The sequence below is a fragment of the Rhodoferax sp. genome (genome assembly GCF_023700745.1).
Lineage (GTDB): Bacteria > Pseudomonadota > Gammaproteobacteria > Burkholderiales > Burkholderiaceae_C > Rhodoferax.
Genome location: NZ_JAMPYG010000012.1, coordinates 1 through 98,938 on the forward strand (window position 1 = coordinate 1; position 98,938 = coordinate 98,938).

A 98,938-nucleotide genomic window follows, 5' to 3' on the forward strand; every position below is an offset into this window, starting at 1 on the left:
CCGTAAAGCTTGGTTCGGATTACGTCCTTTTCAGGAGTCGTGTTTTGAAAGTCTTGAAGCTGTCAGCCCAGGGGTTGCCCCAATCCTGGATTTCGCTCGAACAGGCGGTGATTCATTACGCCGCTGAAGAGGTGCGCTGGGAAATGGGCGGCCAGGTGGCGGTGTTTCACGGCGGCCACAATGCACTCACCGGCCAGCAGTCCATCATCACAGTGTCGAGCATCATCGGCACCAAAGGCGTCCCCGGCATCAACCCGTTTGAACTCAAACCCGGCCTGACCAACAGCAAACTGTTTGCTCGCGACCGCAACCTGTGCGCCTACTGCGGCGACCATTTTGACGAGCATGATTTAACGCGTGAGCACATCATTCCGTTTGCGCAAAAAGGCATCGACAGCTGGATGAACGTGGTCACGGCCTGCCGCCCTTGCAACCACCGCAAAAGCCATCGCACACCCGAGCAGGCGCACATGCCGCTGCTCTATACGCCCTATGTTCCCAGCCTGTGGGAAGACTTCATTTTGCGCAACCGCCGTATCCTGGCGGATCAAATGGAATTCTTGATGGCGCACGTGCCCAAGTCGTCACGTTTGGTGGCCTGATCAGTTTTTTCGGTGAGCTTCGGTGTGTGGTAGGTCAGGCTTCAGTCTGACAAGCCCGGCAAACGTCGGGTAAAGGGAGTAAAACAATGAAAAGCGTGAAATTTTGCTGGCGCATGACGCCTGTGTGTGTGCTGCTGGGCAGCGTGTCTGCCACCAGCGCCTGGGCGGCCACGGTGGCCCAGCCGGTAGCGCTGGAGGCCAACGCATCCGCGCAGCCCGCGCTCATGCATGCGAAGCACTGGGCATCTGGCCTGGACCCCAATCCCTATCTGGTGAGCGAAAAACTCGATGGCGTGCGTGCCTTCTGGGACGGCCAGAGCCTGCGTTTTCGCAGTGGCCTGCCCATTGCGGCGCCGGACTGGTTCATCGCTGGCCTGCCCAAGACGCCGCTGGACGGCGAGTTGTGGCTGGGCCGCGGCCGCTTTGACGAACTTTCCGGCACGGTACGGAAAAAGCTGCCGTTGGAGGCCGAATGGCGCCAGCTGCGCTACATGATTTTTGACCTGCCTGGCGCCACCGGCTCGTTTGCAGAACGCACCCAGCGCATCAACGCGCTGCTGGCAGAGGTGCGCCAGCCCTGGCTGCAGGCCGTGGCCCAAAGCCAGATTCCAAATGCCATCAGCTTGCAGGCCTTGCTGAAACAAACCGTGAAAGCGGGCGGCGAAGGCCTGGTGCTGCACCGCGCCAACGCCCTGTGGTCGCCCGGGCGCAGTGATGCGCTGTTCAAACTCAAACCCATGCCCGATGACGAGGCGCGCGTGCTGGCACATTTGCCGGGCAAGGGGCGCCACGCCGGGCGTATGGGGGCCTTGCTGCTGGCCTTGCCCGATGGCCAGCAGTTTGCCTTGGGCACGGGCTTCAGTGACGCCCAACGTGCGGATCCGCCCCCGGTGGGGGCCATCGTCACCTACCGTTACCGTGACCGCACGCCCAGGGGCTTGCCCCGGTTTGCTTCGTTTGTACGGGTGCAGCCACAATAAGCGGCATGAGCAAAGCGTTTACCAAAGAAACAGACAACGATGACGAAGACGACGAAATTCGTCTTCCGCCCTTGCCTGCAGGTGGCAAAAACTACATCACACCCCAAGGTTTTGCCGTTCTGCGCCACGAGCTCAAAGAACTGATTGAGGTCGAACGCCCCAAGATGGTGGAGGTGGTGCACTGGGCCGCCAGCAACGGCGACCGGTCGGAAAACGGCGACTACCACTATGGCAAGAAGCGTTTGCGTGAAATTGACCGGCGTATCCGCTTTTTGATCAAGCGCCTTGAAATTGCCGAGGTCACCGACCCGTCGCTGCACTTTGGCAACACCCAGGTGTTTTTTGGTGCCACCGTCACCTATGCGGATGCCCAGGGCGAACTGCGCACGGTGAGGATCATGGGCATCGACGAAGCCAACAGCGCCCAGGGCGAGGTCAGCTGGGTCTCGCCCATCGCCCGCACGCTGCTCAAGGCCGAGCAGGGCGATGTGCTCAAGCTGGTCATGCCGGACCGGGTGGACGAGATTGAGGTCATCAAGGTGAGTTACCCAAGTCCCGATGGAGGGTAGGGTGCAGCCGACCACCCGTGAGCGTCGCCGGGTCTGATGGCACAAGCGCCATGAGAATTCTCAGTACGACGCCCGTGCTTCGCGGTATGCTGTGCATGTCGTGCTCTCCTTCGGGCGGGCGGACTATCGCACATCCACTTCTACAGGAGATAAAACATGATCATGCGAATCACTCTTGCCGCCATGGTTTCTGCCGTGGCGTTGCTCACCGTGTCGGGTTGTGCCGTTACCCGGGACCAGCAGACCGTCGGTGCCTACATTGACGACACCACCATCACTACCCAGATCAAGAGCCGCTTCTTCGAAAACAAGGGTGTGGCGGGTACCAGCATCAGCGTTGAAACACTCAACGGCATCGTGTTGCTGTCCGGTTTTGCCAAGAGCACCACCGAAAAGCTAACCGCGGAAAGCATTGCGCGCAAGGTCAACGGCGTGAAATCAGTCAGAAACGAGATCGTCGTCCAGCCTTGAGGGTCTCAGATCCGTTATCAATTGCCGATCTGCCTTCCTCAATGACAGAGCCGTCTGGATTGGGTCATGTGCTGCGGTCAAGGGCCAGCACCTGCTACCGCAGCATATGATGCTGGCTGGCGAACTGAATCTCGTTTCACCAGAACCCCAATCCATCACCATGAAAACACCTGTCAACACCTTCAAAAAAGCATTGCAGAACCAGCAGGTCCAGATTGGCCTGTGGGTGGACCTGGCCGACGGCCTGTGCACCGAACTCGTGGCCGGCATCGGCTATGACTGGCTGCTGCTCGATGGTGAGCACGGCCCCAGCGACCTGCGCACCATGCTGGCGCAATTGCAGGGCGTCTCCAGCGCCATCGGCTCCATCCCCGGCTTGGTCACGCACCCGGTCGCCCGTGTGCCGGTGGGGGAGACCACCATCATCAAGCAGTATCTCGAGCTCGGCGTGCAGACTCTGCTCGTACCCATGGTGGACACGGCCGCGCAGGCCGCGCACATGGTCCGTGCCATGCGTTACCCACCCGATGGCATCCGCGGCATGGGCAGCCCCGTGGCCCGTTCTTCGCGTTGGCAGAGTTACCCCGACTACATCCAGGAAGCCAATGAACAAGTCTGTCTGCTGGTGCAGGTGGAAACAGTCGAAGCGCTGGGGAACCTTGACGCCATCGCCGCCACACCGGGCGTGGACGGCGTGTTCATCGGTCCGGCCGACCTGTCGGCCTCGATGGGCTTTCCCGGCAACCCCGGTCACCCCGAGGTGCAGGCCGCCATCGCGGCTGGCATGGCACGCATTCTCAAAGCCGGCAAGGCTCCCGGCATCATCGCCACCACGGAGGATCAGGCGCGCAAATGGCTGGCTGCCGGCGCCTTGTTTGTGGCCGTCGGCGTGGACACCATGCTGTTGTCCGATGCCGCGCGCAGCTTGCTCGCCAGGTTCAAGTCATCCGTTCCCCAGTCGTTGGCTGGCGGTTACTGAACGCTCCGTCCGATATGTTCAGTAAATAAAGATTTTTTAAACACGGCGTTTAACTACAAACACCGCATTCGCCCAAGCTGGCTGCAGGTTGGAACTTTTTTTGTATTCAGCCCCAGTCACTGGGACCGACCATGAAACAATCGCCCAATGAGATTTTTCAATTCAATCATGGTCGTCATCGGCTGGGCCTTCGTCATATTCGCAGTATTAAGCGTCCTTGGACTGGGCTCAATGCACATGCACTTTGGTCCGCTGGACTTCAAGCTCCCCTTTCGCTTTCGCTGAAAGAGCTTAAACTGAAAAAGCCCGCTACCATTTTGATAGTGGGCTTTTCTTGTGCATTTTGGTGGGAACTGAGAGATTCGAACTCTCGACCTACGGATTAAGAGTCCGCTGCTCTACCAACTGAGCTAAGTTCCCGTCTTCACGTATCGTCGCTCGCCGTGAAGAGGCTAAATTCTAGCAGCACTTGCTGGCGTTCTCGGAAGGTGGCAGGCCTTGGTGGCGCTGGCGTTTGGCGTGTCAGTGGTTCGGCATTGGGGTTGGGCAGGGCGGGGTGGCGGCATCGGTCAGGACGATGAATCAATAGTCCGCGGGTGGCATTTGCACCGCCAATGTCTACTTTGGAGGTCTTGCGCCTCTTAGATTGACAATCTGCTGCTTGAGTTGCCGTGCAGCCATAGCGTAGCCGCCATTGCTCCCGTCCACAAAATGCATGTGATTCCCTGTGTAGGAGTGGACAAGGCAAGTCACCAAGGCTTCACCAGATTGGTGCATTCCGTAGGCGAGTTGCTTTTCGCGAAACATTCTTTCCAGATATGACTGCAGTTCCATAAACTGCTGGTCATTTCCATCAATGACCATGCGCAACATCCCATCGAATTTCCTGAAATCTGTGTTTTCGACCAATTCATCTCGGTAACGACTCCAGCGGACAGCCTTGGTATCCAGATTGCCCCGCAAGAGGTAGATACCTGCAAGATTCTTCAGCATCATCATCAGGAAATAACGAGTCTTTTCCCAGGCATTGCGGCTGTAGGACCGCACACGCAATTCATGGTTCAGAGAATCTGGATTCATCGTCAGCTGCATCTTGCTAGCACGAAGCGGATGGTGGCGTTGAACATCACCATAAATCGAATAGACCTTTTTCAGTACGTCCTGGTATGTCTGCAAATTCCTGTCAGCTTCGCCGGACATTGCCGTTACCAGAAGCGATAACTTGTGGCCATTGAAATTTTCCACACTGTGCCAGCGACACTCAAACCCTTCAAAATTGGCTTGCGCCGAGGCGCTGACAGATTCCGACAGCCAGACACAACCCGTCGATCCTGGGGTCTTCGTGCGTCGCTCCGCCTCATCCCACCCTCTACCCGAAAGACAAGTCTGGGTGACATGTTTTGACAGTGCAACCTTGGCCAGATTCACCCGAAATCCACTTGAAACCAGATCGAAAACACGGACCAGGCCTATCCGCAAATCAAGCCCAAAATCTTCTTTGGAAAGCCTTTGGGCGCCGCGTAGGGCACTGTGGGCTTGTTCAATGATGGCTCCCGGAATGGCCATTGTTGCCCCATCACCGCCGAAGACGTATGGGATCTGAATGCTGCGGTCAATATTCACCACGGCAGCGATACATGCCACACCAACTGTATTGACCTTCTTGTAATCCCCGCGCTCGATCGCAAGAGTAGACCCTGCGATGTCGGCAACGACAACCCACCAATCTAGCGGAAGCGATGAGTGCAGTTGAGTCTGAATTGCCTCTTGAAACGATTCGAGGGCCGTCAGCTCCCGGTAAAAGTGGCAACTGTCGTTCATTGTGCTGTCAGTCAATTCAGGGGCGGAAAATGGGCAACGGGCCAATTATCGTGGCGAGCCGGCCCTGATCAATGGCAAACAGGTCATGGGTGTTGGATGCCGGTTGCGTCAACTCGACCAAATGCTTCGCGCCAACGGTCTGATGACTGAACCCAAGGTGGTGGACGACATCAAGCCGTTTGAGGAAATCCGGGCTGATCTGAAGAGCGCCCTCGAAGGTGCCACGGGGTAGGGCTTACTTAGAAGATCAGCAAATTGTGTCTGGAACGGCAAGCTCGCAACGGAAAGTGTCGTCAAGGAAAGTGATTCGCGTTTACCATCCGCAGGTCAAATACGCCTATTCTGTGTAACTTCAGGAGAATTGACCATGCCGACAGGAACAGTCCGTCTTCATCGCGTACTCCGCGCCAAACCGGAGAAGATTTATCGGGCCTTCTTAAACGCAGAGGCCATGTCGAAATGGATTGCGCCTTATGGGTTTACCTGCAAGGTTCACCACATGGATGCCCGCGTTGGCGGCACTTTCAGGATGTCGTTTGAAAATTTTTCCACCGGCAATGAACACGCTTTCGGTGGCGAGTATCTTGAACTGGTGCCGGGCGAACGCCTTCGGTACACAGACAAGTTTGACGATCCCAATCTGCCCGGCGAGATGCGGGTCACGGTGTCAATCAAACCGGTCTCGTGTGGTTCAGAGCTGGCGATCGTGCAAGAGGGCATACCAGAGGTCATTCCGCTGGAAATGTGTTATCTGGGCTGGCAGGAGTCGCTCGCGCAACTGGCAAATCTTGTTGAGCCGGAGATTCCGGGGTAAGGGAGTGATACCCGCCGTCGAAGTGTCAGCTGTCGGGAGAAGCGAATAACAGTCCACAATGACGCTTCAAATGGCGCACCGCAAAAGCTTACGCGAGCGCGAAGATAGTGTGATTTAACAATGAGATGCGTAGCGATGAAACACCCTCTGCTTGAAGGCCTCGGAGACGACTATCCGGTCTACCTTGAACAGCACCATGACCACGTACTCAGAAGGATCGATGAAATATGGGATACGCCAGAAATCGATGACTACCTGAGAGATCTTTTGATCGACAAACGAGGGGGGCGCAAGGGGTTTTCCCCTGAGGCGACAAAAGAAATTGATGCCTTGCGCGACTTCAGAATGCTGGAGACGTTCCTGGCGGCAGAGAGGAAAGAAACCGCTATCCTTGAATTGGATAAACGTGGTATTTTTCGCAATAGAGATAATTTTTTGAGGGCACTCGAAAGCGGAGATATCGAACTCATTGATTTGTTTGTCCGAGCCAACTTCAATATCCACCTGACCGATGACAACGGCACACCGCCGCTGCTTCTGGCGTTGAAGAAGGGCTACACCATCATTGCGCGGATTCTTCTGATTGCGGGCGCAGACGTCAACGAAAAGGACAAGCTGGGCCTCACGCCGCTGATGCTGGCGTGCGGCAAGCCGACCTTTGGGTACCGGGACATTGCCGAAACGCTGATCAAAAAAGGGGCGCACATCAATGTGCGTGATGCCTTGGGCTACACACCGCTGTTGCTCGCGCTTTCGGGCGGCACCATCGACATTGCCGAACTGCTCATCAACAAAGGTGCCGATGTGTCCGCGCGCACCAGGAAAGGCGCCACGCCCTTGTCGCTGGCGCAACAGGCGCAATGCACTGAAATTGTTGACCTGTTGCTTAGCAAGGATGCAAAAAGCTGAAAAGACACTGAAGCCTTGCTTCAGTGCATGGCCTACATCAGCAGATGCTCGCCCGCGTTGTCGCCGCCCAGGGTGACGTAATTGACCTTGCGGATGTCCATCAGTTTTTTGCCGCCTGAGTAGCTAATGGAGCTTTGCACGTCCTGCTCCATCTCGATCAGCGTGTCGGCCAGCTTGCCCTTGATGGGCTCCAGGATGCGCTTGCCTTCCACGTGTTTGTATTCGCCCTTGTTGAAGTCGCTGGCCGAGCCGTAGTATTCCTTGTACAGCTTGCCGTCCACCTCTACCGTCTGGCCGGGGCTTTCCTCGTGGCCGGCAAACAGCGAGCCGATCATGACCATGGTGGCACCAAAGCGGATGCTCTTGGCAATGTCGCCATGGTCGCGGATGCCGCCATCGGCAATGATGGGTTTGGTGGCCACGCGGGCACACCATTTGACCGCGCTCAGTTGCCAGCCGCCGGTGCCAAAACCGGTCTTGAGTTTGGTGATGCAGACCTTGCCCGGGCCGATGCCGACCTTGGTGGCGTCGGCGCCCCAGTTTTCCAGGTCGATCACCGCCTCGGGCGTGGCCACATTGCCGGCAATGATAAAAGTGCCCGGAATTTTTTCGCGCAGGTAGCCGATCATGTTTTTCACGCTGTCGGCATGGCCATGGGCGATGTCAATCGTGATGTACTCCGGCGTCAGGCCGAGCGCCACGAGTTGGTCAACGGTGTCATAGTCAGGCTGCTTGACCCCCAGTGAGATGGATGCGTACAGGCCGCGTGCCTTCATGGCCTTGACAAACTGCACGTTGTCCAGGTCGAAGCGGTGCATCACGTAAAAGTAGTTGTTTTGCGCCAGCCAGATGCAGATGGACTCATCCACCACCGTCTTCATGTTGGCAGGCACCACCGGGACGCGAAAGCGGCGCGGCCCCAGTTCCACGCTGGCATCGCACTCCGAGCGGCTCTCCACCCGGCATTTGCGGGGCAGCAGCAAGATGTTGTCGTAGTCAAAAATTTCCATGGTTCCAAGCTCCAAAAGTTCAATTTCAAGAAAATCAATTCAAAAACACAGAGCGCTTGGATTGGACCCGGCCATAAAAAAACCGGGTGCCAATTGCTTGGGCCCGGTGCTTGATTCTATCGAAGTCGGGCGGCTTTCTACAATGCCCTTATGTTTTCAACCCCGACCCTTCCCAGCGCGCCAGATGCGGGCCTGCTGAACAACCTGAACCCCGAGCAGCTGGCGGCTGTCACGCTGCCGGCCGAGCATGCCCTTATTCTGGCCGGGGCGGGCTCCGGCAAAACCCGCGTGCTCACCACCCGCATTGCCTGGCTGCTGCAAACCGGCCAGGTGTCGCCCGGCGGCATCCTGGCGGTCACCTTCACCAACAAGGCGGCCAAGGAGATGATGACGCGCCTTTCCAGCATGTTGCCGCTGAACGTGCGCGGCATGTGGATTGGCACTTTTCACGGCCTGTGCAACCGGTTTTTGCGCGCCCACTACAAACTGGCCAACCTGCCGCAGAGCTTTCAGATCCTGGACACGCAAGACCAGTTGTCCTCCATCAAACGCCTGTACAAGCAGTTTGGCCTGGACGACGAGCGTTTTCCGCCTAAGCAGATGCAGTGGTTCATTGGTGGCTGCAAGGAAGACGGCCTGCGCCCCAACATGGTCGAGGCGCGGGACGACGAAACGCGCAAAAAGATCGAGATTTACCAGCTCTACGAGGACCAGTGCCAGCGCGAAGGTGTGGTCGATTTTGGCGAGCTGATGCTGCGCAGTTACGAACTGCTGCGCGACAACGACCCCATTCGCGAGCATTACCAGCGCCGCTTCAGGCACATCCTGATCGACGAGTTTCAGGACACCAACAAGCTGCAATACGCCTGGATCAAGATGCTGGCCGGTACCGGTGCCCACAGCACGGTCGAAGGCGCTTTTCAGCCCACGGGTTGTGTCCTGGCCGTGGGTGACGACGACCAGAGCATTTACGCCTTTCGCGGGGCACGCGTGGGCAACATGGCCGACTTCGTGCGTGAGTTTGGCGTGCGGCACCAGATCAAGCTCGAAGAAAACTACCGTAGTGGCAGCAACATTCTGGACGCTGCCAATGCGCTGATCAGCCACAACAGCAAGCGCCTGGGAAAAAACCTGCGTACGGCGCAAGGCCCGGGTGAGCCCGTGCGGGTGTTCGAGGCCCCCAGCGACTTTGCCGAGGCCAGGTGGATGGTCGATGAGATGAAGCAGTTGGTGCGTGAGGGCCACGAGCGCAAGGAAATTGCCGTGCTGTACCGCAGCAACGCGCAAAGCCGGGTCATCGAGACCGCGCTGTTCAATGCCGGCATGCCGTACAAGGTCTATGGCGGCTTGCGCTTTTTTGAGCGCGCCGAGATCAAGAACGCGCTGGCCTACCTGCGCCTGCTGGAGAACCCGCGCGACGACACCAGTTTTCTGCGTGCCGTCAACTTTCCGCCGCGCGGCATCGGCATGCGCAGCTTGGAGCAGTTGCAGGATGTGGCACGTGCCAGCGGTTGCTCGCTCAGCGACGCGGTCAGCGGCCTGAGCGGCAAGGCGGGCACCAACATTGGCGCCTTTCTTGCGGGCATTGACGTGCTGCGCGAGCAGACCCAGGGCCTGAGCCTGCGCGAAACCATCGAGCTCACGCTTGACCACAGCGGCCTGATTGACCACTACAAGGCTGACCGCGAGGGCGCCGACCGGGTGGAGAATCTGGAAGAGCTGGTGAACGCCGCCGAGAGCTTTGTCTCGATCGAGGGTTTTGGCCGCGACGCCGTGGCGCTGCCGGTGGATGAACTGGGCCAGCCGCTGACCCAGTCACCCGCGTCCCAGGGTTTGGACTTGAACCAGCCGCTGCTGGACATCCCCGCGCCCGACGCAGAAACCGGCGAAACCCTGTCGCCGCTGGCGGCCTTTTTGACGCACGCCGCGCTGGAAGCCGGTGACAACCAGGCACAGGCCGGCCAGGATGCCATCCAGCTCATGACGGTGCACGCCAGCAAGGGCCTGGAGTTTGATTGCGTGTTCATTACCGGCATCGAAGAAGGCCTGTTTCCGCACGAAAACGCCATGAACGACCGCGATGGTCTGGAGGAAGAGCGCCGCCTGATGTACGTGGCCATCACCCGTGCCCGCAAGCGCCTGGTCCTGAGCCATTCGCAGACCCGCATGCTGCACGGTCAGACACGCTACAACCTGCGCAGCCGCTTTTTTGAAGAGTTGCCCGAAGAAGCGCTGAAATGGATCACGCCCAAGCACCCCGGTTTTGGCAATTCCGAGAGTTTTTCCGAGGCCCTGTATTCAGGCCATGCCAACGCCTACGGCAAGCGTCCGGCAGGGCAGTTTGGCACCGATTACGCGCGCTTTGCAGCGCCCGCGCCCGTGGCGCAGCCCAAGGTCGAGGCCCAGAACAGCTTGCGCACCGGGCAAAAGGTGTTTCACGCCAAGTTTGGCGAAGGCACGGTCTTGTTGCTGGAAGGCAAGGGCGACGATGCGCGCGCGCAAATCAATTTTCCGCGCCATGGCGTCAAGTGGCTGGCGCTGTCGGTGGCCAAGCTCACGCCCGTGCCCTGAGCTTGGCCGGGTGTCACCGGATTGACATCAATTTGCCATGAAGGTGTCATCCTGCCTTGCCATCATCATGTTGTTCAACAAAGGAGTACAACATGAGAGATCTCCCCACCCCAACGTTTGCCTTGTCTCCGGTCTCGATGCCCAGGGGGTCACTTCATCGATCTGATGCAGGCGAACTGGCTGCGTCGCTTGCGGCTCCCAAAGCCGAGCGCGCTCCCTTGCAAGTGTCCTGGGCCCGCCATGCTGACGAAGTCCGTCAGGCCCAACGCCTGAGGTACCAGGTTTTTGCCGACGAGATGGGCGCCCGCCTGAACACGCCGGTGCCGGGGCACGACATTGACCTGTTTGACAATTATTGCGAGCACCTGTTGGTGCGCGACGCCGCCAGCCAGGACGTGGTGGGTACCTACCGTGTGCTGACCCCCGCCCAAGCTAGGCGCGTCGGCAGCACCTACAGCGACACCGAATTTGATCTGGTGCGACTGCGCGGTTTGCGCGAGCGCATGGTGGAATTGGGTCGAAGTTGTGTCCACCCGGAGCATCGCCATGGCGGTGTCATCATGGCGCTGTGGGGCGCTCTGGCGGAATTCATGGTGCGCAACCAGCTTGACACCATGATTGGCTGTGCCAGCATTCCCATGTTGCACAACGGCATGGTCAGTGGCGACGTGGCTGCCAGCATCTGGCAGCAACTCAAAAGCACCCATCTGGCGCCGATCGAACTCCATGTGCGGCCACGCCTGCCGCTGCCCGTAGAACAGCTGGACAGCAGTCTGGCGGTTGAGCCACCGGCACTGATCAAGGGCTATTTGCGCCTGGGCGCCAAAGTACTGGGTGCGCCCGCTTGGGACCCGGACTTCAATACGGCAGATCTGCCCATGTTGATGCGCATCGGCGACCTGCCGGCACGTTACCGCAAACACTTCCTGGGCGCTTGATCTTCAGCTGGGTCAGGCCTTCAACATGCCTGCAACTTCGGCGTGTGCATCGGCTGCCCAGTCCTGCCGGTTGCGACCACCGGCGTGTTGCGCTGATCCGAAACTCAACACCACGCGTTGCTGTGGTGCCGTGAGTGTGCGCCACAGTGAGCCCAAAAAAGTGTCATCGTCAATGTAGCAGGCTGCCTGGCTGTGCCGGCCGCTGGCTGTTTCCTCGAACCGCACTGCCACGGTCTGCACCGGGGCGTTGGCCGAGATCGCGGCCTGAAACAGATTGGCATGAAACGGCAACACCTGCAGGCCGTTGCTGGTGGTGCCCTCGGGAAAGATGGCCAGAACCATGCCGCTGTCAGCGTGCAGCTTTTCGGCCATCTGATGCACCACGCGCAGGGCATCTCGCCTGGAACTCCGGGTGATGAACAGGGTGCCTGCCGCCCGGGTGAGGGTGCCCACCACGGGCCACTGGCCAATCTCTGACTTGGACACAAAGCGACACGGGCATGAAGCCAGCAACACCACAATGTCCAGCCAGGACACGTGGTTGGCGACCAGCAGCAGTGGGCCATTGCCGGGCGGATTGCCATTCACTTTCAAGTCGATGCCGAGCAACGCCAGCGAAGACCGGGCCCAAGCCTGGATGCGTTTTGCTTTTTGATGGTCCTGCCATCTGGGGAAATGGCGGTTGACGACCCAGAGTCCGTGGATCAGATGCAGCCCTACGCGCGCCAGCTTGAAAAAAGCAGAGAAATGTCTCGTCATAAAAAATCATGCCCGCTTGCGCCTGGCATAACATCAGTATCCAGTCATGTGGCTGCTTGTTCCTGACCGGGTGGCTCCAGCTCGAAACTGTCCCGGTAGGTAAAGTAAAGCGAGGTGAAAAACATCGCCGCCAGCAGCATCAGTGCAGGAAACAGGATCATGCTGGACAGGCCAGGGTTGTCCAAGACGTTGCCCAGGGTGCCGATGGCCAGCACGGCGACCAGGATGGTTCCCATCCAGGACAGGCCAAACACCGTAAAGGCCCAGAAGTTGCGAAAACATGCCACGATACTGAAAAACATGCTTTTCAGCGGTGGCAAGTCATGCCAGAACACCAGCGCCGGGGCATGCCAGAACATCAGGGACAGCGGCAAGTGCAGGCCAATAAAAACCCACATGGCCGTTTGAAAATCGGGTGACTGCAGCAGTTCGGTGGTCGGTGCGCTGCCGCCCAGGTACAGCCGGGCAAAACCGCCTCCGTCCACCAGGTACGAGACGCCCATGGCCAGCATGAAACCCGCGGCGTACAGGCCTCCCAGCGTCAGCATGGCGCGCACTTTGGCGGGCCCGGCGCGCAAAGCGGTGAACAAAATGAGCGGCATCGGAAATTTGCCTTGGGTTGCTTCTTGCGTGGCTGCCATCAGGCCGAGCGTGGCAGCAGGAAGCAGCGTCATGGCCAGTGGCAAACCCACGATCGGCAACATGGTGGCCACCGACATGACCGCCATGAAGATGAAGAACAGCCCGGCCAGTGCCAACGGTTGTTTGAAGAAAGTTTGCATGCCCTGCTTGACCCAGTAGGCGCCGGTGCGGGCAGGAACGAGTTTGAGTTTCATGCGAACGCCTCAAGGCTTGGGTAGTCCCGCACTTGGCGGGCACGGTGCCGCAGGATACGTTCAAAATGGCTGGGGTCGTGGGCTTGCAGCATGCTGGCTTGGCGCGGCTGATAAAAATCCCACAGGCGCGACAGCCAGAAGCGCAAGGCGCCGGCGCGCAGCAGCGCAGGCAGCAGCTCTTTTTCTGCCGCTTGCAAGGGCCGCACGGCGTTGTAAGCGGCCAAAAAATGGTGGGCGTTGGCTGCGTGGTGCGTGCCGCTTTCCTGGTGAATGCACCAGTCATTCATGCACACGGCCAGGTCAAACAACCAGGCGTCAACGCCGGCAAAATAAAAATCAAACACGCCGCTGAGCACGGGTTGACCGGCCACTTGGTCAAACATGGCGTTGTTGCAGAATAGGTCGGCGTGGATCGGGCCGCGTGGCAGGGCCGTGTAGTCTGGCAGGGTGGCGAGCTGGTTTTGGTAAGCCAGCTCCTGGGTGATCAGGGCGGTCTGGCTGTCGTTCAGGTAGGGCAACACCTCGGGCACGGTGGTGTTCCACCAGCTCAGGCCGCGCAGGTTGGGCTGGCTCAGTGCAAAGTCGCGTCCAGCCAGGTGCATGTTGGCCAGCATGGCACCTATCTGGGTGCAGTGCACCGGGCCGGGGTTGAGCTCGCTGGCGCCATGCAGTTTATCGACCACGGCAGCGGGTTTGCCTTTGACATTCAGGACCAGTTCGCCTTGGACGTTGGCATGTGGTTCAGGCACCACGATGCCACGCTGTGCCAGGTGCTTCATCAACTGCAAATAGAACGGCAATTGTTCAAACGACAGGCGTTCGAACAGGGTCAGCACGTAGTCATGGTGCTCGCCGTCTTTTTGTGTGCTGACGAAATAATTGGTGTTTTCAATGCCGCCAGCGGCGCCTTGCATGCTGGTGAGTTCACCCAGGCCAAGTTGTTGCAATAGTGCACTGGCCTCTGAAAAAGAGACTTCTGTATAGACCGCCATGGCTCAGAAGTCCAGGACTTTCCAGGTGCGCTCGCCCGTTTTGGGGGCAACCTGGTAGGCTGGCATGCCGCCTTTGGGCTGCACCGTGATGCTTTGAGCAGTGCCGCCGACGCGGATCTCGTCAATGCTTGCACCGGCATCCTCGACATGGAGGTGCTCAACGCGGGCTTGTACTTTGCCAGAGGCATCACGCTGCACCGTGGCACTGGCGGCAGCGGCTGGGGGAGGGGTGGTTTGGCTCCATGCCAGGCCAGAGGCCAGCAGGAGGGAAAGAACGGTGTAGGTAAGGCGCATGTTTTGATTGTAGATAAAGCTGCCGTGGCGTCTGGTACAGGCAAAATGCCGGCATGAACAATGCCCCACCCAAAACCCTGCTGCTGGTCGATGGTTCCAGTTACCTGTACCGTGCTTTCCACGCCATGCCCGACCTGCGTGCCGTACCGGGCGACCCCGCAAGCAGCCCTACCGGGGCCATTCGCGGCATGATCAACATGCTGCAAAGCCTGCGCAAGGACGTGCCTGCCGAATACGCCGCCTGTGTTTTTGACGCCAAAGGCCCCACTTTCCGTGATGATTTGTACCCGCAGTACAAGGCCCACCGTTCGCCCATGCCCGACGACCTGCGGGCCCAGATCGAGCCGATCCACGAGGTGGTGCGGCTGATGGGCTGGAAGGTGCTGGACGTGCCCGGTGTCGAGGCCGACGACGTGATTGGCACCCTGGCTGCCACCGCGGCGGCGCAGGGCATGCAGGTGATTGTGAGCAGCGGCGACAAGGACCTGGCCCAGTTGGTCAACGAACGCATCACCATCATCGACACCATGAACGGCCGCGTGCGTGACGTGGCCGGGGTCACCACCGAGTTTGGTGTGCCGCCCAGCCTGATGGTGGACTACCAGACCCTGGTGGGTGACGCCATCGACAACGTGCCTGGCGTGCCCAAGGTGGGCCCCAAAACGGCCGCCAAGTGGCTGCAGGAATACGGTTCGCTCGATGCCATCGTGGCCCAGGCCGATGCCATTAAGGGTGCGGTGGGAGACAACCTGCGCAAGACGCTCGACTGGTTGCCCACCGGCCGCAAGCTGCTGACCATCAAGACCGACTGCGACCTGAAAGACTGGTTGCCTGATTTGCCCGACATGGACGACATTGCCGTGGGCAGCATGAACACCCCGGCGCTGGCCGGGTTCTATGAAAAATACGGTTTCAAGGGCCTGGCGCGTGCGCTGGGTGCAGGAAATGGGGAGAACGGAAATGGGGTCAGAGCCAGCTCCGCTTCGCTGCGTGGATCCGACCCCATTTCCGTAGTTAACAACCGTGAACCCGGTCTTTTCGACGAACTGGACGCCGCCCCAGCCCCTGCCCGCGTGAGCGAACTGCGCTACGACACCCTCCTCACCTGGGACGCTTTTGACCGCTGGCTGGCCAAAGTGTTGGCTGCCGAACTGGTGGCGGTGGACACCGAAACCACCTCGCTCGACGAGATGCGCGCCAGCATTGTGGGCATCAGTTTCAGCGTGACACCGGGCGAGGCCGCCTACATTCCACTGGCCCACAGTTACCCCGATGCACCCGCCCAGCTGCCACGGGATGAAGTGCTGGCCCGGCTCAAGCCCTGGCTGGAGGACGGTAGTCACAAAAAACTCGGCCAGCACGTCAAGTACGACCGCCATGTGTTTGCCAACCATGGTATCGAGGTGCAAGGCTATGCGCACGACACCATGCTGCAAAGCTACGTGCTCGAAGTCACCAAACCGCATGGCCTGGCCAGCCTGGCCGAGCGTCATCTGGGGCGCAGCGGCATCAGTTTTGAAGACCTGTGTGGCAAGGGCGCCAACCAGATCTGTTTTGACCAGGTCGATGTGGCCAAAGCCGCCGAGTATTCGTGTGAAGACTCTGACATGACGCTCGATGTGCACCGGGTGTTGTGGCCGCTGCTTGAGGCCAACGACAAATTGCGTTTCATTTACGAGCTGGAGATCGCCAGCAGCGAGGCCTTGTATCGCATCGAGCGCAACGGCGTGCTGATCGACGCGCCCACGCTGAGCAGCCAAAGCCACGAACTCGGCAAACGCATCTTGCAGCTGGAGGCTGAGGCGCACGAGCTCGCCGGCCAGCCTTTCAATTTGGGCAGCCCGAAGCAGATTGGCGAGATTTTTTTCACCAAGCTCGGCCTGCCGGTGGTCAAAAAAACCCCGACGGGTTCACCCAGCACCGACGACGAGGTGCTGCAAAAGCTGGCCGAAGATTACCCCCTGCCCGCCAAGATTCTGGAACACCGCAGCCTGTCCAAGCTCAAGGGCACCTACACCGACAAGCTGGCACAACTCGCACTCCCGCGCACCGGGCGTGTTCACACCCATTACGCGCAGGCGGTGGCGGTGACCGGGCGCCTCAGCAGCAACGACCCCAACCTGCAGAACATCCCGGTGCGCACCCCAGAGGGCCGGCGCGTGCGCGAAGCCTTCGTGGCGCCGCCCGGCTGCGTCATTGCCAGCGCTGACTACAGCCAGATCGAGTTGCGCATCATGGCCCACATCAGCGGTGATGCCGCCCTGCTGCTGGCTTTCCACGACGGCATGGACGTGCACCGCGCCACGGCCGCCGAGATATTTGCCGTGAACACCGCAGAAGTCAGCAGCGAGCAGCGTCGCTACGCCAAAGTCATCAACTTCGGCCTGATCTACGGCATGAGCGCTTACGGCCTGGCCAAGGCGCTGGGTATCGACAACACAGCCGCCAAAAACTACATCGAACGCTACTTTGACCGCTACCCTGGCGTCAAACATTACATGGACCAGACCCGGGCGCTGGCCAAAGCGCAGGGCTATGTTGAGACCGTGTTTGGTCGGCGCCTGTACCTGCCCGAGATCAACTCGCCCAACGGCCCGCGGCGCAGCGGGGCCGAGCGCGCCGCCATCAACGCGCCCATGCAGGGCACGGCGGCCGACCTGATCAAGCTGGCCATGGTCAAGGTGCAGCAGGTGATTGACACCGAGCAGCGCGCCACCAAAATGATCATGCAGGTGCACGACGAACTGGTGTTCGAGGTGCCCGAGTCAGAAGTGGACTGGGTGCGCCACGAGGTGCCCAAACTCATGGCCGGTGTCGCGCACCTCAAAGTGCCGCTGCTGGCCGAAGTGGGCGTGGGGCTGAATTGGGACAAGGCGCATTGAGGGTCTGTGCGTTACAGCACAAAGGTGGGGGAGCCGGCGTGTTTTAATAAAAGGCGTGTTGCGCGCTGGGATGCCGTCGGTGTCACAGCTGGTGTGAAACCTTACAAAGGTGTTGTCATGAACTCAATCAAACTCGTCGGTGTGCTGCTCATCGTTTTGGGCGCCTTGGGGCTCGCGTATGGCGGCTTCAGCTACACCAAAGACACCACGGCCCTCAAAGTTGGGCCGCTGGAGATGACGGTGCAGGAAAAGAAAACCGTCAACGTGCCCATCTGGGCTGGCATTGGTGCCATCGTGGTGGGTGGTGTCTTGTTGGTGATGGGCGGCAAAAAAGGCTAAAGCTTTGCCCTCGGCAGGGTCGCCACAAAAGCCATCACCACCGGCTCGGCCGCCGTGCTCTGGCAGGCTTGTTGCCATTGTTGGGCCGCCTGCCGTAGCTGGCGTTCCTTGACGTGGCCGAAACCGCGTACTTCGGCCGCAATGCCCGCCAGTTTCACGGCTGTGGCGTGCTTGTCCGCCGTCAAGCTGGGCAGCAAGGCCTCGATCATGGCCGGGTACACCTTGGCCAACTGGCGCTCCAGGCGCCGCTCGGTGCTTTTGCCAAAGGGGTCGAACCAGCCGCCACGCAGGCCTTTCAGGCGCGCCAGCAAGCGCATGGCCGACAGCACCCAGGGGCCATAGGCCTGTTTTTGGAGGTGTCCGGTCACGGGGTCGCGCTTGGCCAACAAGGGCGGCGCCAGGTGAAAGCGCAGCCGGGTGTCGCCTTCGAACTGCTCGCGCAATTTTTTTTCAAAACGACCATCGGTGTACAGCCGCGCCACCTCGTACTCGTCCTTGTAGGCCATCAGCCGGTAGGCCTGGGTGAGCACGGTGCGGGTGAGTGTGTCGGTGCCCGGCATGGCCTGTTGCTCGGCTTGCTGCACCTGGCGCACCAGGGCCTCAAAGCGCGCTGCGTAAGCCTGGTTTTGGTAGGCGGCGAGGTCATTGCTGCGACGTGCGATGAGGGTCTGCAAGGCTTCGTTGTCGCGCTTGACAAAGTGCACCGCCTGCGCCGGGCTGCTGTTGCGCAGCACCGCATTCAGATCTAGCGCGGCACGACGGCCCCAGTCCAGCGCAGCCAGGTTGGACGCCACGGCAACCCCATTGATCTCGATGGCGCGCTGGATGGCCTGCAGCGACACCGGTAGCCAGCCCTGCTGCAGGGCATACCCCAGCATCAGCATGTTGGCCGCTATGGCATCGCCAAAGAGCTGGGTCGCCAGGCGGGTGGCCGGAAAAGCGTGTACGCGCTCAGCGCTGGCGGCGCTGTCGATGGCGCCGCGCAAGTTGTCTTCACCAAACTCGGTGTCCACCGGGTTCAGCACAAAGGCGGCATGGGGCGCCAGATGGGTATTGAGGGCCACCTGGGTGCGCCGTAGTGTCATGGTGGCCAGGGCGGCCGGGCTGGCCGCCACCATCATGTCGCAACCCAGCACCAGGTCGGCATGGGCCGTGGCCACACGGGGTGTGTGCAGGCTGGAGGCATCGCGCGCGATGCGCACATGCGACAGCACGGCACCGTTCTTCTGGGCAATGCCGGTCTGGTCCAGGCAGGTGGCGCTCAGGTTTTCCAGGCGCGCCGCCATGGCCAGAATGGCACCAATGGTGATGACGCCGGTACCGCCAATGCCGGTGATCACCGTCTCATGCACGGGTGACAGCGCAGCGCTTTGTGGCGCGGGCATGGGCGGTGTCGCGCTGTGCGCCTGTTGCTGCGAGTGCGCGCTTTTGCGCGGTGTGGCCCCGGTCAGGGTGACAAAGCTGGGGCAAAAGCCGTCAACACATTTGGTGTCCTTGTTGCAGCTCGACTGGTTGATCTGGCGCTTGCGGCCGAGCTCGGTCTCCAGCGGTTCGACCGAAATGCAGTTGGACTGCACCGAGCAGTCGCCGCAGCCCTCACACACTGCCTCGTTGATGAAGGCGCGCACGTCGGGGTCGGCCAGCGTGCCGCGTTTGCGTCGGCGTCGTTTCTCGGCCGCACAGGTCTGGTCGTACAGCAGCACGGTAACCCCTGCCGTCTCACGCAGTTGGCGCTGTAAGGCGTCGAGCTCGTCGCGGCCGTGCAGCGTGACGCCCTTGGGAAAATCACCGTTGGGCGCCGCCATTTGCCGGTATTTTTCCGGGTGATCCGACACCACGACCAGGCGCCCGACACCCTCAGCCAGCAACTGCTGCACGATCTGCTGCGGCGTGAAAGTGTCCGAGATCGCCTGGCCCCCGGTCATGGCGACGGCGTCGTTGTAGAGCAGCTTGTAGGTGATGTTGGCATGGGCATACACCGCCGCCCGCACGGCCAGGATGCCCGAGTGGTGGTAGGTGCCGTCGCCCAGGTTGGTAAAGACATGCTGGCGGCTGGAAAAGCCCATGGCGCCAAGCCAGCTGGCGCCTTCGCCGCCCATCTGGCTGAAGGTCTCGGTGTGCCGGTCCATGAACAGCGCCAGCCAGTGGCAACCGATGCCAGCCAGGGCGATGCTGCCTTCGGGCAACCGGGTCGAACTGTTGTGCGGGCAGCCCGAGCAAAAGTAGGGCGTGCGTGCCGCCAGCGCTGGGGCGTTGTGCCGTGCCTGTTCTTTGGCTTGCAGCAGCGCAAGTCGGCCTTGCGCTATCGGGCTGCCGACCAGTTCCGGGAAGCTGCGGGCCAGAACCTGCGCCAGCAGCGCCGGACTGGTTTCGCCGTGCTGAGGGATCAGCGTGTGGCCTTCGCGTCCGCGTTTGCCCAGCACAGCCGGGCAGGGGGCGCTGCCAAAAAGAATGCTTTTGAGCTGGTCTTCGATCAGGCCACGTTTTTCTTCCACCACCAGCACCGTGTCAATGCCTTGGGTAAATTGCTGAATCTGTTGCTCGTCCAGCGGGTAAATCATGCCCAGCTTGAGCAGGCGCACGCCGAGCCGGGTCAGCTCATCCTCGCCAAGTCCCAGGTCATGCAGCGCCTGCATCAGGTCGGCCCAGGGTTTGCCAGCGGCAATGATGCCGATGCGCGCCCCGGTGCCCGCGCCACTGCCCCGGTTGATGCCGGAAAAGCGCGCAAAAGCTTTGGCGCGCGCCAGCTTGACTTCATACAGGCGGCGTTCCTGTTCGACCCGGTTGTCGGGCCAGCGGATGTGCACGTCGGCGTGCTGCTGCAGCTCGGGCCAGTTGGCGCGCACCCGGTCGATATCCAGGTCCACGATGGCCGAACTTTCGGCAATGTCGGTCACGGCCTTGTAGCCCACCCAGCAGCCGCTGTACCGGGACAGCTCCACGCCCATGACGCCAAAATCGAGCATGTCCTGCACGCTGGCGGGGTAAAGCACCGGCATGCCGACCGAAACAAAGTCGTAGTCGGAGCAACCCGTCACCGTGCTCGACACCGCATTCGGGTCATCACCGGCAATGGCCAGCACGCCACCCTGGGGTGAACTGCCGGCCTGATTGGCATGGCGCAATACGTCGATGCTGCGGTCAACCCCGGGCGCCTTGCCGTACCAGATCCCAAAAACACCATCAAAGGCGCTGTCGCCCAGCAAATGCACCTGTTGGCTGCCCCAGACGGCGGTGGCCGCCAGCTCTTCGTTGACACCAGCCTGGAACTTGATGTCGCGTGGCGCCAGGTGCGTTTGGGCCGCCCACAGCGCCATGTCATAGGTGCCGACCGGCGAGCCTCGGTAGCCCGAAATGTAGCCCCCCAGCTTTTTACCCGCGCGCAAGCCGCGTTCGTGCAGGGTCAGGGGCAGCCGCACCAGCGCCTGCATGCCGCTCATGAAGGCCTGGCCCTGGGTGTTGACGTACTTGTCGTCCAGGGTGACGTCGGCAAGGGTATGGGGTGGCGTCTGTTGGCTCATGGGCAGCGTTCGGAATTCGTGGTGAAAGAATAAGGCTATGGTGCCACATTCTGGTGTGAACCCAGGTAGCCGTGTGCGAATCAATCAGCCGGGCGATGCGCTTTGCTGCGTGTCACCCGCCCGCTGTGCGGGCTCCTTCTTTACCTTCGCAAAACGCATCACCCGACTGATTGCATGCGCTTGTGGGTCGACCTGTTGCGCCAACTCAAGCGACCAATAGCGTCCCCGGGCATTCCAGATAGCCGCGCACTTGCTGGATGAATTCGGCTGCATTCATGCCATCGACCACCCGGTGGTCAAACGAGCTGGACAGGTTCATCATCTTGCGTGCCACCACCAGGCCGCCCCTGATCATGGGCCGCTCGACGATGCGGTTGGGGCCGATGATGGCAACCTCGGGGTGGTTGATGACGGGGGTATGGGCAATGCCAGCCAGCGGCCCCAGGCTGGTCACGGTGATGGTCGAGCCGCTCAGTTCCTCGCGCGCTGCCTTGCCGTTGCGGGCGGCCTCGGCCAGCCGCAGGATTTCGGCGGCGCAGGCCCACACATCGAGCGTCTCGGCGTGCCGGATCACGGGCACCATCAGGCCACCCGGCGTTTGCGTGGCCAGCCCCAGATGCACCGCGGCAAAGCGCGTCACCACAGCGGTGTCGTCGTCATAACGCGCGTTGACCTCAGGGTGTTCACGCACTGCCAGCACGATGGCACGGATCAAAAACGGCAGCAGCGTGAGGCGACCGCGCGCGGCGCCGTAACGGGCGTTCAGGCGTGCACGCAGGTCTTCAAGCTCGGTCACGTCGATTTCTTCGACATAGGTGAAATGCGGAATGCGGCGCTTGGCCTCCTGCATTTTTTGCGCAATCTTGCGACGCAGGCCGATCACGGGAATCGCTTCCTCGGCGGTCCCTGGCGCGTAGCGCGGGTCGCTGGCGGCCTGGTTCGGTCTGGTACCGCTTTGCCGGGTGTGCGCGTCCAGGTCGGCCTGCGTGATGCGCCCGGCCGGGCCGGTTCCCTTGACGCGGCCCAGGTCAATGCCCAATTCCCAGGCGCGGCGGCGCACGGCCGGGGCGGCGATGGGTTTGTTGCCAGCCGTTGGTGGGGCAGCGTGTGCATCCTGCAGAACACCGTCATTGCGAGGAACTGCAGGCGACGCGGCAAGCCATGACTTTCGGACTTCACTGGATTGCGCCACCGCGTTCGCACTGGCGGGGCTCTTCGTGGGCTGGTCGGCTGGCTGTGGCAAGGCCGTGCTGGCACTACCTGCCACCTCGATGTGAATGATTGCAGTGCCCACCGCCACCACCTGGCCTACAGCGGCGTCGATTGACAGCACCTTGCCTGCCACATGCGACGGAATCTCGACCGTGGCCTTGTCGGTCATGACGTCGGCCAAAATCTGGTCTTCGGCCACGCTGTCACCCACCTGCACATGCCAGGCCACCAGTTCGACCTCGGCAATGCCCTCGCCAATATCGGGCATCTTGATACTTTGTACGGTCATGTCAGGCCTCCAGCACGCGTTGCAGGGCCGCGCCCACGCGCGCCGGTCCCGGAAAATACGACCATTCCTGGGCGTGCGGGTAAGGCGTGTCCCAGCCGGTCACGCGCTCGATGGGGGCTTCGAGTTGGTAGAAGCAATGCTCCTGAATCAAGGCGCTAAGCTCGGCGCCCAGGCCGTTGGTGCGCGTGGCCTCGTGCACGATGACACAGCGGCCGGTTTTCTTGACTGATGCCACCAGGGTGTCGAGGTCCAGCGGCCACAGGCTGCGCAGGTCGATCACTTCGGCATCAATGCCTGACTCGGCGGCGGCAGCTTCGGCCACGTGCACCATGGTGCCGTAGGCGATCACGGTCACGGCCTGGCCGGGCCGGGTGACGCGGGCGCTGTCGAGCGGCACGGTGTAATAGCCCTCCGGCACCTCGCCCAGCGGGTGTTTGCTCCAAGGCACCACCGGACGCTCGTGGTGGCCGTCAAACGGGCCGTTGTAGAGCCGCTTGGGTTCCAGAAAAATCACTGGGTCGTTGTTCTCGATCGATGCAATCAGCAGGCCCTTGGCGTCGTAGGGGTTGGACGGCATCACGGTGCGCAGGCCGCAGACCTGGGTGAACATGGCCTCGGGGCTCTGGCTGTGGGTCTGGCCGCCGTAAATGCCGCCGCCACAGGGCATGCGGATGGTGATGGGGCAGGTGAAGTCGCCCGCCGAGCGGTAACGCAGCCGCGCCGCCTCCGAGACAATCTGGTCGGTGGCCGGGTAGACGTAGTCGGCAAACTGGATTTCAACGACCGGGCGCAGACCGTAGGCGCCCATGCCCACCGCCGTGCCGACAATGCCGCCCTCGGAGATGGGGGCGTCAAACACGCGCTGCTTGCCGTGCTTTTGCTGCAGACCCTCGGTGCAACGAAAGACGCCACCAAAATAGCCCACGTCCTGGCCGTAGACGACCACATTGGGGTCGCGCGTCAGCATCACGTCCATGGCCGAGCGCAGCGCCTGGATCATCGTCATCGGGCTGGTGTTCTGAGTCTGGTTGCTCATGATCAGGCTCCGATCTCTTGACGTTGACGCCGCAGGTGCGCCGGCATGTGTTCGTACACGTCCTCGAACATGGTGGCCACGCCCTGGTCGTGGCTGTCGGCCAGGGTGCCGTATTGCTCAGCTTCCTTTTGCGCCGCCGACACCTCGGCCTCAAGTGCTTTTTTGGTGGCCTCGTGTTCAGCGTCCGACCAGGCCCCGAGGCAAATCAAATGTTTTTTCAGGCGTTCGATCGGGTCGCCCAGCGGAAAGCGCGCCGGGTCGTTGGCCGGGCGGTATTTGCTGGGGTCGTCCGAGGTGGAATGGGGTCCGGCGCGGTAGGTGACCCACTCGATCAGGGTCGGGCCAAAGCTGGAGCGGGCGCGCTCCAGGGCCCATTTGGAGGCGGCATAGACCGCCAGAAAATCGTTGCCATCGACGCGCAGGGAGGCAATGCCGCAGCCGGCACCGCGCGCCGCAAAGGTGGTGCCTTCACCGCCGGCAATGGCCTGGAAGGTGGAAATGGCCCACTGGTTGTTGACCACGTTGATGATGACCGGTGCCCGGTAAACATGGGCAAAGGTGAGCGCGGTGTGAAAGTCGGCCTCGGCGGTGGCGCCGTCGCCAATCCAGGCGCTGGCCACCTTGTCGTCGCCCTTGATGGCGCTGGCCATGGCCCAACCCACGCCCTGGATGACCTGGGTGGCGAGGTTACCCGAGATCGAGAAAAAGCCCTGCTTTTTGCTGGAGTACATCACCGGCAGTTGCCGCCCCTTCATGGGGTCGCGCGCGTTGCTGTAAAGCTGGCAGATCATGTCGACCATGTTGTTGTCTTCGCGCGCCAGTAGCAGGCCCTGCTGGCGGTAGGTGGGAAAACACATGTCGCCGTCACCAATGGCCAGGGCGTGGGCGCAGGCAATTGCTTCTTCGCCCAGGCACTGCATGTAGAACGACATTTTTTTCTGCCGCTGGGCGATCAGCATGCGGGCATCGAAAGCGCGTGTCAGCAGCATAGCGCGCAGGCCGCGCTGAAGCAGCGCCACGTCCATTTGCGGCGCCCAGGGGCCCACCGCCTTGCCGTCGTCATCGAGCACGCGGATAAGCGCAAAGGCCAGGTCGTTGGTCTGGGCCGCCGCCACATCGACCGGCGGGCGGCGTTTGGCACCGGCAGCGGACAGCGGGAGGTAAGAAAAGTCGGTGTCGTGGCCGGGACGCCCGGTGGGCTCGGGCACGTGCAGGTGCAAAGGCTTGCGCTGTGGCATGGGAAACATCTCCTGGCGGACTTGTGATCCATCAAAGAATACGTGGAAAGCGGTCTGGCGTGCATTGGGTAAAGCACCTAGACCACAAGGTGCTGCAAAAGTCACGGGATCGCCGTGCACTTTGGCATTGAGACAAATCATAGCGCAATGGCATCGCCTAAGACCGGTGCGCTTTGTGAGGATTTGCGCATGCAGATCGACCCGGCATGAATTTCATACTTATGCTCGCAGCTTTTCAATCCACGGAGACTGCACATGCTGAATCAGGATCAGACCCAAGACTTTGACGCTTTAATGCCGGGCCGATCAACTCTTGACGGTGCCAGCCGTCGTACCGCTCTGAAAGTTGCCCTGGGCGTGGGCTACGCCGCCACGGCCATGCCGATCATGGCGCAAACCGCGATCAAAACACCCAGTGACGGCCTGAGCTCCGGCGAGTCGAGTTTCACCGTCGATGGCTTTTCGGTGCCCTTTTTCTTTGCTGCTCCTGAAGGCAAAAAGAACCTGCCCGTGGTGCTGGTGATTCAGGAAATTTTTGGTGTGCATGAGTACATTGCCGACACCTGTCGCCGTTTTGCCAAGGCAGGTTACCTGGCGATTGCGCCTGAGTTGTACGCGCGCCAGGGTGATCCGGCCCAATACAAGGAGGTGGCCAAACTGATGGCCGAGGTGGTGTCCAAGGTGCCCGATGCGCAGGTCATGAAAGACCTGGATGGTGCTGTGGCCTGGGCCGGTGCCAACGGCGGCAACTTGAAAAAAGTCGGCATCACCGGTTTTTGCTGGGGTGGCCGCATTACCTGGCTGTATGCCCAGCACAGCAAAAATGTCCAGGCCGGCGTGGCCTGGTATGGCCGCCTGGTGGGCACCTCCACGGCGCTCACGCCCACGCACCCGCTGGACCAGGCGGCCAATCTGAAAGCCCCGGTGCTGGGCCTGTACGGTGGCCAGGACGGCGGCATTCCGCTGACCACCGTGAATCAGATGAAAGACGCACTGGCCGAGGCCGGAGCCAAGGGCAACGCCGCCGCCAAAGCGTCAGAGTTTGTGGTTTACAAGGAGGCGCCGCACGCCTTCCATGCCGACTACCGGCCGAGTTATCGCAAAGAAGCCGCCGAAGATGGGTTCAAGCGTGCGCTGGCCTGGTTCAAGGCCAATGGCGTAGCCTGAAACATTGCGGGTCAGACCACTCGCATAGCGATGTGCTCTGACCCCAACTGATTAAGATTCTTGTTGGAAGTCTGCCTTTGTGGGAGGCCCGCCCTCGGGCCGAAGGCTGTTGGGGGCATTCGCGGCGAGGGCGCCGCTCCTACAAAGAGGTCAACCCTGCGCGACCGGGCGACCGGTGTCACTGCACCATTCGCTCCAGCTGCCGGCATACAGCGCCGCCCGGCCCAGGCCGGCCACTTCCATGGCAATCAGGTTGGGTAGCGCGCTGACGCCGCTGCCGCAGTGGTGCACCACGCTGGCCGGGTCTTTGCCCGCCAGCAACGTGTCAAATTCTGCCCTGAGCTGGGCGGCAGGTTTAAAGCAGCCGTCCGGACCGAGGTTGTCGGTGAACGGGCGGTTCAGCGCGCCTGGAATATGGCCGGCGACAGGGTCCAGCGGTTCCACTTCTCCCCTGAAACGGGGGGCACCGCGGGCATCGACCAGGGTTTGGTTGGGGCGCGCCAATTGATTTAGAACGGTTTCGGTCGTTGCCAGTACGGCCCTTGGCGTGGCCAATGGGTACGTGCCGGGTTGAAGTGCGGAGCCTGTACCCGATGCCACTGCGCCCCCGGCCGCAATCCAGGCTTGCAGGCCGCCGTTGAGAACCGCCGACGCTTCATGCCCGGCCCATTTCAGCATCCACCACAGGCGGCCACAGTAGTTCGTGCCCTGGCGGTCATAGACCACCGCCTGCATGTCCGGACTGAATCCGATGCTGCCCAGCCAGGCAGCCAAAGCAGCAAGTGATGGCAACGGGTGGCGGCCACCGCTGGCAGCATCGGCTGCGCCTTTGGCGCTCAGATGGCGGTCCAGGTCGGCGCGCACGGCACCGGCAATGTGGTTTTCCTGGTATTGCGCATCGCCGGCTGCAGGCTGCATCAGCTCGAAACTGCAGTCAAACACCATCAGCGGCTGTTGGCTGGACATCAGCGCCTGCAGTTGGGTAACAGAAATCAAGGTGCTGTACATGTGGGCTCCTGGCAGGGTTTAATGTTCTTCAGCGGGTGTATCGGGCAGGGCGCGGGTGCGCAATACGGTGGCTGCAATGCCGCTGGCCACAATCAGCGCCATGCCCGCCCAGCCCAGCAGGGGAATCTGGTCACCGAATAGGACCAGGCTGTAAAAAGCGGCAAACACAATGCCGGCGTATTGCAAATTGGCCACCAGCAGTGTGGCACCTCGGCTGTAAGCCCGCGTCATGGCCCATTGGCCCAGCGAGGCCAGGACGCCGATCGGAATGAGCCAGGCGGCCGCCTGCCAGGTCACCTTGTCCCACGGTGTGAATCCGTCCCAGAGCACACCCGCCAGCCCGGCCACAGCGGTGCTGAGCGAAAAATAAAACACGGTGCGGCCCTCGGGCTCGCCCATTTTGCCCAACGCCGTCACTTGCATATACGCCATGGCCGCGCCCATGCCAGAGAGCAGCCCGACCAGGCCGGCAAACAACTGGTTCTGGTCCAGCGTCGGGCGCAGCATCATCACGACGCCGGCAAAACTGATCAGCACGGTGGCCATCAGCGGTCCCTGGCGGCTGCTCTTGCCGTACAGCAGGGCACCGCCCACCACAAAAGCCGCCACCCAGACGCCGCTCATGTAGTTGAGGGTCATGGCGGTGGCCAGTGGCAAATGGGCAATGGCATAAAACCAGGAGGCCAGCGAAAACACGCCAATCACGGAACGCCAGGCGTGCATCATGGGCACCGGTGTGGCCAGCCGGGTACCTCGTGCGCGCAAGACAAGCGCCATGAAGACCACGCTGACCAGGCCCCGGTAAAACACCAGTTCGGCCAGGCTGAAGCTGGTTGCCGCGATCTTGATGCCGACCGCCATGGTGGCAAAAAAGAAGGAAGCCCACACCATCCAGAGTGCTTGCATGACTTGACCTTTAAGGTGCGCCAGGGTTACAGACCTTGGGGGCCCATTTGACGGCGGTACCAGGCGTGAAAATGCTGCATGCCGTCTTCCATCGGGCTTTGGTAGGGACCGACTTCGTTGTCGCCGCGCGTGAACAAGGCTTTGCGTCCGGCGTCCATGCGTTCGCCAATTTCGTCGTCCTCGATGCAGGTTTCCATGTAGGCGGCTTGCTGGGCCTCGACAAATTCGCGCTCGAACGCGGCAATTTCCTCGGGGTAGAAAAATTCCACCTGGTTCAGTGTCTTGTCGGGACCCATCGGGTGCAGGGTGGACACTGTGAGCACATGCGGGTACCACTCGACCATGATGTGCGGGTAGTAGGTGAGCCAGATCGCGCCGCGTTCAGGCAGCGCGCCGTTGCGGTAGCTCAGCAGGGCATCGTGCCAGCGCCGGTACACCGGTGATCCCGGTTTGCCAAAGGCCTTGGAAACACCTACGGTTTGCACCGAGAACTGTTCGCCAAATTGCCAGTGCAGGTCGTCACAGGTGACAAAGTGGCCAAGGCCCGGGTGGAATGGACCCACGTGGTAGTCCTCCAGATAGACCTCGATGAAGGTTTTCCAGTTGTAGTTGCACTCGTGCAACTCGACCTTGTCAAGCACATAGCCGGAAAAATCAAGATCCGTGCGATTGCTCATGCCCGCAAGCTCAGCGACAACATCGCGTCCGTTGTCTTCGAAAAGCAGGCCATTCCATTGGCGCAGCGGGTAGTTGCCCAGGTTCAGACAGGGATCGGTGGGAAAGTGGGGCGCGCCCATGAGCTTGCCCGCAGGTAGCCGGCCCGTGCTGTCGCCGGCGCTGTAAGTCCAGCGGTGAATCGGGCAGACGATGTTGCCTGCCGCCGTGTTTTGCAGCGAGCCGCGCCCCTTGAGCATGAGGGCCTGGCGGTGCCGGCAGACGTTGGAGATCAGCTCGATGCCGCTGGGCGTGCGCACCAGCGCGCGGCCCTCACCCTCGTGCGCCAGTGTGGCGTAGTCGCCGACGTTGGGCACACTGGCGGCGTGCCCCACATAACGTGGTCCCCGCTGAAACAGGGTTTGCAATTCACGCTGGTAGAGCGCGGGATCAAAATAAGAACTAACTGGTAGTTGGCCGGTGGCCTGCTGCAGTTGAAGACTTAAATCAGACATGGGTGACCTGACCTAAAGACTCCCCACAGGGAGATGCGCGGGTGACATGCGTCATGCGCGAGACAAAAAATCCAGCCGGGGCTGGCGCAATCAGCGCGAATTGTACCTTTGTGGCCGGGGTCGGTCAGTGGCTGGCAACAAAGCCTAAAATTACCCTCTTTTGCTTCCGGGAGAGTTGCGTTTTATGGTTACTGCCGCCAAACACGGAGCCACCGCGCCCGCGCATTACGAAGCCGCGTTGCAGGAGCTTGAGCAACTGGTGGCCAGACTGGAGTCTGGCGACATGCCCCTGGAGCAGCTTCTCACGCAATACCAGCGGGGTGCAGAACTGTTGAAGTTCTGTCGGGATCGGCTGGCCGCCGTGGAAGACCAGATCAAGGTGCTGGACCAGGGCACGCTCAAGACATGGACCAGCGAAACAGCATGAGCGACCACTTTGATTTGAATCACTGGTGCAACCATTATCTGGCGCACGTGGAACAGGCGCTGGACAACTGGGTGAGTGTGGATGCCTCCGCTGATCTGGAGCATGCCGCGCCTGCTGAACTGATGGGGGCCATGCGTTATGCCGTGCTGGATGGCGGCAAACGCTTGCGTCCCCTGCTGGTGTTCGCTGCTTTTGAGGCTGTCAGCAGCGACTTAACCCTGGTCAGCGTTCCCGCTGCGGCGTGTGATGCTGAAGCGGCTTTGCGTGCCGCTTGCGCGGTCGAACTGATCCACGCCTATTCCCTGGTGCACGATGACATGCCGTGTATGGACAACGACGTGTTGCGCCGTGGCAAACCCACCGTCCACGTGGAATTCGGCGAGGCCAGCGCCTTGCTTGCGGGCGATGCGCTGCAGGCCCTGGCGTTTGAACTACTGACCCCCGATGCTGCTGTGGTGCCAGTCGGTCGACAGGCCCGCTTGTGCCGCTTGCTGGCGCGTGCAGCGGGTTGTGCCGGCATGGCCGGCGGCCAGGCCATCGACCTCGCCAGCGTCGGGCGGGCCCTGACCGAAGACCAGTTGCGGGAAATGCACCAGCTTAAAACCGGTGCCCTGCTGCAGGCCAGCGTCATGATGGGCGTGGCTTGCGGTGACGCCACTGCGAAGGCGCAGCAAGCCCTGCAGGCCTATGGTGCGGCCATGGGCCTGGCATTTCAGGTGGTCGACGACATTCTGGACGTCACCGCTGATTCAGCCACGTTGGGTAAAACGGCGGGCAAGGATCAGGCCCAGGACAAGCCTACTTATGTCTCACTGATGGGGCTGGAGCCCGCCCGTCTGTATGCACAGACCTTGTTTGATCAGGCCATGGCGGCGCTGGCGTCCAGTGGTTTGCCGGATACGCGTGCGCTGCAGGGGCTGGCAAGCCTGATCGTGCAGCGTTCCAGCTGATGCACTGCCCGCTGTCAAAATTAGAACCTATGTTGATGAATAACCCTTACCCCTTGTTGCAGACCATCCAGGCCCCGGCCGACCTGCGGCATTTGCAGCGTGAACAGCTTGACACCCTGGCCACCGAACTGCGCGCCTTTTTGCTGGAAAGCGTTGCCAAGACAGGGGGTCACTTGAGTTCGAACCTGGGCACGGTTGAACTCACGGTGGCCTTGCACTATGTTTTCAATACGCCGCATGACCGGGTGGTGTGGGACGTGGGACACCAGACCTACCCGCACAAAATCCTGACCGGGCGGCGTGAGCGCATGGCTACGCTGCGCCAGTTGGGCGGCTTGAGCGGGTTCCCGCAGCGTGCCGAGAGCGAATTTGATGCCTTTGGCACGGCGCACTCCAGCACCTCGATCTCGGCGGCCCTGGGTATGGCCATGGCATCGCGCCTCAAAGGCGAAGACCGGCACGCGATCGCCGTCATCGGCGACGGCGCCATGACCGCCGGCATGGCTTTTGAAGCCATGAACAATGCCGGTGTCTCGGATTGCAATCTGCTGGTGATCCTGAACGACAACGACATGTCGATCAGCCCGCCGGTGGGCGCGCTCAACCGTTACCTGGCCAAGCTGCTCAGTGGCCAGTTTTATGCCGCGGCCAAAAGTGCCAGCAAAAACGTGCTGCGTGGTGCGCCGCCGCTGCTGGAACTGGCACGCCGCATTGAAGAGTCGGCCAAAGGCATGGTGAGCCGGGTCACCTTGTTCGAGAAATTTGGTTTCAACTACGTGGGGCCGATTGACGGCCACGACGTGCAGACTCTGGTGTCGGTGCTGGAAAACATCAAGCAGCTCAAGGGGCCACAGTTTTTGCACGTGGTCACTAAAAAAGGCCAGGGCTACAAGCTGGCCGAGGCCGACCCGGTGGCTTACCACGGCCCAGGCAAGTTTGATCCGGCGGTGGGCCTGCAAACATCAGCTGGCGCCAGCAAAATTACCTTTACCCAGGTTTTTGGTGACTGGTTGTGCGACATGGCTGCCGCTGACGACCGGCTGGTGGGCATCACGCCGGCCATGCGCGAGGGTTCGGGCATGGTGGCTTTTGAGCAGCGTTTCCCGCACCGCTATTTTGATGTGGGCATTGCCGAGCAGCACGCCGTCACCTTTGCCGCCGGGCTGGCCTGTGAAGGCCTGAAGCCGGTGGTGGCGATTTATTCCACTTTTTTGCAGCGCGCCTATGACCAGCTGATCCACGACGTGGCCATCCAGAATTTGCCGGTGGTGTTTGCACTGGATCGTGCCGGGCTGGTGGGGGCCGATGGTGCCACCCACGCCGGGGCCTATGACATTTCCTACTTGCGCTGCATCCCCAACATCAGCGTGGCTTGTCCGGCTGATGAAAACGAGTGCCGCCAGTTGCTCTGTACGGCATACGCCCAAAACGCGCCGGTCGCCGTGCGTTACCCGCGCGGCGCGGGTGCCGGTGTGGCGGTTAGCCGCACGCTTGACGCGCTGCCATTTGGCAAGGGTGAAATCCGCCGAAGCGGCCAGCGTGTGGCCATTCTGGCCTTTGGTACGCTGCTGTATCCGGCGCTCGACGCAGCGCAAGGCCTGGATGCCACCGTGGTGAACATGCGATGGGCCAAGCCGCTCGATGCGGACTTGCTGCTGCAAGTGGCGGCCAGCCACGAGACCCTGGTCACTTTGGAAGAGGGTGCCATCATGGGCGGAGCGGGCAGCGCGGTGCTGGAAGCACTGGCTGCTGCCGGTATCACCCGGCCGGTGCTGCAACTGGGTTTGCCAGATGTTTTCATTGAACACGGTGACCCCGCCAGATTGCTGGCGTTGCAGGGGTTGGATGGGCCTGGTATTGAGGCCGCTATTCGCAACCGCTTTGCGTTAACGCAAGGTTCTTGAAGGCGACAGCTATTTATGAGGGTAAACCCACAGGTTTGCCGGTGGTTCGCTTCTTAGAATATCAGGTGACTCTTATTCGCCATGTTCATGTTCATTCGCATGCAGGCTTTTTCAATCAACTACAGCAGGAGTAAATCAATGGATCGTCGTTCGCTCATTAAAAACGCAGGTATCGCGGGTGTTCTGGCCGCAGGCGCTGCACCGGCCGTGCATGCCCAGGGGGCCAATGTGCGCTGGCGCCTGGCTTCGAGCTTTCCCAAGTCATTGGCCACCATCTTTGGCAGCGCCGAGATGTTTGCCAAGACCATCAAGGCCCTGTCAGGCGGCAAGTTTGAAGTGTCGGTGCATGCCGCTGGCGAATTGATGCCTGCTTTTGGCGTGGTCGACGGTATCCAGAACGGCACGGTTGAGATGGCTCAGACAGCGTCCTACTATTTCACTGGCAAGGACCCCATTTTTGCCTTTGGCTGCGCCGTTCCCTTTGGCCTGACCGCGCGCCAGATGGACGCCTGGATGGAGCACGGTAATGGCCGCAAGCTGATGGATGATTTTTATGCCAAGTACAACATCAAGAGTCGCAGCGCGGGGAACACCGGCACGCAAATGGGTGGCTGGTACCGCAAGGAAATCAAGTCCGCCAAAGACCTCAAGGGTCTGAAAATGCGCATGGGCGGCGGCTTGTTTGGCGAGGCCATGCAAAAGCTTGGTGTGGTGTCGCAGAACATGCCGGCCGGTGAGGTCTATCAGGCGCTTGAAAAAGGCACGCTGGACGCCACCGAGTTCGTCGGTCCTTACGATGACCAGAAACTGGGCTTCAACAAGGTGGCCCCTTTCTATTACTACCCCGGCTGGTGGGAAGGTGGCGCAGAGCTTGAGTTTTTCATCAACACCAAGGCCTATGCGGCACTGTCGCCTGAATACCAGGCCATGGTGGACGTCGCCACTGCTGTGGCTGCCCGTGACATGACTGCCAAGTACGATGCGTTCAATCCGATTGCCCTGAAGAGTCTGGTCGCTGACAAAACTCAACTCAAGCCCTTTTCCAAGGACATCATGGATGCGGGCTTCAAGGCATCCATGGAAGTATTTGCCGAGCACGAAGCCAAGTCCCCCGAATTCAAGAAAATTCACCGGGACATGCGCGCCTTCCAGCGTGATCAGCTCCTGTGGCTGCGTTTTTCCGAATTGCGCTTCGACAACTACATGACGACAGCCAAGATTTAAACGGCTCATTCATAAGTTCTCATGTCACGCCCCCAAAAGCACACAAGGTGCTTTTGGGGGCGTTTTTGTTTGCAGTTTTTGTTTGCAGTTTGCAGCATGCGAATTTTTTGATTCAGGTTGAAAATTTATGTGCCACTGCATGAAGAAAATTTGAAACAGGGCTTTCATCCCGTTCCTAAAATGCGCTGTGATTCTTTGTAGTCATAACGCTCCTTCAGGGAGTGTGTATTTTTTAAATTAACAATTTCAGGAGAAAAGAGATGGATCGTCGTTCCCTTATCAAACACGCCGGTATGGCCGGTGTCCTGGCGGCTGGCGCCGCGCCTGCTGTCCATGCACAGGCGGCCCTGCGCTGGCGCCTGGCTTCGAGTTTTCCAAAATCACTCGATGTCCTGATTGGTGGAACCGAGCAATTTGCCAAGGAAGTCAGCGCCATGTCGGGTGGCAAGTTCACCATTTCCGTGCACACAGCCGGTGAATTGATGCCTGCCTTTGGCGTTGTCGACGGCGTGCAGAACGGCACGGTGGAGTGTGCCCATACCGCCCCCTACTATTTCTTTGGCAAGGATGAATCGTTTGCGCTGGACTGCTCGATTCCGTTCGGTCTCAATTCTCGCCAGTTGACCGCCTGGATGTTTGCCGGCAATGGCTTGAAGTTGATGCGCGAGTTCTACAGCAACTTCAATATTGTCAATTTCCCGATGGGCAATTCAGGTGCCCAGATGGGGGGCTGGTACCGCAAGGAAATCAAGACGCTGGCCGACATGAAGGGCATGAAAATGCGCATCGGCGGTTTTGGCGGCCGAATTCTTGAGCGTCTGGGCGGTGTGCCGCAAAATATTCCTGCCGGTGAAATCTACCAGGCACTGGAAAAAGGCACGGTTGACGCCGCTGAGTGGATCGGACCGCACGACGACCTGAAGCTGGGGCTGTACAAGGTAGCGCCTCATTACTACTATCCTGGCTGGTGGGAAGGCAGCACGCAATTCTCCCTGTATGTCAACCAGAAGGCTTATGACGGTTTGTCGCCTGAAAACAAGGTGATCATCCAGGCGGCTTCTTCGCGTGCCCATGTGTCGATCCAGGCCGACTACGACTATAAGAATCCGGGTGCTCTCAAGCAACTGGTGAGTCAAGGCGCCAAATTGCACCCGTTCTCCAATGACATCATGAAAGCAGCTTTCAAGGCGACCGAGGATGTCTACGCCGAGCTGAGTGCCAAGAACCCGAACTGGAAGAAGATTTATGGGGATATGAAGCCGTTCCGTGCAGACGCCAACCTTTGGGCCCGCTTTACCGAACAGCGTTTTGACAGCTTCATGCAGTCGCAAAAACTGTAAGCTGTCTCTGCTGAAAAAACCGCGCTGCTGCGCGGTTTTTTTTATCTGGATGAAGGCAAGAAAACGCCAGCGGTCTCGCGACGCCGGCCTTTCATTGCGTTCTCGGGTCAGCTCAGGGCTTGGCCTTCTTTGCGTCCTTGGCAATGGCCTCCTGCATGGCTTTCATGGGGTCGATTTCCTCTTCCAATGCGGGGGGTGCTTCCAAGGCGGCCGGGGCGTTGCTGTCATTGGCAGTTCCTGAATCCTCAGGAGGCTCGGTCTGTTCGGTCTCGGTCAGCGGTTCCACATCATGCATTTGCAGCTGCTCCATGACCGCGGCGTCGCTCAAACCCTTGTCTTTGGACATGTTGCCTACCACCAGTGACGGGAAAGTCATGATGGCTGCCACCATGATGAGCTGCAACACGATGAAGGCAATGGAACCCTTGTAGATCTCGTTGGTGCTCACGGCCTTGATGGTCTTGCTGGTCACGCGGTCTTTGTAGTCGAACTTGGCGGCCACGCTGCGCAGGTAAAACAGGGCAAAACCAAAGGGCGGTGTCAGGAACGAGGTTTGCAGGTTCATGGCAATGATCACGCCGAACCAGATCATCGCCATGTCGGGCGTCATGCCGGGCACCAGACCGGGCAGGATTTTTTCGGCCACCGGGGCCAGCAAAGGCAGCACGATAAAGGCAATCTCGAAGAAGTCGATGAACATGCCCAGCACGAAAACCAGCAGGTTGACCACAATCAAAAAGCCCCAGCCACCCCCTGGCATGTCGGTAAACAGATGCTCAACCCAGATGTGGCCATCGGCGGCGTTGAAAGTGAAACTGAAGACTGTGGAGCCAATCAGGATGAACAGCACGAACGTGGCCAGTTTGGCGGTGTTTTCCAGTGCCTGATTGAGCAGCGGCATGCTGAGGCGCTTCTTGCCGATGGCCAGGATCAGGGCACCGAGCGCGCCCATGGCGCCGCCCTCGGTAGGCGTAGCAACGCCCAGGAAAATCGTGCCCAGCACCAGGAAGATCAGGATCAGTGGCGGCATCAGCACAAACGTGACCTGCTCGGCCAGTCGTGACAGCAGGCCCATTTTGGTGATGCGGTTGAGCAGCGCCAGCACCAGGCCGGTGATGGAGGCCAGCGTCAGCGTCATGATGACGATTTCGTCACCAGCCGAAGGGATGCTGCGTTCCAGCCAGCGCGTCATCAGGGTGTCGTGCACCTGGGCCCAGCTCCAGCCGACGGCCGAACAAATGAGCACCAGCACCAGCAGCGACTTGTGGCCCGAGCTGCCATTGGCCTCGCGGTAGATACGGGCCTCTTGCGGCAGCGCAGGCACCCAGGCCGGTTTCACCAGCGCCACGATCACCACAAACACGATGTACAGGCCGACCAGCAGCAGACCGGGCAGCAGGGCACCAGCGTACATGTCGCCCACCGAGCGGCCCAATTGGTCGGCCAGCACAATCAGCACCAGCGACGGCGGTATGGCTTGCGCCAGCGTGCCCGAGGCCGTGATGGCCCCGGTGGCAATGACCCGGTTGTAACCGTAACGCAGCATGATGGGCAGAGAAATCAGACCCATGGAGATCACCGCAGCCGCCACCACGCCGGTGGTTGCGGCCAGCAGTGCGCCCACCAGGATCACCGCAATGGCGAGGCCACCGCGTAGCGGGCCAAAGACCTGGCCCACAGTCTCAAGCAAATCCTCGGCCATGCCCGAGCGTTCCAGAATAATCCCCATGAAGGTGAAAAATGGGATCGCCAACAGCGTGTCGTTTTGCATAATGCCGAAGATGCGCAGGGGCAGGGCCTGAAACAGTGACGGCGGAAAAATGCCGGCCTCCATGCCGATAAAGCCAAAACCCAGACCGGTAGCGGCCAGGGCGAAAGCAACGGGGAAACCAGTCAGCAAGAAGGCGAACAGGCCACAGAACATGAGCGGCACAAATTGCTGTGCCAAAAAGGTGGTTTGCATTTATTTGCCCTCTGCCAATTTGCGCGCGACGATCGCTTCGAGTTCTTCCATGTGTTTTTCTTCGTCGGATTTGCTGACTTCATGAGACAGCACATCAGGCCCTTCACCCCTTAAAAAAGCAATACGTTTGATCAGCTCGGACAGACCCTGTAAAGCCAGCAGCGAAAAACCCAGGGGAATCAAGCCGTAGGCGGGCCAGCGGATCAGGCCACCGGCGTTTTGTGACATTTCGCTGGTGGCCAAGGCGTTCGTGAATAGCGGCCAGCTCAGCACGATGGAAAGCATGCAGAACGGAAACAGCACGGCAATGATGCCGATCACGTCAATCCAGTTGCGCGTGCGCGCCGTCAGTTTGGTGGCGATAAAGTCAATGCGCACATGTGAATTTTTCAGGAAACCATAACCGGCACCCATCAGGAAAACAGCGGCAAACAGGTACCACTGGATTTCGAGCAGGCCATTGGAACTGACGTTGAATATTTTGCGCACAATGGCATTGCCTGCGCTGATCAGTGTGGTGGCGAGGATCAGCCACATGGTGACTTTGCCGATCCAGGTGGTGATCTTGTCGATCAGCCGGGACAGCGCGAGAAATGGGGTCATGGTGTCTCCATTATTTGAATGTTGCGCAGGTGAACCACGGTAATGGTTTCGTGCGGTCTGAAAGACGCTGGAGTTTAGCGTTTAAGGTTTGAAAGTTGGCATGATCAATTTTAGGTGTAGGCGTGAAATTTTTGTTGCCGCCCCAACCATGATGTCATGGTGAGCATCAACTTGATGCCGGTGTTTTGCTGTGCCGGTAATCCCACCAAGGTAGAACCTTGCGCATGGACCGTACCTGGCCACTGTACTGAGCCGAATATCCAGGTACTTTGGCGATCTGGCCGAGCCATTGGGGTGTTTGCAGCAGCTGGCGCAAGGCCCCAATGCCAGGCTGTGCCAGGGCCGATTTAAGGCAAACCAGGTGGTACTGCTCCTCGGCCAGCGGGACAAAGTCGAGTCCGGCTTGCTGCGCGGCGGCAGCGATGCCCATGCCCGCATCACATTGGCCCGCTGCCACCGCTTGCGCCACGGCAGCGTGCGACGGCTCGGTGTGGTCATAGCCATTCACCTCACTGGCCAGCAGATTGGCCTGCGCCAGCAGTTCATCGAGCACCACGCGTGTGCCACTGCCCAGCGTGCGGTTGGCAAAGCGGACCCGGCGCAATACCACGTCCTGCAAGCTGTGTACGTCCCGTGGGTTGCCGCGCGCCACCATTAAGCCCTGGGTACGCTGGGCAAAACCAATAATTTTGTGTTGACCGGGCTGTAACAGCGGTTTGTAGGTGCGCTCTGTCAGGGTTTTTTTACCGCTGCCGAGCAGGGTGTGAAAGCCAGCCATCACACAGCGGCCTTCGTTCAGCGCGCGGATGGCATCGACACTGCCTGTGAAGCGGATGTCCAGATGCAGCCTGCCGGGTCCGGAATCCAGCGCCAGGGTTTCCCTTTTCAGCGCATGCTCGCGCAAGCTTGAGAGCGCATCGTCATGGCTGGCGTAGAGTGTGACCACATGTACGCTGTCGTCAAAGGCCAGCGCGTAGCTGCGTTCCAGCTCGGCGCGCAAGGCCTCTATCTGGGGTGACAGACGGGCTTGGGCCTGGCGCTCAGCCCACATCAGTTTGTTGCCGAACGTTGTCAAACGGGCTGATTGACCTTTTTCCCAGACCACCAACTCGTTGCCCAGCTCGTTTTCCCAGCGTTTGAGTTCGCCCCAGACGTGGCGGTAGCTCAAGCCCAGCGCGCGTGCGCCTCCAGAAATGGAGCCCTGGCTGCTGACGGCCTGCAGCAAGTCGATCAGCGGATTGCGTACCTGCGCGGGGCTGCTGTCTTGGGAGAGGGTGTAGTGGAGTTGGAGCCTATGCACGATGGTTCATATCGCCAGGTTTTAGATCGGTGGCTACGATAGCTTAAACCATAAAGATCAGCGCCACGAGGGCGTCTGTCCCGGAATCATTTTTGCCATGACCACCTTTGTCGAAAGCGGTGCCACCGCGCTGCAACTCATCACCGCCATGGACACCGAATTGCTCACGATTGTGGGCCGCTCCCTGGCTGTGAGTGCCACCGCCTGCGCGCTGGCCTGCAGCCTGGGGCTGGTGTTGGGCGCCTGGCTGGGGGTGGCCCGCTTTGCCGGGCGTGGCGCCGTGCTGACGCTGCTCAATACATTTTTGGCCGTGCCCTCGGTGGTGGTCGGGCTGCTGATTTACCTGCTGCTGTCGCGTACCGGGCCGCTGGGATTTTTGGGCTGGTTGTTCAGCTTCAAGGCCATGGTGCTGGCGCAAGCAGTGCTGGTGCTGCCGGTGGTCACCGCCTTGACGCGGCAAGCGGTGGAAGATGCACAGGATGTGCATGGTGAGCAATTGCAGTCGCTCGGTGCCCAGCCGCTGATGCGCAGCCTGTTGCTGGCCTGGGACGAGCGCTACGCCTTGCTCACCGTGCTGATTGCATCTTTTGGCCGCGCCGTCTCGGAAGTGGGCGCGGTGATGATCGTGGGCGGCAACATCGACGGTTTTACCCGTGTCATGACCACGGCGATTGCGTTGGAGACCAGCAAGGGCGACTTGCCGCTGGCCCTGGGGCTGGGACTGATCTTGCTCGGCGTGGTGCTGTTGCTCAACATGCTGATCGCGTGGCTGCGGCGCTGGCGCGAAAAGCAGGAGGGCGGCACGGCCCCTGTGTCGGCGTTGGGAGTGCGCGCTTGAACAGGGTTTACACACTGACCGATGCGTGTGCCCATTTTGGTCCGCCGAACCGCGCAGTGCGCGCACTCTCCGATATCAGCTTGCAGATTCACGCGGGTGAGCGCGTGGCGCTGGTAGGGGCCAATGGCTGCGGCAAGAGCACACTGTTGCGTTTGTTGCACGGCCTGACGCCACCCACATCGGGGCAAGTCCGGAGTGAACCTGGCTTGCGTCAGGCCATGCTTTTTCAAAAACCTCACCTGATGCGTCTGTCGGTGCAGGCCAATATTGCGCTGGGCCTGTGGCTGCGTGGTACACCCTGGGTTCAGGCAAGGGTTCAGGCCTTGACGGCGCTGGACCGGGTGGGTTTGCTGGCGCTGGCCCGGCGCAACGCACGCCAGCTCTCCGGCGGTCAGCAGCAGCGGGTGGCCATGGCGCGCGCCTGGTCCTTGAAGCCACAAGTGCTGTTGCTCGATGAGCCGACCGCCAGCCTGGACCCCCACGCCAAGCGCGAGGTGGAGTCCCTGATTGAAGAGTTTGCCAGCGGTTCAGAGGCCATGACCCTTGTGTTTGCCAGCCATAACCTCGGTCAGGTCAAGCGCCTGGCGAGCCGTGTGATCTATCTGGAGCAGGGCCGGGTGCTGGCTGACTTGCCGGTGCAGGATTTTTTTGGCGGGCCCTTGCTGCAGCAACAGTACCCGGCGGCCCATTTGTTTGTCAAAGGAGAACTTGTATGAAAACCGTGAAATCTTTTCTCCTTTTTCAAGTGCGCGCAGACTTGACCTTGGCGCGGCTAACGGCTGTTGCGTTCGCCTGTCTGGGTGCTTCCCTGCCGGTGCAAGCGCAGTCGCCGTCGATTGTGGTGGCGTCAACCACGTCGACCGAACAATCGGGGTTATTTTCCGTGCTACTGCCCGAGTTCAAGAAAGCCAGTGGCATCGAGGTGAAGGTGGTCGCTTTGGGCACCGGCCAGGCCATCGACATGGGGCGCCGCGGCGATGCCGACGTGTTGTTTGTGCATGACAAGGTGGCCGAGGAAAAAGTAGTGGCAGAAGGCTTCGCTGTCAAGCGCCTTGAGGTGATGTACAACGACTTTGTATTGGTGGGTCCGGCGACTGACCCGCTCAAGGTCAAGGGCTCGGATGTGGTTGAAGCGCTTAAAAAAATCGCTGCAGCCAATGGTGCGTTCATCTCGCGTGGCGATAAAAGCGGCACCCATGCGGCTGAGCTGCGTTTCTGGAAAATAGCCGACCTGGCGGAAAAACAGGGCAACGGCTACAGATCCTGCGGCTGCGGCATGGGGCCGGCACTCAACATGGCGTCCAGCAGCAATGCCTACGCGTTGACCGACCGGGGCACCTGGCTCAACTTCAAAAACCGGGGCGAATTGAAAGTGCTGGTGGAAGGCGACCAACGCTTGTTCAACCAATACGGGGTGATGCTGGTCAATCCGGCCAAGCACCCGCATGTGAAAGCGACAGAGGGTCAGAAATTCGTCGACTGGGTGACATCAGCCGCCGGTCAGGGCGCGATTGTCAGCTACAAAATTGGCGGTGAACAATTGTTTTTTCCGAACGCGGTGAAGTGAATGCCGACTGGGGTTCTCACGGGCCTCAGTTGCGTAGTAGCACATACAACATCGTGCCCGTCAAAATACTCAGCAAGGGGTGTTTTTTCCACCATTGCAAGGCCACGACGGTGGCCGCCGCCGCCGCTTCTGCCCAAGGGCCGGACGGATTTTGGCGGGCACTGCCGACCAGCGTGTGCAACAGCAACAGCGCCATGATGGCCAGTGGCAAAAAGCGTCCCAGCTGTTGCACCAGCGGGTGACTTTGCAGCCAGCGCGCCGCCAGAAAGGGCAGGGCGCGCAGACCAAATGTGACCACGGCCATGGCTGCGATCGCACCAATGGCATACGTAATGTCGATCATGGTGTGACCTCGCTGGCAGCCGGCTTGCGCCAGAACAGTCCGGCCAGCACGCTCAGGCCAATGGCGCTCAACAGGGCGTGTTGCGGCAGCAGCGCCCAGGCGACCGCATAACTCACCACGGCCACCCACAGCGGTGCGGCTGAGTCAGCATGGCGCCACTGTTCCACCGCGAGCACGGCAAACAGGGCCGCCAGCGCAAAGTCCAGCCCCACCAGTGAAATTTGCGCCTGCGCCCCGATCACGGCGCCCAACAAAGTGCCCAACACCCACCAGCCCTGGTTGAGCAAGGCGACGGTGACCATCTGGCGCGTGCGGGTGCCCGGCGGCAGCGTGGTCAGCACCGAATAGGTCTCATCGGTCAGGGCAAACACCAGATACCAGCGTGCCCAGGGTTTCACAGGGAGCTTGTCCAGCAGAGACAAACCATAAAACACGTGACGTAAGTTCACCACCAGGGTGGCCAGGGCGATGGAGGCCACGGGCAGTCCCGCGGCCAGCATCGGCACCATCATGAACTGCGCTGCACCGGCAAACACAAAAACACTGGCCAGGAGCGCCAGCCACCACGGTGCGCCCGCCTGCACAAACAAAAAGCCGAACACCATGCCCAGCGGCACATAACCCATGGCCACCGGCACCGAGAGTGACAATACTGAAATGGGGCGGCTGGGCGGGCTGGGAGCGGGTGTGGCGGACATGATGCTTGGCGAGTCGGTGCGGTCAGAAGACCGGGATTGTGACAGCCTGTATTTTTGCCACCTCGCGTGCGAGGCGCCGTTGGCACTGACTTTTGGTGATAAATTTGGGTCATGATGATTATTCGCAGTACCCGCGTGGCATTTTTATGTGCCTCGCTGCTGTCGGTGGTGGCGCTTCTGACGGCACCAGTCCACGCCGCGGACGCCAAGCAGGCACCGCTTGTGGCTACCGGAACCCAATTCATTGAACGCGCGGCCACCGCAAAGACCCTGGCGCAGCTGCGTCAGGGCGGTTATGCCCTGTATCTGCGTCACGCCAGCACCGACAACAACCAGCCCGACCGCCTGCCGACGGTGGATCTGATGGATTGCAGCACCCAGCGACCGTTGACCGCTGAGGGACGCGCCCAGGCGGCCCACGTTGGGCGCGCCATCCGGGCGGCACGCATTCCCATCAAAAACATCCACATCAGCCCGCTGTGCCGCGTCAGGGACACGGCCAGAGCAGCGTTTCCTGGCCGCAAGGTCCTGGTGGACGGGCTGCTCATGTACACCGGCAACATGACCGAGGCCCAGAAGGCCCCCATTGTTGCCAACACCCGGCAGCTGCTGTCCAGGCCGGTGGCCTTGGGCAGCAACCGCCTGGTGATTGCCCACGCGCCCAATTTGATGGACTTGATGGGCTACTTTCCCAAAGAGGCCACGCTGGTGGTGTTTCGCCCCCGGGGCGAAGCCGGGTTTGATTATGTGGCGAGCATCCCGCTCGATTTGTGGGCAGAGCTGTTACCCCCAGGGGCTATCAAATGACAAACCATGCAAGGGGTGATCCGCATCGCAGCGGGCAACCCACTGTGACCAGCAAAGGCCGGGTCTCGCCGATATTTTTGGTGTTTGTCCTGCCCGTGCTGCTGGTCATGCTGGTTGCGGGGGCTATTGTTTTTTCTTCGGTCAACAGCATCCAGAGCGAATACCGCCTGATTGCGGCAGCGCAGGCAGCAGACACGGAAAGGCTGGCCGCTGCCACCCGCTTTAATCAGGATCTGGCGGCGATTCAGAAGTTGGTGACCACGACTCTGGAGCAGGCCGCCAGCGGGGGCATCGACCAGGGCCAGGTCTATCGTGTTCACTCGGCGGTCGTTAACTTGCTGGCCGGTCTGGAGTCCCGTCTGCTTGATCTGGAGAGCCTGCAAGAGCTTAATGAAGCGGTCGTGGAAGCGCGCCGGGACTTTCTGGTGTACCGCGACCTGATTGTCACGGCCACCGATCTGGCAGCCATTGACCCGATGAGTGCCATGCGGCAGGCTTTCCAGGCCGGGCAGAGTTATGTGGCCTTCAGCGAGCATACGCACAGCATTGCCACCCGCGCAACCGAGGGCATGGCCCGGCGCGCTGACGCGCAGGCGCAGTCGTTTGAAAAATATGTCACTGAGATGCTGCTCACTGCCGCGCTGTTGCTGGTGGCCTTGCTGCTGTTGTGGTTCTTCATTGCGCGCCAGATGCTGCAGCGGGTGTCGGTGTTGTCGAAGGCCATGCAGGAGATGACTCGCCGAGAGTTGTCGGCCGGTGCCAGCGCTGAAATCGAGCGTATCAGCCAGGACAAGCGCAGTGTGCTGCGCGACATGGCCAGCGCGGTGCTGGCGTTTCGCGATGCGGTCAAGGACCGCGCGCACGCGCAGGCCGACCTGGGCGAACGCATCAAGGAGTTGTCATGCCTGTATGACGTCTCTGGATTGATGGAGCGTGATGATCTGACTGAACCGGACCTGCTGATGGCCTTGGTCGGGCGCTTGCCGGCGGCCATGCGTTATCCCGATCTGGCCGCCGCGTGCATTGGGTCAACGACTGGTTTGATCGGTGATACGGCTGTCATGGAGCAGACGCAATTTTTGTCAGTGTCGTTTGGTGGCGCCGATGGTGTGGCACTGCATGAATTGCGGGTGGCTTACCTGGGAGCTTTGCCTACAGATGCGGGGGCGCCTTTTCTGGCCGAAGAGCAGACGTTGCTGGATGCCATTCGCGTGCGCTTGAACAAGACGCTCGGGCTGCGCCGCGCGCGTGCCAGTGAAGCGGAGACGCAGGCCTTGATGAACGCCATCTTCGCGCAGGCCGCCAACGCCATCAACCTGATCGAGGTGCAGACCCTGCGCATCGTCCAGGTCAATGCGGCCAGCTCGCGCATTTTGGGCTACAGCCGCGACGAGTTGCTGCAGATGACACTGCACGACTACCAGTCTGCGGACGATGACGAAGGCTTGCAGGAACGGGTCAACAAGGCGGTGGCGGCAGGCGGCGCCAGTTTTGACAATGTCTACCGCTGTAAAGATGGCCGCCGGATTGATGTACATATCAAAGCCAGCCTGATTCGACAGCACGGGGTGGATTACATGGTGGTCTTGTGGGACGACATCACCGAGTCCAAAAAAGCCGAGCTGGCCCTGCGCAAGCTCAGCACAGCCGTGGAACAGAGCCCGCATGCGGTGGTGATTACCGACATCGATGCACGAATTGAATACGTCAACGATGCCTTTGTCAGGCTGACCGGTTTCAGTCGCGACCAGGTCATGGGTCAGAATCCGCGCCTGTTGAGCTCGGGCAAAACGCCACCGGAAGTCTATCTGGGTATGTGGCAGACGCTGACTGGCGGTCAGACCTGGAGTGGCAAGTTCATCAACCGCACCCGTGACGGGTACGAACGCACCGAGGCCGCCATCATCACGCCACTGCGCGATATCCATGGCCGCATCTGCAACTATGTGGCGGTCAAGGAGGACATCACCGAGCGCCAGCGCAGCGAGGACGAGCTGCGCAAGCTGTACCTGGCCGTGGAGCAAAGCCCGGAAAGCATCGTTATTACCAATACCTCGGCTGAAATCGAGTACGTCAACCAGGCATTTATTCACGCCACCGGCTACAGCCGTGAGGAAGCACTGGGGCTGAATCCGCGGGTGCTCAAGTCGGGCAAGACCCCGCCGGCGACCTACCAGGAGATGTGGGACGCACTGACCCGCGGTGACACCTGGAGCGGCATTTTGTTCAACCGTCGCAAGGACGGCAGCGAGTACGAGGAGCAGGCCACCATCACGCCGGTGCGCCAGGCCGACGGTCATGTCAGTCATTATCTGGCGATCAAGGAAAACGTGACCGAAAAGCGCCGTATGACCGATGAGCTGGCGCAATACCGTAGGAACCTGGAGCAACTCGTCGCTGTCCGCACGGCCGAGCTGACCGAGGTGTACGAGTCGCTGCGGGTAGCGGGCGAAGAGCAAATGGCGATTTTTGAAACCGCCACCTCGGGCATGGCCCTGATCAAGGACCGGATCTTTGTGCGCACCAACAAGCGCCTGTGTGAATTGTTCGGCTGGATGGAGGGGGCCATGGTCGGTCAGCCCACGGCCATCTGGTATCCCGATGCCGAAGCAGCACGGCAGGGTAGCGAGCCGGTGTATGAGCAAATCTGGAAAGGGAAGGCGCATCGCCGCGAGCAGCAGTTGATGCGCAGGGATGGCAGCCTGTTCTGGGCCCGCCTGACCGGCCGGGCGGTCGATGTGAATTTTCCAGACATGGGCACGGTGTGGGTGGTTGATGATATTTCAGACGAACGGTCGAGCGCCCAAGCCATGCGCCAAGCCAAGGAGCTGGCTGAAGACGCGGCTCGCACCAAGGCCAATTTCCTGGCCAACATGAGCCATGAAATCCGTACCCCCATGAATGCCGTGATTGGTATGACGCATTTGATGCTGAAGACCGAGCTGCTACCGCGCCAGCGTGACTACATGAAAAAGATCATGGACTCGGGCCAGCATTTGCTGGGCATCATCAATGACATTCTGGATGTGTCCAAGATTGAGGCCGGCAAGCTCGCCATTGAACACATTGATTTCGATCTGGAAAAATTGCTGGCCAATGTGAGCAACCTGATTTCTGAAAAAGTCGCGGCCAAGGGGCTGGAATTCATCATTGACGTTGACCGTAATGTGCCCAATAACCTGGTGGGTGACCCGCTGCGTTTGAGCCAGGTGCTCATCAACTATACCAACAACGCGGTGAAGTTCACTGCCAAGGGCGAGGTGGATGTGGTAGTGCGTGTGCGCAAGCAAACCGAGCAAGAGGTACTGTTGTATTTTGCGGTACGCGATACCGGCATCGGCTTGACGCCAGAACAATGCAGCAAGTTGTTCCAGTCCTTCCAGCAGGCCGACAGTTCCACCACGCGCGAGTTTGGTGGCACTGGTCTGGGCCTGGCGATCAGCAAAAAATTGGTTGACATGATGCAGGGCGAAGTGGGTGTGGAAAGCGTGTCCGGGCAGGGCAGTATTTTCTGGTTTACCGCACGCCTGGGCTTGGGCCTGGCCGCACCGCGCCAGCGCATTCTGAATGCCGATCTGCAAGGCCATCGGGCGCTGGTGGTGGACGACAACGAGAGTGCCAGGGTGGTGCTGTGTGACATGCTTGAGGGCATGGGTCTGGTGGTTGAAGAGTCCGAGAACGGCCCGGCGGCGATTCATGCGGTGGATCAGGCTGAACTGCGCAACCAGCCTTTTGACTTTGTTTTCCTGGACTGGCAAATGCCCGACATGAATGGCATCGAGGCGGCCCGGCGTTTGCGTGCGCGGCCGTTGAAGCGCGTCCCCAACATGGTGATGGTGACCGCTTTTGGCCGTGAAGAGGTGCTCAAGGAGGCGAGCGAAGCCGGGGTGCGGGATGTGTTGATCAAGCCGGTGAGTGCGTCCATGCTGTTCGATTGCGTCATGAGCATGCTCGGTCAGACCCCCGGGGGACGGCGCAGCAGCGCCGAAATCCCCAGCTTGAGTGCAGAAAACCTGGCCAGCATCAAGGGTGCGCGTATTTTGCTGGTGGAAGACAACGACCTGAACCAGGAGGTCGCGACCGAACTGTTACGCGATGCTGGCTTTATTGTGGATGTGGCCGACAACGGTGAAATTGCCCTGAAAAAAGTGCAGCAAGCCAGCTTTGACCTGGTGCTGATGGACATGCAAATGCCGGTGATGGACGGCCTGACGGCCACCCGTGAAATCCGCAAACTGCCCGACTTTGCTGCGCTGCCGATCGTTGCCATGACGGCCAATGTGCAGGCGAGTGACCGCCTGCGTTGTTCAGAGGCCGGCATGAACGACCATCTGGCCAAGCCCATTGACCCCGAGTTGTTGTGGCAATGCCTGTTGCGCTGGATCCCGCCGCGTGCCAGCCGGTCAACCGGGGCCGATCCTGCAGCGGCTGGCAGCACCGCGCCCCAGGACACCGACCAGACGATACCCGAGCACATTGCCGGGTTGGACACCCAGGCCGGACTGCGGCGGGTGCTGGGCAAAAAACCACTCTACCTGTCGATGCTGCGGCGCTTTGTGGCCGGTCAGAAAACCGTCGTGACCCAATTGCTGGCGGCCTTGGCGCAGGACGATCTGAAAACGACCGAGCGCCTGGCCCATACCACCAAGAGCACGGCGGGCAGCATTGGCGCGCTTGAGGTCCAGGCGCTTGCGGCCGAGGTTGAACATGGGCTGGCGCATGGTGCGGCCCGCCCGACGCTGTTGGCCCAGGTGCGGGCCCTGGAGCTGCCGCTGGCGGCCTTGATCAACGCACTGGAGCAGGCCTTGCCAGAGGAGGCGGTTCATGCCAAAGTGAGCGTGGATCCGGTCAAGCTCAAGGAGGTTTGCGACCGTTTGGCGTCCTTGCTTGCCTATGACGACGCGTCGGCGGTTGATGTTGTCGACGACCAAGCCGATTTGCTTAACATGGCCTTCCCAACACATTACCCCGCCTTGGAAAACGCGGTAAAAATGTTCGACTTTGAAGTGGCACTGCAGACGCTTAAAGACGCTCTTACCACGCTTCCCACTTAGCCATTCCCATGAATCCAATCGACTTCACTCAAAAACCCACCATCCTGGTGGTTGATGACACGCCCGACAACCTGTCCCTGGTCAGCAGCCTGCTGCGCGACGATTACATCGTGCGGGTGGCCAACAACGGCGAGAAGGCCTTGCGCATTGCCACGTCAGAGCAAGCCCCCGATCTGATCCTGCTGGACATCATGATGCCGGGCATGGATGGTTACGAGGTTTGCAAGCGTCTCAAGGATGACCCCAGGTCACGTGACATCCGGGTCATTTTCCTGACTGCCAAGTCCGAGGTGGAAGACGAGCGCAAGGGCTTCAAGCTGGGCGCAGTGGACTACATTACCAAGCCCATCAGTCCACCGATCTTGCAGGAGCGCATCAAGACCCATCTGTCGCTCAAAGCCGCAGCCGATTTTCTGCGCGATAAAAATATTTACCTCGAACAGGAGGTGGCGCGGCCCACCCAGGAGCTGACCACGATTCAGGAGGTGACCATTCTGGCAATGGCTTCGCTGGCGGAAACACGTGACAGCGATACCGGCAACCACATCCGACGCACCCAGTTTTATGTGAAGGCGCTGGCGAAGCAACTGCAAAACCACCCCCGGTTCAAGCATTACCTGACCGATGCCAACATTGCCATGCTGTTCAAGTCCGCGCCCCTGCACGACATTGGCAAGGTGGGGATTCCCGACCGCATTTTGCTCAAGCCCGGACGTTTTGAGCCGGAAGAGTTCGAGATCATGAAGCGTCACACTATCTTGGGGCGTGAAGCCATTGAACACGCCGAAAAATCGCTCGGCATTGAAGTCGATTTTCTGCGCACCGCCAAAGAAATTGCCATGTCGCACCAAGAGAAGTGGGATGGCAGTGGCTACCCCGAGGCGCTCAAGGGCGATGCCATTCCCATCAGCGCTCGCTTGATGGCGCTGGCCGATGTCTATGACGCACTGATCAGCCGCCGCGTGTACAAGGAGGGCATGCCGCACGCCAAGGCGGTGGCGATCATCGTTGAGTCCAGAGGCAGTCATCTCGACCCCGATCTCGTCGATGCTTTCCTGTCCATTCAGGACGAATTCCAGGCGATTGCTGCGCGTTTTGTTGACAGCGACCAGGATTTGCAACGTAAGGCGGCAAGCCTGGCCTTGATGCAAGCTGCCGATAATTCACCGGCCTGAGACATCAGCTGAATGGGTTGAAAACGGCACAGCAGTCCGACGCATTGGTACATGATGCTGATACTGGGCTTGTCCCATCGTTTGCCTATAGGGCATTTCAATCCATCAAGGCCACAGACTTGATCAAGGCAAAAGCCTGCATGCCACTGGTCAGTCCCAGCATATGACAGGAATAACGTGTGATCTCTGCCAGCAGCGCCTGACCATCGGCCAGCTGACACACCACCGTGGCGCGGCCCGTGGCGCCGGGGTGGATGGCTGCGATGGTAATGGGTAACTGATTCAGAATGCTCAGGCCTTGCGGCTGTACCGTGGCCAGGCTCACATCACGCGCCAGCACGCGCAGGCGCGAGGCCGAAGGCCTGGCACCGGGGGCCAAGCTCAGGCGCAAGCGCAAGGTGGTATTGCCAAAGGAAGCCAGGCCGTGTTCGTCGGTGCCCAGCAGGCTGCCCTGTAACACGCTGACTGGACCTTCTTCGTCAAACAAAGGTGAGTCGGGTCTGGCCAGGGCATCATGCAATGCCTCGATCCGTTCGATGCGGCCGTCCGCCATGAAGATCACCCGGCTGGCCAGGCGTTCCACTTCGAGCGGTGCATGGGTGATGTACAGCACCGGCAGCCCGGATTCCTGCGCCAGCGCGTCAATCAGCGCCAGCAACTCGGTCTTGGCACGCCAGTCGAGTGCCGACAGTGGCTCGTCCATGCACAGCAGGCGGGGTTGTGACAGCAGCGCGCGCGCGATGGCCACACGCTGGCGCTCACCGCCCGAGAGCGTGCTCACCGCCTGGTCAAGCAATGGACTGATCCCCACCCGCGCGGCAATTTTTGTCAGCGCGTCTGCCGGAGCTGCAGGGGCACGCTGGCAGGCGAAGTCCAGGTTGCCGCGCACATTCAGATGGGGAAAAAGTGCTGCTTCCTGAAAAACAAAGCCGATATGGCGCTGCGTGGCGGGCAGGCGCCAGGCCTGGTTTTGCCAGGTCTCGCCTTTGAAGCGCAGTGTTCCACGGGTGTCTGCGTCGAGTCCGGCCATCGCCCGCAGCAGGGTGCTTTTGCCCGAGCCGGAGCGCCCAAACAGCACGCTGACGCCTTGTGCCGGAAAGGAAAAAGCGCCGCTTTGCAGCTCAAAGTTGCCCTTCTTTAGGGTGAGGTTGCCTTCAATCATGGGGTGGCTCAGCGTGGCTTAGCGGGGTTTAAGCGGGCTCATCACGCGCTGGTTGATGGCGTAAAAAAGCAGCAGTGTCAGGAATGAAAAACCCAGCAAGACGGCCGAGAGCCGGTGTGCTGCAGCGTACTCAAGCGCTTGGGAGTGGTCGTAAATGGCCATCGACACCACCCGCGTCTCCCCCGCAATGCTGCCGCCCAGCATGGCAATCACGCCAAACTCACCCACGGTGTGGGCAAAGGTGATGACCACAGCGGTCAGGATGCCGCTGCGTGACAGTGGCAACACCACATGGAAGAAGCGGTCGAGCGCGTTGGCGCGCAGCGTGGCGGCGGCATCGAGCAGGCGACTGTCAATGGCCGCAAAGGCATCACGCAAGGGTTGTACCGCAAAGGGCAGCGAGTAAATCACCGAGCCCACCAGAATGCCCCAGAAGCTGAAGGCCAGGTGATGCAAGCCCAGTCGCTCCAGTGTGCCGCCCACCGCGCCTTGCGGTCCGAGCACGATCAGCAGATAAAAACCAATCACGGTGGGTGGTAACACCAGCGGCAGCGACACCAGCGCCGCCACGCTGTTGACCCAGCAACTGCGGCTGTGCGCCAGCCACCAGGCCAGCGGTGCCGAGAGCAGCAGCAGGATCAGCGTGGTCAAGCCCGCCAGCTTGGCGGTAAGCCAAATCGCTTGCCATTCACCCGGGGTCATGCCGGCGAGGTTCATGGCCTGGCCTCGTGGGGCAATGAAAAACCGTAGCGCGCCATGACTTGGCGCGCCTCGGGCGTCCGCATGAACTGGGCGAAAGCCCTGGCGGCGGTGTTGTTGCGGCCGTAATGTGTGATGGCATAGGCTTGCTCCAGCGCTTGGTGGGTATTGGCCGGGATCAGGTAATAGCCGCTTTTGGCTTTGAGCGTGTCGTTCATGGCCAGTGACAGGGCGATGATGCCGATCTCGGCGGCCTGGGTGTCAATGAGTTGTGCCGTGTGCGAAATGTTTTCACCAAACACCAGCTTGTTTTGTAACACGGTCCACAGTCCGGCGTGTTCCAGCGCCTCCCTGGCGCGCGCACCATAGGGGGCATGCGCCGGCGCGGCAATGGCAATCTTGCGGAATTCGGGTTGGGTCAGGCTCTGCAGGCTGAGTTTGCTGGCATCGACTTTGGCGCTCCAAAGTACGATTCGGCCGAAAGCGTAGGTGGTGACGGGGGCCAGCGCCTTGCCGCTGGCAACAAGTCTTTTCGGGTAATTCACATCGGCTGAGAAAAAAATGTCAAATGGCGCGCCGTTTTCAATTTGCTGCATGAACTTGCCCGAGGAGCCCATGACCAGCTCAAGCTGGTGTGTCGGGTTGTTTTTTTGAAAGAGGGGCAGAAGTTCATTCAATGCAAAGCGCAAGTCCGCGGCAGCAGCCACCCGGGCGGTCTCGGCCAGGCCAAGGGAACTTGCGGTGAGTGCAAGAATGGCAAGTACCAGTTTCAACAGGGGTTGGGATTTCAAGAACGTACCTTTGGATAGGGCCTGAGTGCCGAGGATGTCAGGACGGTTTGTGTCCCAGCTTGCGGTACAGCGTGGCACGGCTGATCCCCAGGGTGCGGGCGGCCTGGCCGACGTTACCACGGGCATCGTCCACCGCCTTGCGGATCATGTCGGCCTCCATGTCGCGCAGCGCCCGTGCGGGTGCGGCGCCGGCTTGCAGCGTGCGGGTTTCGTCGGCAGGGGTGATGGCCAGTGCTTGCAGGCGCAGGCCGCTCCAGAGCGGTAATTCAATCGGGTTGCCAGGTCGTTTGGCAGCATCAAACAAAGGTTCAAACGGCAGGCCAAAAACTTCACTGACGTGTACTGTTGCCTGGCCGGGTCCTGCCAAGCCCGGCACCATCTGGCGTGCCACCGGGTTGGCCCCGGTGATCCAACCCTCGCAGTCGAGGCACAACATGCCGTCGGCATCACTGCCCAGGGCGTTGCCGGGCCAGTTCAAGCGCAGCAACAGGGCGTGGGGCAGGGCGGTGATCAGTGCGTTTTCAATCTTGCTGGCCGACTGCATGACCAGGTGCTTGAGTTCCGGGCGCTCCTGCGCATCGACTCCGGTGACATCCAGCATGCCCACGCACGCGCCATCGGGTCCAAACAGGGGTGCACCAGCGCAGCTGTAAACCGACGTGGTCTCAAAAAAATGCTCGCCACGGTGCAACCAGACCGGTTGCAGTTCGGCAAGCGCCGTGCCAATGGCGGTGGTGCCAATGCTGTGCTCGGACAGGTCGGTGCCGACCCGGGTGATCTGGTGCGCCCGTGGGTCAGCGTGGTCAATGGCGCCGCAGGCATCGACCACCACCCCGTCGGCATTGGTCAGGATGGCAAAGTAGCGGGTGTTGACAATGGCGCGTGCCAGGTTTTGCAGCATCGGCTGGGCCGCTTCAATCAATTGGTGGTTGGCTTCCAGGGTATAGCGCAGCATGGGCGCCGTGATTTGTGCAAAACTGACATTGCAGCTGGGTTCCAGGCCCAGTTTCAGACAGCGTTGCCAGGAACGTTCGACCCACGGAGCCACCCAGCCAGCACCTAAAGAACCGCCCTCGTGCATCAGGCGTTGGCGTGCCTGGGCAATGCGTGCCAGGCGGTTGGGCGATGCCTCGGTATGGGGGCTTGGGTTGGCGGTGTTCATGGTCCGGTCGGTAGGTGTCTGAATTTATCGCATTTTGGGTGAAGGGGTGTGTCTATACTTGCCAGGATGTTCAGATGCAGGTACACCTTATAAGTGAAATCCAATGTGAGTATTTCCTCGCCGCGCCGCGTCAAGGCCACGTTGATGTGGCCATTTGCGATGGTTTTGACCTTCATTTTGACGGCTTTTGTCACAACGGCTTATTTTTTGCAGGTTCAGGTGCGCGATCGGGCCTTGTCTGGGCGGGTTGCCGCCGTGGCCAAGTTGGTGGATCAAAAACTGGACAAGGACACCAACCTGATGCGTGCTGTGCTGCATACCATGCAAGGCATCCCGGCGATTGGGGCTGCGTTTGCCGCCCAGGACCGGGACGCCTTGTTGCGCGAAGCCGGTCCGTTGTTTCAAACCCTGCGCTCCGAGCACCGGATCACGCACCTGTATTTCAATAACCCTGAACTGGTCAATCTGGTACGTTTGCATAGTCCGGATGAGTTTGGGGATCAAATCATGCGCACCACCGTGACCCAGGCGCGCAGCCAGAACAAGATCACGCATGGTTTGGAACTCGGCGCTTTGGGCACCTTGACCCTGCGTGTGGTCGCCCCTTGGCCCAGTGCCGGCGGGGTGTCGGGTTATGTCGAAATGGGCGAAGAAATAGGGCACCTGGTGCAGGAAATTCATGACAGTTTGTCGGTGGATCTGCTGGTGCTGGTGGACAAGCAGTTATTGCCAGCCCAACAGTTTGAGCACGGCCTGGCCATGCTCGAGCGCCAGGGGAACTGGGATCGGTTTACCCAGCAAGTCATGGTGGCGTATACCAAGGCGGATATACCTGTTGCCATGAATGATGCGGTATTGGCCGCCTTGCGTATGGGGGAGTCGCAAGTGTTCTCAGACAACAGGCAAACGTTGCATCTGGCCATGTTGCCATTGCTTGACTCCAACGGCCAGCGCATTGGCGACATGGTGGTGATGCGCGACATTACCGGTTTGGAGGGAACCTTTCAACGTTCCATCACCATGGTGACTTTTTTGAGCCTGTTGGTAGGCGCTTTTGTGTTGGGGCTTTTTTATTTTGCGTTGGATCGGGTGGAACGCGATTACCAGCGTCAGCATGATCTGGAGCATCAGTTGTTGCGACTGGACACTGAGCATGCGCGCATCCTGCAGATTGAAAAGCTGTCAGCGCTGGGTACCATGGTGGGTGAAATTGCACATCAACTCAATAACCCATTAGTGGGGGTGGTGAACCTGGCGCAATTGGCACAGCGCGAAGCCAATAACCCGGCCCGCACGCGTGAACTGCTGGCTGAGATTCGACACGCTGGGCAAGACTGCCATACCTTCATCGCTTCGATGTTGCGCTTCGCCAAAGTGTCCAAGTTTGATTGCCATTCGACCGACATGGTGCAAGTGGTCAACGAGACAGTGCTCATGTTTCGGCAGACCATACGGCAGCAGATTCTGGTCGAGTTGGTGCTCCCCGATCAGCCCGTGATCTTGATGGCAGACCCTATCTTGCTGCGCCATGCGCTTTTTAATTTGCTGGCCAATGCAGCCCAGGCCACGGAGGGTGATGGGGCCATCGTGATCAGCTTGCAGGCCCAACCACACCCTGAGACGGGCGCCCCCGGGTGGCGGCTTGCCGTGCGCGACCATGGCAAAGGCATCGCCCCGGAGATACTGGACAAGGTGTTCACCCCCTTTTTTACCACCCGGCACGAAGGCACGGGTCTCGGCTTGCCGGTGGTGCAACATGTGGCCTTGTTGCACCAGGGTTTTGTCAGCGTTGAAAATTTACCGGAGGGTGGCACGCAATTTGCGATTTGGTTGCTGCAATCCAATCCCGGCCCTCTTCAACACACCACCTGAATGTTGCCCATGTTGCCCAAGATTCTGGTTGTCGATGACGACCGCTATACCCGAACGTTGATTGAGCAAATGCTGGGGAATAGCGCGCAAGTGCATCTCGCGTCTGACGGTGACGCCGCGCGCGAGTTGTTTGCCGTGCATGACTTTAATCTGGTGCTGATGGATCAGCGTTTGCCCAGGCACCAGGGCCTGGATTTGTTGCGCGAGTTTCGTGCCCAGCGGCCACGCATGGTGGCCATCCTGATGACCGGTTTTGCCGATGTGCGCGACGCCGTGGCCGCCGTGCGAGAGGGCTTGTTCGATTACCTGACCAAGCCTTTTGAAGACCTGGAAGCACTGGAGGCGGTGATCGGCAAGGCGCTTGAAATTGACGCGGCCTACCGTGAAATTGACAGCCTGCGCAGCCGCCTGGCAAAGACCTCCGGTGCGCCCATGGTGGTAGGGCAGTCAGCCGCCATGGCGCGTTTGCTGGGTCAGATTCAGCAAGTGGCGGGGCTGGATACCACGGTGCTGCTGGAGGGCGAAAGCGGCACCGGCAAAGACGTGATGGCCAAGCTGATCCATGCCCATAGCCAGCGTGCCGACCAGGCGTTCCTGGAGGTGAATTGCGGCGGCTTGCCCGAGTCTTTGCTCGAAAGCCTGCTGTTCGGCTATGAAAAAGGCGCATTCACTGGTGCTGCTCAGGCCAGTGCCGGTTACTTTGAAAAAGCCAACGGCGGCAATCTGTTCCTGGATGAAATTGCCGACATGAGTCCCAAACTGCAAAGCAGTTTGTTGCGCGTGCTGCAGGACCATAGTTTTTGCCGCATTGGCAGCACCCAGCCGCGTAGCACAGACTTTCGCCTGATTTGCGCCACCAATCGCTCCCTGGCGGGCGAGGTCAAAGCGGGGCGTTTTCGAGAGGATTTGTATTACCGCATCAATGTCGTGGCCATGCAGTTGCCGCCGCTGCGTGAGCGCGAGGGTGACATTTTTCGTCTGGCAGTGCATTTTCTGGAGTTTTTCAATGCCAAATTTGGCAAGCAATGTGGCCCTTTTAGCCCCGCTGCGCTGGCTTCCCTGGAGGCCCATCCCTGGCCAGGCAATGTGCGTGAGTTGCGGCACTGTATCGAGCGTGTGGTTGCATTGCAGTCTGGGGGCGTGATTGACGCTGTTCACCTCTGTCCCAGTTGTAGCCCGTTTGCTGTGTCCGATACCCATGCTTTGATTCCACCAGCCTACGAACTGGCCTACCAGGAAGCCCGCGCGGGTTTTGAACAAGGGTATTTGAAGGGACTGCTTGCAGCGGCAAGCGGTAATGTTTCCGAAGCTGCCCGTTTGAGTGGCATTCCGCGGCAGAACTTGTATGTCAGGATGAAGCGCTGGGGAATCGTCACTGAAACATGACACTTGTCGCAATTATTTGACAGTCACTCAGACTTTTCCCGTTATTTTGCGGCCATCTTTGGCCTTCAATTTTTGCTGTTCCAATAAATCTATCTCTGTATGCCCATGTAAATGAAGGTTTATTTTTCATGGACTTTGGTTCCTTCGGAGATATGACCTGCCACAGATTGAGTGGCACGAAGATTGCCTTGATAGGTGAAGTTTATTCACTCGATCAAGGAGATCATGATGCGAAAGACAGTTGTTGGGAGCCTGTTGGCCCTGGCTGCGACGTTTTTGATTTATGGCTGTACGCCAACCGAAATCAAAAGCGTCGCCAATGCGCCGGTAGCGGGGGTTGTTGAAGACGGCAGCAAGGAGACTTTTAAAAAGGTTCCCGATGCCACGGTGTGGTTGATCCCGTCGTCCGACGTGGTGGCTATGGGCAAGACGCCCATTGAGATCAAGAAGGACGCCAAAAACGACGAGCCTCTCGAAGATAACCTGGCCGCAAACCGCGACCGTTACCTCAAAGCCAAAACGGATGCCAAAGGCGAGTTTAAGTTTGCCAACGTCCCGGCGGGCAAGTATTTTGTTTACGTGGAACCCGCCAACAGCAAGTATCTGCCGGGTGGCGACAAGTCACGCAAGGCGATGACCAGCGATGAATTGTCCAAGGCTCCGTTGAAGATCAAGGTCTCTGGTAACACGCCAGTGGGTGCAACTTACATCGGCAGTTCAGCCTGTATTGAATGCCACGATGACCAGAAGCACTTCACCAAAACACTGCACCGCCTGGGCATTACCGTGATCGGCAAGCCCAGCAAGCTGCAGGATTTTTCAAACTTCCCGGATTTCAACAAGGGTTTGAACAAGCTCATGGCCGGCACCAAGTTCTGGTTCCATGGCTATGACCCCAAGCGGGGCTTTGACAAGTACCTGATCAGCACCAAGGCCCCGGCCGACGCTGCCAGCGTCAGCTTTACGGCCGCGTTTTTCAAGGATAAGGACGGTTCGCTGAAGTTCCGCGCCGAAAACGCGAAAAACCCACAGGATCCAGCGCGCATCTATCCGGTTGAAATGACCTATGGTGGCGGTGTTTACAAGCAGCGCTACCTGGTGCGCGTGGGTGCCAACCTGTTCCCGTTTGTTCAGTTCAACCAGAACGGCGACGATTCTTTTGCTGACCGCAGTCGCAAAGAATGGCGTGATTACCATGCCGACTGGTTCTACAACGAAAAAACCAATCTGCTGGCCAATCCGCCACAAGCCAAGTCTTTTGACAAGGAATGTGCCTCTTGCCATGCCAACGGTTACACGCTGACCAAAACAGCTGCCGGTGATTACAAGGCCGGTGCCAGCAACGACCGCAATGGTGAGATTGACATTGATGGCGACGGCAAACCCAACGAAATCAATATGGGCTGCGAGACCTGCCATGGCCCCGGCTCGGTGCACAACGCCGCCAAGGAAGTCGACATGCCGTCCACCATTGTCAGCCCTAACAAGCTGGCTGCCGAGCGGGCCTCGATGATCTGCGGCCAGTGCCATAGCCGGCCTCAAGGTCACCTGAACAACGACCAGCCGGTCAACAAGGACAACAAGATGATGTTGCCGGGAATGTCCCGCAATGTGTACCTGAACGAGTACACGACACGTGAGGATGCAGCCAAGGGTGATTATTGGGCCGACGGACTCCATTCCAAATCGCATCACCAGCAGTACACCGACTTCATCAAGTCAGCCAAGTACCGCAACGGCACGCAGCTGGTGGCCTGTTCTGATTGCCACGATACCCATGGCACGGCCAAGTTCGAGCATCAGATGAAGACAGACAACAAATCGTCCGAGTCCTGCACCAGTTGCCACGTCAACAGCACCGATCTGAAAAAGCACCTGGCAGACAAAGCCAAATGTACGGTTGATCCAGTCAAGATTACCTGCGCCAGTTGCCACGTCACCAAAACCATGCAAACCGGCTCTGGTTTTGGCAAGGGCTTGACGGCTGCGGATGGCAAGAACTACTGGACCAACGACATCAGCTCGCACATCTATGACGTGCCGCGCAAGGACAATGTGGGCGTGAAAGGTGTGGCACCCGGTTCAGCTATGCCGATCCCTTACACCAATGCGTGTGGTGCGGCCTGCCATGATGTCAAAAAACTTTAACTGAGTTTTCTCTTCTGAAAAACGCCGGCGAGTCCGGCGTTTTTTATTTGCAGGTTGTCTCAATTTGAGAATTTGTGGTTTTTACATTTATCCGATTAGGGTTGTCCCTAGGTCGTATTTTTTGCGAAACTTTAACAATGGCTATGTAACTGATTTCATAAGAACAGCATTGCAGTTGTTCATCGCAGTTTCATTCATTACCCACAGGAGACCTACACATGCAAAAGGTGTTGCACATCAATGCAGACAAATGCACCGGCTGTCTGCAGTGCGAAATGGCCTGTTCTTTCGAGAACTACGGCACCTTCGCCACCGCTAAATCGCGCATCAAGGTGTTTAATTTTCACCACACGGGCAAGAAAGTACCCTACACCTGCACTCAGTGTGACGAAGCCTGGTGCCTGCATGCGTGCCCGGTCGAAGCCATCACGGTGGACAAGGTCACCGGTGCCAAAGTGGTGAATGAGGCTACCTGTGTTGGCTGCAAGGTCTGCACCATTGCCTGCCCGTTTGGCACCATCAATTACGTCCAGGAAACCGGTAAGGTGCAAAAGTGTGACCTCTGCGGTGGCGAGCCTGCCTGCGCCGATGCCTGCCCAACTGGTGCCATCACCTTCATCGATGCCAACTGGACCGGTTTGGGCAAGATGGAACAGTGGGCAGACAAATTGGGTAACCAGGCGGCGGTTTAAACAACTTTGGGCATCAGATCACCTTGCGCAGCAAACGTGCTCTGACCCCAACACTTCAGGAGAACGAACATGTCATGGGCAGGAAAAATCCTCCGCGTTAACTTGACCGCGGGTACCGTCAAGTCAGAACCCCTCAATATGGAATGGGCGCAAGCCTACATCGGCTCGCGTGGCCTGGGGACCAAGTACCTGGTCGAAGAAGTCAACGCCACCGTGGACCCACTTTCAAGCGAGAACAAGATCATCTGGGCCACCGGCCCGTTGACCGGCACCATGGCCTCGACCGGTGGCCGCTACACCGTCATTACCAAAGGCCCGTTGACCGGCGCCATTGCCTGCTCCAATTCCGGCGGCTACTGGGGCGCCGAGCTCAAGATGGCTGGCTGGGACATGGTTATTTTCGAAGGCAAGTCGGCCAAGCCGGTTTACCTCTACGTCAACGATGATCTGGCCGAATTGCGTGATGCTGCCCACCTGTGGGGCAAGAGCGTCTGGGAAACAGAAGAGATGATCAAAAAGGGTCTGCAAGACCCGCTGGCCCGCGTGTCCAGCATCGGCAAGGCAGGTGAAAACGGCGTGCTGTTTGCGGCTGTGGTCAACGACCTGCACCGTGCGGCGGGCCGCTCCGGTGTTGGCGCCGTCATGGGCAGCAAAAACCTCAAGGCGATCGCCGTGCGCGGGACCAAGGGCGTGGGCAACATCCGTGATCCGAAAGCCTTCATGGCCGCTACCAAAGCCGCCAAGAAGGTGCTGGCTGACAATGGCGTCACAGGCACCGGTTTGCCCGCCATGGGCACCCAGGTGCTGATGAGCGTGATCAACGAGGTGGGCGCCTTGCCGACCCGCAACCATCGCGACAACCAGTTTGAGGGCGCCATGGACATCGGTGCCGAAGCCATGGCCACGCCGCGCAAGACCGATGGTAAAAAACATCTGGTCACCAATCAGGCGTGTTTTGGCTGCACCATCGCCTGCGGTCGCATCAGCAAGATGGATGAAAGCCACTTCACCATCGAGAACAAGCCGCAATACCGCGGTGCCAACGGTGGTCTCGAATACGAAGCGGCCTGGGCACTCGGTGCCGCCAATGGCGTCAACGACCTCGAATGCCTGCAATACGCCAACCTGTTGTGCAACGAAGAAGGCATTGACCCGATCAGCTTTGGCGCCACCGTGGGCGCGGTCATGGAACTCTACGGCATGGGTGTGCTGAGCAAGGAGCAGATTGGCATCGAAGCGCCGTTCGGTTCGGCCCGTGCGCTGGCTTTTTTGGCCGAGGAAACCGTCAATGGCCGCGGCTTTGGCAAGGAAATTGGTCAGGGTTCCAAACGCCTGACGGCCAAATACGGTCACCCCGAGCTCAGCATGTCATCCAAGGGCCAGGAATTCCCCGCTTACGACGGTCGTGCCATTCAGGGCATCGGCCTGGCCTATGCCACCAGTAACCGGGGCGGCTGCCACTTGCGCGGCTACACCATTGCGTCCGAAATTCTGGGCATTCCGGTCAAGACCGATCCGCTTGAATCGCAGGGCAAGCCCGAGCTGGTCAAGGCCTTTCAGGATGCCACGGCGGCGTTTGATTCGTCGGGCCTGTGCATTTTCACCACCTTTGCCTGGGGCCTGCAGGACCTCTCACCGCAGATGCAGGGCGCTTGCGGCGAGCAGTACACGATTGAAGAACTGGCCAAGATCGGTGAGCGCATCTGGAACATGGAGCGAGAGTTCAACAACCGTGCCGGCTTTACCAAGGCCGACGACAGCCTGCCGCCGCGTCTGACCTCGGTCGAAGGTGCCTGCAAAACCGGCCCAGCCACCGGCAAGTTCAATGAACTCGCCACCATGCTGCCGCTGTACTACGAAGCCCGTGGCTGGGACCCTGAAGGCCGCCCCACCGCAGCCACCAAAGCGCGACTGAGCCTGTAAAGTTCGCTTGGCGTCATTGCGAGGAGCGCAGCGACGCGGCAATCCAGGAAGTCATGGATTGCCGCGCTTCGCTCGCAATGACGAAGCATAGTCACAAACAAGCGGCGTCAACAGCCGCTTGTTTTCTGGAGAAATTACCATGACCCACCACGTCATCCTTGGTGCTGGCCCGGCCGGCGTTATTGCCGCCGAGACCATCCGCAAACAGGCCCCGCTGGACAGCATCACGATCATCGGGGATGAACCCGAGCCGGCTTATTCACGCATGGCCATTCCCTATCTGTTGATGGGCAACATCGACGAGGCCGGCACCTACCTGCGCAAGAGCCCGACCCACTTCGACGACTTGAACATACAAGTGCGTGTGGCGCACGTCCAGTCTGTGCATGCAGACACCAAAACCGTGGTGCTTGACGGCGGTGAGACGGTTCAGTTTGATACCTTGCTGGTGGCGACGGGCTCGCGCCCCGTGACGCCACCCATTCCTGGCATCAAGTCGGAAGGGGTGCACCGGTGCTGGACGCTGGCCGACGCGCGCGCCATTGCCGCGCTGGCCCAGCCGGGTGCCCGTGTCCTGCAGCTCGGGGCAGGCTTCATTGGTTGCATCATCATGGAAGCGCTGGCCGCACGCGGCGTGAAACTGAGCGTGGTCGAGATGGGCGACCGCATGGTGCCGCGCATGATGGGCCCCACCGCCGGCGGCATGATCCGCGACTGGTGCGAGACCAAGGGTGTGGAAGTCTTTACCAGCACCAAGGTCGAGTCGATTGAGCCCGGAGCGCCCTTGACGGTCAAGCTGTCGAATGGCCAGACCATGCAGGCCGACCTGGTGATCAGCGCTGCCGGAGTGCGCCCAGCCATTGGTTATCTGGAAAATTCAGGTATCACCTGCCTGCTGGGCGTGCTGACCGACGAACACCTGCAAAGCAATGTGCCGGGCATTTATGCTGCCGGCGACTGCGCTGAAGCGCTGGACAAGGTGTCAGGCAAGATGATTGTCAGCGCCATCCAGCCCAATGCCGCCGAGCAGGCCCGCATTGCCGGCATGAACATGGTGGCGTTCGCGCGCGGGCAGGTCCCCAGCGCCAAGCTGAAGGGCGTCACCCAAATCAACGTGCTCGACACCCTGGGCTTGATCTCGGCCAGTTTTGGCGATTGGGAGGGTGTGCCTGGGGGCGCGCATGTCGAGTTGACCGACAAGGTCGCCGGACGCCATTTGAGCCTGCAGTTCAAGGATGACGTGCTGGTGGGCTGCAACAGCGTGGGTTGGACCGAGCACGTGGGCGTGATGCGCGGTCTGGTCGAGGGCCAGATCAAACTGGGTGACTGGGCGAATACCCTGAAGCAGGACCCGACCCGCCTGATGGAAGCCTACCTGGCTGCGGCGCAAGGGCAAAGCGACTGGTCGGGTGCAGCCGATGCGCGCAGACGCTAAAGTTCGCGGCATGAAAATTACCCTGAAACTTTTCGCGTCACTGACCGACTACCTGCCACCCGAGTCCAAGTACACCAACATCGTGGCCCTGGACATTGCCCCCGAAACCACGATCGGTCAATTGGTGGAGCAGTACCGTTTGCCTGAAAAACTGGTGCACCTGGTGCTGGTCAACGGCCACTATATCGCGCCCGAAATGCGCGCCACACGAAACCTCGCCGAGGGCGATGTACTGGCCATCTGGCCACCCATTGCCGGCGGCTGAGACACAACAAACACAGCATGCAGGACTTTTATGCCGAGCGCTTCGAGCGCGAGATGGGCTGCACCGAGGCCGAGTGGCTGATGTGGCTGCCCAGGGCTATCGGCGACCACCACTGGAAGCAGCAGGCGGACGCTGCCGGCGTGCGTATTGGCGACGGGGCGCTGGGCCTGAAGTGGCAGGCGAGCCCGCCCAGGGTGATCGGGCTCATCAGCATCCCGGTGCTCAAGGTAAGCTTTCGCTTTGCCGGCGTGGACGAACAGGCGCGTCATGCATTCATGAAGCGTTTTGACTTGTACATGCAGCGCGGCGGGGGCTAGTCGCGCCAGGCAATGACTTTTTGACCTCGGGCCAATCAAACGGATGAAGTGATAAAAAAGGTGACTGTCTTGATGCCCGCCAGGGTCAGCAGCAGCGAGCCAAAGAGATGCAGCGCTGCTGTGCCAAAACCCAGCCAATAGCGTTGTTGCCCCAACATGCCGACCACTTCAGCCGAATAGCTGGAGAAGGTGGTGAGTGCGCCCAGAAATCCCGTCACGATAGCCAAGCGCCAGGCCGGGTCGATATGCGGCAGGGCCTGAAACACGGCCACTGCCACCCCGATCAAATAGCCGCCAATCAGGTTGGCTGCAAGCGTCCCCATGGGAATCAACGCCCCCGGGTTAAGCCACAAGCCCAATCCCCAGCGCGCCAGCGCGCCCAGGCAGGCGCCAATACAAATTGCCAGCACGGACAGCATGCGCAGAAGTCGGGTTTATTTTTTGGCAGCCGGCGCGGCCTTGAAGGCGGCGCCGTTCACCGTCACGCCTTCGACAGAAAACTGGGCCGCCTTGACATCGCCAATGCCCTGCACCCGGGAAATGAAGTCGTTCCAGTCCTTGAAGACGGCCTTTTTGCGCTCAGCAAGGATTTTGCTGGAGGTGCCCGGACCGATGCCCTTGATACTGTCGAGCTCGGCCTCGGAGGCTTTGTTGATGTCGAGCGCGGCGTAACATGACAGTGCGGACAAAAAAGCGATCAGCGTGAGGAATTTCCTGAACATGGCCGTCTCCTTGAATGTGGTTCTGGGTTAGCTTTGCTGTGCCAGCCACTGCACATACCTGGCGACGCCCGTTTGTACATCCGCAAAGTCGTGATCGCAACCCGTGGCCCGCAGCGCGCCCAGGTCGGCCTGGGTATAGCACTGGTATTTGCCGCGTAGCGCATCGGGAAAGGGGATGTATTCAAGCAGGTCTTCGCTGACCAAAGCCGCGAGTGTCAGGGGCGCCTGGCCGCTGCTTTGGCGCAGCGCATTCACGACCGAGCTGGCAACGTCATTGAAAGGCTGGGCACGACCCGTGCCGAGGTTGAAAATGCCTGAAATTTCGGGATGGTCAAAGAACCACAGGTTGACCGCAACCACGTCGTCTATGAAGACAAAATCACGCATCTGGGCCCCCGCTGCATAGCCGCCATATTCCCCAAACAGCCTGACCTTGCCATCGGCCCTGAACTGGTTGAACTGGTGAAACGCCACGCTGGCCATGCGTCCCTTGTGCTGTTCGTGCGGGCCGTAGACATTGAAGTAGCGAAAGCCGACCACCTGCCGGGTGAGTCCGGCCAGGGCGCGTTCAAAGGTGGCACCACATTCGCGCCGCATGCGCTGGTCAAACAGCAATTTGGAGTAGCCATACACATTGAGCGGGTGCTCAAAGGCGGGCGCTTCTCGAAACGTGTCAGAGCCGCCATAAGTAGCGGCGCTTGAGGCGTAGAGCAGACGGGCGCCCCGTTTCTGGCAGCTCTGGTACAACTGCACCGAGGTGGCATAGTTGTTCTGCATCATGTACTTGCCGTTGCTTTCCATGGTGTCGCTGCAGGCGCCTTCGTGAAAAATGGCTTCCACTTTGCCGTAGACGTCGGCTTCAAATGCGTTGTAGAACACATCCGCATCCACGTAGTCGGCAATCTGCAGGTCTGCCAGGTTGCGAAACTTGTCGCCCTGGGTGAGGTCATCGACGGCAATGATGTCGGTCAAGCCCCGTTGGTTGAGGCCCCGAATGAGGTTGGAACCAATAAAACCGGCAGCACCGGTGACAACGATTCGGGTCATGCAAACAACTCCTCATAAGAAACGGTGGCGGTACCAAACTTGCCTACCACCAGGCCACCGGCCCGGTTCGCCCATGGCAAGGCCTCACGCAGGCTCATGCCTGCTGCTACCAGGGCGGCCAGTGTCGCGATGACAGTGTCGCCAGCACCGGTTACGTCAAACACTTCACGTGCCTGCGCCTTGACATCCATGCGTCCCTGGGCATCAAACAGTGTCATGCCTTCCTCACTGCGCGTCAGCAGCACAGCCTGCACACCGAGCTGTTGGCGCAGGTTCTGCACCTTGACCTGTAGGTCAGGTTCGTCTTGCCAGCCGCCAATGACTTGCTGCAACTCGATCCGGTTGGGTGTGATCACGGTGGCGTGCTGGTAGCGCGAATAATCCGAACCCTTGGGATCGATCAGGATCGGTTTGCCGGCTTTGACGGCGCGTGCAATCATGTCGCTGACATGCGCCAGGCCGCCCTTGCCATAGTCTGAAAACAGCACCGCCTGGTGGCTGGGCAAGAGTTCCAGAAAGGTGGCCGTCTGTGAGGCCAGAACCTCGCTCTCGGGTGTGTTTTCAAAGTCCAGCCGCAATAACTGCTGCTGGCGGCCGATGACCCGCAGTTTGACCGTGGTCTTGAGTTGCGCATCGCGGCCAAAATAGGTCTGGATGCCGGTGCCGGCTACCAGCGCCTCCAGCTTGTGACTGGCTTCGTCTTCGCCCACCACCGTGAGCAAGGAGGCCTGGGCGCCGAGGGTGACCACATTGAACGCCACATTGGCTGCGCCGCCGTTGCGTTCTTCTTCGCGCGTCACTCGCACCACCGGGACCGGGGCCTCCGGGCTGATGCGGTCCACGGCACCGTACCAGTAGCGGTCCAGCATCACGTCGCCCACCACCAGCACGCGGGCTGCGGACATATGTTCTTTGGAAATGGTCATAACTCTTCCACTCGGCGAGCGGGGTAACTGTCCCAGGTCTGGCAACCGGGACATTGCCAGAAATGTTGGGTGGCTTCAAAGCCGCAGGCGGCACAGCGGTAGCGCAGCAGAGGCCTGATGGCGTGGTCAAGTGCGCGTTGCACTTGCGGATGAAACTGTTCGTGTTCCAGCTTTTCACCCGCGATCCAGCGTGTGGCTGCCACCAGCGAAGGCTCTTTGTCCAGATGATGGGCATACCAGTCGTGGGAGCTGGTTTGCCTTGAAGGATCTGCATTTGACAGGGTGACAATGGCCTCCAGCACGTCCAGCGCGGCCTGCTCTGCATAGAGTTGTTGCAGCCTTGCCAGGGTGACTGCGACCTTGTCGCTGCGCAGCGCCAGTTCAGCCAGCGGGGGGGCAATCAGGGGAATGGCGGCGGGAGCCCGGTCAAGCGCCTGCATCAGGGTGTCCCAGGCTTCGACAACCTGGCCCAGTTGTGCCTGCAATTGGGCCAGGTCAAGGCGCGCCCGCGCCGCCTCAGGGGCTTTGTTGATGGCACGCTGCAGCAGTTCTTTAGCGCTTCCTGGTTGGCCCTGGGCCACTTGGGCGGCGGCTTGTTCGCACAGGTAATGCGCCAGTCTTGGTGTAAAACTGCCTTGGGCTGCATGTTCCAGTTTTTCGGCCATCAGCGCAGCCTGCGGCCAGTCCCTGCTGCGTTCGTAGTTGGCCAGCAATGCCAGACGGGCCTGGGCTTCGAAGGCGGTGCCTTCAAGCTTGAGCAAGGCAGTTTCTGCGTGGTCCAGCAAGCCGGCCTTGAGGTAGTCCAGGGCCAGCGCATGTTGCGCCCGGTGCCGGTCTGCCTGGCTGATGTCGGCGCGCGACAGCAGGTGTTGATGCACGCGCACCGCACGTTCATACTCGCCGCGACGACGAAACAGGTTGCCCAGGGCAAAGTGGAGCTCGGAAGTGTCGGGGTCGCTTTGGACGGCCTCAATGAAGGCGTCGATGGCCTGGTCTTGCTGCTCATTGAGCAGAAAGTTGAGACCCTTGAAATAGGCTTTGGGTGCCTGGCGATTTTCCAGCCGGATTTGACGCAGATCCAGGCGTGACGCCAGCCAACCCAGCACAAAGGCCAGCGGCAGACCAAGCAAGACCCAACTCAGGTTAAATTCCATCGGCGTAAACAGGAGGAGTGGCTGACGCAGTCGGCCCGGTGTCGGCCGGAGAAGAAGCCGCCCCCCGCTGGGCGTGGCGATGTTTCCACCACCAAGGCGCCATGCCGAGAACGCCGACCACCACGCCGATGGAGAAGGCACCCAGCACCACCAGTACCATGGGGGCAAGCCAGTAGTTACCAAAGAAGAAGTGCACCGTCGTGACTTCCTGATTGTTCAGCGCGAAGGCGAACAGGGTAAAAAAAATGGTGATCTTGACGATCCACCTTAGTAACCACAGGATGTGTTTCATCGACGATTCCCAGAGATTGGGAAGATTCTACCGTTTGAGCTTGCCGCTGCAGGCAGCTTGTGTGCGACATCAGGCCGTTGGCTGCAAGTCACTCGTGCGTTGATCCACAGCCAGACGCAAGGCTTTGCCAGGCTTGAAATGGGGCACTTTTTTTTCAGGTATGGCCACACTTTCACCGCTGCGCGGGTTGCGTCCCATGCGGGGCGGGCGGTAGTTCACGGAAAAACTGCCGAAGCCGCGAATTTCAATGCGATGACCGCGAGCCAGGGCATCATTCATGGCTTCCAGGATGGCCTTGACCGCAAACTCGGCATCGCGCTGGGTAATCTGGCCAAATTTGGCTGCAAGTTCTTCAACGAGGTCGGAGCGGGTCATGAAACTTATACCTTTGCGGGAAAGACCTTTAGCTCTGTCCCCAACTGATTAGAAAGAAAAAACGACCGGTGCACATAGGGGCAACCGGCCGTCCATTCAGTTCAACAAAAACGTTTTAGTTATTGTTGTCGAGCTTGGCGCGCAACAGCGCACCCAGGCTGGTGGTCCCGGCGTTTTCACGGGCCGACTGCTGGCTCAGCGTGGCCATGGCTTCGTTCTGGTCGGCGGCATCCTTGGCCTTGATCGACAACTGGATATTGCGGGTCTTGCGATCCACATTGACCACCACAGCGGTGACTTCGTCGCCTTCCTTGAGTACGTTGCGGGCATCTTCCACGCGGTCGCGGGAAATTTCCGAGGCACGCAGGTAGCCGATGATGTCGTCGCCCAGGTCGATTTCAGCGCCCTTGGCGTCCACGGTCTTGACCTTGCCGGTCACCACAGAACCCTTGTCGTTGATCGACGAGAAGGTGGTGAACGGGTCGGAGTCGAGCTGTTTGATACCCAGGGAGATGCGTTCACGGTCGACGTCAACGGCGAGCACCAGGGCTTCCACTTCCTGGCCCTTCTTGTACTCGCGCACGGCGGTTTCGCCGGGCTCGTTCCAAGACAGGTCAGACAGGTGCACCAGGCCGTCGATGCCGGCAGCCAGACCGACGAAGACGCCGAAGTCGGTGATCGACTTGATCGGGCCCTTGACGCGGTCGCCGCGCTTGGTGTTCTGCGCAAATTCCTGCCATGGGTTGGCCTTGCACTGCTTCATGCCCAGGCTGATACGGCGCTTGTCTTCGTCGATTTCCAGCACCATGACTTCGACTTCGTCGCCCAGGGCAACGATCTTGCTCGGTGCCACGTTCTTGTTGGTCCAGTCCATTTCGGAAACGTGCACCAGGCCTTCGATACCGGGCTCGAGTTCGACGAACGCGCCGTAGTCTGCGATGTTGGTGATCTTGCCGAACATGCGGGTGCCTTGCGGGTAGCGGCGGTTGACGCCCATCCACGGGTCATCACCCATCTGCTTCAGACCCAGCGAGACACGGTTTTTCTCGGTGTCGAACTTCAGGATCTTGGCGGTGATTTCCTGGCCAGCGGTCACCACCTCAGACGGGTGACGGACACGGCGCCAGGCCATGTCGGTGATGTGCAGCAGGCCGTCGATACCGCCCAGGTCCACAAACGCGCCGTATTCGGTGATGTTCTTGACCACGCCCTGAACGATGGCACCTTCCTTGAGGGTGTTCATCAGCTTGGAGCGCTCTTCGCCCATGGAGGCCTCCACCACGGCGCGGCGGCTCAGCACCACGTTGTTGCGCTTGCGGTCGAGCTTGATGACCTTGAATTCCAGGGTCTTGTTCTCGTACGGCGACAGGTCCTTGGTCGGACGGGTGTCGACCAGTGAACCGGGCAGGAAGGCGCGGATGCCGTTGACCAGCACGGTCAGGCCACCCTTGACTTTGCCACTGGTCTGACCCGTGACAAATTCGCCGGTTTCCAGCGCTTTTTCCAGGGCCATCCAGGACGCCAGACGCTTGGCCGTATCACGGCTCAGAATGGTGTCGCCGTAGCCGTTTTCGATCGAGCCAATGGCGACTGACACGAAGTCGCCAACCTGGACTTCGGTTTCGCCCTGGTCGTTCTTGAATTCTTCCAGCGGGACATAGGCTTCAGACTTGAGGCCGGCGTTGACGACCACAAAGCTGTGCTCGATACGAACCACTTCGGCAGTGATCACTTCGCCCGGGCGCATTTCTGTGCGTTGCAAGGACTCTTCAAACAGGGCGGCAAAAGATTCAGACATGTTTTGATGCGGTGTTAGCGCAGGTTATTTCGCGGGTTTAAGCGCGGGGTTAAGTTTTTTGAACCTCATTCGCAATGCGCCAGTGCAGCGCGAGGGGGCGGATGAGGGCCGGTGCATTGGCCGAAACCTTTGCGGTTTTTGCCCTTCAGACAGGATCAGAAAGGCTGTTTGCCTTGCCACCAACCCAACACCAGATTGACCGATTCTTCAACCGATACATGGGAGTTGTCCAGCAACTTGGCATCTGCGGCCGGCTTGAGAGGTGCAACGCTGCGGGATGAATCCCGGGCATCACGTGCTTCCAAGTCGGCGCGAAGAGCGGCGAGTGTAATTGATTTGTCTTTTGAAATCAACTGTTTAAACCGCCTTTGCGCGCGTTGTTCGGCGCTGGCGGTTAAAAATACCTTGAGCGGGGCCTCGGGAAAAATCACGGTACCCATGTCGCGGCCATCGGCGACCAGGCCGGGCAGGCGGCGAAACCCATGCTGCAGGTCCACCAGCGCGGCGCGCACACGGGGCAGGACCGACACTTTGGAGGCATTCATGCCGGCTTCTTCGGTGCGGATGGCCTCGGAAACGTCTTCGCCCGCCAACAGTACCCGGTCCCCCGTGAATTCAAGGCGCAAGCCTTGCGCCAGCGTGGCAATGGCGTCTTCGCCGTGGGGATCCAGCGGCAGACCGGCCTGCTTGGCAGCCAGCGCCGTGATGCGGTAGAGCGCGCCCGAATCCAGCAGGTGGTAGCCCAACTGGCTGGCCAATTGGGCCGCCAGCGTGCCTTTGCCCGAGGCCGTGGGGCCATCGACGCAAATCACGGGAATCCGGGCTGGGTCCACCAGCACCAACGAGAACAAGGCTTCAAAAAAGTCGGGAAAAGTCTTGGCAACACACTTGGGATCTTCAATGCGCACCGGCAAACCTGCCGGGTTGAAGGTGGCCAGCGCAAAACACATGGCCACGCGGTGGTCGTCATAGGTGTGGATGCTGGCGGCCTGCCAATGCGCGGGACTGGCGGGTGGTGTGACCTGGATAAAGTCGGCCCCTTCGACCACCGTCGCGCCGAGCTTGCGCAGCTCACACGCCATGGCGGCAATGCGGTCGGTTTCCTTGACGCGCCAACTGGCAATGTTGCGCAGGGTGGTGGTGCCGTCGGCATACAAAGCCATCACCGCCAGGGTCATGGCCGCATCGGGAATGTGGTTGCAATCAAGGTCGATGGCGGTGAGTGGCCAGGTACCACGCGACACTTCCAGCCAGTTGGGGCCGCTGACCACCCGGGCGCCCATCATCCGGGCGGCCTCGATGAATCGGATGTCACCCTGAATCGAATCGGCTCCCAGGCCTTCGATGCGGATGCTGCGGTGTCCTTCAGAGGCGGTCGCGATGGCACCCAGGGCGATGAAATAGCTGGCAGAAGACGCGTCGGCTTCCACATGCACCACGCCAGGCGAGCGCAAGGCACTGCCGGCCGGGATGGTGAAGCGTTGCCAGCCTTCCCGCTGCACCTGCACGCCGAAGCGCGCCAGCAGGTTCAGCGTGATCTCGATATATGGGCGCGAGATCAGTTCACCCACCACATCGATCACGATGTCCTGCCGTGCCACCAGTGGCAGCGCCATCAGCAGTGCGGTCAGGAACTGGCTCGACACGTCACCGCGCACCTGGATCGGGGCGTCAAGCTGGAGGCCGGGCTGGCCGATGTGCAGCGGCGGGTAGCCGTCCTTGCCCGTGTAATCGATCTGGCAACCCAACTGGCGCAGCGCAACGACGAGATCGCCAATGGGGCGTTCGTGCATGCGCGGGACGCCGTGCAGCTCAAAATCTCCCCCCATGACTGCCAGCGCGGCCGTCAAGGGGCGGATGGCGGTGCCGGCATTGCCCATGAACAGGCTGGCCTGGCGCTGGATGGGCTGTCCGCCCATGCCGTCGACGACCACCGTGTTGCCCGTCTGTTCCACCCCGCAACCGAGTGCGCGCAGGGCGTCGAGCATGATCCGGGTGTCATCCGAGTCGAGCAGGTCGTGCACGGTGGTGCGGCCCGAACTCAGTGCGGCCAGCAGCAGGACACGGTTCGAAATGCTCTTGGAGCCTGGCAGCTGGAGGGTTCCGCCAGCCGCCTGGAGCGCTGGCACGTCGAGAAACGCGGTGGTGTACATAGTGATGAAAAAGACGCGGACCGGGCCTCACTGTTGCGTGAGGTCGTCGCGGTTGGGAATGGTGGCGTTGAGGCGCCAGGGGGCGCGCAAATCACGCGAGCGTTGCACAAAGGCCTCCAGCGTGGCACTGTCGCCTGCTTCCAGGGCAGTTTCAAATTGCTGCAAGGCGTGCTTGAAATGCTTCAGCTGGGACCGGATGGCGGTGCGGTTGGAGCCAAACACATCACGCCACATGTCCGGGTTGGCACCGGCGATGCGGGTGAAATCGCGAAAACCGGGGCCGGCCAGCGCCAGGAACAGGTCGATTTGGGGCTGGTCGGCCAGGCTGTTGATGTAGCTGAAGGCCAGCAGGTGGGGCAGGTGGCTGACCGCGGCAAATACCGTGTCGTGGTCTTGTGGGCTCATGGTCACGACATCGGCACCGCAAATGCGCCACATGGACTCCACGGTCGCGATGGCGCCCAAGGTGTTCTGCGGCAAGGTGGTCAAAATGACCTTGCGGTTTTCATACAGGTCGGCATCGGCATGCTCGACCCCGGCATGCTCCTTGCCCGCGATCGGGTGCGCGGGAACAAAACGGTGGATGTGCTCGCCCAGATGCACTTGTGCGTGGCGCACCACGTCGCTTTTGGTCGAGCCGACGTCGGTGATGACGGCACCGCTTGCCAGATGGGGGGCAATGGCCGTCATGGTCGGGGCCAGGGCGCCCACCGGCGTGGCCAGAATCACCACGTCGGCCCCTTGCACGGTTTGCACCAGGTCCGGCGCGGCGCGGTCGATCACGCCCCGCGCCAGCGCCAATTCGCGCGTGGCCGGGTTGCGGCTGTAGCCGACCACCTCGTCCACGTACTCGGCGCGTTTGAGCGCCAGGGCCACCGAGCCGCCCATCAAGCCGCAGCCGATGATGGCGAGACGCCGGATGCGCTGGCTCGTGCCTGCGTTCATGCCTCGGCGACCGGAAAGGTGCCCAGGATCTTGAAGAAGCCGCACAGCGATTGCAGGTCGTGCAAGGCGGCAGCAACGTTTGGCTGGGACGGGTGGCCGTCGAGGTCGATGTAAAAAAAGTACTCCCACTGCGCCGAGCGGGCCGGACGCGATTCGAATCGCGTCATCGACACGCCATGGACCTTGAGCGGATTGAGCAGGTCGTGAACGGCACCGGGCCGGTTCGGCACCGAGACCACCAGGCTGGTGCAGTCCTTGCCCGACGCCGCCGGGGCCTCCAGGGTTTGCGGCAGGCAAATGACGCCAAAGCGGGTGCGGTTGTGAGCCTGATCCTGAATGGCACGTGCTGCGATGTGCAGGCCATATTCCGAGCTGGCACGTTCACTGGCAATGGCCGCCCAATTGGCGTGTTCGGTGGCCAGTCGCGCGCCCTCGGCGTTGCTGCTGACCGCATGGCGTTCGGCATCGGGCAAATGGCGTGTCAGCCACTCCTGGCATTGGGCCAGTGCCTGCGGGTGGGCGGCCACCACGTCGATGCCCGCCAGGTCGGGGTTCTGGCGCAGCAGGTGGTGGCGAATGACCAGACTGAGTTCGCCAATGATGTGGGTGGGCGAGTTCAGCAATTGATCGAGCGAACGGGTGATGACGCCCTCGGTGGAATTTTCCAGCGGAACAACGCCGAAATCGGCGGAGCCGGCAGCAGCGGCGTGAAAAACCTCGTCCAGCGAGGCGCAGGGAATTTCCTGAATGCTGGTGCCAAAGAACGACAGCGCAGCTTCCTGGCTGAAGGTGCCGACCGGGCCCAGGTAGGCCACGCGCTGCGGGGCTTCCAGGGCACGACAAGCCGACATGAGCTCGCGCCAGATGTGGCCAATGCTGTGCGCGCTGAGTCGGCCGGTGTTGATGGACTGCAGCTTGTTGATCACCGCCGCTTCGCGATCGGGGCGAAAGATTGGTGAACCGTCGCGCTTCTTGAGTTCGCCAACCTCGTGGGCCAATTCGGCCCGTTCATTGATCAGCTGCAGCAGTTGGCGGTCCACCGCGTCGATGGCGTCACGCAATTCCAACAAGGTTCTCATTCGCTCAGTGCCTTTTCTCGAAAGCTGTCATGTAGTCGACGAGCGCTTGCACGCCCTCCAAAGGCATGGCGTTGTAGATGCTGGCACGCATACCGCCGACCGATTTATGGCCTTTGAGTTGCAATAGGCCGCGCTCGCGGGCGCCGGCCAGGAAAGCGTCGTTGAGGCTTTCGTCGCGCAGGTAGAACGGCACGTTCATGCGCGAGCGACAATCCCTGGCCACCCGGTTAAGGTACAGGTCGGAGTGGTCAATGGCGTTGTACAGCAGCTCGGCCTTGGCGATATTGCGGGCTGCAACCGCTGCGATGCCGCCCTGGGCTTTGAGCCACTTGAACACCAGTCCGGCGATGTAGATCGAATAGGTGGGCGGGGTGTTGAACATCGAATCGTTGTCGGCTACCGTGCGGTAATTGAAGGCGCTGGGGCACATGGGCAGCGCACGGTCGAGCAGGTCTTCGCGCACCACCACCAGCGTCAAACCCGCCGGCCCCAGATTTTTCTGGGCTCCGCCAAAGGCCAGGCCAACGCGCGACCAATCCACCGGGCGCGAGGCTACGTGCGATGAAAAGTCGATGACCAGGGGCGCGTCGCAACCCAGCGCCTTCAGGTCGGGCAATTCGTGGTATTCGACACCGTTGATGGTTTCGTTGCTGCAGATATGCACATAGGCCGGCTTGTCACTGAGTTGCCAGCCGGCAGGGTCGGCCAGCGTGGTGTGGCCGTTGTCCTTGGTGTTGGCCGCCTCATGGGCGATGCAGTACTTGCGTGCTTCCCCCAGGGATTTTTGGCTCCAGCTGCCAGTCACCACAAAATCGGCCATCTGACCTTTTGACAGGTTCAAAGGAACGATGGCGTTTTCAGCCAGACCACCGCCCTGCATGAAGAGCAGCTTGAAGTGCTCGGGCACGGCCAGCAACTCGCGCAGATCAGCCAGCGCTTGCTGGTGAATGATGCCGAATTCCTTGCCGCGGTGGCTCATTTCCATCACGCCCATACCGCTGCCGTGCCAGTCGAGCATCTCGGCCGCAGCCTCTTCCAGCACTGCGTCCGGCATGACGGCGGGGCCGGCGGAAAAGTTATACGGTCGCATCGCTGTCATCGTCGGTACTGTCTTCGGTGGCGGGAATGGCATCGTTTTCCACAATGCGCTGCAGGCCGCTGAGTTGCGAGCCGTCATCCAGACCAATCAGCGTCACACCCTGGGTGGCACGACCCAATTCGCGGATTTCAGAGACACGGGTGCGCACCAGCACGCCCTTGTCGGTGATCAGCATGATTTCATCGTCGGCATGCACCAGCGTGGCAGCCACCACCTTGCCGTTGCGTTCACTTTGCTGGATGGCGATCATGCCCTTGGTGCCGCGGCCGTGGCGGGTGTACTCGGCAATGCTGGTGCGTTTGCCATAACCATGCTGGGTGGCAGTGAGCACGCTTTGCGTTTCGTCTTCGGCGACCAGCATGGCAATCACGCTCTGGCCTTCTTCGAGCGTCATGCCGCGCACGCCACGTGCCTGGCGGCCCATCGGGCGCACGTCGTTTTCATCAAAACGCACGGCCTTGCCGCCATCAGAGAACAGCATCACGTCGTGCTCGCCGTCGGTCAGCGCGGCACCAATCAGAAAGTCGCCCTCGTCGAGGTCGACGGCAATGATGCCAGCCTTGCGTGGATTGGAAAATTCAACCAGCGCGGTTTTCTTGACCGTGCCCATGCTGGTGGCCATGAACACATAGTGGTCAGCCGGAAAGCTGCGCTTTTCACCAGTGAGCGGCAGTACCACGGTGATTTTTTCACCCTCCTGCAGGGGGAACATGTTGACGATCGGGCGACCGCGTGAGCCACGCGAACCCTGCGGGACTTCCCATACCTTGAGCCAGTACATGCGGCCGCGGTTGCTGAAGCACAGGATGTAGTCGTGGGTGTTGGCGATGAAGAGCTGGTCGACCCAGTCGTCTTCCTTGGTGGCGGTGGCCTGCTTGCCGCGACCGCCGCGTTTTTGTGCCCGGTATTCACTCAAGGGCTGGCTTTTGATGTAGCCGCTGTGGCTCAGGGTGACCACCATGTCGGTCGGGGTGATCAGGTCTTCGGTGGACAGGTCGAACGAGCTGTGTTCCACCAGGGAGCGGCGTGCGCCAATTTTTGTCAGACCAAATTCGGCCTTGATGGCTGTCAGTTCTTCACCGATGATGATGGAGACGCGCTCGGGCCGGGCCAGGATGTCCAGCAGGTCGTCGATCTCGGCCATGACTTCCCTGTATTCGGCGACGATCTTGTCCTGCTCCAGACCGGTCAGGCGTTGCAGACGCATCTGCAGAATTTCCTGCGTCTGGGTTTCAGACAGGCGGTACAGGCCGTCTTTGCCCATGCCGTACTGCAGTTCAAGGCCATTGGGGCGGTAGTCGTCGGCGTTGACCACACCGCCGTCGGCACGTGTGCGGGTCAGCATTTCGCGCACCAGCGTACTGTCCCAGGCGCGACTCATCAGCTCGGCCTTGGCGACCGGTGGCGTGGGTGATTCGCGGATGATGCGGATGAATTCGTCGATGTTGGCCAGGGCCACGGCCAGGCCTTCCAGCACATGACCGCGTTCGCGCGCCTTGCGCAGATTGAATACGGTGCGTCGCGTTACCACTTCACGGCGATGCTGCAGGAAGACCTCGATCAGGTCCTTCAGGTTGCACAGTTTCGGTTGGCCGTTGATCAGGGCCACCATGTTCATGCCAAAGGTGTCCTGCAACTGCGTCTGTTTGTACAGGTTGTTGAGTACCACCTCGGGCACTTCGCCGCGCTTGAGTTCGATCACCAGGCGCATGCCGGACTTGTCCGACTCGTCCTGGATGTGGCTGATGCCTTCGATTTTCTTTTCATGCACCAGTTCGGCCATGCGCTCTTGCAAGGTTTTCTTGTTGACCTGGTAGGGCAGTTCATCCACGATGATGGATTGGCGCTGGCCTTTGTCTATGTCTTCAAAGTGGCACTTGGCGCGCATCACCACCCGACCACGGCCGGTGCGATAACCGTCCTTGACGCCCTGGATGCCGTAAATGATGCCGGCAGTGGGGAAGTCCGGTGCCGGAACAATTTCCATCAGCTCATCGATTGAGGCCTCCGGGTTGCGCAGCAGGTGCAGGCAGGCATCCACCACTTCATTGAGGTTGTGCGGCGGGATGTTGGTGGCCATGCCCACGGCAATGCCGCCCGATCCGTTGACCAGCAAATTGGGCAGGCGCGACGGCATGACCAGTGGTTCTTTCTCGGAACCGTCGTAGTTGGGGCCGAAGTCCACGGTTTCCTTGTCGAGGTCGGCCAGCATCTCATGCGCAATTTTGGCCAGGCGGATTTCGGTGTAACGCATGGCAGCGGCGCTGTCGCCGTCCACCGAGCCGAAGTTGCCCTGGCCGTCCACCAGCATGTGGCGCATGGAGAAATCCTGTGCCATGCGCACGATGGTGTCGTAGACCGACTGGTCACCGTGCGGGTGGTATTTACCAATGACATCGCCGACGATACGCGCCGATTTTTTGTAAGCCTTGTTCCAGTCGTTGTTGAGCTCGTGCATCGCAAACAGCACACGCCGGTGAACCGGTTTCAAACCATCGCGCGCATCGGGCAGTGCCCGCCCGACGATCACGCTCATGGCGTAATCCAGATAGCTTCGGCGCATCTCGTCGGCGAGACTGGTGGGCAGGGTTTCTTTGGCGAACTGGGTCATGGGGTGGACTTGAGGCTAGGCAAGATCTAAGTTAGCTGCCCATTTTAAGCTGTGCGTCTGTGGTTGCTTAGCAACGTCAGTGCCAAATCGTCACGGGTGGTACCGGGAAAGTCAGGATGCGTTGATTTTGCGCATGGCATGGAAACCATGCTGTGGCACAATAAACTCAACGCCCAATTTGATAGGCATCTTGGGTGTCCGTATACCGACGCAGCTTGCTGCGGATATTTTCTTTAAGGAGAACCCTGATGAAATTGAATAAAGTGGCCATGCTGATCGCTACTGCGGCTCTTGTAACTGCCGCCGGCGCACAAACCGTTGATAACTGGCGCAGTTCCGACGGCACCGTTTGGAAAAATGGCACCAACGAACTCTGCTGGCGTGATTCCAACTGGACTCCCGCTACTGCCGCTGTCGGTTGTGATGGTGCCATCGTGGCACCCAAGGTTGTGGCACCTGCGCCCGTGGTCGCTCCTGCACCCGTCGTGGTCGCTCCTGCGCCGGCACCCAAACCCGCACCAGTGCCCGTCGCTGCTGCCAAGGTGACTTACGCCGCTGATGCCTTCTTCGATTTTGACAAATCTGTTCTCAAGCCTGAAGGCAAAGCCAAGCTCGATGATCTGGCTGCTAAAGTCAAGGACATCAATCTTGAAGTGGTGATTGCCGTTGGTCACACCGACGCCACCGGCCCTGATGGTTACAACCAAAAACTGTCAGTCCGTCGTTCTGAAGCTGTCAAGGCTTACCTGGAATCCAAAGGCATTGAAAAGAATCGTATCTACACCGAAGGCAAGGGTGAGGCACAGCCTGTGGCAGACAATAAAACCAAAGAAGGTCGCGCTAAGAACCGTCGCGTTGAAGTTGAAGTGGTGGGTACACGCGCCAAGTAATTGGCTCATGTCTTAGCGTTTCAAGCACAACAAAAAACCCGCTTCGGCGGGTTTTTTGTTGTCTGAAATGAGGTTTGGATACCGCTGTGGCCGTACTGTCCAGCGCGCCAGCTCTCTTTTTTCACATGAACTTATGCCAATTGTTGCGGATTAGCACCTAGGGTTTACCCTAAAATGTTACCTTTGGTAATTTATGTCAGACAAAAATGTAAACCATGGCAGCACAGGATATCGATCAATTGACCCAACGCCTGTGTATTTCCATGGAAGGGCTCAATGTCCGTATTGCCCGACTGGCTTCGGCTCTGCATGTTGCCTTGAATGATCCCATTGCCATGGACGTGCTGATGGCAACGCGACAAACCCAATCGATTGTCAATGAGCGACGTACCGCCCATATTGACCTGGCCCAGGTGAACGTCAGCGCTGATCGCCGCCGGAGTCATCTGCAAGAGGAGTTGCGGGGCTTGCTGGTGTTGCGACTTCAACTGGAGACGGCCAGCCTTGATAACAACGGTTTGAGTGTGACACTTCAAGCAATGGCGCAGGCTGAAGAGCACCTGATTCGTCAGGGATTCGAGCCGGGTGCTGACGGTTTGGATCTGGATGAATTTTTTAAAGTTAGCTAGGTTTATGCGCTGTGTTTATTTAAATATTGGTGGACTGATATGAACCCGCCTACGGATGCTGAACTGATCGAAAACTACACCTACTCCGAGATCAAGCTCGGGCAAAGTGCCCGTTTACTGCGCACCTTGACGCTCGAAGACATCCAGGCTTTTGCCGCGGTTTCAGGTGATACCAACCCAGCACACCTGGATTCGGTCTATGCCAGTGACAGTCTGTTTCATGGTGTGATCGCCCACGGTATGTGGAGCGGGGCGCTCATTTCGGCCTTGTTGGGCACCCAGTTTCCTGGCCCCGGCACCATTTACCAGGATCAGGCCCTGCATTTTGTCAAACCGGTTCGCGTCGGAGACACGCTCACCGTGACCGTGACCGTGACAGCCCTGCATCCGGAAAACAACAGCGTGGAGCTTGACTGCCGGGTGTTCAATCAGCGTGGTGAGCTGGTTCTGAGCGGTATGGCCAAGGTACTCGCTCCGACCAGCAAGGTGCGTTTGCCGCGTGTGGCAGCGCCACAGATCCAGTTGTTTGATCCTCAGGCGCGCTTCAATGACCTGTTGGCGCTGGGGCACAAGCTTGAATCGGTACGCTGTGCCGTGGTGCACCCCTGTGACGAAGGATCGCTCAGTGGCGCCATGGATGCCGCCCGCTATGGCCTGATCGTGCCGGTGCTGATTGGTCCTGAAGTGCGCATTCGCCATGTGGCCGCAGAAGCGGGCATTGATTTGACCGGCGTTGAAATCCTGTCCGTGCCACATAGCCATGCTGCGGCCGAAAAAGCCGCCGACATGGCGGCTTCGTGGGAAGTCGAAATGCTGATGAAGGGCAGCCTGCATACCGACGAACTGATTCACGCGGTGCTGGCCAAGTCGGCTTTGCGTACGGGACGGCGCATGTCGCATGTATTTCGTTTTGATGTGCCGCTCTACCATAAACCCTTGCTCATCACCGATGCCGCGCTCAACATCCATCCCAGCCTGAATGAGAAAGTGGACATCATCCAGAACGCCATCGACTTCGCACGCATTTTGGGTGTGGTCGAGCCCAAAGTCGCCATTTTGTCGGCGGTGGAAATGGTCAACCCCGGCATTCCTTCCACGCTGGATGCTGCAGCCCTGTGCAAAATGGCCGAGCGTGGTCAGATCACTGGCGGTGTGCTCGATGGGCCGCTGGCTTTTGACAATGCCATCTCAATGCAAGCAGCACAAATCAAGAATATTCAATCGGTGGTTGCAGGCCATGCCGACATCCTGGCGGTGCCTGATCTGGAGAGTGGCAACATGCTGGCCAAGCAACTGGAATACCTGGCCGGTGCCAGCGGTTCCGGCATTGTGCTCGGGGCCCGGGTGCCCATTGCGCTGACCAGTCGTGCGGATGGTCCCTCGAACCGGGTGGCCTCTGCACTGCTTGCCTTGCTGGTTGCGCATAACGCGCGCCGCGACCACCCCCGTCCCATTTGGTAATCTGGAGAAACCATGTCTATTTTGTCGGTCAATGCGGGCTCGTCGAGTCTGAAGTTTTCACTATATCCTCTCGTACAACACCAGGTCACGCCGCAGATACTCTCGGGCAACATTGAGGGTCTGGAGCCAGGCGGTTCACCGGAAATGTGCTGGAGTTTTCAAGGTCAAAGCCAGCGTCGCCAATTGAATTTGGGTACGGAGCAGGTCTTTGCCAAGGCCTTGCTGAGTTTGCGCGAACTGCTTGCGAGCCTGCCGAACATTCCCGCCATGCAGGCCGTGGTGCATCGGGTGGTGCATGGCGGCGCGCAATACCGTGTCAGTGTGCTCATCACCGACGCCGTGCTGGCCGACCTGACGCAACTTATTTCCCTGGCACCCTTGCACCAGCCTGCCAACCTGGAAGGCATACGTGCCTTTTCACAAGCCTTTGCCGGGCTACCGCAGGTGGCATGCTTTGACACGGCTTTTCATGCCACTTTGCCCGAAGTTGATTACCGCTTTGCCTTGCCTGAAGCGCTGTACCAGCAGGGACTGCGTCGTTACGGTTTTCATGGTCTGTCGTACCAGTATGTCATGGGTGTGTTGCAGCAAAGCAGCTCCCGCGGGAACGGCCGGGTGCTGATGGCGCACCTGGGCAATGGTGCCAGCCTCTGTGCGGCCCGGGCCGGCCAGAGTTGCTCGACCAGCATGGGTTTTTCGGCACTTGACGGTTTGATGATGGGTACTCGCCCGGGGTCGCTGGATTCGGGTGTCCTGCTGTATCTGATGGAGCAGGGCTGGGATCATGACCGCCTGCAAAAGCTGCTGTACAAGCAAAGCGGCCTGCTCGGTGTGTCGGGGGTATCTGCCGATATGCGCCGCCTGCGGGCTGACACTTCGCCTGGCGCCAAGTTGGCGGTGGACATATTTGCGTATCGGGTGGCGCGTGAAAGCGGGGCTCTTGTCGCTTGCATGCAAGGTCTGGATGTGCTGGCCTTCAGTGGTGGCATTGGCGAGCATGATGTGGCCTTGCGTACCGAGCTTGGGCAGCGGATGGCGTGGCTGGGTGTACAAATTGACCCCGTGCGCAATGCACAGGCGACCGCCGACCAGGTGATGTCGATCCACGCGCCAGACAGTAGGGTGGAAGTTTGGGTAGTTCCCACCGATGAAGGTGTTGTGGCGGCGCGTGAGGCGGCGCGACTGCTGCATCCCTGAGGCACGGCCTCTGCCGCGTGTCCCGGTCGCGTTGGCGCTGCGCACTTTGCGATACTCGGTGCATGCAGCTTCAAGACATTCTTTATTCACAAGGCTTTGGTACCCGGCGTGTTTGCGCCGGATTGATCCAGCAGGGGTTTGTTCAGGTTTACGACCACAGTGAACCTCCGGCTCCTGTCAAATGTGTGCAGTCGACGGCTGAATTCGAAGCAGAAGGGCTGCGCTTTCAGGTTCAGGGGGTGGACTGGCCCTACGCCGAGAAGGCTTACATCATGCTGCACAAACCGGCTGCCACCGAGTGTTCGCAAAAACCTTCCACCTACCCCAGCATCTACACCTTGCTGCCGTCACCACTGAGACTGCGGCCTCAAAAAGGCGCAGTACAAGGCGTGCAGGCCGTGGGGCGACTGGACCAGGACACCACCGGCCTGCTGTTGCTCACCGACGATGGCAAGTTCATCCACCGCATGAGCTCGCCGCGCCACCATGTGCCCAAGGTTTATGAGGTCACGGTCAAGCATCCTCTGGATGCCCGTCAGGTCAACCAGTTGCTGGCGGGTGTGGTGCTCGATGACGACCCCAAGCCGGTGCGCGCGGCGGCCTGCGAGGCCGTCTCTGAATTCCATTTGCGGTTGACCTTGACCGAGGGCAAATACCACCAGGTCAAACGCATGGTCGCTGCCGTGAGCAACCGGGTGGAAGCCTTGCACCGCTCACAAATCGGCGGTCTGCGTTTGCCTGATGACCTGGCGCCCGGCCAATGGCGCTGGTTGCGCGCGGCGGATCTGGCCAGCATTGCGGGCGAGCCTGCTGAGGTATGCTTGACCACATGAGTCTGTTGTTCGATTCCTTCTGGCGTGCGGTGGCCTATGGCTTGAAGCCAAGGGTTGTGGTCTTGTCGTTTTTGCCACTGTTGCTGATGACTGCCCTGGCGCTGGGCCTGGGCTACCTGTATTGGGATGGCGTGCTGGATTCGGTGCGTCTGTGGCTCGAATCTTCGGCCCTGATGAACAGCATTTCAGGCTGGTTGCAGAGTTTTGGCTTGGGTAACCTGAAAGTCGTACTGGCACCACTGATCGTGATTTTTACGGTGACACCGTTCATTGTGGTGTTTTCACTGCTGGTGGTGGCGCTCATGATGACTCCGGCGCTGACCTCGTTGGTGGCAAGAAACCGATTTCCTTCACTGGAGCGAAAACGCGGTGGTTCCCTGCTTGCCAGTCTGTGGTGGTCGCTGGTGTCCACCTTGTTGGCTTTGGTTGCGCTGATCGTGTCGGTGCCGCTGTGGCTGATTCCGCCCCTGATCCTGATTCTGCCGCCGCTCATCTGGGGCTGGCTCACTTACCGGGTCATGGCTTTTGATGCATTGGCTGAACATGCCAGCAGCGAGGAACGGCGCGAGATTTTTCGTCGCCATCGGCTTACTCTGCTCGGAATTGGCCTGTTTTGTGGCTATTTGGGCGCCGCCCCTAGTCTGATCTGGGCCTCGGGTGTTTTGTTTGTGGCGGCGTTTGTCGTGCTGGTGCCCCTGGCGATCTGGCTTTACACGATGGTGTTTGCCCTGGCCTCGCTCTGGTTTGCGCATTTCTGCCTGGCTGCCTTGCAAGGCTTGCGGGCCGAGCGTGCCCAGGCCGCTGTCACGCCAGCACCGCCCGGCGCCATGCCGCCCGATTCTTTGACCCTGCCACTTAGCCATGCACCTGACCGATCCGAACCCACATCGCCTCACCAGCCCTGAGGCTGCCCCAAACTTCGGTTTGCTCATTATTGGCGATGAAATTTTGTCGGGCAAACGGGCCGACAAACATTTGCCCAAGATGATCGAATTGCTCAAGGAGCGGGGCTTGTCGTTGGCCTATGCCGAATATGTGGGTGACGATCCTGAGCGCATCACCGCAGTCTTGCAGCGCGCTTTTGAGTCGGGTGATGTGGTGTTTTCCACCGGCGGCATAGGCGCCACGCCAGATGACCACACCCGCCAGTGCGCTGCGCGTGCGTTGGGTGTGAACCTGGAACTGCATCCGCAGGCCAGGGTTTTGATTGAACAACGCATGCAGGAGTTGGCGCTGGAGCAGGGAAAGACCTACGACCCCACGCATGCCGACAACCTGCACCGTCTCAACATGGGCGTTTTCCCGCAGGGTGCGCAGATCATTCCCAACCCCTACAACAAGATACCTGGCTTTAGTTGTGGCCATGTCCACTTCGTGCCAGGGTTTCCGGTCATGGCCTGGCCCATGATGGCTTGGGTGCTTGACACCCATTACCCGGTGTTTTTTGCCAAAGATGCCTGGCAGGAGCGTTCGGTGATCGTTTTTGGTGCGATGGAAGCCACCCTGACCCCCTTGATGGAAGCCATTGAGCGTGATTTCACCGGCATCAAGGTGTTCAGCCTGCCCAGCGTTGACCATCCCGAATACGGTCGCCACATTGAGCTTGGGGTCAAAGGAGCGCCTGATGCTGTGGCCCCTGCGTTTGCCGCGCTGGTGGATGGGCTGGCACCATTTAGGGTCAAATTAGGCCCTGAATTAGTGCGTTCATGAGCTGTTGATCCGAGCCGTGATTTCATGCACTAAATTGGTGCATTTGTGCCGATCTGTGTTATACCAATGAAGGGTTTTAATTCATGTGCTCTGGCCACTGACCTATTTGAAAGTGTTGAAACTCAAGGCAAAATATGCCCCATGACGGATCTCGCCAGAACCCGATGAATCTGGCACAAAACCTGCATTCCCAATCCCATACCCCCTTTCAACAACTATTCCTTTGGAGTAACTAATGGCCAAGACCGTCGCAGACGTGATGAAGATGGTGAAAGACAACGAAGTCAAATTTGTTGACTTTCGCTTCACCGATACCCGTGGCAAAGAACAGCACGTCACCGTGCCTGTGTCCCACTTTGACGAAGACAAATTCACTTCCGGTCATGCGTTTGACGGCTCGTCCGTAGCAGGCTGGAAAGGCATTGAAGCCTCGGACATGCAACTCATGCCCGACCCCAACACCGCCAACATCGATCCTTTCTTTGAAGAAACCACCATCTTCATGAGCTGTGACGTGATCGAACCCAGCGACGGCAAGGCCTATGAACGTGACCCACGCTCGGTAGCCCATCGTGCTGAAGCCTACCTCAAGGCCTCAGGCATGGGCGATACTGCCTACTTTGGTCCGGAGCCGGAATTTTTCCTGTTTGACGACGTGCGTTGGAACACCGATGCATCAGGTGCGTTCTTCAAGATCGATGACTACGAAGCGCCCTGGAACTCGGGCAAGAAAATGGAAGGCGGCAACCGTGGCCACCGTCCCACCACCAAAGGGGGTTATTTCCCTGTGCCTCCGGTGGACAGCACGCAGGACATGCGCGCTGAAATGTCGCTGATTCTGGAGTCCCTGGGCATCCCGGTCGAAGTGTTCCACCACGAGGTCGCAGCGCCTGGTCAATGTGAGCTTGGCACCAAGTTCAGCACCCTGGTTGAGCGCGCCGACTGGACCCAGGTCCTCAAGTACGTGGTACAAAACGTGGCCAATGCCTATGGCAAAACCGCCACCTTCATGCCCAAACCCATTGTTGGCGACAACGGTTCCGGCATGCACGTGCACCAGTCGATCTGGAAAGACGGCAAGAACCTGTTTGCCGGCGACGGTTATGCCGGCTTGAGCGACTTTGCCCTGTACTACATCGGCGGCATCATCAAGCACGCCCGTGCACTGAACGCCATCACCAACCCTGGCACCAACAGCTACAAGCGCCTGGTTCCCGGCTTCGAGGCGCCGGTCAAGCTGGCTTACTCGGCCAAGAACCGCTCGGCATCAATCCGTATTCCCTATGTTGCCAACCCCAAGGGTCGTCGTATCGAGGCACGTTTCCCCGATCCGCTGATGAATCCCTACCTGGGTTTCTCGGCCCTGATGATGGCCGGCCTGGACGGCGTGGAAAACAAGATCCATCCCGGCGAAGCCGCCACCAAGGACCTGTACCACCTGCCGCCCGAAGAGAATGCACTGATTCCTACCGTCTGCCACAGCCTGGACCAGGCACTGGACTGCCTGGATGCCGATCGTGCCTTCCTGACCAAGGGCGGTGTCTTTACCGACGGCCTGCTCGATGCCTACATTGAACTCAAGATGGGTGAAGTCACGCGCTTGCGCATGGCCACGCACCCGATCGAATTCGACATGTACTATTCGCTGTAAGCAACTGCTCCGGGTTGTGCTTGGCAACCCTGGGGTCAAAAAAGGGGACGGCTCAGGCCGTCCTTTTTTATTGTGGGAAACTCACAACCCACCCCCGTGTGCAGGGATGCCATGGGATAGACATGCCGATGCTGATAAGAGAGGGCTTGAATTTCTATGACAAAAATCACTTGGACCGGCTTGTTGCTGCTGGTGCTGTGTGCCAATGCACAGGCTCAGGAGCGTATTTACCGTTGCGGCAATGTGTACACCAACACCGTGACGGAGGCGCAGGCCAAGAATTGCAAGTTGGTGGAGGGCGCCAATGTGACGGTGGTGCAGGGCACGCGACCGACTCAGCCGAAAGCGCCAGTACAGGCCAGCGCTGCCAGTGCCGGCCCGCGTGTGGATACGCAGGAGCAAAAGTCGCGCGACTCCGATGCACGCCTGATTTTGCAGTCCGAGCTGAAAAAGGCCGAGGCGCGTCAAGCAGAGTTGCTCAAGGAATACAACAACGGCGAGCCAGACAGGCGTGGCGACGAGGCGCGCAATTACCAGCGCTATCTGGATCGTGTGGCTGAGCTCAAAGCCAGTCTGGCGCGCAACGAAAGTGACATGGCCGGGATTCGCCGTGAACTTGAGCGCCTGCCTGCCAGTCCGGCCGGACGTTAGTCGTCTTCGGGGCTGACCTTGAAACTGGCTTTTCCAAAATACCGCGTCCCGACGGGCAGCATGGTGACCCAGCGTTTTGGTGCCTTTGATTTATTGGCCACGCTGGTGGCCGTGGTGCAAAGTGACGGCACCGTCACGTTTGCCAACGCCGCCCTGGAAGATGCACTGGGCATTTCAAGGCGCACCATTGTGGGTTCGCATTTACCCGACTCGTTTACCGAACCTGCCCATTTGCAAACCGCTTTGCAGGGCGCGGGCAGCAACGAATTTGCGGCGCTGCGCTACGACGCCAAGCTGCTGCGTCTGGGTCGGGAACTGTTGCCGGTGCATGTCATCGTGACCCAAACCGAAAGCGCTGACATCATTGTTGAGCTGTTGCCACTGGAACAGCAGGCACGCCAGGACCGTGAAGAGCGGCTGGCCGAGCAGGCCCAGGCCAACAAGGAGCTGATTCGCAATCTGGCCCACGAAATCAAAAACCCGCTGGGCGGCATTCGGGGCGCTGCGCAGCTGCTGGAACTGGAAATGGCCCAGCCCGAACTCTCCGAATACACCCAGGTGATCATCCACGAAGCGGACCGTCTGCAGTCGCTGGTGGACCGTTTGCTGGCGCCGCATCGCCGGCCCCATGTGGTGGGGGACGTCAACATCCACGAAGTCTGTGAGCGGGTGCGTTCGCTGATTCTGGCGGAGTTTCCCAAAGGCCTGCAGGTGGTGCGTGACTACGACACCTCGATTCCCGAGTTCCGGGGCGACCGCGAACAGCTCATCCAGGCCCTCATCAACATTGCCCATAACGCGGCCCAGGCGCTGGCTGAGCGCATTGGTCAGGGCGATGCTCAAATTATTTTTCGTACCCGGGTGGCGCGGCAAAGTACTTTTGGCAAACAACGCTACCGGTTGGCATTGGAATTGCATGTGATTGACAACGGGCCTGGTGTGCCAGACTCGATCAAGGACCGTATTTTTTACCCCTTGGTGTCGGGGCGGGAGGGTGGCTCTGGGCTGGGGTTGACATTGGCGCAAACCTTTGTCCAGCAGCACCATGGTCTGATCGAGTGTGACAGTGTGCCGGGCGCGACGGATTTCAAGATTCTGATTCCTCTGCCCTGATCGCAAGGGGGTTGCAGTGCATCGCAAGGTGACTGCAAGTGATTGCGGTGAGGGTTCAACCTAAGGCAAGACAACGTAATGAAGCCCATTTGGATCGTAGATGATGACCAGTCCATTCGCTTCGTGCTGGAAAAAGCGCTGCTGCGTGAACAATTGCCCAGCCGCAGTTTTACCAATGCGCGTGATGTTTTAACGGCCCTCGACGAAGACAAAGGGCCGCAAGTGCTGGTCAGCGACATCCGCATGCCAGGCGGCTCGGGGCTGGATCTGCTCGACAAGGTCAAGGCCAAATACCCGGGCTTGCCGGTCATCATCATGACTGCCTACTCCGACCTGGACAGTGCCGTGTCCGCCTTTCAGGGCGGTGCCTTCGAGTACCTGCCCAAACCCTTCGATTTGTCCAAGGCGGTGGAACTGATCCGTCGCGCCGTCGAAGAAAGCCAGCGCGAGGAGGTGGTTGACGAAGGCATGGACGACACGCCCGAGATGTTGGGCCAGGCGCCCGCCATGCAGGATGTGTTTCGTGCCATTGGCCGCCTGAGCCAAAGCAACGTCACCGTCATGATCACCGGCGAGTCTGGCTCGGGCAAGGAACTGGTGGCGCGTGCGCTGCACAAGCATTCGCCGCGTGCCAACGGCCCGTTTGTCGCCATCAACACGGCCGCCATTCCCAAAGACTTGCTCGAATCCGAACTTTTTGGCCATGAACGTGGCGCCTTTACCGGTGCGCAAACCATGCGCCGCGGCCGTTTTGAGCAGGCCGATGGCGGCACGCTGTTTCTGGACGAGATTGGCGACATGCCGTTTGACCTGCAAACCAGGCTGTTGCGGGTCTTGTCTGACGGCCACTTTTACCGGGTGGGTGGCCACAGTGCGGTGAAAACCAATGTGCGTGTGATTGCTGCCACGCACCAGAATCTGGAGCAGCGGGTCAAGGAAGGCGTGTTTCGTGAGGACCTGTTTCACCGCCTGAACGTCATCCGCCTGCGCCTGCCTGCGCTGCGCGAGCGGCGTGAAGACATCCCCATGCTGACGCGCCACTTCTTGCAGCAAAGCGCGCGCCAGTTGGGGGTGGAGCCCAAGCGCATCTCCGATGCGGCGCTGGCGTGGCTTGGGCAGTTTGGGTTTCCGGGCAATGTGCGCCAGCTTGAAAACATGTGCCACTGGCTCACGGTCATGGCACCCGCGCAAGTGATTGAGCCTAAGGATTTACCGCCTGAAGTGGCAGTCACGGAAGCACCACCCGCCGTTGCGGTCTTGACCGGGTCCATGCCGGTGACTGAACCTTCTGCGCTGGGGCCGGTGCACGCTGAGATAGCCGTTTTGCAAAAACTGCCGGATGCGCCCGCTATGCCTGCGGCTGGCTGGGAGCAAGGTCTGGAATCCGAGGCCAGAGCCTTGCTTGCGACTGATCGCACCGACGTCTGGGACACCCTGACGGCCCGCTTCGAGTCGCGCCTGATTCAAGCGGCCCTGGCTGCCACCCGGGGCCGGCGTATCGATGCCGCGCAAAAGCTCGGCATTGGCCGCAACACCATCACCCGCAAAATCCAGGAACTTGGCCTGGAGTAGCGTCTAGAAGCCTGGGCGGCAAAGCGTTCTGCTGCGTGTCCCCCGCCCTGCGGGCTCCGCCTTTTACCTTCGCAGAACGCTCTGCCGCCCAGACTCCTCAGCTGAGTTCGACCACGACCGGGGCGTGGTCACTGGGCCGTTCGTTTTTGCGTGGCGTCTTGTCGATCCAGCAGGCAGACACCTGGGGCTTGAGTGCAGCACTCACCAGAATGTGGTCAATGCGCAGGCCACGGTTGCGCCGGAAGCCAAAATCCCGGTAATCCCACCAGGAGTAGCTCTTGGCGGGTTGCGGAAACAGGCGGTGCGCATCGTTCAGGCCCAGCGCGATCAGGGCATTGAGCTCGTAGCGTTCCTCGTCGGTGCAATGGATCTGGTCGCGCATGCCCTCGGGGTCCCAGACATCGGCATCGTCAAAAGTGATGTTGAAGTCGCCCATCAGCACCAGCTGCGGGTGAGCGACCAGTTCTGTGCGTAGCCAGTCGCGCAGGCCCTTGAGCCATGCCAGCTTGTACTCGAACTTGTCGCTGCCGGGCTCCTGGCCATTGGGAAAATAGGCCCCCACCACGCGGATGCCGGGGGCGAAACTGGCACTGATGACGCGCGCCATGTCGTCGGAAAAACCGGGAATGTTGCGCACCACCTCGGTGGCAGGCGACTTGCTGATCAGTGCCACCCCGTTGTAGGTTTTCTGGCCAAAACAGCTGGCGTGGTAGCCCGCCTCGGCAAAGGCCGCGTGCGGAAATTTGTCGTCGCTCATTTTGAGCTCCTGCAGCGCCAGTACATCAACCGGGTTGGCGTCAAGCCAGTCCAGTACCTGTGGCAGTCGCACGGTCAGTGAATTGATATTCCAGGTGGCAAGTTTCATGATTTGTTCTATGTTATTGATTTATAAGATAAATATTTAAATTTAAAGACTTAAATTTTATCCAGCTACCCATCTAGCTACCCACTTCAAGATGAGAGGAAAATTCACGTTCAGTAATCTCCAATCTTGGTATTCATATTATCCCGTGGCATCCCATCGAATGCGATCAGCAATGGCGCGCCGCCTGTTACTTGGCCTTCAATCTGCAACATTTGCTGAACAGTAGATTTGACCATTTCAGCGAATAGGGTGGTGACCATAGGGTTCATTGCACATCCAGCCGCTGGTGATTGGATGCCCTCTCAGCGTACTATGTAAGAAGCCATCGGTATGTTTGTTCCCAAAGTTCCGCATCACGGCAAATGGCTCTTAATGTGTGCTGCCGGTGACCGGGTGGTTGTTTTGACTGAAATACATATACATTTTTCGGACAAAATAACTTCGGCTTGCTTAGTTGCGTCTGACGATTTCGGGTGGCCCCCTTGGGGGAACGAATGAATCCACGTTAATTTAACTAAATTTCGCACGATAACATCGTATATGTTATCGTGTCATTTTATTGTTATTAACTTGAGCTATCAGTGCTAGTCCTCGCTACTGCCGTTCGACGTTACCTCTACGAGGTCTTGGGTGTTTCCACGCCAGATGTGAGGCCGTGGGCGCGTGTGAACGAACTGCCGTACTTTCTGCGGGACGCCTTCCAGTTCAGTGAGCTAGAACTGCTGGGGCATACCCTCGTGCTGGCGATGGGACGTGCTGAGCAGAAACAGTCTCTCGGCGAAGTTCGAACGTGGTTGGATAAGGTTGGGGCGATGGCTGGGCAGCCCGTGGTCTACGTCACAGATGCCTTGGCTTCCTACGAACGTCGGCGACTGATCGAGCAAAAGGTCCCGTTCATCGTTCCTGGCAACCAGCTCTATCTGCCGGACTTGGGCTTGGATCTGCGTGAATACTTTCGGCAGCGCTCCCCGGCTGCAGACGCCGCGTTAAGCCCTTCCGCGCAGGCCATGCTGATCAAGGCCTTGCTGAACCAGCCTTGGCAGGCCGAGTGGCAACCCTCCAAGGTGGCAGTCGCCTTGGGCTACACGCCCATGACGCTATCGCGCGTGGTCAGGGAACTGACTGCGGCCGGGCTTGTTTCCGCGTTTACCGTAGGTCGGGCACGCTGGCTGCGCATGGAGCAAACGTCGCAGCAGACCTGGGAACGAGCAAAGCCTTTGCTGCGAAGTCCGGTCAAGCGGATTGTCTGGGTGCTCCCCGAGGGTTTTGCAGCCAACCGGCCGGAACGGTTGGCGGGCTTGAGCGCACTGGCGCGCTATTCGATGCTGGCCGAGCCCAAGTGGCCGGTGTACGCCATGAGCTCCGCGGAGTGGAAGTCTGCGGCAGACGCTGGCGTTCGTGAGTTGCCCGAACCGGTCGCCGGTGCACAAGAATGGCAATTGTGGAGCTACAGCCCGGCGCTGCTGCCAGGCGCGGCCACAGTTGACCCGCTCTCGCTGACGCTCAGCCTGCAAGACAACGCGGACGATCGCATCCAGCTCGCGCTGGACGAACTGAAAGGGCAACTGCCATGGTGAGAGGGTTGGATATTTTTCAGAGTTGGTTTGCGGGTTACTCCAACCAGTACGTCTTGATCGGCGGCACGGCCGCCAGCCTGACCATGGAAGAGGCCGGGCTCGCGTTCCGCGCCACGAAGGACCTGGATATCGTCCTGCATGTCGAGGCGCTGACGCCGGCTTTTGTTCAGGCCTTCTGGAAGTTCGTTGAGACCGGTGGTTATGAGATTCGCCAGGCCAGTGACACTGGAAAACCAATCTTCTATCGTTTTCAGAAACCGGCCGACGAACGTTTCCCGGCGATGGTCGAGTTGTTCGCGCGAGCCCCCGACGGATTGCAGCCGGCCCAAGGTAGCCAACTTACACCGATACCGCTGGATGAAGCAGTCTCCAGTCTGTCCGCCATCCTGCTGGACGAGGCTTACTACGAGTTCATCATGGCGGGGCGCCGTGAAGTTGATGGACTCCCATGGGTGGGCGAAGACCGGCTGATCCCGTTGAAAGCGATCGCGTGGCTGGATTTGAACGCCCGCAAGGAGCAGGGTGCCAAGGTGGATGCAAAAGACGTGCGCAAACATCTCAACGATGTGCTGCGCTTGTCGCAACTGCTTGCACCAGCGACTCGCATTCCGCTGGTGCAAAAGATCGGCGAGGACATGATGCGGTTCCTCGTTGCGGTGGCGTCTGATACGTCTATCGATCCGAAAGCGCTGCAGCTTGGCAATGCGACGGTCGCCGATATAGTGGACCGCATCGCCCAAGCGTATGAACTCAATCTGTCGAGATAGAGGCGACCGTCGTAGATCAGGGAGGTGAAGATTGTTTGAGGAGACGTTGAGAGTTGCCGGCCAGTTCGACGGAATGAATGTCGCTGCTCCGTTGGTGGCGAAATGGACCAGGATGACTATATCGATCGGCAGTGCCCGATCGCCGATTGCGAGTTCTCTTTCAAGGTTCAAGTGGATGACTGGCTCGACAAGGTCAGCGATGAGGCTGTCCACTGTGCGTTTTTTGGGCACACGGCCGACAGTCAGCAGTGGTTCACGCACGAACAGGTTGAGTATGCAAAAAAAGAAGCCTTGGCCAAGGTCAAGGGCATATTCGTGTGATCCGGCTTGATACTATTTAAAACAAATTACAAATGATCGGGGGATGAATGGCGCAGTTTGCTAAATGGTGTACAGCAACCAAGGAGAGTGTCAACGGTCATGAAATGACAGTTCTCAATGCGGAGTCGAAGAAAATAAATGGTGCCGTCAAGGTGTTATCCAAGCTTATTCCTTCTCAATACGCGTCAAACGAACGTGTCTCCCATTTGATGAAAACGCTGGGAAAGACCGCGGTGGCCGAATTCATCGAAGAGAAACTTCCCACGACCAAATCCATTCGTTCCGGCGATCTTGGCGAGATCTTGGGCACTTCCTACCTGGGAGAGTTCACGGTTTTCAAACAAGGGGTTCACCGCTTGCGGTGGAAAGATCATCGGAACATGTCAATGCGAGGTGAGGATATCCTCGCGTTTGGCGTGGATGCTGTCACAGGAGACGTTTTGGTTCTCAAGGGTGAGGCGAAGAGTCGCATTTCGCTATCGGGCACGACTGTGACCGCTGCGCGAAAGGCGCTCGCTTCGAACCAGGGGCGTCCTTCGGCACACGCGATTTCGTTCCTGGCCGATAGATGCTTCGAGCAGGGACAAACGCATTTGGCTGACTTGCTCGATACGGCTCAACTCAAGACGCGGATCAAGGCCTCTCAAGTTACTCATTTGATGTTTACCTTCTCCGCCAACGATCCTGCCACACACTTGCGCCGTGACCTCCAGTCATACACAGGGAGCATTGAGCAGATATCGGTCGGTCTCCGCGTTGTGGAACATCAGAAGTTCATCAAATCGGTGTTTGATATGGTGAGTAGCAATGGCGTCTAGCATCAACGAGATTGAGGCCAATATTGCGCAGGCAATAACGCCGGGTTTCAGGGATAAGCTCTTGGCGCGCGGGCAGTCTAGATCAATGATTTGGCGCGATGGGGTTCTCCCTCCCGACGCGCCGAAGTTCTCGACATTCTTGAGCTATGACCTGCTTTCCTACGGCTATTCGCTGCTGTCTCACGGGCTGAGGCTCTTGGAATTGAACGGAAATTCGGAGCTCGCACGAAGTGCTTTTGAACATGCCGGTGAAGCCTTGGAGGCTGTCGTCGTGAGAAACAGGGAAGCTTCCGCGCGTGATTTCCATCGCGTCGTAGCTGCCGCGGCTTATCACTTGGGACGCTTCTCCGCGCGGGCGTATTCGCTGCTGCATGTAAGCATTGAGCAGGCAAACCTGAGCAAATGTGAACGATGCCTTGCCAAATTGATGCTGCGAGATCTCGATGGTCTCAATGAAGAGATCGCCATATGGAAGGCAAATGATACCGGGTCCGATGAGGCCTTGATTTCCGTTATTGGAGCCGCGCTCGGCAACGCTGCCGTTCCAGATGATTCTGATGAAGAGTCGCCCGACTCAGTGCTCATTGATGCGGTGGATCTGGCGCTAGCAGATGGCTTTCTAGGTGCACTCGCTACCGCGATGCTTGCGTTTGAACGCGGGGATGCTTCGCTGATCGAGATCGCTCTCTCAAAACTACGCATTGGACGGGAGGGGGCCGCAGAGTTCAAACTTCTTGCCTTGTGGTGGTGCCACAAATTGGCAATCCATCTGCTGCAGGGGCTCTGGGACATGAGTTTCCATCAACGACTACCGATGGACGCTGCACCGGGTGGTGCTATGCCAGCTTGGCGCCAACTCAGGCAGCTTTTCATTGCTTCTTTGTATCGACGCGGAAAGTCTGAAATCGAGCTGTGGCCGTCCCAACTCGAAGCCGCAAAACGAGTGCTCGACGAGGACGCCAACTTGGTGCTCTCGCTTCCTACCAGTGCTGGGAAAACGCGGATTGCCGAGCTTTGCATCCTTGCGTGCCTTGCGGCAGGAAAGCGTGTCGTGTTCGTCACCCCGCTTCGCGCACTGTCGGCGCAAACAGAGGTGGGGCTGCAGCGGACCTTTCGGCCGCTGGGGAAAACGGTCTCAAGTCTCTACGGCAGTATTGGAGCGAGTGGTGCCGACGTCGATGCGCTGCACGCAAGAGACATCATCGTGGCGACCCCTGAAAAACTGGACTTCGCCCTTCGCAGCGATCCGGCACTTTTGGACGATGTCGGACTGGTCGTGCTCGATGAAGGACATATGATTGGTCTTAATGAACGAGAAGTGCGCTATGAGGCACAAATACAGAGGCTTCTGACCCGTTCCGATGCGGCATGCCGTCGCATCGTCTGCCTTTCGGCAATTCTTCCCGAAGGCGATCAGCTTGACGACTTTGCGGCATGGCTGACGGGTGACAAGCCCGACGGCCTGATTCAGGACAAGTGGCGACCCACACGGCTTCGCTTCGGCGAAGTGACGTGGAATGGGGGGCATGCGAGTCTTACCGTTTCAGTGGGAGATGAAAAACCGTTTGTTCCGAAATTCTTCAGCGGCTTTGTGCCCCCAGTCGGCAGGCGCACAACGAGCTTTCCCAAGGACCAGCGCGAACTCTGTTTGGCAACGGCTTGGCGCCTCGTTGAAGACGGGCAGACGGTGCTGATCTTCTGTCCATTGCGCGCATCGGTGGAGCCGTTCGCCACAGCGATCGTCGACTTGCATAAACGGGGAGCGTTGGCCTCGGTTTTCGACCAGAAGGATGCGATTCTTGCATCGACCTTAGCCATTGGTGCTGAGTGGTTCGGCAAGGATCATGTACTGCTGAAGTGTCTGCAACTCGGCGTGGCGGTGCATCACGGCGCCTTGCCGTCACCGTATCGCAAAGAAGTCGAGCGACTGTTGCGGGACGGCGTTCTAAAGATCACGATTTCGTCACCGACCCTTGCCCAGGGTCTGAATCTCTCGGCGACAAGTCTCCTCTTTCACGGGCTGGTTCGCAATCGCGAAACCATTGACATTTCAGAATTCAGAAATGTGGTTGGCCGCGCAGGTCGGGCGTATATTGACGTCGAAGGCTTGGTCCTGTACCCGATGTTCGATGATGAGGGAAATCGCCGACGGCGGTGGCAGTCCATGATCGACGATCACAGTGGGCGAGAGATGGAAAGCGGATTGCTGCGTCTGATTCTCACCCTGCTGTTGCGTATGGCGGCTAAGCTCGGTACTAGCGATGTGGAGAAGTTGCTGACATATGTGGCAGGCAATGCCGCGTGGAAATTTCCCAAAGTGTCCGACGAGGCTGTCGAGGATGCTGCCAGCGAAGAGTCAAAATGGCGGTCGTACATGACCAGTCTTGACACTGCGATATTGAGCTTGCTTGGTGATCAGGTGGTACCGGACGACGAAATAGAAGCCCGTCTCGACGCAGCGCTTGCTTCGTCATTGTTCGAGCGACGGCTCAAACATCGCAAGGCGCATGTAGTAAAAGCGCTCACGGGAACCCTGGTAGCGCGGGCCAAGTTCGTGTGGAGCCACTCGACGGCCGCACAGCGACGGGGCTATTTTCTGGCTGGTGTGGGTTTGGAGACAGGACGACTTCTCGATGCTCGGGCGGTCGAACTGGAGGCGCTCCTTGCTCGCGCGAACGGAGCAATCCTGCTTGAAGACCAACAGGCTGCAACTACGGCGATCACAACGTTCGCTGAGATCGTCTTCTCCATTCCTCCTTTTGTGCCAGATGACCTGCCAGCCAATTGGAAGGATGTTTTATCGCTGTGGCTCAGTGGTGAACCGCTGGCAGCACTGACCACTATAAATACCGAAGAAGTGCTCGCCTTCGTTGAACAAGGGCTGATTTACAAGTTACCGTGGGGTATGGAGGCGGTGCGTGTGCGCGGACTTGCGCATGAGGATCCATTCGATGAGGAAATGGAACTTTCGGATCGTGAGTTGAGGCTCGCCGTCGCCGCAGTGGAAACGGGCACACTACTCAGGCCCGCGGCGTATCTCATGCAAGCTGGTTTCGCCTCCCGACTTGCTGCGATAAAAGCAGTCAAGGATGGCGCAGGCCAGTTCACTTCGGCTCGCGCATTGGTTCGGTGGCTTCGGAGCGAGGCTGTTGTAGCCCTTGTCACCAGAGCCTCTTGGCCGACTCCTGAAACACACTCACTATGGATGGAGTTTGTGCGCTCGTTTGATACGCAGGCCGCGCAGCCTTGGACACGCTCAATCGAATCTGCACAGGTCTCCTGGCTTGAAGGAAAAGCGCCACTGCCGGGGATGCCACTCCGTATTGATTCGACCAGCGGGCAGGGGGACTTCGTCATGAGTGCCGACTGCGAACGTCTTGGGGTCTTGAGCTTGCCGCTCAACCCGGATCGAACGGGGTTGTTGGTTGCTACCGCATCCGAAGTTCGAAAGACCATTGCGCTCGACTATGTTGGTCCTGACAGACTATGGGCGGAATGATGGGCGTGCCAGCACGGAAAGTTGCTCACGATACCTTGAGAGACCGCATTGCCGAAGGGATCGCCGCCAATGTGAAGGCCTACAACGTCCCGGCGGTTTGTGTGCGGGTGGGCATTCAAGAAGGTGTTGAGCCAGGTGATGCTGACGAAGCTTTTCGCAGTCGCAGGATATATGTCAAAAACCGCCTGGTGCAACTGGATCAGTCAGCTCTGTTGAAGATCGCAGCAGTCGTACTTCAGGAATTCGACATTCCCAATTTGGCTGAGGTCGTGAGCGAACTCACCGTGCATGCGGCGCATCGCATCACCGAAATTACACGCAGAGATGCTCTGAAGGTCTTGAATCGCCTCGACACGCTTTTCAACGACGTTGATCTTTTCGATGGACTCAACATCGTCTCATCAGAACATCTCTCATATGACGGTGTTGACAATCATCTCAACTTTCTTCCCTCCCTTGCCAAGGACATTGTCCAGCACTATGTACGCAATTCGGATTATTCGACCGAGGAGCTACTGATTCGATGTGGCGCGCTGACGTGCAGTCAGACCAATTTCCTTGCACTGCTGGAAAAGCTGCTTCATCCTGTAGTTCGGCGTGGTGATGAACAAGTCGATCTCGCAACCCAACTGAATACCGTATTCCGGCCCGATGGATTTTCGGCAGTGGTGGTCGACACGCAATCCACGCACCCGATCTACGCCATTCAGCGCATGGGGGTCGGTGTTGCCGGAACGGTGAAGAATTTGATCTTCGCGTCGGTCGGTCCGAAGCCAGAGTTAGTGCTGCGCGACGCGGTCAGCAACGATATTGAGATCACCAAGCACGCAGACATGTGCCTGGTGTTCGACCGTCCGTTGCCGACAAGCGGCTTGGCGTGGCTGGACATGGCCCAATGGTGGCAAGAGCGCCAGGGACTGGCTGAGCTGAAATCTGCACGCCAGTCTCTTGGAGAGCGTTTGAAGCGGTCGGTCGAGCTTTCGCATTCGCCGGGCGAGTACGCGATTTTTCGCACCTACCACGAAGTGTTTGGTCCGAAATTGGGAGATCGTCTGCCCGCTTTGATCCCGCAGGTCTATCTGCACTACGACCCCTTCACCCAAGCCGAGCGCTTTCAACTGGGCAAGGACAGCATTCTGGCGCGACAGCGCATGGATTTCCTGATGTTGCTGGATGGCCATGTTCGTATTGTGATCGAGGTCGATGGTCAACAGCACTACGCTGAGGGCGGCAGAGCCTCACCCGCTCAATACGCCAGGATGGTCGAGGAAGACAGGCGGCTGCGGCTGCAGGGTTACGAGCTGTACCGTTTTGGCGGCGCCGAGTTTCCTGATGCAGATTGGAACAATGATCGCTATGTTGTAGGGGGGCAGGCTAAAAAAGTGGTGATCGATTTCTTTGAACGTTTGTTCGACAAGCATAAGGTTGGACCATGACAACTTCCAGCGATGATGAAGCGCCGCCGTTGGATGACCTCTCGTTCCATTTCTAGATCATTCACGCAATAATTACCAAATCAATGTTGATGGAGTAATTCATGTCACATGCAGCAAGCGGAGACGATCAGGTATTGCCGAATGCCCGCGAGGCCATTGCCTCAGTGACACAGCGCTACGCCCCGTTGGGCGGTACGCGCCTTGATCGAAGTGTTTACTTCCGAAGTTCGGAAGATGCATCGTAAGCGTCCGGTGAACCCACCTTGAATTGAAGTCTGGTATCTCGCAAGATCGTGTGCACGTAACTCATCGTGCACACCATGCTCAAAGAACCAGACCTTGCCAGATATTCGACCCGGCGTACCCACCGCACCTACACGCGCCAGTTCA

Annotated in this window: 85 protein-coding genes and 1 tRNA gene; 48 read left to right on the forward strand and 38 right to left on the reverse strand. The window is 59.5% G+C overall.

The genetic code is table 11. The features are described from left to right. The first annotated feature begins 44 nt into the window (after window positions 1-44). The 5 genes from NDJ10_RS10430 (at window position 45) to NDJ10_RS10450 (ending at window position 3,601) form a co-directional block, all read left to right on the forward strand. Window positions 45-602: an HNH endonuclease gene (locus NDJ10_RS10430; RefSeq protein ID WP_296161884.1), complete on the forward strand. Its 558-nt coding sequence runs from the start codon at window positions 45-47 to the stop codon at window positions 600-602. Between the two features lie 86 nt (window positions 603-688). Further along, window positions 689-1,582 (forward strand): DNA ligase, encoded by an 894-nt coding sequence (locus tag NDJ10_RS10435; RefSeq protein ID WP_296161886.1) that lies wholly within the window; start codon window positions 689-691, stop codon window positions 1,580-1,582. Between the two features lie 5 nt (window positions 1,583-1,587). Then, window positions 1,588-2,151 carry a transcription elongation factor GreB gene (gene greB / locus NDJ10_RS10440; RefSeq protein ID WP_296161888.1) on the forward strand — a complete coding sequence of 188 codons (564 nt, stop codon included), beginning with the start codon at window positions 1,588-1,590 and terminating at the stop codon, window positions 2,149-2,151. Window positions 2,152-2,307: 156 nt separating this feature from the next. Continuing rightward, window positions 2,308-2,622 (forward strand): BON domain-containing protein, encoded by a 315-nt coding sequence (locus tag NDJ10_RS10445; protein ID WP_296161890.1) that lies wholly within the window; start codon window positions 2,308-2,310, stop codon window positions 2,620-2,622. 160 nt (window positions 2,623-2,782) lie between these two features. After that, window positions 2,783-3,601 carry an HpcH/HpaI aldolase/citrate lyase family protein gene (locus NDJ10_RS10450; protein WP_296161892.1) on the forward strand — a complete coding sequence of 273 codons (819 nt, stop codon included), beginning with the start codon at window positions 2,783-2,785 and terminating at the stop codon, window positions 3,599-3,601. A gap of 344 nt (window positions 3,602-3,945) precedes the next feature. Here the strand turns inward: NDJ10_RS10450 and NDJ10_RS10455 are convergent. Continuing rightward, window positions 3,946-4,021: transfer RNA gene (locus NDJ10_RS10455), tRNA-Lys, on the reverse strand. Window positions 4,022-4,219: 198 nt separating this feature from the next. Continuing rightward, window positions 4,220-5,437 carry a DUF3095 domain-containing protein gene (locus NDJ10_RS10460; RefSeq protein WP_296161895.1) on the reverse strand — a complete coding sequence of 406 codons (1,218 nt, stop codon included), beginning with the start codon at window positions 5,435-5,437 and terminating at the stop codon, window positions 4,220-4,222. Between the two features lie 352 nt (window positions 5,438-5,789). Between NDJ10_RS10460 and NDJ10_RS10465 the strand changes: the two genes are divergently transcribed. Both NDJ10_RS10465 and NDJ10_RS10470 read left to right on the forward strand, forming a co-directional pair. Beyond that, window positions 5,790-6,236, forward strand: a complete 447-nt coding sequence (locus NDJ10_RS10465; protein WP_296161899.1) for an SRPBCC family protein — start codon at window positions 5,790-5,792, stop codon at window positions 6,234-6,236. A gap of 135 nt (window positions 6,237-6,371) precedes the next feature. Continuing rightward, a complete protein-coding gene (locus tag NDJ10_RS10470; protein ID WP_296161901.1) occupies window positions 6,372-7,145 on the forward strand; it encodes an ankyrin repeat domain-containing protein in 774 nt (257 codons plus the stop codon). Window positions 7,146-7,177: 32 nt separating this feature from the next. On the opposite strand, the gene NDJ10_RS10475 is transcribed toward NDJ10_RS10470, so the two are convergent. Beyond that, on the reverse strand, window positions 7,178-8,155 hold the full coding sequence (locus tag NDJ10_RS10475; RefSeq protein ID WP_296161903.1) for a GMP reductase: 978 nt from the start codon (window positions 8,153-8,155) through the stop codon (window positions 7,178-7,180). Window positions 8,156-8,305: 150 nt separating this feature from the next. Here NDJ10_RS10475 and NDJ10_RS10480 point away from each other — a divergent pair, with 150 nt between their 5' ends. After that, the gene (locus tag NDJ10_RS10480; RefSeq protein ID WP_296161905.1) at window positions 8,306-10,726 is read left to right on the forward strand and encodes a UvrD-helicase domain-containing protein; all 2,421 of its coding nucleotides are present in this window, start codon (window positions 8,306-8,308) and stop codon (window positions 10,724-10,726) included. A 92-nt stretch (window positions 10,727-10,818) separates the two neighbouring features. Then, entirely contained in the window at window positions 10,819-11,664 is an 846-nt protein-coding gene (locus NDJ10_RS10485) for a GNAT family N-acyltransferase (RefSeq protein ID WP_296161908.1), read from the forward strand. 12 nt (window positions 11,665-11,676) lie between these two features. Here NDJ10_RS10485 and NDJ10_RS10490 read toward each other — a convergent pair whose 3' ends face one another. From NDJ10_RS10490 to NDJ10_RS10505, 4 genes are read right to left on the reverse strand one after another with little or no spacing between them, the layout of a single operon-like run. After that, on the reverse strand, window positions 11,677-12,423 hold the full coding sequence (locus tag NDJ10_RS10490) for a lysophospholipid acyltransferase family protein (RefSeq protein WP_296161910.1): 747 nt from the start codon (window positions 12,421-12,423) through the stop codon (window positions 11,677-11,679). A gap of 44 nt (window positions 12,424-12,467) precedes the next feature. Continuing rightward, entirely contained in the window at window positions 12,468-13,259 is a 792-nt protein-coding gene (locus tag NDJ10_RS10495) for a BPSS1780 family membrane protein (RefSeq protein ID WP_296161912.1), read from the reverse strand. Continuing rightward, window positions 13,256-14,251: a homoserine kinase gene (locus tag NDJ10_RS10500; protein WP_296161915.1), complete on the reverse strand. Its 996-nt coding sequence runs from the start codon at window positions 14,249-14,251 to the stop codon at window positions 13,256-13,258. The genes NDJ10_RS10495 and NDJ10_RS10500 overlap by 4 nt, the downstream gene beginning before the upstream one ends. 3 nt (window positions 14,252-14,254) lie before the next feature. Further along, the gene (locus tag NDJ10_RS10505) at window positions 14,255-14,545 is read right to left on the reverse strand and encodes a hypothetical protein (RefSeq protein ID WP_296161917.1); all 291 of its coding nucleotides are present in this window, start codon (window positions 14,543-14,545) and stop codon (window positions 14,255-14,257) included. A gap of 53 nt (window positions 14,546-14,598) precedes the next feature. Between NDJ10_RS10505 and polA the strand changes: the two genes are divergently transcribed. After that, complete coding sequence (gene polA, locus NDJ10_RS10510) at window positions 14,599-17,427, forward strand: DNA polymerase I (RefSeq protein ID WP_296161919.1); 2,829 nt, start codon at window positions 14,599-14,601, stop codon at window positions 17,425-17,427. A 117-nt stretch (window positions 17,428-17,544) separates the two neighbouring features. After that, window positions 17,545-17,766 carry a hypothetical protein gene (locus NDJ10_RS10515; protein WP_296161920.1) on the forward strand — a complete coding sequence of 74 codons (222 nt, stop codon included), beginning with the start codon at window positions 17,545-17,547 and terminating at the stop codon, window positions 17,764-17,766. On the opposite strand, the gene NDJ10_RS10520 is transcribed toward NDJ10_RS10515, so the two are convergent. The 4 genes from NDJ10_RS10520 to NDJ10_RS10535 form a co-directional block, all read right to left on the reverse strand. Next, a complete protein-coding gene (locus tag NDJ10_RS10520; protein WP_296161922.1) occupies window positions 17,763-21,287 on the reverse strand; it encodes an indolepyruvate ferredoxin oxidoreductase family protein in 3,525 nt (1,174 codons plus the stop codon). The genes NDJ10_RS10515 and NDJ10_RS10520 overlap by 4 nt on opposite strands. A gap of 205 nt (window positions 21,288-21,492) precedes the next feature. Continuing rightward, window positions 21,493-22,788 carry a dihydrolipoamide acetyltransferase family protein gene (locus tag NDJ10_RS10525; RefSeq protein WP_296161925.1) on the reverse strand — a complete coding sequence of 432 codons (1,296 nt, stop codon included), beginning with the start codon at window positions 22,786-22,788 and terminating at the stop codon, window positions 21,493-21,495. A gap of 1 nt (window position 22,789) precedes the next feature. Beyond that, complete coding sequence (locus NDJ10_RS10530) at window positions 22,790-23,824, reverse strand: alpha-ketoacid dehydrogenase subunit beta (protein ID WP_296161927.1); 1,035 nt, start codon at window positions 23,822-23,824, stop codon at window positions 22,790-22,792. A 2-nt stretch (window positions 23,825-23,826) separates the two neighbouring features. Beyond that, window positions 23,827-25,062 carry a 3-methyl-2-oxobutanoate dehydrogenase (2-methylpropanoyl-transferring) subunit alpha gene (locus NDJ10_RS10535; protein ID WP_296161929.1) on the reverse strand — a complete coding sequence of 412 codons (1,236 nt, stop codon included), beginning with the start codon at window positions 25,060-25,062 and terminating at the stop codon, window positions 23,827-23,829. Window positions 25,063-25,317: 255 nt separating this feature from the next. Here NDJ10_RS10535 and NDJ10_RS10540 point away from each other — a divergent pair, with 255 nt between their 5' ends. Continuing rightward, window positions 25,318-26,229 (forward strand): dienelactone hydrolase family protein, encoded by a 912-nt coding sequence (locus NDJ10_RS10540; protein WP_296161931.1) that lies wholly within the window; start codon window positions 25,318-25,320, stop codon window positions 26,227-26,229. Between the two features lie 150 nt (window positions 26,230-26,379). Here NDJ10_RS10540 and NDJ10_RS10545 read toward each other — a convergent pair whose 3' ends face one another. The 3 genes from NDJ10_RS10545 to NDJ10_RS10555 are packed head-to-tail and all read right to left on the reverse strand — an operon-like array spanning window position 26,380 to window position 29,312. Next, window positions 26,380-27,237: a sulfurtransferase gene (locus tag NDJ10_RS10545; RefSeq protein WP_296161933.1), complete on the reverse strand. Its 858-nt coding sequence runs from the start codon at window positions 27,235-27,237 to the stop codon at window positions 26,380-26,382. Between the two features lie 18 nt (window positions 27,238-27,255). After that, the gene (locus tag NDJ10_RS10550) at window positions 27,256-28,143 is read right to left on the reverse strand and encodes a DMT family transporter (RefSeq protein WP_296161936.1); all 888 of its coding nucleotides are present in this window, start codon (window positions 28,141-28,143) and stop codon (window positions 27,256-27,258) included. A 26-nt stretch (window positions 28,144-28,169) separates the two neighbouring features. Beyond that, entirely contained in the window at window positions 28,170-29,312 is a 1,143-nt protein-coding gene (locus NDJ10_RS10555) for an aromatic ring-hydroxylating dioxygenase subunit alpha (RefSeq protein WP_296161937.1), read from the reverse strand. Between the two features lie 184 nt (window positions 29,313-29,496). Here NDJ10_RS10555 and NDJ10_RS10560 point away from each other — a divergent pair, with 184 nt between their 5' ends. The 5 genes from NDJ10_RS10560 to dctP all read left to right on the forward strand — a co-directional run bounded on the left by NDJ10_RS10560 (window position 29,497) and on the right by dctP (window position 35,157). Next, window positions 29,497-29,739, forward strand: a complete 243-nt coding sequence (locus tag NDJ10_RS10560) for an exodeoxyribonuclease VII small subunit (RefSeq protein ID WP_296161939.1) — start codon at window positions 29,497-29,499, stop codon at window positions 29,737-29,739. Continuing rightward, entirely contained in the window at window positions 29,718-30,689 is a 972-nt protein-coding gene (locus tag NDJ10_RS10565) for a polyprenyl synthetase family protein (RefSeq protein WP_296161941.1), read from the forward strand. Before NDJ10_RS10560 ends, NDJ10_RS10565 begins: the two co-directional genes overlap by 22 nt. Window positions 30,690-30,721: 32 nt before the next feature. Then, the gene (gene dxs / locus NDJ10_RS10570) at window positions 30,722-32,593 is read left to right on the forward strand and encodes a 1-deoxy-D-xylulose-5-phosphate synthase (RefSeq protein WP_296162067.1); all 1,872 of its coding nucleotides are present in this window, start codon (window positions 30,722-30,724) and stop codon (window positions 32,591-32,593) included. A gap of 138 nt (window positions 32,594-32,731) precedes the next feature. Next, window positions 32,732-33,817 carry a TRAP transporter substrate-binding protein gene (locus tag NDJ10_RS10575; protein ID WP_296161943.1) on the forward strand — a complete coding sequence of 362 codons (1,086 nt, stop codon included), beginning with the start codon at window positions 32,732-32,734 and terminating at the stop codon, window positions 33,815-33,817. Between the two features lie 260 nt (window positions 33,818-34,077). Further along, complete coding sequence (gene dctP / locus NDJ10_RS10580) at window positions 34,078-35,157, forward strand: TRAP transporter substrate-binding protein DctP (protein ID WP_296161945.1); 1,080 nt, start codon at window positions 34,078-34,080, stop codon at window positions 35,155-35,157. Window positions 35,158-35,269: 112 nt separating this feature from the next. Here the strand turns inward: dctP and NDJ10_RS10585 are convergent, their stop codons facing one another. From NDJ10_RS10585 to NDJ10_RS10595, 3 genes are all read right to left on the reverse strand, one after another. After that, window positions 35,270-37,120, reverse strand: coding sequence for a TRAP transporter large permease subunit (locus NDJ10_RS10585; protein ID WP_296161947.1), 1,851 nt, complete (start codon window positions 37,118-37,120; stop codon window positions 35,270-35,272). Further along, complete coding sequence (locus tag NDJ10_RS10590; RefSeq protein WP_296161949.1) at window positions 37,121-37,723, reverse strand: TRAP transporter small permease subunit; 603 nt, start codon at window positions 37,721-37,723, stop codon at window positions 37,121-37,123. Window positions 37,724-37,889: 166 nt separating this feature from the next. After that, window positions 37,890-39,023 (reverse strand): substrate-binding domain-containing protein, encoded by a 1,134-nt coding sequence (locus NDJ10_RS10595; RefSeq protein WP_296161952.1) that lies wholly within the window; start codon window positions 39,021-39,023, stop codon window positions 37,890-37,892. Window positions 39,024-39,120: 97 nt separating this feature from the next. On the opposite strand from NDJ10_RS10595, the gene NDJ10_RS10600 reads away from it, so the two are divergent. From NDJ10_RS10600 to NDJ10_RS10610, 3 genes are read left to right on the forward strand one after another with little or no spacing between them, the layout of a single operon-like run. Next, window positions 39,121-39,861: an ABC transporter permease gene (locus NDJ10_RS10600; protein WP_296161954.1), complete on the forward strand. Its 741-nt coding sequence runs from the start codon at window positions 39,121-39,123 to the stop codon at window positions 39,859-39,861. Further along, entirely contained in the window at window positions 39,858-40,577 is a 720-nt protein-coding gene (locus NDJ10_RS10605; RefSeq protein ID WP_296161956.1) for an ATP-binding cassette domain-containing protein, read from the forward strand. The genes NDJ10_RS10600 and NDJ10_RS10605 overlap by 4 nt, the downstream gene beginning before the upstream one ends. Then, window positions 40,574-41,428, forward strand: a complete 855-nt coding sequence (locus NDJ10_RS10610; RefSeq protein ID WP_296161959.1) for an extracellular solute-binding protein — start codon at window positions 40,574-40,576, stop codon at window positions 41,426-41,428. The genes NDJ10_RS10605 and NDJ10_RS10610 overlap by 4 nt, the downstream gene beginning before the upstream one ends. A gap of 25 nt (window positions 41,429-41,453) precedes the next feature. Here NDJ10_RS10610 and NDJ10_RS10615 read toward each other — a convergent pair whose 3' ends face one another. Beyond that, window positions 41,454-41,771, reverse strand: coding sequence for an AzlD domain-containing protein (locus NDJ10_RS10615; protein WP_296161961.1), 318 nt, complete (start codon window positions 41,769-41,771; stop codon window positions 41,454-41,456). Then, the gene (locus tag NDJ10_RS10620) at window positions 41,768-42,469 is read right to left on the reverse strand and encodes an AzlC family ABC transporter permease (RefSeq protein WP_296161964.1); all 702 of its coding nucleotides are present in this window, start codon (window positions 42,467-42,469) and stop codon (window positions 41,768-41,770) included. Before NDJ10_RS10620 ends, NDJ10_RS10615 begins: the two co-directional genes overlap by 4 nt. 111 nt (window positions 42,470-42,580) lie before the next feature. Between NDJ10_RS10620 and NDJ10_RS10625 the strand changes: the two genes are divergently transcribed. Genes NDJ10_RS10625 through NDJ10_RS10635 form a run of 3 tightly spaced genes read left to right on the forward strand, consistent with a single transcriptional unit; the run spans window position 42,581 to window position 49,505 of the window. Beyond that, the gene (locus NDJ10_RS10625; RefSeq protein ID WP_296161966.1) at window positions 42,581-43,276 is read left to right on the forward strand and encodes a histidine phosphatase family protein; all 696 of its coding nucleotides are present in this window, start codon (window positions 42,581-42,583) and stop codon (window positions 43,274-43,276) included. Then, complete coding sequence (locus tag NDJ10_RS10630; RefSeq protein WP_296161968.1) at window positions 43,273-48,330, forward strand: PAS domain S-box protein; 5,058 nt, start codon at window positions 43,273-43,275, stop codon at window positions 48,328-48,330. The genes NDJ10_RS10625 and NDJ10_RS10630 overlap by 4 nt, the downstream gene beginning before the upstream one ends. An 8-nt stretch (window positions 48,331-48,338) precedes the next feature. Further along, window positions 48,339-49,505: a two-component system response regulator gene (locus tag NDJ10_RS10635; protein ID WP_296161970.1), complete on the forward strand. Its 1,167-nt coding sequence runs from the start codon at window positions 48,339-48,341 to the stop codon at window positions 49,503-49,505. A 97-nt stretch (window positions 49,506-49,602) separates the two neighbouring features. Here the strand turns inward: NDJ10_RS10635 and modC are convergent, their stop codons facing one another. From modC to NDJ10_RS10655, 4 genes are read right to left on the reverse strand one after another with little or no spacing between them, the layout of a single operon-like run. After that, a complete protein-coding gene (gene modC, locus NDJ10_RS10640; protein ID WP_296161973.1) occupies window positions 49,603-50,667 on the reverse strand; it encodes a molybdenum ABC transporter ATP-binding protein in 1,065 nt (354 codons plus the stop codon). Between the two features lie 18 nt (window positions 50,668-50,685). Next, entirely contained in the window at window positions 50,686-51,384 is a 699-nt protein-coding gene (modB, locus tag NDJ10_RS10645; RefSeq protein WP_296161976.1) for a molybdate ABC transporter permease subunit, read from the reverse strand. Next, window positions 51,381-52,157, reverse strand: a complete 777-nt coding sequence (gene modA / locus NDJ10_RS10650) for a molybdate ABC transporter substrate-binding protein (protein WP_296161979.1) — start codon at window positions 52,155-52,157, stop codon at window positions 51,381-51,383. Before modA ends, modB begins: the two co-directional genes overlap by 4 nt. 37 nt (window positions 52,158-52,194) lie before the next feature. After that, window positions 52,195-53,319: a helix-turn-helix domain-containing protein gene (locus NDJ10_RS10655; protein ID WP_296161982.1), complete on the reverse strand. Its 1,125-nt coding sequence runs from the start codon at window positions 53,317-53,319 to the stop codon at window positions 52,195-52,197. Between the two features lie 105 nt (window positions 53,320-53,424). Between NDJ10_RS10655 and NDJ10_RS10660 the strand changes: the two genes are divergently transcribed. From NDJ10_RS10660 to NDJ10_RS10695, 8 genes are all read left to right on the forward strand, one after another. Continuing rightward, entirely contained in the window at window positions 53,425-55,191 is a 1,767-nt protein-coding gene (locus NDJ10_RS10660; protein ID WP_296161984.1) for an ATP-binding protein, read from the forward strand. 9 nt (window positions 55,192-55,200) lie between these two features. After that, the gene (locus tag NDJ10_RS10665) at window positions 55,201-56,577 is read left to right on the forward strand and encodes a sigma-54 dependent transcriptional regulator (protein WP_296161987.1); all 1,377 of its coding nucleotides are present in this window, start codon (window positions 55,201-55,203) and stop codon (window positions 56,575-56,577) included. Window positions 56,578-56,805: 228 nt separating this feature from the next. Beyond that, window positions 56,806-58,725: a hypothetical protein gene (locus tag NDJ10_RS10670; protein ID WP_296161989.1), complete on the forward strand. Its 1,920-nt coding sequence runs from the start codon at window positions 56,806-56,808 to the stop codon at window positions 58,723-58,725. A 218-nt stretch (window positions 58,726-58,943) separates the two neighbouring features. Then, window positions 58,944-59,417, forward strand: a complete 474-nt coding sequence (locus NDJ10_RS10675) for a 4Fe-4S dicluster domain-containing protein (RefSeq protein ID WP_296161991.1) — start codon at window positions 58,944-58,946, stop codon at window positions 59,415-59,417. 69 nt (window positions 59,418-59,486) lie between these two features. Further along, the gene (locus NDJ10_RS10680; RefSeq protein WP_296161993.1) at window positions 59,487-61,340 is read left to right on the forward strand and encodes an aldehyde ferredoxin oxidoreductase family protein; all 1,854 of its coding nucleotides are present in this window, start codon (window positions 59,487-59,489) and stop codon (window positions 61,338-61,340) included. A 139-nt stretch (window positions 61,341-61,479) separates the two neighbouring features. Further along, complete coding sequence (locus NDJ10_RS10685; RefSeq protein ID WP_296161995.1) at window positions 61,480-62,775, forward strand: FAD-dependent oxidoreductase; 1,296 nt, start codon at window positions 61,480-61,482, stop codon at window positions 62,773-62,775. A 10-nt stretch (window positions 62,776-62,785) separates the two neighbouring features. After that, window positions 62,786-63,040 (forward strand): MoaD/ThiS family protein, encoded by a 255-nt coding sequence (locus NDJ10_RS10690; protein WP_296161997.1) that lies wholly within the window; start codon window positions 62,786-62,788, stop codon window positions 63,038-63,040. A 17-nt stretch (window positions 63,041-63,057) separates the two neighbouring features. Beyond that, window positions 63,058-63,357, forward strand: coding sequence for a hypothetical protein (locus NDJ10_RS10695; RefSeq protein ID WP_296161999.1), 300 nt, complete (start codon window positions 63,058-63,060; stop codon window positions 63,355-63,357). 35 nt (window positions 63,358-63,392) lie between these two features. Here the strand turns inward: NDJ10_RS10695 and crcB are convergent, their stop codons facing one another. From crcB to gyrA, 13 genes are all read right to left on the reverse strand, one after another. After that, complete coding sequence (gene crcB, locus NDJ10_RS10700; protein ID WP_296162001.1) at window positions 63,393-63,776, reverse strand: fluoride efflux transporter CrcB; 384 nt, start codon at window positions 63,774-63,776, stop codon at window positions 63,393-63,395. Window positions 63,777-63,791: 15 nt separating this feature from the next. Continuing rightward, a complete protein-coding gene (locus NDJ10_RS10705) occupies window positions 63,792-64,079 on the reverse strand; it encodes a helix-hairpin-helix domain-containing protein (RefSeq protein WP_296162003.1) in 288 nt (95 codons plus the stop codon). 27 nt (window positions 64,080-64,106) lie between these two features. Further along, on the reverse strand, window positions 64,107-65,126 hold the full coding sequence (rfaD, locus tag NDJ10_RS10710) for an ADP-glyceromanno-heptose 6-epimerase (protein WP_296162005.1): 1,020 nt from the start codon (window positions 65,124-65,126) through the stop codon (window positions 64,107-64,109). Further along, the gene (rfaE1, locus tag NDJ10_RS10715) at window positions 65,123-66,052 is read right to left on the reverse strand and encodes a D-glycero-beta-D-manno-heptose-7-phosphate kinase (RefSeq protein ID WP_296162008.1); all 930 of its coding nucleotides are present in this window, start codon (window positions 66,050-66,052) and stop codon (window positions 65,123-65,125) included. The genes rfaD and rfaE1 overlap by 4 nt, the downstream gene beginning before the upstream one ends. After that, window positions 66,049-67,206, reverse strand: a complete 1,158-nt coding sequence (gene lapB / locus NDJ10_RS10720; protein ID WP_296162009.1) for a lipopolysaccharide assembly protein LapB — start codon at window positions 67,204-67,206, stop codon at window positions 66,049-66,051. The genes rfaE1 and lapB overlap by 4 nt, the downstream gene beginning before the upstream one ends. Continuing rightward, window positions 67,196-67,498, reverse strand: a complete 303-nt coding sequence (locus NDJ10_RS10725) for a LapA family protein (protein WP_296162011.1) — start codon at window positions 67,496-67,498, stop codon at window positions 67,196-67,198. The genes lapB and NDJ10_RS10725 overlap by 11 nt, the downstream gene beginning before the upstream one ends. Before the next feature lie 69 nt (window positions 67,499-67,567). Then, a complete protein-coding gene (locus NDJ10_RS10730) occupies window positions 67,568-67,873 on the reverse strand; it encodes an integration host factor subunit beta (RefSeq protein WP_296162013.1) in 306 nt (101 codons plus the stop codon). 115 nt (window positions 67,874-67,988) lie between these two features. After that, entirely contained in the window at window positions 67,989-69,671 is a 1,683-nt protein-coding gene (gene rpsA / locus NDJ10_RS10735) for a 30S ribosomal protein S1 (RefSeq protein ID WP_296162015.1), read from the reverse strand. 155 nt (window positions 69,672-69,826) lie between these two features. Beyond that, window positions 69,827-71,824, reverse strand: coding sequence for a bifunctional 3-phosphoshikimate 1-carboxyvinyltransferase/cytidylate kinase (locus tag NDJ10_RS10740; protein WP_296162017.1), 1,998 nt, complete (start codon window positions 71,822-71,824; stop codon window positions 69,827-69,829). 27 nt (window positions 71,825-71,851) lie between these two features. Then, on the reverse strand, window positions 71,852-72,769 hold the full coding sequence (locus NDJ10_RS10745) for a prephenate dehydrogenase/arogenate dehydrogenase family protein (protein WP_296162019.1): 918 nt from the start codon (window positions 72,767-72,769) through the stop codon (window positions 71,852-71,854). Next, the gene (pheA, locus tag NDJ10_RS10750) at window positions 72,766-73,848 is read right to left on the reverse strand and encodes a prephenate dehydratase (RefSeq protein ID WP_296162022.1); all 1,083 of its coding nucleotides are present in this window, start codon (window positions 73,846-73,848) and stop codon (window positions 72,766-72,768) included. The genes NDJ10_RS10745 and pheA overlap by 4 nt, the downstream gene beginning before the upstream one ends. Before the next feature lie 4 nt (window positions 73,849-73,852). Next, on the reverse strand, window positions 73,853-74,947 hold the full coding sequence (serC, locus tag NDJ10_RS10755) for a 3-phosphoserine/phosphohydroxythreonine transaminase (RefSeq protein ID WP_296162026.1): 1,095 nt from the start codon (window positions 74,945-74,947) through the stop codon (window positions 73,853-73,855). Next, window positions 74,925-77,558, reverse strand: coding sequence for a DNA gyrase subunit A (gene gyrA, locus NDJ10_RS10760; RefSeq protein ID WP_296162027.1), 2,634 nt, complete (start codon window positions 77,556-77,558; stop codon window positions 74,925-74,927). Before gyrA ends, serC begins: the two co-directional genes overlap by 23 nt. A 245-nt stretch (window positions 77,559-77,803) precedes the next feature. Between gyrA and ompA the strand changes: the two genes are divergently transcribed. From ompA to ntrC, 11 genes are all read left to right on the forward strand, one after another. Next, a complete protein-coding gene (ompA, locus tag NDJ10_RS10765) occupies window positions 77,804-78,448 on the forward strand; it encodes an outer membrane protein OmpA (protein ID WP_296162069.1) in 645 nt (214 codons plus the stop codon). 215 nt (window positions 78,449-78,663) lie between these two features. Further along, window positions 78,664-79,077 carry a hypothetical protein gene (locus NDJ10_RS10770; protein ID WP_296162029.1) on the forward strand — a complete coding sequence of 138 codons (414 nt, stop codon included), beginning with the start codon at window positions 78,664-78,666 and terminating at the stop codon, window positions 79,075-79,077. Between the two features lie 39 nt (window positions 79,078-79,116). Further along, window positions 79,117-80,538: a bifunctional enoyl-CoA hydratase/phosphate acetyltransferase gene (locus NDJ10_RS10775; RefSeq protein WP_296162032.1), complete on the forward strand. Its 1,422-nt coding sequence runs from the start codon at window positions 79,117-79,119 to the stop codon at window positions 80,536-80,538. Window positions 80,539-80,550: 12 nt separating this feature from the next. Further along, the gene (locus tag NDJ10_RS10780; RefSeq protein ID WP_296162034.1) at window positions 80,551-81,735 is read left to right on the forward strand and encodes an acetate/propionate family kinase; all 1,185 of its coding nucleotides are present in this window, start codon (window positions 80,551-80,553) and stop codon (window positions 81,733-81,735) included. 62 nt (window positions 81,736-81,797) lie between these two features. Next, a complete protein-coding gene (locus tag NDJ10_RS10785; protein ID WP_296162036.1) occupies window positions 81,798-82,568 on the forward strand; it encodes a 16S rRNA pseudouridine(516) synthase in 771 nt (256 codons plus the stop codon). After that, a complete protein-coding gene (locus NDJ10_RS10790) occupies window positions 82,565-83,473 on the forward strand; it encodes an EI24 domain-containing protein (RefSeq protein WP_296162039.1) in 909 nt (302 codons plus the stop codon). Before NDJ10_RS10785 ends, NDJ10_RS10790 begins: the two co-directional genes overlap by 4 nt. Further along, window positions 83,430-84,278 carry a molybdopterin-binding protein gene (locus tag NDJ10_RS10795; protein WP_296162040.1) on the forward strand — a complete coding sequence of 283 codons (849 nt, stop codon included), beginning with the start codon at window positions 83,430-83,432 and terminating at the stop codon, window positions 84,276-84,278. Before NDJ10_RS10790 ends, NDJ10_RS10795 begins: the two co-directional genes overlap by 44 nt. Window positions 84,279-84,513: 235 nt before the next feature. Then, window positions 84,514-85,929: a type I glutamate--ammonia ligase gene (gene glnA / locus NDJ10_RS10800; RefSeq protein WP_296162042.1), complete on the forward strand. Its 1,416-nt coding sequence runs from the start codon at window positions 84,514-84,516 to the stop codon at window positions 85,927-85,929. A 156-nt stretch (window positions 85,930-86,085) separates the two neighbouring features. After that, entirely contained in the window at window positions 86,086-86,580 is a 495-nt protein-coding gene (locus NDJ10_RS10805; RefSeq protein WP_296162044.1) for a hypothetical protein, read from the forward strand. Between the two features lie 60 nt (window positions 86,581-86,640). Beyond that, the gene (gene glnL, locus NDJ10_RS10810) at window positions 86,641-87,693 is read left to right on the forward strand and encodes a nitrogen regulation protein NR(II) (RefSeq protein WP_296162073.1); all 1,053 of its coding nucleotides are present in this window, start codon (window positions 86,641-86,643) and stop codon (window positions 87,691-87,693) included. Window positions 87,694-87,771: 78 nt separating this feature from the next. Beyond that, a complete protein-coding gene (gene ntrC, locus NDJ10_RS10815) occupies window positions 87,772-89,265 on the forward strand; it encodes a nitrogen regulation protein NR(I) (protein WP_296162046.1) in 1,494 nt (497 codons plus the stop codon). Between the two features lie 97 nt (window positions 89,266-89,362). Here the strand turns inward: ntrC and xth are convergent, their stop codons facing one another. Then, entirely contained in the window at window positions 89,363-90,130 is a 768-nt protein-coding gene (gene xth, locus NDJ10_RS10820) for an exodeoxyribonuclease III (RefSeq protein WP_296162048.1), read from the reverse strand. A 110-nt stretch (window positions 90,131-90,240) separates the two neighbouring features. Beyond that, a complete protein-coding gene (locus NDJ10_RS10825; protein ID WP_296162050.1) occupies window positions 90,241-90,399 on the reverse strand; it encodes a hypothetical protein in 159 nt (52 codons plus the stop codon). Window positions 90,400-90,942: 543 nt separating this feature from the next. Here NDJ10_RS10825 and NDJ10_RS10830 point away from each other — a divergent pair. The 6 genes from NDJ10_RS10830 (at window position 90,943) to NDJ10_RS10855 (ending at window position 98,548) form a co-directional block, all read left to right on the forward strand. Continuing rightward, window positions 90,943-91,707, forward strand: a complete 765-nt coding sequence (locus tag NDJ10_RS10830) for a hypothetical protein (protein ID WP_296162053.1) — start codon at window positions 90,943-90,945, stop codon at window positions 91,705-91,707. Beyond that, entirely contained in the window at window positions 91,701-92,474 is a 774-nt protein-coding gene (locus NDJ10_RS10835; RefSeq protein WP_296162056.1) for a hypothetical protein, read from the forward strand. The genes NDJ10_RS10830 and NDJ10_RS10835 overlap by 7 nt, the downstream gene beginning before the upstream one ends. A gap of 102 nt (window positions 92,475-92,576) precedes the next feature. Beyond that, on the forward strand, window positions 92,577-92,795 hold the full coding sequence (locus NDJ10_RS10840) for a hypothetical protein (RefSeq protein ID WP_296162059.1): 219 nt from the start codon (window positions 92,577-92,579) through the stop codon (window positions 92,793-92,795). 47 nt (window positions 92,796-92,842) lie between these two features. Further along, window positions 92,843-93,613, forward strand: a complete 771-nt coding sequence (locus NDJ10_RS10845) for a Hachiman antiphage defense system protein HamA (RefSeq protein ID WP_296162061.1) — start codon at window positions 92,843-92,845, stop codon at window positions 93,611-93,613. Continuing rightward, entirely contained in the window at window positions 93,603-97,112 is a 3,510-nt protein-coding gene (locus NDJ10_RS10850) for a DEAD/DEAH box helicase (RefSeq protein ID WP_296162063.1), read from the forward strand. The genes NDJ10_RS10845 and NDJ10_RS10850 overlap by 11 nt, the downstream gene beginning before the upstream one ends. Beyond that, complete coding sequence (locus NDJ10_RS10855; protein ID WP_296162065.1) at window positions 97,100-98,548, forward strand: hypothetical protein; 1,449 nt, start codon at window positions 97,100-97,102, stop codon at window positions 98,546-98,548. The genes NDJ10_RS10850 and NDJ10_RS10855 overlap by 13 nt, the downstream gene beginning before the upstream one ends. Window positions 98,549-98,938: the final 390 nt, after the last annotated feature.

Bases quoted from the DNA above. Each gene is read 5' to 3' on its own strand.
- NDJ10_RS10435 (WP_296161886.1), top strand. From the start codon at position 689: ATGAAAAGCGTGAAATTTTGCTGGCGCATGACGCCTGTGTGTGTGCTG.
- greB (WP_296161888.1), top strand. From the start codon at position 1,588: ATGAGCAAAGCGTTTACCAAAGAAACAGACAACGATGACGAAGACGAC.
- NDJ10_RS10445 (WP_296161890.1), top strand. From the start codon at position 2,308: ATGATCATGCGAATCACTCTTGCCGCCATGGTTTCTGCCGTGGCGTTG.
- NDJ10_RS10450 (WP_296161892.1), top strand. From the start codon at position 2,783: ATGAAAACACCTGTCAACACCTTCAAAAAAGCATTGCAGAACCAGCAG.
- NDJ10_RS10465 (WP_296161899.1), top strand. From the start codon at position 5,790: ATGCCGACAGGAACAGTCCGTCTTCATCGCGTACTCCGCGCCAAACCG.
- NDJ10_RS10470 (WP_296161901.1), top strand. From the start codon at position 6,372: ATGAAACACCCTCTGCTTGAAGGCCTCGGAGACGACTATCCGGTCTAC.
- NDJ10_RS10475 (WP_296161903.1), bottom strand. From the start codon at position 8,155: ATGGAAATTTTTGACTACGACAACATCTTGCTGCTGCCCCGCAAATGC.
- NDJ10_RS10480 (WP_296161905.1), top strand. From the start codon at position 8,306: ATGTTTTCAACCCCGACCCTTCCCAGCGCGCCAGATGCGGGCCTGCTG.
- NDJ10_RS10485 (WP_296161908.1), top strand. From the start codon at position 10,819: ATGAGAGATCTCCCCACCCCAACGTTTGCCTTGTCTCCGGTCTCGATG.
- NDJ10_RS10490 (WP_296161910.1), bottom strand. From the start codon at position 12,423: ATGACGAGACATTTCTCTGCTTTTTTCAAGCTGGCGCGCGTAGGGCTG.
- NDJ10_RS10495 (WP_296161912.1), bottom strand. From the start codon at position 13,259: ATGAAACTCAAACTCGTTCCTGCCCGCACCGGCGCCTACTGGGTCAAG.
- NDJ10_RS10500 (WP_296161915.1), bottom strand. From the start codon at position 14,251: ATGGCGGTCTATACAGAAGTCTCTTTTTCAGAGGCCAGTGCACTATTG.
- NDJ10_RS10505 (WP_296161917.1), bottom strand. From the start codon at position 14,545: ATGCGCCTTACCTACACCGTTCTTTCCCTCCTGCTGGCCTCTGGCCTG.
- polA (WP_296161919.1), top strand. From the start codon at position 14,599: ATGAACAATGCCCCACCCAAAACCCTGCTGCTGGTCGATGGTTCCAGT.
- NDJ10_RS10515 (WP_296161920.1), top strand. From the start codon at position 17,545: ATGAACTCAATCAAACTCGTCGGTGTGCTGCTCATCGTTTTGGGCGCC.
- NDJ10_RS10520 (WP_296161922.1), bottom strand. From the start codon at position 21,287: ATGAGCCAACAGACGCCACCCCATACCCTTGCCGACGTCACCCTGGAC.
- NDJ10_RS10525 (WP_296161925.1), bottom strand. From the start codon at position 22,788: ATGACCGTACAAAGTATCAAGATGCCCGATATTGGCGAGGGCATTGCC.
- NDJ10_RS10530 (WP_296161927.1), bottom strand. From the start codon at position 23,824: ATGAGCAACCAGACTCAGAACACCAGCCCGATGACGATGATCCAGGCG.
- NDJ10_RS10535 (WP_296161929.1), bottom strand. From the start codon at position 25,062: ATGCCACAGCGCAAGCCTTTGCACCTGCACGTGCCCGAGCCCACCGGG.
- NDJ10_RS10540 (WP_296161931.1), top strand. From the start codon at position 25,318: ATGCTGAATCAGGATCAGACCCAAGACTTTGACGCTTTAATGCCGGGC.
- NDJ10_RS10545 (WP_296161933.1), bottom strand. From the start codon at position 27,237: ATGTACAGCACCTTGATTTCTGTTACCCAACTGCAGGCGCTGATGTCC.
- NDJ10_RS10550 (WP_296161936.1), bottom strand. From the start codon at position 28,143: ATGCAAGCACTCTGGATGGTGTGGGCTTCCTTCTTTTTTGCCACCATG.
- NDJ10_RS10555 (WP_296161937.1), bottom strand. From the start codon at position 29,312: ATGTCTGATTTAAGTCTTCAACTGCAGCAGGCCACCGGCCAACTACCA.
- NDJ10_RS10560 (WP_296161939.1), top strand. From the start codon at position 29,497: ATGGTTACTGCCGCCAAACACGGAGCCACCGCGCCCGCGCATTACGAA.
- NDJ10_RS10565 (WP_296161941.1), top strand. From the start codon at position 29,718: ATGGACCAGCGAAACAGCATGAGCGACCACTTTGATTTGAATCACTGG.
- NDJ10_RS10575 (WP_296161943.1), top strand. From the start codon at position 32,732: ATGGATCGTCGTTCGCTCATTAAAAACGCAGGTATCGCGGGTGTTCTG.
- dctP (WP_296161945.1), top strand. From the start codon at position 34,078: ATGGATCGTCGTTCCCTTATCAAACACGCCGGTATGGCCGGTGTCCTG.
- NDJ10_RS10585 (WP_296161947.1), bottom strand. From the start codon at position 37,120: ATGCAAACCACCTTTTTGGCACAGCAATTTGTGCCGCTCATGTTCTGT.
- NDJ10_RS10590 (WP_296161949.1), bottom strand. From the start codon at position 37,723: ATGACCCCATTTCTCGCGCTGTCCCGGCTGATCGACAAGATCACCACC.
- NDJ10_RS10600 (WP_296161954.1), top strand. From the start codon at position 39,121: ATGACCACCTTTGTCGAAAGCGGTGCCACCGCGCTGCAACTCATCACC.
- NDJ10_RS10610 (WP_296161959.1), top strand. From the start codon at position 40,574: ATGAAAACCGTGAAATCTTTTCTCCTTTTTCAAGTGCGCGCAGACTTG.
- NDJ10_RS10615 (WP_296161961.1), bottom strand. From the start codon at position 41,771: ATGATCGACATTACGTATGCCATTGGTGCGATCGCAGCCATGGCCGTG.
- NDJ10_RS10620 (WP_296161964.1), bottom strand. From the start codon at position 42,469: ATGTCCGCCACACCCGCTCCCAGCCCGCCCAGCCGCCCCATTTCAGTA.
- NDJ10_RS10625 (WP_296161966.1), top strand. From the start codon at position 42,581: ATGATGATTATTCGCAGTACCCGCGTGGCATTTTTATGTGCCTCGCTG.
- NDJ10_RS10630 (WP_296161968.1), top strand. From the start codon at position 43,273: ATGACAAACCATGCAAGGGGTGATCCGCATCGCAGCGGGCAACCCACT.
- NDJ10_RS10635 (WP_296161970.1), top strand. From the start codon at position 48,339: ATGAATCCAATCGACTTCACTCAAAAACCCACCATCCTGGTGGTTGAT.
- modC (WP_296161973.1), bottom strand. From the start codon at position 50,667: ATGATTGAAGGCAACCTCACCCTAAAGAAGGGCAACTTTGAGCTGCAA.
- modB (WP_296161976.1), bottom strand. From the start codon at position 51,384: ATGAACCTCGCCGGCATGACCCCGGGTGAATGGCAAGCGATTTGGCTT.
- NDJ10_RS10655 (WP_296161982.1), bottom strand. From the start codon at position 53,319: ATGAACACCGCCAACCCAAGCCCCCATACCGAGGCATCGCCCAACCGC.
- NDJ10_RS10665 (WP_296161987.1), top strand. From the start codon at position 55,201: ATGTTGCCCAAGATTCTGGTTGTCGATGACGACCGCTATACCCGAACG.
- NDJ10_RS10670 (WP_296161989.1), top strand. From the start codon at position 56,806: ATGCGAAAGACAGTTGTTGGGAGCCTGTTGGCCCTGGCTGCGACGTTT.
- NDJ10_RS10675 (WP_296161991.1), top strand. From the start codon at position 58,944: ATGCAAAAGGTGTTGCACATCAATGCAGACAAATGCACCGGCTGTCTG.
- NDJ10_RS10680 (WP_296161993.1), top strand. From the start codon at position 59,487: ATGTCATGGGCAGGAAAAATCCTCCGCGTTAACTTGACCGCGGGTACC.
- NDJ10_RS10685 (WP_296161995.1), top strand. From the start codon at position 61,480: ATGACCCACCACGTCATCCTTGGTGCTGGCCCGGCCGGCGTTATTGCC.
- NDJ10_RS10690 (WP_296161997.1), top strand. From the start codon at position 62,786: ATGAAAATTACCCTGAAACTTTTCGCGTCACTGACCGACTACCTGCCA.
- NDJ10_RS10695 (WP_296161999.1), top strand. From the start codon at position 63,058: ATGCAGGACTTTTATGCCGAGCGCTTCGAGCGCGAGATGGGCTGCACC.
- crcB (WP_296162001.1), bottom strand. From the start codon at position 63,776: ATGCTGTCCGTGCTGGCAATTTGTATTGGCGCCTGCCTGGGCGCGCTG.
- NDJ10_RS10705 (WP_296162003.1), bottom strand. From the start codon at position 64,079: ATGTTCAGGAAATTCCTCACGCTGATCGCTTTTTTGTCCGCACTGTCA.
- rfaD (WP_296162005.1), bottom strand. From the start codon at position 65,126: ATGACCCGAATCGTTGTCACCGGTGCTGCCGGTTTTATTGGTTCCAAC.
- rfaE1 (WP_296162008.1), bottom strand. From the start codon at position 66,052: ATGACCATTTCCAAAGAACATATGTCCGCAGCCCGCGTGCTGGTGGTG.
- lapB (WP_296162009.1), bottom strand. From the start codon at position 67,206: ATGGAATTTAACCTGAGTTGGGTCTTGCTTGGTCTGCCGCTGGCCTTT.
- NDJ10_RS10725 (WP_296162011.1), bottom strand. From the start codon at position 67,498: ATGAAACACATCCTGTGGTTACTAAGGTGGATCGTCAAGATCACCATT.
- NDJ10_RS10730 (WP_296162013.1), bottom strand. From the start codon at position 67,873: ATGACCCGCTCCGACCTCGTTGAAGAACTTGCAGCCAAATTTGGCCAG.
- rpsA (WP_296162015.1), bottom strand. From the start codon at position 69,671: ATGTCTGAATCTTTTGCCGCCCTGTTTGAAGAGTCCTTGCAACGCACA.
- NDJ10_RS10740 (WP_296162017.1), bottom strand. From the start codon at position 71,824: ATGTACACCACCGCGTTTCTCGACGTGCCAGCGCTCCAGGCGGCTGGC.
- NDJ10_RS10745 (WP_296162019.1), bottom strand. From the start codon at position 72,769: ATGAACGCAGGCACGAGCCAGCGCATCCGGCGTCTCGCCATCATCGGC.
- pheA (WP_296162022.1), bottom strand. From the start codon at position 73,848: ATGAGAACCTTGTTGGAATTGCGTGACGCCATCGACGCGGTGGACCGC.
- serC (WP_296162026.1), bottom strand. From the start codon at position 74,947: ATGACAGCGATGCGACCGTATAACTTTTCCGCCGGCCCCGCCGTCATG.
- gyrA (WP_296162027.1), bottom strand. From the start codon at position 77,558: ATGACCCAGTTCGCCAAAGAAACCCTGCCCACCAGTCTCGCCGACGAG.
- NDJ10_RS10770 (WP_296162029.1), top strand. From the start codon at position 78,664: ATGGCAGCACAGGATATCGATCAATTGACCCAACGCCTGTGTATTTCC.
- NDJ10_RS10775 (WP_296162032.1), top strand. From the start codon at position 79,117: ATGAACCCGCCTACGGATGCTGAACTGATCGAAAACTACACCTACTCC.
- NDJ10_RS10780 (WP_296162034.1), top strand. From the start codon at position 80,551: ATGTCTATTTTGTCGGTCAATGCGGGCTCGTCGAGTCTGAAGTTTTCA.
- NDJ10_RS10785 (WP_296162036.1), top strand. From the start codon at position 81,798: ATGCAGCTTCAAGACATTCTTTATTCACAAGGCTTTGGTACCCGGCGT.
- NDJ10_RS10790 (WP_296162039.1), top strand. From the start codon at position 82,565: ATGAGTCTGTTGTTCGATTCCTTCTGGCGTGCGGTGGCCTATGGCTTG.
- NDJ10_RS10795 (WP_296162040.1), top strand. From the start codon at position 83,430: ATGCACCTGACCGATCCGAACCCACATCGCCTCACCAGCCCTGAGGCT.
- glnA (WP_296162042.1), top strand. From the start codon at position 84,514: ATGGCCAAGACCGTCGCAGACGTGATGAAGATGGTGAAAGACAACGAA.
- NDJ10_RS10805 (WP_296162044.1), top strand. From the start codon at position 86,086: ATGACAAAAATCACTTGGACCGGCTTGTTGCTGCTGGTGCTGTGTGCC.
- glnL (WP_296162073.1), top strand. From the start codon at position 86,641: ATGGTGACCCAGCGTTTTGGTGCCTTTGATTTATTGGCCACGCTGGTG.
- ntrC (WP_296162046.1), top strand. From the start codon at position 87,772: ATGAAGCCCATTTGGATCGTAGATGATGACCAGTCCATTCGCTTCGTG.
- xth (WP_296162048.1), bottom strand. From the start codon at position 90,130: ATGAAACTTGCCACCTGGAATATCAATTCACTGACCGTGCGACTGCCA.
- NDJ10_RS10825 (WP_296162050.1), bottom strand. From the start codon at position 90,399: ATGAACCCTATGGTCACCACCCTATTCGCTGAAATGGTCAAATCTACT.
- NDJ10_RS10830 (WP_296162053.1), top strand. From the start codon at position 90,943: ATGGCTGGGCAGCCCGTGGTCTACGTCACAGATGCCTTGGCTTCCTAC.
- NDJ10_RS10835 (WP_296162056.1), top strand. From the start codon at position 91,701: ATGGTGAGAGGGTTGGATATTTTTCAGAGTTGGTTTGCGGGTTACTCC.
- NDJ10_RS10840 (WP_296162059.1), top strand. From the start codon at position 92,577: ATGGACCAGGATGACTATATCGATCGGCAGTGCCCGATCGCCGATTGC.
- NDJ10_RS10845 (WP_296162061.1), top strand. From the start codon at position 92,843: ATGGCGCAGTTTGCTAAATGGTGTACAGCAACCAAGGAGAGTGTCAAC.
- NDJ10_RS10850 (WP_296162063.1), top strand. From the start codon at position 93,603: ATGGCGTCTAGCATCAACGAGATTGAGGCCAATATTGCGCAGGCAATA.
- NDJ10_RS10855 (WP_296162065.1), top strand. From the start codon at position 97,100: ATGGGCGGAATGATGGGCGTGCCAGCACGGAAAGTTGCTCACGATACC.